This is a genomic window from Pseudomonas sp. LS-2 (assembly GCF_003605735.1).
Taxonomy (GTDB): Bacteria; Pseudomonadota; Gammaproteobacteria; order Pseudomonadales; family Pseudomonadaceae; genus Aquipseudomonas.
In genome coordinates this window covers 56040-171382 of the sequence record NZ_QXTJ01000043.1, presented here as the reverse complement: position 1 = coordinate 171382, position 115343 = coordinate 56040, and the positions used below count along the sequence as shown (strand labels likewise).

The 115343-nt window shown below is 61.8% G+C and carries 99 protein-coding genes and 4 pseudogenes (2 of these 103 cut by a window edge); 62 read left to right on the top strand and 41 right to left on the bottom strand.

The window, feature by feature from the left end:
* From D3M70_RS28100 to D3M70_RS28085, 4 genes are all read left to right on the top strand, one after another.
* Positions 1-2048 carry the 3' portion of an efflux RND transporter permease subunit gene (locus D3M70_RS28100; protein ID WP_120129172.1) on the top strand. Its footprint begins 1141 nt before the window's first position, so 2048 of the gene's 3189 nt are visible here — the last part of the coding sequence; its start codon lies beyond the left edge, outside the window; it ends in the stop codon at positions 2046-2048.
* Positions 2048-3466, top strand: a complete 1419-nt coding sequence (locus D3M70_RS28095; protein ID WP_120129171.1) for an efflux transporter outer membrane subunit — start codon at positions 2048-2050, stop codon at positions 3464-3466. The genes D3M70_RS28100 and D3M70_RS28095 overlap by 1 nt, the downstream gene beginning before the upstream one ends.
* Before the next feature lie 195 nt (positions 3467-3661).
* Positions 3662-4582, top strand: a complete 921-nt coding sequence (locus D3M70_RS28090) for an AraC family transcriptional regulator (RefSeq protein WP_120129169.1) — start codon at positions 3662-3664, stop codon at positions 4580-4582.
* A 154-nt stretch (positions 4583-4736) separates the two neighbouring features.
* A complete protein-coding gene (locus D3M70_RS28085; RefSeq protein WP_120129167.1) occupies positions 4737-5438 on the top strand; it encodes a LysR substrate-binding domain-containing protein in 702 nt (233 codons plus the stop codon).
* Between the two features lie 27 nt (positions 5439-5465).
* Here D3M70_RS28085 and D3M70_RS28080 read toward each other — a convergent pair whose 3' ends face one another.
* Together D3M70_RS28080 and D3M70_RS33785 are read right to left on the bottom strand one after the other, a co-directional pair.
* On the bottom strand, positions 5466-6074 hold the full coding sequence (locus tag D3M70_RS28080; protein WP_120129166.1) for a glutathione S-transferase family protein: 609 nt from the start codon (positions 6072-6074) through the stop codon (positions 5466-5468).
* 100 nt (positions 6075-6174) lie between these two features.
* Entirely contained in the window at positions 6175-6381 is a 207-nt protein-coding gene (locus tag D3M70_RS33785; protein ID WP_256660017.1) for a response regulator, read from the bottom strand.
* Positions 6382-6430: 49 nt separating this feature from the next.
* Here D3M70_RS33785 and D3M70_RS28070 point away from each other — a divergent pair, with 49 nt between their 5' ends.
* Positions 6431-6661 (top strand): hypothetical protein, encoded by a 231-nt coding sequence (locus tag D3M70_RS28070; RefSeq protein WP_120129164.1) that lies wholly within the window; start codon positions 6431-6433, stop codon positions 6659-6661.
* Here the strand turns inward: D3M70_RS28070 and D3M70_RS28065 are convergent.
* On the bottom strand, positions 6646-8277 hold the full coding sequence (locus tag D3M70_RS28065) for an MFS transporter (RefSeq protein ID WP_120129162.1): 1632 nt from the start codon (positions 8275-8277) through the stop codon (positions 6646-6648). The two genes, D3M70_RS28070 and D3M70_RS28065, sit on opposite strands and share 16 nt — an antisense overlap.
* Before the next feature lie 237 nt (positions 8278-8514).
* Here D3M70_RS28065 and D3M70_RS28060 point away from each other — a divergent pair, with 237 nt between their 5' ends.
* From D3M70_RS28060 to poxB, 8 genes are all read left to right on the top strand, one after another.
* Positions 8515-9000, top strand: coding sequence for a hypothetical protein (locus D3M70_RS28060; RefSeq protein WP_133306536.1), 486 nt, complete (start codon positions 8515-8517; stop codon positions 8998-9000).
* Positions 9001-9230: 230 nt separating this feature from the next.
* Positions 9231-10226: an MDR family oxidoreductase gene (locus tag D3M70_RS28055; RefSeq protein WP_120129158.1), complete on the top strand. Its 996-nt coding sequence runs from the start codon at positions 9231-9233 to the stop codon at positions 10224-10226.
* A gap of 51 nt (positions 10227-10277) precedes the next feature.
* Positions 10278-10895, top strand: coding sequence for a cysteine hydrolase family protein (locus D3M70_RS28050; protein ID WP_120129156.1), 618 nt, complete (start codon positions 10278-10280; stop codon positions 10893-10895).
* Positions 10896-10945: 50 nt separating this feature from the next.
* Positions 10946-11707 (top strand): SDR family NAD(P)-dependent oxidoreductase, encoded by a 762-nt coding sequence (locus tag D3M70_RS28045; RefSeq protein ID WP_120129154.1) that lies wholly within the window; start codon positions 10946-10948, stop codon positions 11705-11707.
* Between the two features lie 132 nt (positions 11708-11839).
* A complete protein-coding gene (locus D3M70_RS28040) occupies positions 11840-12265 on the top strand; it encodes a nuclear transport factor 2 family protein (protein ID WP_120129152.1) in 426 nt (141 codons plus the stop codon).
* Between the two features lie 112 nt (positions 12266-12377).
* On the top strand, positions 12378-13283 hold the full coding sequence (locus D3M70_RS28035) for an AraC family transcriptional regulator (protein WP_165869911.1): 906 nt from the start codon (positions 12378-12380) through the stop codon (positions 13281-13283).
* A 195-nt stretch (positions 13284-13478) separates the two neighbouring features.
* Positions 13479-14726, top strand: a complete 1248-nt coding sequence (locus tag D3M70_RS28030; RefSeq protein WP_120129148.1) for an MFS transporter — start codon at positions 13479-13481, stop codon at positions 14724-14726.
* Positions 14727-14761: 35 nt separating this feature from the next.
* Complete coding sequence (gene poxB / locus D3M70_RS28025; protein WP_120129146.1) at positions 14762-16483, top strand: ubiquinone-dependent pyruvate dehydrogenase; 1722 nt, start codon at positions 14762-14764, stop codon at positions 16481-16483.
* 244 nt (positions 16484-16727) lie between these two features.
* On the opposite strand, the gene D3M70_RS28015 is transcribed toward poxB, so the two are convergent.
* Positions 16728-17918, bottom strand: a complete 1191-nt coding sequence (locus D3M70_RS28015; protein ID WP_120129256.1) for a type II secretion system F family protein — start codon at positions 17916-17918, stop codon at positions 16728-16730.
* Positions 17919-17923: 5 nt separating this feature from the next.
* Positions 17924-18370, bottom strand: coding sequence for a type II secretion system major pseudopilin GspG (gspG, locus tag D3M70_RS28010; RefSeq protein ID WP_120129144.1), 447 nt, complete (start codon positions 18368-18370; stop codon positions 17924-17926).
* Positions 18371-18578: 208 nt separating this feature from the next.
* On the opposite strand from gspG, the gene D3M70_RS28005 reads away from it, so the two are divergent.
* The 21 genes and pseudogenes from D3M70_RS28005 to D3M70_RS27910 all read left to right on the top strand — a co-directional run bounded on the left by D3M70_RS28005 (position 18579) and on the right by D3M70_RS27910 (position 41812).
* On the top strand, positions 18579-19226 hold the full coding sequence (locus tag D3M70_RS28005) for a lytic transglycosylase domain-containing protein (protein WP_120129142.1): 648 nt from the start codon (positions 18579-18581) through the stop codon (positions 19224-19226).
* 205 nt (positions 19227-19431) lie between these two features.
* Positions 19432-22979, top strand: a pseudogene (locus tag D3M70_RS33780) (hypothetical protein); the annotation flags it as partial.
* A 1-nt stretch (position 22980) separates the two neighbouring features.
* Positions 22981-25274: pseudogene (locus tag D3M70_RS33775) on the top strand (hypothetical protein); the annotation flags it as partial.
* Positions 25275-25383: 109 nt separating this feature from the next.
* The gene (locus D3M70_RS27995) at positions 25384-27405 is read left to right on the top strand and encodes a cytochrome D1 domain-containing protein (protein ID WP_375233053.1); all 2022 of its coding nucleotides are present in this window, start codon (positions 25384-25386) and stop codon (positions 27403-27405) included.
* Positions 27402-28052, top strand: a complete 651-nt coding sequence (locus D3M70_RS27990) for an SCO family protein (RefSeq protein WP_120129140.1) — start codon at positions 27402-27404, stop codon at positions 28050-28052. Before D3M70_RS27995 ends, D3M70_RS27990 begins: the two co-directional genes overlap by 4 nt.
* Positions 28053-28645: 593 nt before the next feature.
* Positions 28646-29242, top strand: coding sequence for an SCO family protein (locus D3M70_RS27985; RefSeq protein WP_120129253.1), 597 nt, complete (start codon positions 28646-28648; stop codon positions 29240-29242).
* A 10-nt stretch (positions 29243-29252) separates the two neighbouring features.
* Positions 29253-30821 carry an ABC transporter substrate-binding protein gene (locus D3M70_RS27980; protein WP_120129138.1) on the top strand — a complete coding sequence of 523 codons (1569 nt, stop codon included), beginning with the start codon at positions 29253-29255 and terminating at the stop codon, positions 30819-30821.
* 14 nt (positions 30822-30835) lie between these two features.
* Positions 30836-31807: a peptidylprolyl isomerase gene (locus tag D3M70_RS27975; RefSeq protein WP_120129136.1), complete on the top strand. Its 972-nt coding sequence runs from the start codon at positions 30836-30838 to the stop codon at positions 31805-31807.
* A 229-nt stretch (positions 31808-32036) separates the two neighbouring features.
* Complete coding sequence (locus tag D3M70_RS27970) at positions 32037-32579, top strand: response regulator (RefSeq protein WP_120129134.1); 543 nt, start codon at positions 32037-32039, stop codon at positions 32577-32579.
* Positions 32580-32699: 120 nt separating this feature from the next.
* On the top strand, positions 32700-34415 hold the full coding sequence (locus tag D3M70_RS27965) for a GspE/PulE family protein (protein WP_120129133.1): 1716 nt from the start codon (positions 32700-32702) through the stop codon (positions 34413-34415).
* On the top strand, positions 34396-35199 hold the full coding sequence (locus D3M70_RS27960; RefSeq protein WP_120129131.1) for a hypothetical protein: 804 nt from the start codon (positions 34396-34398) through the stop codon (positions 35197-35199). Before D3M70_RS27965 ends, D3M70_RS27960 begins: the two co-directional genes overlap by 20 nt.
* Position 35200: 1 nt before the next feature.
* Entirely contained in the window at positions 35201-35746 is a 546-nt protein-coding gene (locus D3M70_RS27955; protein WP_120129129.1) for a PilN domain-containing protein, read from the top strand.
* Positions 35733-36253, top strand: a pseudogene (locus D3M70_RS33770) (GspMb/PilO family protein); the annotation flags it as partial. The gene D3M70_RS27955 and the pseudogene D3M70_RS33770, both read left to right, overlap by 14 nt.
* A 1-nt stretch (position 36254) precedes the next feature.
* Positions 36255-36767: hypothetical protein (locus D3M70_RS32225; RefSeq protein ID WP_256660016.1), on the top strand; the 513-nt coding region annotated here is incomplete at its 5' end.
* Positions 36768-36784: 17 nt separating this feature from the next.
* On the top strand, positions 36785-38614 hold the full coding sequence (locus D3M70_RS27940; protein WP_120129248.1) for a secretin N-terminal domain-containing protein: 1830 nt from the start codon (positions 36785-36787) through the stop codon (positions 38612-38614).
* A gap of 2 nt (positions 38615-38616) precedes the next feature.
* A complete protein-coding gene (locus tag D3M70_RS27935; protein WP_120129127.1) occupies positions 38617-39099 on the top strand; it encodes a type II secretion system protein in 483 nt (160 codons plus the stop codon).
* A gap of 3 nt (positions 39100-39102) precedes the next feature.
* Positions 39103-39477, top strand: coding sequence for a type II secretion system protein (locus tag D3M70_RS27930; RefSeq protein ID WP_120129125.1), 375 nt, complete (start codon positions 39103-39105; stop codon positions 39475-39477).
* The gene (locus D3M70_RS27925) at positions 39452-40072 is read left to right on the top strand and encodes a type II secretion system protein (RefSeq protein ID WP_256660015.1); all 621 of its coding nucleotides are present in this window, start codon (positions 39452-39454) and stop codon (positions 40070-40072) included. Before D3M70_RS27930 ends, D3M70_RS27925 begins: the two co-directional genes overlap by 26 nt.
* Positions 40069-40488 (top strand): curli production assembly/transport protein CsgE, encoded by a 420-nt coding sequence (gene csgE / locus D3M70_RS27920; RefSeq protein WP_120129124.1) that lies wholly within the window; start codon positions 40069-40071, stop codon positions 40486-40488. The genes D3M70_RS27925 and csgE overlap by 4 nt, the downstream gene beginning before the upstream one ends.
* Complete coding sequence (locus D3M70_RS27915; RefSeq protein ID WP_120129122.1) at positions 40485-40898, top strand: curli assembly protein CsgF; 414 nt, start codon at positions 40485-40487, stop codon at positions 40896-40898. The genes csgE and D3M70_RS27915 overlap by 4 nt, the downstream gene beginning before the upstream one ends.
* Before the next feature lie 32 nt (positions 40899-40930).
* A complete protein-coding gene (locus tag D3M70_RS27910; RefSeq protein WP_120129120.1) occupies positions 40931-41812 on the top strand; it encodes a CsgG/HfaB family protein in 882 nt (293 codons plus the stop codon).
* Positions 41813-41985: 173 nt separating this feature from the next.
* Here the strand turns inward: D3M70_RS27910 and D3M70_RS27905 are convergent, their stop codons facing one another.
* From D3M70_RS27905 to D3M70_RS27880, 6 genes are all read right to left on the bottom strand, one after another.
* The gene (locus D3M70_RS27905) at positions 41986-42369 is read right to left on the bottom strand and encodes a hypothetical protein (protein WP_120129118.1); all 384 of its coding nucleotides are present in this window, start codon (positions 42367-42369) and stop codon (positions 41986-41988) included.
* Positions 42366-46724, bottom strand: a complete 4359-nt coding sequence (locus D3M70_RS27900) for an RHS repeat-associated core domain-containing protein (RefSeq protein ID WP_120129117.1) — start codon at positions 46722-46724, stop codon at positions 42366-42368. Before D3M70_RS27900 ends, D3M70_RS27905 begins: the two co-directional genes overlap by 4 nt.
* A gap of 223 nt (positions 46725-46947) precedes the next feature.
* Positions 46948-48393: a curlin gene (locus tag D3M70_RS27895; RefSeq protein ID WP_120129116.1), complete on the bottom strand. Its 1446-nt coding sequence runs from the start codon at positions 48391-48393 to the stop codon at positions 46948-46950.
* A gap of 43 nt (positions 48394-48436) precedes the next feature.
* Complete coding sequence (locus tag D3M70_RS27890; protein WP_165869910.1) at positions 48437-48931, bottom strand: curlin; 495 nt, start codon at positions 48929-48931, stop codon at positions 48437-48439.
* A gap of 128 nt (positions 48932-49059) precedes the next feature.
* Positions 49060-51198: Ig-like domain-containing protein (locus tag D3M70_RS27885; protein ID WP_256660014.1), on the bottom strand; the 2139-nt coding region annotated here is incomplete at its 3' end.
* Positions 51199-51234: 36 nt separating this feature from the next.
* A complete protein-coding gene (locus tag D3M70_RS27880; protein ID WP_120129112.1) occupies positions 51235-52593 on the bottom strand; it encodes a hypothetical protein in 1359 nt (452 codons plus the stop codon).
* A gap of 455 nt (positions 52594-53048) precedes the next feature.
* Between D3M70_RS27880 and D3M70_RS27875 the strand changes: the two genes are divergently transcribed.
* Together D3M70_RS27875 and D3M70_RS27870 are read left to right on the top strand one after the other, a co-directional pair.
* Positions 53049-54542: a sensor histidine kinase gene (locus D3M70_RS27875; RefSeq protein WP_120129111.1), complete on the top strand. Its 1494-nt coding sequence runs from the start codon at positions 53049-53051 to the stop codon at positions 54540-54542.
* The gene (locus D3M70_RS27870) at positions 54517-55977 is read left to right on the top strand and encodes a sigma-54 dependent transcriptional regulator (RefSeq protein ID WP_120129109.1); all 1461 of its coding nucleotides are present in this window, start codon (positions 54517-54519) and stop codon (positions 55975-55977) included. The genes D3M70_RS27875 and D3M70_RS27870 overlap by 26 nt, the downstream gene beginning before the upstream one ends.
* A 287-nt stretch (positions 55978-56264) precedes the next feature.
* Here the strand turns inward: D3M70_RS27870 and D3M70_RS27865 are convergent, their stop codons facing one another.
* Positions 56265-57473, bottom strand: coding sequence for an MFS transporter (locus tag D3M70_RS27865; RefSeq protein ID WP_120129107.1), 1209 nt, complete (start codon positions 57471-57473; stop codon positions 56265-56267).
* Positions 57474-57853: 380 nt separating this feature from the next.
* Between D3M70_RS27865 and D3M70_RS27860 the strand changes: the two genes are divergently transcribed.
* From D3M70_RS27860 to D3M70_RS32415, 4 genes are all read left to right on the top strand, one after another.
* Complete coding sequence (locus D3M70_RS27860) at positions 57854-59401, top strand: winged helix-turn-helix domain-containing protein (RefSeq protein ID WP_256660022.1); 1548 nt, start codon at positions 57854-57856, stop codon at positions 59399-59401.
* A gap of 16 nt (positions 59402-59417) precedes the next feature.
* Positions 59418-60035 carry a response regulator transcription factor gene (locus D3M70_RS27855; RefSeq protein ID WP_120129103.1) on the top strand — a complete coding sequence of 206 codons (618 nt, stop codon included), beginning with the start codon at positions 59418-59420 and terminating at the stop codon, positions 60033-60035.
* Positions 60032-62038, top strand: a complete 2007-nt coding sequence (locus tag D3M70_RS27850; RefSeq protein ID WP_120129101.1) for an ATP-binding protein — start codon at positions 60032-60034, stop codon at positions 62036-62038. Before D3M70_RS27855 ends, D3M70_RS27850 begins: the two co-directional genes overlap by 4 nt.
* Positions 62039-62160: 122 nt before the next feature.
* Positions 62161-62364 (top strand): hypothetical protein (locus D3M70_RS32415; protein WP_218568457.1); only part of this gene is annotated, 204 nt, incomplete at its 5' end.
* 486 nt (positions 62365-62850) lie between these two features.
* On the opposite strand, the gene D3M70_RS27840 is transcribed toward D3M70_RS32415, so the two are convergent.
* The gene (locus tag D3M70_RS27840; protein WP_256660013.1) at positions 62851-63492 is read right to left on the bottom strand and encodes a phosphohydrolase; all 642 of its coding nucleotides are present in this window, start codon (positions 63490-63492) and stop codon (positions 62851-62853) included.
* A gap of 219 nt (positions 63493-63711) precedes the next feature.
* Between D3M70_RS27840 and D3M70_RS27835 the strand changes: the two genes are divergently transcribed.
* Positions 63712-64224: a helix-turn-helix domain-containing protein gene (locus D3M70_RS27835; protein WP_120129095.1), complete on the top strand. Its 513-nt coding sequence runs from the start codon at positions 63712-63714 to the stop codon at positions 64222-64224.
* 151 nt (positions 64225-64375) lie between these two features.
* Entirely contained in the window at positions 64376-65296 is a 921-nt protein-coding gene (locus D3M70_RS27830; protein WP_120129093.1) for a LysR family transcriptional regulator, read from the top strand.
* A gap of 174 nt (positions 65297-65470) precedes the next feature.
* Here the strand turns inward: D3M70_RS27830 and sctU are convergent, their stop codons facing one another.
* From sctU to sctW, 12 genes are all read right to left on the bottom strand, one after another.
* Entirely contained in the window at positions 65471-66547 is a 1077-nt protein-coding gene (gene sctU / locus D3M70_RS27825; protein WP_120129091.1) for a type III secretion system export apparatus subunit SctU, read from the bottom strand.
* Positions 66544-67338, bottom strand: coding sequence for a type III secretion system export apparatus subunit SctT (gene sctT, locus D3M70_RS27820; protein WP_120129089.1), 795 nt, complete (start codon positions 67336-67338; stop codon positions 66544-66546). Before sctT ends, sctU begins: the two co-directional genes overlap by 4 nt.
* Positions 67339-67605, bottom strand: a complete 267-nt coding sequence (gene sctS / locus D3M70_RS27815; protein ID WP_110948095.1) for a type III secretion system export apparatus subunit SctS — start codon at positions 67603-67605, stop codon at positions 67339-67341. It abuts the gene before it with no gap.
* Positions 67606-67612: 7 nt separating this feature from the next.
* On the bottom strand, positions 67613-68266 hold the full coding sequence (gene sctR, locus D3M70_RS27810; RefSeq protein ID WP_120129087.1) for a type III secretion system export apparatus subunit SctR: 654 nt from the start codon (positions 68264-68266) through the stop codon (positions 67613-67615).
* Positions 68263-68682: a FliM/FliN family flagellar motor switch protein gene (locus tag D3M70_RS27805; protein WP_120129085.1), complete on the bottom strand. Its 420-nt coding sequence runs from the start codon at positions 68680-68682 to the stop codon at positions 68263-68265. Before D3M70_RS27805 ends, sctR begins: the two co-directional genes overlap by 4 nt.
* Positions 68672-69394 carry a type III secretion system protein gene (locus D3M70_RS27800; protein WP_120129083.1) on the bottom strand — a complete coding sequence of 241 codons (723 nt, stop codon included), beginning with the start codon at positions 69392-69394 and terminating at the stop codon, positions 68672-68674. Before D3M70_RS27800 ends, D3M70_RS27805 begins: the two co-directional genes overlap by 11 nt.
* Positions 69391-69939 (bottom strand): type III secretion system HrpP C-terminal domain-containing protein, encoded by a 549-nt coding sequence (locus D3M70_RS27795; RefSeq protein ID WP_256660012.1) that lies wholly within the window; start codon positions 69937-69939, stop codon positions 69391-69393. The genes D3M70_RS27800 and D3M70_RS27795 overlap by 4 nt, the downstream gene beginning before the upstream one ends.
* Before the next feature lie 6 nt (positions 69940-69945).
* Positions 69946-70392, bottom strand: a complete 447-nt coding sequence (locus tag D3M70_RS27790) for a YscO family type III secretion system apparatus protein (RefSeq protein ID WP_120129081.1) — start codon at positions 70390-70392, stop codon at positions 69946-69948.
* 168 nt (positions 70393-70560) lie between these two features.
* Positions 70561-71910 (bottom strand): FliI/YscN family ATPase, encoded by a 1350-nt coding sequence (locus tag D3M70_RS27785; protein WP_120129079.1) that lies wholly within the window; start codon positions 71908-71910, stop codon positions 70561-70563.
* Positions 71907-72884 (bottom strand): type III secretion system inner membrane ring subunit SctD, encoded by a 978-nt coding sequence (gene sctD, locus D3M70_RS27780; RefSeq protein WP_120129077.1) that lies wholly within the window; start codon positions 72882-72884, stop codon positions 71907-71909. The genes D3M70_RS27785 and sctD overlap by 4 nt, the downstream gene beginning before the upstream one ends.
* A gap of 18 nt (positions 72885-72902) precedes the next feature.
* The gene (gene sctV, locus D3M70_RS27775) at positions 72903-75032 is read right to left on the bottom strand and encodes a type III secretion system export apparatus subunit SctV (protein ID WP_120129075.1); all 2130 of its coding nucleotides are present in this window, start codon (positions 75030-75032) and stop codon (positions 72903-72905) included.
* Positions 75032-76144: a type III secretion system gatekeeper subunit SctW gene (gene sctW / locus D3M70_RS27770; protein WP_256660010.1), complete on the bottom strand. Its 1113-nt coding sequence runs from the start codon at positions 76142-76144 to the stop codon at positions 75032-75034. The genes sctV and sctW overlap by 1 nt, the downstream gene beginning before the upstream one ends.
* A gap of 243 nt (positions 76145-76387) precedes the next feature.
* Between sctW and D3M70_RS27765 the strand changes: the two genes are divergently transcribed.
* Positions 76388-76942, top strand: a complete 555-nt coding sequence (locus D3M70_RS27765; protein WP_120129073.1) for an RNA polymerase sigma factor — start codon at positions 76388-76390, stop codon at positions 76940-76942.
* Positions 76943-77288: 346 nt separating this feature from the next.
* Here D3M70_RS27765 and D3M70_RS27760 read toward each other — a convergent pair whose 3' ends face one another.
* Together D3M70_RS27760 and D3M70_RS27755 are read right to left on the bottom strand one after the other, a co-directional pair.
* A complete protein-coding gene (locus D3M70_RS27760) occupies positions 77289-78545 on the bottom strand; it encodes a carbohydrate porin (protein WP_120129071.1) in 1257 nt (418 codons plus the stop codon).
* Between the two features lie 294 nt (positions 78546-78839).
* On the bottom strand, positions 78840-79718 hold the full coding sequence (locus D3M70_RS27755; RefSeq protein WP_218568456.1) for a LysR family transcriptional regulator: 879 nt from the start codon (positions 79716-79718) through the stop codon (positions 78840-78842).
* Between the two features lie 121 nt (positions 79719-79839).
* On the opposite strand from D3M70_RS27755, the gene D3M70_RS27750 reads away from it, so the two are divergent.
* Positions 79840-81186: an MFS transporter gene (locus tag D3M70_RS27750; protein ID WP_120129067.1), complete on the top strand. Its 1347-nt coding sequence runs from the start codon at positions 79840-79842 to the stop codon at positions 81184-81186.
* Positions 81187-81381: 195 nt separating this feature from the next.
* On the opposite strand, the pseudogene D3M70_RS33765 reads toward D3M70_RS27750, so the two are convergent.
* A pseudogene (locus tag D3M70_RS33765) lies at positions 81382-81630 on the bottom strand (aldo/keto reductase); the annotation flags it as partial.
* Between the two features lie 118 nt (positions 81631-81748).
* Here D3M70_RS33765 and D3M70_RS27740 point away from each other — a divergent pair.
* A complete protein-coding gene (locus D3M70_RS27740; RefSeq protein WP_120129065.1) occupies positions 81749-83668 on the top strand; it encodes a tyrosine-protein phosphatase in 1920 nt (639 codons plus the stop codon).
* A gap of 126 nt (positions 83669-83794) precedes the next feature.
* Here D3M70_RS27740 and D3M70_RS27735 read toward each other — a convergent pair whose 3' ends face one another.
* A complete protein-coding gene (locus D3M70_RS27735) occupies positions 83795-84715 on the bottom strand; it encodes a helix-turn-helix transcriptional regulator (RefSeq protein WP_375233051.1) in 921 nt (306 codons plus the stop codon).
* A 330-nt stretch (positions 84716-85045) separates the two neighbouring features.
* Between D3M70_RS27735 and D3M70_RS27730 the strand changes: the two genes are divergently transcribed.
* Positions 85046-85372 carry a hypothetical protein gene (locus D3M70_RS27730; RefSeq protein ID WP_120129063.1) on the top strand — a complete coding sequence of 109 codons (327 nt, stop codon included), beginning with the start codon at positions 85046-85048 and terminating at the stop codon, positions 85370-85372.
* Between the two features lie 84 nt (positions 85373-85456).
* Here the strand turns inward: D3M70_RS27730 and D3M70_RS27725 are convergent, their stop codons facing one another.
* The 3 genes from D3M70_RS27725 to D3M70_RS27715 form a co-directional block, all read right to left on the bottom strand.
* Positions 85457-85843: a DUF1850 domain-containing protein gene (locus D3M70_RS27725; RefSeq protein ID WP_120129062.1), complete on the bottom strand. Its 387-nt coding sequence runs from the start codon at positions 85841-85843 to the stop codon at positions 85457-85459.
* Positions 85840-87867 carry a TRAP transporter permease gene (locus D3M70_RS27720; RefSeq protein ID WP_120129060.1) on the bottom strand — a complete coding sequence of 676 codons (2028 nt, stop codon included), beginning with the start codon at positions 87865-87867 and terminating at the stop codon, positions 85840-85842. The genes D3M70_RS27725 and D3M70_RS27720 overlap by 4 nt, the downstream gene beginning before the upstream one ends.
* A gap of 78 nt (positions 87868-87945) precedes the next feature.
* Positions 87946-88899: a TAXI family TRAP transporter solute-binding subunit gene (locus tag D3M70_RS27715; protein ID WP_120129059.1), complete on the bottom strand. Its 954-nt coding sequence runs from the start codon at positions 88897-88899 to the stop codon at positions 87946-87948.
* Between the two features lie 241 nt (positions 88900-89140).
* Here D3M70_RS27715 and D3M70_RS27710 point away from each other — a divergent pair, with 241 nt between their 5' ends.
* Both D3M70_RS27710 and nhaA read left to right on the top strand, forming a co-directional pair.
* A complete protein-coding gene (locus tag D3M70_RS27710; protein WP_120129057.1) occupies positions 89141-90463 on the top strand; it encodes a chloride channel protein in 1323 nt (440 codons plus the stop codon).
* Positions 90464-90642: 179 nt separating this feature from the next.
* Positions 90643-91995, top strand: a complete 1353-nt coding sequence (nhaA, locus tag D3M70_RS27705; protein WP_120129055.1) for a Na+/H+ antiporter NhaA — start codon at positions 90643-90645, stop codon at positions 91993-91995.
* Between the two features lie 4 nt (positions 91996-91999).
* On the opposite strand, the gene D3M70_RS27700 is transcribed toward nhaA, so the two are convergent.
* The 7 genes from D3M70_RS27700 to D3M70_RS27670 all read right to left on the bottom strand — a co-directional run bounded on the left by D3M70_RS27700 (position 92000) and on the right by D3M70_RS27670 (position 99594).
* Positions 92000-92311, bottom strand: a complete 312-nt coding sequence (locus tag D3M70_RS27700; RefSeq protein ID WP_120129053.1) for a cupin — start codon at positions 92309-92311, stop codon at positions 92000-92002.
* Between the two features lie 16 nt (positions 92312-92327).
* The gene (locus tag D3M70_RS27695) at positions 92328-93098 is read right to left on the bottom strand and encodes a class I SAM-dependent methyltransferase (protein ID WP_120129051.1); all 771 of its coding nucleotides are present in this window, start codon (positions 93096-93098) and stop codon (positions 92328-92330) included.
* Between the two features lie 79 nt (positions 93099-93177).
* Complete coding sequence (locus D3M70_RS27690) at positions 93178-94065, bottom strand: phosphate/phosphite/phosphonate ABC transporter substrate-binding protein (RefSeq protein ID WP_120129049.1); 888 nt, start codon at positions 94063-94065, stop codon at positions 93178-93180.
* Complete coding sequence (locus D3M70_RS27685; protein ID WP_120129047.1) at positions 94053-96410, bottom strand: bifunctional diguanylate cyclase/phosphodiesterase; 2358 nt, start codon at positions 96408-96410, stop codon at positions 94053-94055. Before D3M70_RS27685 ends, D3M70_RS27690 begins: the two co-directional genes overlap by 13 nt.
* 82 nt (positions 96411-96492) lie before the next feature.
* The gene (gene fetB / locus D3M70_RS27680) at positions 96493-97287 is read right to left on the bottom strand and encodes an ABC transporter permease (RefSeq protein ID WP_120129045.1); all 795 of its coding nucleotides are present in this window, start codon (positions 97285-97287) and stop codon (positions 96493-96495) included.
* A complete protein-coding gene (locus D3M70_RS27675) occupies positions 97284-97997 on the bottom strand; it encodes an ATP-binding cassette domain-containing protein (RefSeq protein ID WP_256660009.1) in 714 nt (237 codons plus the stop codon). The genes fetB and D3M70_RS27675 overlap by 4 nt, the downstream gene beginning before the upstream one ends.
* Positions 97998-98412: 415 nt before the next feature.
* Positions 98413-99594 (bottom strand): Bcr/CflA family efflux MFS transporter, encoded by a 1182-nt coding sequence (locus tag D3M70_RS27670; RefSeq protein ID WP_120129043.1) that lies wholly within the window; start codon positions 99592-99594, stop codon positions 98413-98415.
* Between the two features lie 495 nt (positions 99595-100089).
* Between D3M70_RS27670 and D3M70_RS27665 the strand changes: the two genes are divergently transcribed.
* From D3M70_RS27665 to D3M70_RS27645, 5 genes are all read left to right on the top strand, one after another.
* Positions 100090-102735: a glycoside hydrolase family 19 protein gene (locus tag D3M70_RS27665; protein ID WP_120129042.1), complete on the top strand. Its 2646-nt coding sequence runs from the start codon at positions 100090-100092 to the stop codon at positions 102733-102735.
* Complete coding sequence (locus D3M70_RS27660) at positions 102732-103319, top strand: hypothetical protein (RefSeq protein WP_133306534.1); 588 nt, start codon at positions 102732-102734, stop codon at positions 103317-103319. Before D3M70_RS27665 ends, D3M70_RS27660 begins: the two co-directional genes overlap by 4 nt.
* A 40-nt stretch (positions 103320-103359) precedes the next feature.
* The gene (locus D3M70_RS27655; RefSeq protein WP_133306533.1) at positions 103360-103992 is read left to right on the top strand and encodes a hypothetical protein; all 633 of its coding nucleotides are present in this window, start codon (positions 103360-103362) and stop codon (positions 103990-103992) included.
* A gap of 104 nt (positions 103993-104096) precedes the next feature.
* Positions 104097-104492 carry a lysozyme inhibitor LprI family protein gene (locus D3M70_RS34355; RefSeq protein WP_120129036.1) on the top strand — a complete coding sequence of 132 codons (396 nt, stop codon included), beginning with the start codon at positions 104097-104099 and terminating at the stop codon, positions 104490-104492.
* A gap of 43 nt (positions 104493-104535) precedes the next feature.
* Positions 104536-105270, top strand: a complete 735-nt coding sequence (locus D3M70_RS27645) for a hypothetical protein (RefSeq protein ID WP_120129034.1) — start codon at positions 104536-104538, stop codon at positions 105268-105270.
* Between the two features lie 177 nt (positions 105271-105447).
* On the opposite strand, the gene D3M70_RS27640 is transcribed toward D3M70_RS27645, so the two are convergent.
* Positions 105448-106347 (bottom strand): LysR family transcriptional regulator, encoded by a 900-nt coding sequence (locus D3M70_RS27640; protein WP_120129032.1) that lies wholly within the window; start codon positions 106345-106347, stop codon positions 105448-105450.
* A 100-nt stretch (positions 106348-106447) separates the two neighbouring features.
* Here D3M70_RS27640 and D3M70_RS27635 point away from each other — a divergent pair, with 100 nt between their 5' ends.
* The gene (locus D3M70_RS27635) at positions 106448-107311 is read left to right on the top strand and encodes an aldo/keto reductase family oxidoreductase (RefSeq protein ID WP_120129030.1); all 864 of its coding nucleotides are present in this window, start codon (positions 106448-106450) and stop codon (positions 107309-107311) included.
* Between the two features lie 137 nt (positions 107312-107448).
* On the opposite strand, the gene D3M70_RS27630 is transcribed toward D3M70_RS27635, so the two are convergent.
* Positions 107449-109158, bottom strand: a complete 1710-nt coding sequence (locus D3M70_RS27630; RefSeq protein ID WP_120129028.1) for an amidase — start codon at positions 109156-109158, stop codon at positions 107449-107451.
* 272 nt (positions 109159-109430) lie between these two features.
* Here D3M70_RS27630 and D3M70_RS27625 point away from each other — a divergent pair, with 272 nt between their 5' ends.
* From D3M70_RS27625 to sctJ, 8 genes are all read left to right on the top strand, one after another.
* Complete coding sequence (locus D3M70_RS27625; protein WP_256660021.1) at positions 109431-110639, top strand: SpoIIE family protein phosphatase; 1209 nt, start codon at positions 109431-109433, stop codon at positions 110637-110639.
* Positions 110640-110647: 8 nt separating this feature from the next.
* Entirely contained in the window at positions 110648-111217 is a 570-nt protein-coding gene (locus D3M70_RS27620) for a SiaB family protein kinase (protein WP_120129024.1), read from the top strand.
* A gap of 18 nt (positions 111218-111235) precedes the next feature.
* The gene (locus D3M70_RS27615; protein WP_120129022.1) at positions 111236-111622 is read left to right on the top strand and encodes a DUF1987 domain-containing protein; all 387 of its coding nucleotides are present in this window, start codon (positions 111236-111238) and stop codon (positions 111620-111622) included.
* 14 nt (positions 111623-111636) lie between these two features.
* Positions 111637-112383: a GGDEF domain-containing protein gene (locus tag D3M70_RS27610; protein ID WP_120129020.1), complete on the top strand. Its 747-nt coding sequence runs from the start codon at positions 111637-111639 to the stop codon at positions 112381-112383.
* 1111 nt (positions 112384-113494) lie between these two features.
* Positions 113495-113833, top strand: a complete 339-nt coding sequence (locus D3M70_RS27605; protein ID WP_120129018.1) for a hypothetical protein — start codon at positions 113495-113497, stop codon at positions 113831-113833.
* Between the two features lie 54 nt (positions 113834-113887).
* On the top strand, positions 113888-114814 hold the full coding sequence (locus D3M70_RS27600) for a harpin HrpZ family protein (protein ID WP_120129016.1): 927 nt from the start codon (positions 113888-113890) through the stop codon (positions 114812-114814).
* A 43-nt stretch (positions 114815-114857) separates the two neighbouring features.
* Positions 114858-115232, top strand: a complete 375-nt coding sequence (sctI, locus tag D3M70_RS27595) for a type III secretion system inner rod subunit SctI (RefSeq protein WP_120129014.1) — start codon at positions 114858-114860, stop codon at positions 115230-115232.
* 9 nt (positions 115233-115241) lie between these two features.
* On the top strand, positions 115242-115343 hold the 5' portion of the coding sequence (gene sctJ, locus D3M70_RS27590; protein WP_120129012.1) for a type III secretion system inner membrane ring lipoprotein SctJ. 702 nt of this gene lie beyond the right edge of the window; 102 of the gene's 804 nt are visible here — the first part of the coding sequence; it begins with the start codon at positions 115242-115244; its stop codon lies off the right edge, out of view.

Genomic DNA, 115343 nt, shown 5'->3' with positions numbered 1-115343 from the left:
GGACCTTCGCCGTGATGCACGTATTCGGTTTCTCCCTCAATGCGCTGTCGTTGTTCGGGCTGGTGCTGGCCATCGGGATCGTGGTGGACGACGCCATCGTGGTGGTGGAAAACGTCGAGCGAAACATTGAGCTGGGACTTGATCCGGTGTCGGCGACCAAGAAGGCCATGGGCGAGGTGACCGGGCCAATCATCGCCACGGCGTTGGTGCTGTGTGCGGTGTTCGTGCCCGCAGCGTTCATTTCCGGCCTGACAGGGCAGTTCTACAAACAGTTCGCACTGACGATTGCCATCTCGACGGTGATCTCGGCGTTCAACTCCCTGACCCTGTCGCCGGCGTTGGCCGCAGTGTTGCTCAAGGGCCACGATGTACCGAAAGACCGTTTCTCGCGGGTGCTGGATTCGCTGTTTGGCTGGCTGTTCCGGCCGTTCAACCGGGTGTTCGACAAGGCCAGTCATGGCTACGTCGGCACGGTGAGACGCGTGGTGCGCCTCAGCGGCGTGGCACTGGTGGTCTACGCCGGGCTGATCGCGCTGACCTACGTGGGCTTCTCGACCACACCCACCGGTTTCGTACCGACCCAGGACAAGAAGTACCTGGTGACCTTTGCGCAACTGCCGGATGCCGCAAGCCTGGATCGCACCGAAGACGTGATCAAACGCATGGGCGACATTGCCATGAAAGAACCAGGCTTCGACAGCGCCGTGGCGTTCCCCGGTCTGTCGATCAACGGCTTCACCAACAGCCCGAACAACGGCGTGGTGTTCATCGGCCTGAGTAACTTCGAAGAGCGCACCGACAAGAGCCTGTCCGCAGGTGCCATTGCCGGTTCCCTGAACGGCAAGTTCGCCGGGATTCAGGAGGCCTACACCGCTGTGTTCCCGCCACCACCGGTGATGGGGCTCGGCACCATTGGCGGTTTCCGCCTGCAAATCGAAGACCGGGGCAACCTGGGCTACGAAGAGCTGTACAAGGAAACCATGAACATCATCACCAAAAGCCGCAGCATTCCGGAGCTGGCGAACCTGTTCACCAGTTACACCGTGAACGTGCCGCAGGTGGACGCTGCCATTGACCGGGAAAAGGCCAAGACCCACGGCGTGGCGGTGAGTGACATCTTCGATACGTTGCAGGTCTACCTGGGCTCGCTGTACGCCAACGACTTCAACCGGTTCGGTCGCACTTATCAGGTCAACGTTCAGGGCGAACAACAGTTCCGTCAGGACCCAGAGCAGATCGGCCAGTTGAAGGTGCGCAATGACAAGGGCGAGATGATTCCGCTGGCAACCTTCGTCAAGGTCAGCGACGTGTCCGGTCCCGACCGCGTGATGCACTACAACGGCTTCATCACTGCGGAAATCAACGGCGGTCCGGCACCGGGCTACAGCTCCGGGCAGGCCCAGGCGGCGATGGAAAAACTGCTCGCCGAAGAACTCCCCCGTGGCATGACCTACGAGTGGACCGACCTGACTTTCCAGCAGATCCTTTCCGGCAACACCGCGCTGTTCGTCTTCCCGCTCTGCGTGTTGCTGGCGTTTCTGGTGCTGGCGGCTCAGTACGAAAGCTGGAGCCTGCCACTGGCGGTGATCCTGATCGTACCGATGACCTTGTTGTCGGCCATCGCCGGGGTGATCATTGCCGGCAGCGACAACAACATCTTCACCCAGATCGGCCTGATCGTACTGGTGGGGCTGGCGTGCAAGAACGCGATTCTCATCGTCGAGTTCGCCAAGGACAAACAGGACGAAGGGCTGTCGCCGCTGGACGCGGTACTGGAAGCGTGCCGGATGCGTCTGCGGCCGATTCTGATGACCTCGTTCGCCTTCATCATGGGCGTGATCCCGTTGGTGACGTCGACAGGGGCAGGTTCTGAAATGCGTCATGCGATGGGCGTTGCGGTGTTCTCCGGCATGCTCGGGGTGACCTTCTTTGGTTTGTTGCTGACGCCGGTGTTCTTCGTCCTGATTCGTAACTTTGTCGAGCGCGGCAAGGCCCGCAAGGCCGCCCAGGCTCATTCGCCGAGCGCGCTGAACACGGAGGCCCACTGATGAAAACCCTGAAGCTGTTCATGCCCAGTCTGTTGGCGCTCGCATTGGCCGCCTGCGCCGTTGGCCCTGATTACCAGACGCCGGAAACCCCGAACGCCGTGGTCACCTCTTCGCAGGCCGGCCGTTATGACCGCAGCCATTTCGAAAGCGTGTGGTGGCAACAGTTCGACGACCCGACGCTGAACCAGTTGGTCGACCGCTCGTTGCAAGGCAACCGCGATCTGCGCGTAGCGTTTGCCCGCTGGAAATCGGCCCGGGCGATCCGCGACGACATCAGCAACGACGCCTTGCCGGTGGTGACCAGCCGGGTCAGCAGTGATCTTGGCAGGGCACAGGTGCCGGGGCAGACCGAGCACCGGGTGAATATCGAGCGCTACGATCTGGGTCTGGACATGGCCTGGGAGATCGACCTGTTCGGGCGCATCCAGCGCGAGCTGGAAGCCAGCACCGCGCAACAGGACGCCACTTTGGCGGATCTGCAACAGTTGAAAGTGAGCATGATCGCCGAGCTGGCCGATGCGTACGGTCAACTGCGTGGGGCGCAATTGCGCGAGCGGATTGCTCGGGACAACCTCAAGAACCAGCAGGATTCCCGTAGCGTGACCGCGCAATTGCGCGATGAGGGTCTGGGTAACGAGATCGATGTGGTGCGCGCCGACGCGCGTCTGGCAGCAGTGGAAGCGACCATTCCGCAGTTGCAGGCCGAGCAGGTGCATCAGCGCAACCGCATCGCCACGTTGCTGGGGGAGCGCCCCGAGCAGTTGAGCGTGGACCTGAGTCCCAAGGACCTTCCGGCGATTTCGAAGAACCTGCCGATTGGCGATCCCGGTCAATTATTGCAGCGTCGCAGTGACGTGCGCAGCGCCGAGCGTCAACTGGCGGCCGCCACGGCCAATGTCGGGGTCGCCACGGCGGACCTGTTCCCGCGTGTCAGCCTGAGCGGCTTTCTCGGGTTCACGGCGGCAAGGGGATCGCAGATCGGCTCATCGGCGGCACAGGCCTGGGGCCTGGGGCCGCAGATCAGCTGGGCGGCGTTCGATCTGGGCAGCGTTCGCGCCCGGTTGCGCGGCGCCAAGGCCAACGCCGAAGGGGCGATGGCGACCTACGAACAGACGGTGTTGCTGGCGCTGGAGGAGTCGGACAACGCGTTCAGCGATTACAGCAAACGCCAACAGCGGCTGGTGTCGTTGGTCAGACAGAGCGAGTCGAGCCGTAAAGCTGCCGATCTTGCCGCGATCCAATACCGCGAAGGCACGGCGGATTACCTGGTGTTGCTCGATGCCCAGCGCGAGCGCCTGGCCGCGGAAGACTCCCAGGCTCAGGGCGAGACCGACCAGTACCGCGGCATCGTCGCGATCTACAAGGCCCTCGGCGGTGGATGGGATGCGAGCGGGGTGAATCAGGTAGCGCAGCGGTAGCCTGCGTGTTAATGCCCCCCCCAACAGAGAAACGGATGACCAGCGACTCGATATACCCAGAGGTCGTATTGAATCGACAGTGCTGGCGCTACTATTCAACGCCGTGCGAGTGGTAAATTTTGTTGCTCACGGAGGCCATGGCGGCTCCTGCGGAAAGCGGGCTGTATTTCTTCCACTGTTCAAGGCGTTGACGGTATGAATGCGAACCACTGGCTCCAGTTTCTACGGTCCGATGGAATGGTGCTTGCTCATACTCGAGCGGTGGACGATTGGGGGGTATACCTGGAACAGCGGGAGGCGATCTTCTTCCATTTCGTGACCCAGGGCCGTGCGTATATCAGCGTCGACAACGGTACACCGATCAGACTGGAGGCCGGTGACATTGCCGTTCTGTCCCGTGGCGCCGAGCACCGCCTGCAAAGTGCGCCGGGTGCTCGGGTCGCGCCGCTGTTCGAATTTCTCAAGGCCAACGACGGGATATTCAGCGAATCGGAACAGGCAACCAACGTTATCTGCGGTGCGTTCGGCCTGGACCGTTACATGGTCCTGCCAGCGCTGAGGTCACTGCCCGAACTGTTCTGCATAAAGGCCAGCCCTGACAATCGGCAATCGCCGGTGGCGACCGCCCTGCGCCAGCTCAAGGGCGAGGTCGAAGGCTCAGGGGTCGCCAGCCGGGTAATGGTCCGTCATCTGCTCTCGGCGTTGTTCATCTACATCCTGCGCGAATGGATCGAGTCGTTCGAGGGCAACTCGGATGGCTGGTTCGCGGCCATGCAGAACCCGAATATTTCCAGAGCGCTGGAGAGCATCCACACCCGTCCGGCGCAGGCCTGGACGCTCACATCGCTGGCCCGGGAGGCGGGGCTTTCGCGGGCGGCGTTCGCCAAACAGTTCCGCGCGCTGGTGGGGGAGACGCCTTATGCCTACCTGACTCGCTGGCGGATGGGGGTCGCCAGTCAGTTGCTCGAAGAGACCGACATGACGCTCGCGCAGATCGCGATTCAGGTCGGTTACGGGTCGGAATATTCCTTCAGCAGGGCCTTCAAGCAGGTGCGCGGTAAACCGCCGGCTTATGAACGGCGAACTTCGGCTGCCGAAGTGTCTTCGGTTGAATAAAAAACCACGCCCGTTGCGATTGCCGACGTATCGACACTTGCCGTTCATGAACGTTGATGGGGCTGGCGATATACCTCCGTATGGCCGCTCTATCCTCAGGGATTAATGCTGTCAAGCGCGGGGACGGCTAAGCTTTTGAAGCGGGCATCGGTTGATGTTTGCCAGGCGTGATGCCGAGACTGGCCATTCATTAAAACAGGTACGAGAAGATATGAACCCGGGATATGGCTGGAGTAAGGAGTTTCGTATTGGACTGGGCGGAGACGTAGAGTACGGATTATTGCCAGGTCTTCTCGCCCGGTTGCGCCAGGAATCGCCCGGCGCATCGTTGATCGTCCGCAGGCTGGAACAGGATCAACTGCTACGGCAACTTGAAACCGGGGATATTTCGGTGGCACTGGCATACGGTCCGAAGATGCCCGGCGGTCTCCGGCGCCAGGTGCTGCGCCCGCTGAATCTCAAGTTGTTGCGTTCAGACAGAAGCGGCCATGAAGTCGATTTGAATGAATACTGCCAACGTCCCCACGCCCAGGTCTGTTATTCCGGTGACGTCACGGCCTATATCGATTCTGAACTCAAGACCCGTGGCCGTAGCCGCCATGTGGAAATATCGTTGTCTCAATTCAGCAGCCTGCCGCTGGTGATGGCCAATACCGATCTGTTGGCCACGGTGCCGGATTACGTCGCTGACATTCTGGTGGCCTATGGCGGCGTGCGCGCGCAGGCGCTTCCGCTGCAGATTCCAACAGTGGAACTGGCGATGTCCTGGGACGCGAAAACCGATGATGCCCCGCAAGAGCGCTGGTTGCGCTCAAGGCTGGCGTGCTTTCTTCACGAAGAAGACGAGGTGCACTGAGTGCCGGCAGCGATGCGCGTTGCCGGATCAGCGAGGCACGGTGGACTCGAACGCCGGCAGCAGCATCGCGTGCCGGGACAGGGCCGCAAGCTTGGGAAAACGCCTGGCATTGACCTCCGCCAATAACGGAGAGTTGCTCACCGCCTGGTACGCGACCACGGTCATGATGTCCGCCTGTGACAGCGCGCCTCCCACCAGCCACCGCCCTTTGGCGGCCGACTCCAGCATCTCGAAACCGGTCAGTGCCTGAGCGCTGTAGAAGTCGCTGACACTGGCCATCTGCAGCGCCTCTGGCCGTGACGCCTCCTGCTCGACGGCCCTGAATTTCTCGTAGACGGTGGTGGCGATGCCGACGATTCTCAATGCCTGGCGCCGCTCGGCCCCACTGATGGCAATCAGCGCTCGGAGCGGTCCGACCCGTTCGTGCAGATAATCGACCATGCTGTCGCTGTCCAGCAGCACCTCGCCGTTATCGATCACCAGCGCCGGTATTTTCAGCATCGGGCTGTAGGGCCTGACGTCCTCGGGGCGCTTGAAGACGTCGACGTTCAGGTGATCGAACGGCAAGTCGAGCAGTTTGAGCGTGATGCCGATTCGGCGGGTGAAACCTGAAGACCAGCATCCGATCAGTTGCATGACGGTTTACTCTCGCGGGAGGTTGATGCGCGTTGAGAAGATCGTAGTCGAGTGCGGGTCGATCATCGGCCCTGACTGAACAGGCGGTGACGTGCGGTGTTCAGCTCAAGCCTCTTTGCAACGCCCGTTCAACGCAGTCGATCAACACGTCCGCATTGAAAGGCTTCACCAGAAAACAGATGGCACCCCGCTGCATGGCATGCTCACGGGTCTTGAACTCCGGGAATGCGGTGATGAATATCACCGGCACGGTACTGCCGGCGGCGTGCAGTTTGTCGTGAAGGTCGAGCCCGCTCATGCCGGGCATATGAATATCGGTGATCAGGCAGTCGGAACGTGATTCACAGCCGGAGTCGATGAACGCTGCGGCCGACCACCGTCGGCCGCCGACGCACAAGACCCGAGCGCAGCCGCCGTTTCTGGTGGTACCCGGCGCCTTCAGCAATCCGCGCTACCTCAAATTCGCCCTTAAGGCTTACTTCGCCACCCTGATCTGCTACGTGTTCTACAACAGCGTCGACTGGCCGGGGATCCATACCATCATGTTGACGTGCGTGATCATGGCGCCGGTTCACGGCTGGCGATAGAGCACCCGCTCGGCCATGGCGCGGGCGCTGATACACAGGATCGTGCCTGCTGCGATTGCGGCAATCACCATGAAAACGTCGTTGTACGCCAGAATGTTCGCCTCCCGGGTGGCGATGGCACCCAAGGCTCTCTGTCCCAGCGCGCGCTGCAACGAGGGATCGACGATGACCCCGCCGTAGTTCGCCGCGAAATGGCTGATCGCATCCGCAATGATCGGATCGGTCCCGGTGAGGTGTTCCACCAGGTGGCCTGAGTGGAATTTCTCCCGCACCGTCTGCAAGGTGCCCATCAGCGCGGACCCGGCAAGGCCGCCGATGTTTTGCGTCATGCTGAACAGCACGGCGAAGCTGATGAGGTTCTTCGGGTTGGCGAGTACGCCGCCCAGCCCGGTGAGCAGCGTAGGCCCGAGAAATAACGTGCCGCCAAAAGCGAGCAGAAACTGGCTCAGGTAGAGGTTGGACGGGCGCGTGTCCTGAGTGGCGAAACTGTCCATCGCAGCGCCCGCCAGCATCAGGCCCAGCGCAACGACGACGGGCAGCGTCAGGTGCGCCAGGCTGATGGTCAGGGCGCTGATCACAAGTCCGGCGAGCGCTCCGGCCAGCACGATCCAGAACAGCGTCTGCGTCTGTTCGTTGGTCAGGCCGAACAGCTGAAACAGGCCGACCGCGCCGATGTTCTGTTCGGAAAGAATGATCTTGATCAGGATCATCGCCAGGGCCAGGCGGACGATCTTGCCGCTCGCCAGCCAGTCCAGGTTCAGCAGCGGGCGTTGTCGATTGCGCTCGATGAGGATGCCGATGGCACCAAGGGCGATGGACAGCGCGCTGGCAACGCCGATCCAGGGAGCGTCCAGCCACCAGTCGATGCGCCCCAGAGAGAGCACTGCGCACAACAGCCCGGCGCTGGTGGACAGGAACGCGAAACTCAGGAAATCCAGTTTTTCAAAGGTGCGCGTCCGGTCGCCTGGCGGCAGACGCAACAGGAAGACACAGGCCAGCGCAAACAGCGCCAGACCCAGTTCGAATCGATACAGCCCGCGCCATTGATCGATCTGCAGCAAGTCCACGGAGATCAGCCGGGCAATGGGCGGCGCCAGTTGGGATGAACCGAAACCCAGCACCACCGCCTTGAGTCGCCAACGCTGGGGCAGGGCCTGAATCATGTAATACAGGCTCAGGGACGTCAGCGCGGCACCGACCATGCCATGGGCTGCGCGGACTGCAACCGCCGTGGTGCTGCTGTTGACGAACAGGTGAGCGAGTGTGACGAGCACGTACAGCGACAGGAAGATCCGGGTGAAGGCTGTCAGCCCGAATTGCTGACGGAATTTGACCAGCATCAGGTTCATCGACACGTAGGTCATCGCATAGGCTGCGGGTAACCAGGCGATTTCCGCGGAGTCAGCCCCAAGGGACCCTTGCAGATAAGGCAGGTTGACCGTCACCAACGCGTTGCCAAGCCCGCCCGTGATCCCCAGCAATACGCTGATCGATCCGAACGCCACCCGCACGGGGATCGAATGATCCGGCGTGGAGGGGGACCCGGGGACGAAGGGCCGTTCAGACGGTTTCCAGTCGTGGGGGGCGTATTGGTCCGTTTCACCCTCAGGCCAGATGCCGATGACTTTGCGCGCGTGGCCGCCTTGCGGCGGGCAACGCGCCGTTAATGACGTCCGATGATCACGTCAATGGCACACCTCTGCCACCAGACCTGGAGATGATAGGCGCAAACCAACGTATAGGGTCGTCAGCCTTTGATAGAAGTGACGGGCGCAGGGTCCATGGACGATGCTCGGAGTGTTCTGACCATCAGAACTTCACATCCTTTTCTGTTATCGAGTCGGCGGCGCCTTATGCAGATGAATCATTCGATGGTGTGCATGCTTCATTCGGGCTTTTGTTTCCTGTCCGTCTTCAGTGGTTGCATCAGTTACTTGAAGTACGGACGTCTTGATGTGCAGGCGCCGTCCGGCATCATATTCACCCACGGCCTGATAGTTGCCTCGGTGACTTGCGCGGGATGTGGCAACGGGTATTTGAATGCGCTGCAATTGGCGAGCGTTGTGCTCATGCTGCCGGGGCTTGTTCTGCGCTGCCTGGACATGCCCTGGTTTTCGCGGGTGTTGACCGAATATGTCGTCACGATCCTTTTCGCTGGCGCGTTTCTGACCATGTGGGTGATCGCGCTGTTCTGTGCCGACGTCGACTTTTTCGGGCAAGAGGAGAGTGCGCAAGCGGTGGATAATACGGTGGCGTTCTTTGGCCTGGCGGGTGTGCTGTTTATGGTCTGGCAGTTATTACGCTGTGCCGGGAAGTTGAAAACAGTTAAAGCGCAATGATGTATCCCCGGGTATGCGGACGTTACGCAAAGGTATAGTCGATTATTGTTTGATTCGATGGATAGTATGGGCCGTTGTTTATGTTTTCCGGACGGCACGACTCCTCTTGTGGCTGATAATTGCCAGCACCGGGTGCGGATCCCCCTTGATCCGTGCCCGGATCGTTTTATCCGCTGCCTGCCCAGGAACACTGCCGATTTCGCCTGAACGCCGCACTACGAGGTTTGCTCGTGACCACCCCAACTTTCCGCGCATTGTTACTGACACGACCCGCCGACGAGAATGTCAGCGCCATCGTCGAACTCGATGAAGACGCGCTGCCCGCTGGCGATGTGCTGGTGAACGTCAAATACTCCACGGTCAACTACAAGGACGGCATGGCGATTTCCGGCAGCGCCCATCGTCAGGTCGTGCAGTTTTTTCCCTTCGTGCCCGGCGTTGATTTTTCCGGGGTGGTCGAGCACTCCGACTCACCCGAATTCAAGCCCGGAGACGAGGTCATCCTCAACGGCTGGGGCGTAGGCGAAAAACACTGGGGCGGTTTTTCCGAAAAGGCGCGGGTGCGCGCCGAATGGCTGGTGCACCTGCCCGAAGGCATGTCCCTGCGCCAGGCCATGTCCCACGGCAGCGCCGGCCTGTCGGCGATGCTGTGCATCAACGCGCTTGAGCGCCACGGCATCGACAAGTCGAAAAAGGTGCTGGTCACCGGCGCCAGCGGCGGGGTGGGCAGTGTCGCGGTGATGCTGCTCGCGAAACTGGGTTATCACACCGTCGCCTCCAGCGGCCGGCCTGAGCACGAAGGCTATCTGCGGGCCCTCGGCGCCACCGAAATAATCGACCGCAAAAGCCTCGCCGTGCTCGCCGACCCACCGCTGATGGACGAGCGCTGGGGCGCGGTCATCGACAACGTCGGCGGCAGCACCCTGAGCAATGCCCTTGCCAGCATGTGCTACGGCGGCGCGATTGCCTCCCTCGGGCTGGTGGGCGGGCGTGACCTGATCACGACCGTCCTGCCGTTCATCATGCGTGCCGTCACCCTCATTGGCGTCAATTCGGTGTACTGCAGCAAAGCTGATCGGGTGGCCGCGTGGGCAAGGCTGGCCGAACTGTTGCCCGATGGGCTGCCCGGAGACGTCGTCGAGGAAATCGGGCTGGAACAAGTGCCCGAGCGTGCGCTGGCGGTGGTGCGCGGCGAGGTTCGCGGACGGACCATTGTCGCGTTGTAACGCGCTGCCCGGCAGTTGCCGCGCTCCATGTGATTCCTGAACGAGGTGTGTATGAGTGCTCTGAGTTACCCGGTCCAGACAACGGCGCTGATCCTGGTCGACGTCCTGAACGATTTTCTCGCCGACGACGGCAAGTTGAGCGGCGCCATCGGGCCGATGGTTGCCCGGCTCGAACTCAAGGAAAACCTGGCGCGGCTGCTGGCCGGGGCGAGGAAAGCCGGAGTCAAGGTGTTCTTTTCCCCCCACGGCATGGACGAACACAGCTTCGACGACATCAAGCATCTGCACCCGCGTTTTCAATGGGCGGTAGAAAACCGGGTGTTCTGGATCGGCGAGAAGGGCGACGAATTCTACGAGCCGTTGAAGCCCGTCGCCGGTGAATTCATCGTGTCCCACCATCGTATGTTCAGTTCGTTTCACGGCACCGACCTGCAAGAGCAACTCAGCGCCCAAGGCATCGAGAACGTCGTGCTCGCAGGCCTGACCTCGCAGACCTGTATCGAAGGAACCGGACGCCACGCCCTGGAAGCGGGTTACCACGTGACCTTTCTCAGCGATGCCGTGGCCGACTTCACGGAACAGGCGCATCAGTCGGCGTTGACCATTTCCTACCCCACCTTCGGTCACGAAACGCTCACGGTCGATGAGTTCCTCAAGGCCGTCGAGTGAAGCCGTACCGATCAATCCTCGCTGAAAGTTCTTACACCGGAGAAAACACCATGGGCTTACTCGATTCCAAAGTCGTTCTGGTCACAGGCGGCACCTCGGGCATCGGCCGCGCAACGGCCTTGCTGGCAGCCAGAGAAGGGGCCAAGGTCGCCTTCACCGGACGTAACACGGTGGCCGGCGCACAGGTCGCGGCCGAGATTGCCGAGGCGGGCGGTGAGGCGCTGTTCATCGAAGCCGACCTCAATGACATCGCCGTGGCTCAATCCATGGTGACCCAGACCGTCGCCCATTTTGGCGCGCTGGACGGCGCCTTCAACAACGCAGGCTTCAGTCGCGGCGGACTGCTGGAAACCCTGGACGAGGCGCTGTGGGACAGCCTCATGGACACCAACACCAAATCGGCATTCTTCTGCCTCAAGGCCCAGGCCGCGCAGATGAAACAGCAGGGCGGTGGTGCCATCGTCTTCAATGGCTCGGTCATCGCCCAGATCGCCTTTCCCGGGACCAGCATCTACAGCGCCAGCAAGGGCGCGATCGTTTCACTCGCCAGGGCTGCGGCGGTGGAACTCGGCCCGTTCGGGATTCGCGTCAACTCGGTCAACCCGTCGATCACGCGCACGCCCATGACCCAGGCGAAAATCACCGCCGACGACGCCGGGAACGACAGTCATCCCTTCGGCAAGGGCATTCCATTGGGCCGTCTGGCAGACGCCGAAGAGATCGCCAGTGTGGTGATCTTTCTGCTCTCTGACATGGCGTCCTACGTCACGGGCCACGCGCTGACTGTCGATGGCGGCCAGAGCGCGTGTTGACGACTTTTGGTTGAGGTCGCCCCCATGCCATCGATCAAGATTGCCATCGTGTATCACAGTGGCTACGGCCAGCCTAAGGGGCGGCTGGGTGATGGCGTCTCGACTATTCAGTGACTGAGGGAATGGTGTTCTATGACCAATCACGACAAATCGAATGTGAAGCTGGTGCTGGAAGCGTTTGACCTGCTGTTCAATCGCAAGGATTTTCAGGGCGCCGAAGAATACTGGTCAGCGGACTACATCCAGCACAGCGCCCATGTACCCGCCGGCCGCGAAGGCCTGTTCGAGCTGGTCAAGCGTGCACCTGCCGACTTCAGGTATGAGAATGCGATTGCCATGGGCGACGGGAACATGGTCATGCTCCACGGCCGCTTTCGCAACGTCGGCCAGCCTCGGGACTGGATAGTCGCCGATATCGTGCGCGTGCACAGTGGCATGTTGGTCGAACATTGGGATGTGATTCAGCCAGAAGCCACGCAAGCGGAGTCCCTGGGCGGGCATCCGATGTTCGGCGATTCCTTCCCCCTCCTGGTTGCCAGCCCGAGCGTCAAGCCTTGATCTCGTTTGCAACACCAACCGTCATCCACGATCTGCCTGCCACGGCCATTGCCTGCACCTCTGGAAACTGATAAAGCGTGACGCTCGATAGTGGATGTCAGGACAGCCCCCGATGAGTGCCCAACACTGGCTCAAGTACCTGACTGCCGAAGGCATCGTCCTGGCGCAGACGCGCATCGCCGGAGACTGGGGCGTGCAGATCGGCGGTCGTGACGCGACCTTCTACCACTTCGTGGTCGAGGGGACGGCCTATCTGAAAGTCGACGGCGTTCAACTGGTGGAGGTGCAGCCTGGGGATGTCGTGCTGCTGCCCCACGGCTCGCCGCATCTGGTGCTGCATTCGCCGGACAGTGAAGTGGTGCCGTTGATGGATTTTCTCCAGGCCAACAACGGTGTATTCAGCCCGGCGGCGGGGGCCACGAAGATGATCTGTGGCTCGGTCGGCATCGATCGCTTCATGGTGTTGCCGGCCATCGGTTCGCTGCCCGACGTGGTGCATATCCGGGAAAGCGAGTCTCCGGCAGCGGACATCCTCTCGCAGCTTCGCAGTGAGGTCGAGCGGTCCGGGGTGGCGTCCGACGTCATCATCCGGCATCTGCTCGCGGTGTTGTTCATCTATGTGCTCAGGGAGTGGTCGGAAACGGAGCCTGCCAGGCGCGGGCGCTGGTTTGCGGCCATGCAGAATCCTCATGTGGGCAAGGCGCTGGAACAGATTCACGAGCACCCGTCGCGGCCCTGGAGCCTGGATGCGCTGGCCAGCGAAGCCGGTCTGTCTCGCACGGTGTTTGCCCGGCAGTTCCGCGAGACCGTGGGGGAAACACCCTACGCTTACCTGGCGCGTTGGCGCATCGGCATTGCCGCGCAACTGCTGGACCAGACCCGTTTGACCCTGGCGGAAATTGCCGCGCGGGTAGGGTACAGCTCCGAATATTCGTTCAGCCGCGCGTTCAAGCAGGCCCGTGGCGTATCGCCCATCAGGGCGCGGGAGCGGCGACGAGTCTCGCAACGCCTGGGTTGAGGGCGACATCGCGGTCGGAAGACGAGGTGCCGGGCTGCCGCACGGTTGGCGACCGGACTCATATGTTGGTATGGCCATGTCAAATGTTCGGATGATGGGTTTTGTCCGGGGCGTTTGTTAGCGTCTGCTCAGTGGTTTCATGGTTCAGCCCCCGAACGCGAGGGCATTTGCCGACACGGCGCAGGAGCGATACGAATGGCGGTCACTCAGGTCGATGTCAGGGTCAAGGCTTCTCACGCCGCAGCGGTGATGTTCGTGCTGTGCGGGCTGTTCCATTTCAGTCAGTACGCAGCGAGATCCGCGCCGGGGGTCATGCTCCCGGAATTGAGCCTTAACCTGAGCATTGCCACGGCGTCCCTTGGCTCGCTCATCGGCAGTTATTACTACACCTATTCGCTGACCAGTGTCGTGGCCGGTGGCGTCCTCGACCGCTTCGGCGCCCGAGTGCCGGTCGCCGTGGGTATGCTCATGCTGGCGACGGGTTGCGTGATGTTCAGCAACAGCCACTACTTCATCGCGCTTCTGGGGCGCCTGTTGCAGGGCGCCGGTGCCGCGTTTGCCTTCACGGGCGCTGTCTACATCGCCACCCGAAGCTTTCCTGCGGCGCAACTGGCGTCGGCCATCGGAATCGTGCAGGCGTTCGGCATGTTCGGAGGGTCGGCGGGCCAGTACGCCGTCGCGCACATGGTCCATCAGTTTTCGTTGCCGTGGCTTTATATCTGGTACGGACTGGCCGGGCTGCTCCTGGCGTTGGCGATCACCCTGTTTTTTCAGCGTGAGGCTCGTGCGCCGTTGGCGACCGCGCCGTCGCCCGAAAAGAAGAATCCGCTGGATGGCTATCGCGTCGTATTCGGCAATCCTCAGTCCTGGCTCTGCGGCATCTGTGCCGGGCTGTTGTTCATTCCGACCACCGTCGGCGACATGATCTGGCGCGTGGCATTTTTTACCGAGGGTTTGGGCATTGCCTATCAGGACGCCGTGACCAGCGTCGCCCTCGTTCTATTCGGCTGGGTCATCGGTTGCCCGTTGCTGGGCTGGGTGTCCGACCGCCTACAGCGTCGCAAACCGGTGGTGATCGGTGGCGCCATCGCGCTGCTGGCCGCTGAATGCGCCATCGTGTTCGGCCCGGCGCATCTGGCGGACAACCTGGTCCTGAGCCTGTTCTTCGGCATCGTTTCCGGTGCGGCAATGATTCCCTACACCATGATCAAGGAGGCCAATCCGGCCGAGGTCGCGGGAACGGCAACCGGGATCATGAACCTGCTGGTCTTTGCCACCAGTGCGTTGATCTCGCCCATCGCCAGTGCCCTGTATCGCCATGCCGGGCAAATCGACGGCGGCCACGCGTTGCAGTTTCGCGGTATCGGACTGCTGATGATCGCTTGCGCTGCGGGGGCAATCGTACTGGCGTTATTGCTCAAGGAAAAACCGGCTCAGCGTTGAGCCCTTTTATTAACGACTGCACAGGAGTTGATTGGATGGCCAGAACAGTGGCGGATTACATGGCAGAAACGTTGAGAGCGGCGGGGGTCAAACGGATCTACGGCGTGGTCGGCGACTCGCTCAACGGTTTTACCGATGCCTTGCGACGTGACGAGAGCATCGCCTGGGTGCACATGCGTAACGAGGAGGCGGCGGCTTTCGCTGCGGGGGCCGAGGCGCACCTGACCGGCAACCTGACGGTGTGCGCCGGCAGTTGCGGTCCGGGCAACCTGCACCTGATCAACGGTCTGTTCGACGCCCATCGCAGCCGCGTTCCGGTGCTGGCCATCGCGGCGCACATTCCGAGCACGGAAATCGGTATCGACTACTTCCAGAGCACCCACCCTGAAAGCCTGTTCAAGGAGTGCAGCCATTACGTGGAGCTGGTGTCTCGGCCCGAACAGCTGCCGCAGATCCTGCAACGCGCGATGCGCACGGCCATCGCCGGAAAGGGCGTGGCGGTGGTAGTGATTCCCGGCGATGTGGCCTTGCAGCCGTCACCTGCCAAAGTGCCGCATTGGCTGGTGCCGGCCGATCCTGTGATTCGGCCCAACAGAGACCAGCTGGAACAACTGGCCCTGCTGTTGAACGACGCCGAAAAGATCACGTTGCTGTGCGGCGCCGGTTGCGCCGGCGCCCATGACGAGGTGCTGGACCTGGCGCAGACCCTCAAGGCGCCCATCGTGCACGCGTTGCGCGGCAAGGAGTTCATCGAGTACGACAACCCTTACGACGTCGGCATGACCGGGCTGATCGGGGTGTCTTCCGGCTACGCCGCCATGAAGCATTGCGACACGCTGTTGATGCTGGGCACCGATTTTCCCTATCGGCAGTTCTATCCCGAGCACGCGCGCATCATCCAGATCGACGTGCGGGCCGAGGCGCTGGGCAATCGCTGCAGTCTGGAAATGGGGCTGGTGGGGCAAGTCAAAGGTACGTTGCAGGCGCTGCTCCCTTTGCTCGACGAACACCGGGACCGTAGCCATCTGGACAACGCGCTGGCCGATTACGCCATCACCCGCGCCGACCTGGATGCGCTGGCGCAAAGCGAACCGGACAGCGAAATGATCCACCCGCAGTACGTGACGCGGATGGTCAGTGAGCTGGCGTCCGAGGATGCGATTTTCACCTGTGATGTCGGCACGCCCACGGCCTGGGCTGCGCGGTATTTGAAAATGAACGGCAAACGCCGGCTGATCGGCTCGTTCAACCATGGCTCCATGGCCAACGCGATGCTGCAGGCGATCGGTGCGCAGAGCGCGTTTGCGGAGAAGCAGGTCATCTCGATGTCCGGCGATGGCGGTTTCGCCATGATGATGGGCGATGTGCTGACCCTTGGGCAGATGAACCTGCCGGTGAAGATCGTGGTGTTGAACAACGGAACGCTGGGTTTCGTCGAGTTGGAAATGAAGGCCAATGGATTCCTCGACGTGGGCTGCGACCTGAAGAACCCCGACTTTGCGGCGATGGCCAATGCCATCGGCATCAAGGGCATTCGCGTCGAGAAACCCCAGGACCTGGCCGCTGCCCTGAAAGAAGCATTTCGTCATCCAGGCCCGGTGGTGGTGGACGTGGTCAGTGAGCGGCAGGAACTGATCATGCCGCCCAAGACCACGCTCGCCGAGTCCCAAGGCTTCGGGCTGTTCATGCTCAAGGCCGTACTGGATGGCAGGGCCCGGCAATTGATCGACCTGGCCAGGGTCAACCTGATGCGGTGATCGACCCGGGCCCAGGTCGTCATTCCCGGAAGGCTACAGGTGCGCAGGGCTGCGGGGTTTCCATGATCGTTCCCACGCTCCAGCGCGGGAATGCCTCGCAGGACGCTCCGCGTCCCGTTGACGCGGAGCGTCAATCGCAGCGTTACCACGCGGAGCGTGGGAACGATCAGCACACAATGCATTCGCCAGCAAGCCGGCTCCCACCGCCTGGACTGCCCCCCCTGGCTTCCACAAGGTTCGTCCCTCAATGAATACTCGACGCCAGTTCGAAGATCGGGATGTACATCAGGATCACGATCAAACCGATCAGCAAGCCGATGAAGGTCATCAGCAGCGGTTCGAACAGGCGCACGAACCATTCGATCCAGCGGCTGATTTCTTCGTCGTAGAAATCGGCGGTGCGCTCCATCATCTGCCCCAGATTCCCCGATTGTTCCCCCGCACGCAGCATGCGCAATGAAACGGGGGTGGCGAGGTGGTTCTGTTCCAGTGCCACGGACAGCGCCTGACCTTCACGAATCCGCTCGCTGGCGGCGTCCAGGCGCAGTTGCGAGGCGCTGCCCAGCAGATTGCGCACCATGCCCATCGCCGTGAGGATCGGAATACCGCCTTGCATCAGGATGCCCAGTGAACGATAAAAACGCGCCAGTTCGTACATGAACACGCGCTGATAGACCGTGGGGATGCGCTCGATGGCCCGGTTGAACGCCAGGCGAAACCGTCGCTGACGCACCACCATCACCGAGCCCAGCACGAAGGCCACGAAGCCCACGGCAAAGTCCATCTGATGGGCGTGCAGGAACATGCCTGTCTCCATCAACACCCGCGACAGCCACGGCAGATTCGAGCCCAGGCCTTCGAACACCAGACTGAAGCGCGGCACCACATAACCCATGAGAAACAGCACCACCGCGCCGCCGACGATCAGCAGCAACATCGGGTAGACCGACGCGCTGACGATGCGCTGGCGCACTTCGTCCATGCGTTTGCGATAAGACACGTAACGCCCCAGCGCCTCGCCGACCGCACCGGTCTTTTCGCTGGATTGCACCAGCGCCACGTATAAGGTGGGGAACACCAGCGGAAACTGGGTCAGCGCCTGGGAAAAGGATTTGCCTTCATACAGCAGCCGCACCAGCCCGCTGAGGGTCTTGCGGGCCTGGGGCGCGGTTTCCTTTTCGGCGAGGCTTTCCAGCGCATCGATCAGCGGCAGGCCGGCGTTGAGCAGGGTGTTCAGCTCCTGACTGAACAGCACCAGGTTGAATTTTTCCGGCTTGCGGATGCCTCTAATCCTCCAGCGCGATTCGGCGCGCACGTTGAGCACCCGCATGCCCTGGGTTTCCGCCAGACTGCGTGCGTCGACGGAACTGTCGGCCTCCAGCGCCAGCGACATCACCTCACCGCGCTTGCCCACTGCCTTGATCAGAAATTTCATGATGGTCACTGCCAACTGGTGACTTCGGCGTCTTCGCCTTCGCCACCGGGCTGACCGTCCTTGCCCATGGAAAGCAGGTCGTACTCGCCGTTCTCACCGGGGTAGCGATAGACGTAGTTCCGGCCCCACGGGTCCTGCGGCACGGTTTTCTGCAGATACGGCCCGGTCCAGCGTGACTCTTCCGGCGGCGCGGTCACCAGCGCCACCAAGCCTTGTTCGGAGGAGGGGTAATGGCCCACCTCCAGTCGGTACAGGTCCAGCGCCTTGGTCAGGCCTTCTATCTGCGCTCGGGCGACTTTCGCTTGAGAGCGACCCAGTTGACTGAAGTATTTGGGCGCGACGATCCCGGCCAGAAGGCCGAGCACCACCAAAACCACGAGCAATTCGAGCAGGGTGAAACCGCGCTGAAAACGTGGGGAAGAAGACGGCGCACAGCGGGTGAAATGCCCCATGGAAACCTCCGCAGACTGGGTTGTGCAGAGGGCTCATGCAATTGCCGTGCGCGCTGGCAGCCGCGGCCTTGAGCTTTTCCGCGCAGCCTTCTGGACCGGGCTTTTGCGGGGGCTGGCAGTTCGGCACAGGCTTTGCGTTGACCCTCATCATGGCACCGCGAGTGGGGAATAACCCCCAGTTTTAGCGAGCGTGCCAGAGGAGGCACGGATGGACTTTGAACGTACGTTCAGAGGCGTATTGCTGACGCTGTGCATACTGCCGCTGGCCGCTCAGGCCGACGTGTACATCTCCAGAGGTCCGGACGGTCACTTGATCATTTCCAACGTCAAACGTGCCGGTCGAGACGTTCAGCAGGTGTTCCACGAACCGGTTTCGGCGCCGCCGTTTCAGTCCGCTGGAACGGCCCTGGCCAGCACTGACGAAAAAAGCATGACCGCCAGTCAGCGGCCCTATGCCCAGGAAGTCTCCCAAGCGGCCGCCATTAACGACCTGCCCGAAGCGTTGCTGCACGCGGTGATTCGCATGGAGTCGGGCTACAACCCGTCCGCCCGCTCGGTGAAGGGCGCAGCCGGGTTGATGCAGTTGATGCCTGACACCGCTCGGGAAATGGGGGTCGCCAATGTCTGGGACCCCCGCTCGAACATTCAGGGCGGCGCCCGCTATCTCAAGCAGTTGATGGTGATGTTCGGCAACGACGTGTCGCTGGCCGTGGCCGCCTACAACGCAGGCCCAGCGGCGGTGAGCAAGCGCGGCAACGTGATCCCGCCGTTCGCCGAAACCCAGCGCTACGTGCCCGGTGTGCTGCGTGATTACCACCGCCTGTTGGGTGATGCGTCGCCGGTGTTGGCGAATTGAAGTCGCGGAATCTGCTGCTTTTGATTCTGGGGAATTACCCCACTTCCGGGGACTGGGGGTAGGGAACAACGGTTGTCGTTTCCCCGATTTTTACGAACCGTCCAGTTAAGTCATTGATTTTGAACGCCTGAGTTTGTGGCATGGTCGTTGCTCAGGGCTGTTATGCGCCGTTATGTGAGTTTCCCTTTGCGGAGGACCCTTCACGATGAAGCCCTATCCATCTCGTCTGCTGAATATCTGTCTGTCGTTCGGTGCGTTGTTCGCCGTCGAGGACTCCGTCGAAGCCGCCATTCGCTGCGAGCGCAATCTGGTCGCCAACGTCGTGGCCCTGGATCAACCGCTGATGTACAACCGCCTCGGTGCGCAGAATGCCAACGGCATGATCTACGCCCTGCGCGGTGATGTGGTCGATGAGCACAACGTGCTGCTCACCAAGGGCGGCGCGGCGGTGCCGGGCAAGGTGACGCTGCGCCCGGACAAGCGCCCGCGGCCGATGGTCCTGCGCGTCGCCGCCGGTGACTGCCTGACCGTCACGCTGCAGAACCTGCTGGCCTTGCAGGCCAACCCCAACAGCAGCGGCTTCGAGCTTGAAGAGCCGGAGGGGGAAGAGGGCGAAGAGAACGAAGCACCCCAGGCCAACATGCCCGAGGACTTCGTGGTCAACGACCAGGTCAGCGAGCGCTACGTCGGTTTCTCGGTCAACGGCATGCAGGCGGTCAACAGCATCGCCGACATGTCCTCCAATGTGGGTCGCAACGGCAACTTTCTGCTGGCCCCCGGCGCCACGCGCTCATACACCCTGTATGCCGAGCGCGAAGGGGCGTTCAACGCCAACAGCCAGGCCGCGACCTTTGGCGGAGAAGGCACCTCCGGCAACATGGCCAACGGTCTGTTCGCGCAAGTGGTGGTCGTGCCCAAGGGTGGCCGCATGTACCGCAACACCCTGAGCGAAGAGGAGATGCGCCTGGCCAGTGTCGGCCGCGCCCCGACCGGTCAGCCCATCGTCGACTACGAGGCCCGCTATCCGCAGCGCCAGCCGTGGATCACCGAAGGCAAGGCGGGCCTGCCGATCATCAACATGGTCAACGGCAACGAAATCATCAACAGCGAAACCGACGCCGTGGTGATGGGCCCCAACACCGACGGCAGCTTCCCGCCCTCGACCTATCCGCTGGAAAGCATCGGCAAGCGCAACCCGGCCGTGCCCAATCGGCTGGAGCCGTTCCGCGACTTCGCAGCGGTGTTCAACGACGAGTCGGCTGTGACCCAGGCGTTCCCCGGTTACTTCGCCGACCCGGTGTTCGGCCACATGCTCGAACCGACCCGCGACGCCTTCATGATCAACTATGGCTCCGGCGGCATCGGCGCCGAAGTGATCGCCAACCGTCTGGGCGTCGGGCCGATGCATGACTGCCTGTCCTGCGCCTACGAGGAGTTTTTCCTCAGTTCCCATACCGTGGGTGACATCGGCATGCTGGTGGATGTACCGGCCAACGTCGGTCTGGAGCAGATTTTGCCAGGCCAGGTACCGCCCAGAGACGCCACCGGGATCAAGGCAAGCATGGCGCTGTATCCGTCCGAGCCGTCGAACGTCAACCACAGCTACATCGGCGATCTGGTGAAGATCCGCAATACCCATAACGGCAAGGAGCAGCACATCTTTCACCTGCATGGGCATCAGTGGCTGTTCAACCCCAACGACGACAACTCCGATTACATGGACGCCCAGGGCATCGGTCCGGGCGCCGGCTACACCTATGAAATCGCCAACGGCGGTTCCGGCAACCGCAACCGGGTGTCGGGCGATGCGATCTATCACTGCCACTTCTATCCGCACTTCGCCCAGGGCATGTGGACCATGTGGCGGATACACGACGTATTCGAAGAAGGCACCCGACTCGAGGTCTCTCAGGCCAGTGACAACGGGTTCCACACCACTCCGTTCGCCTTGCGCAGCGGTAAACCGGCGGCGGGCGCCCGCGCATTGCCGGACGGTGAAATCGTTGCGGGCACACCCATTCCGGCCATCGTGCCGTTGCCTGGCAAGGCCATGGCGCCGATGCCGGGCAAGGTCGCCGTGGTGCCGAAGCTGGGCGAGCTGGTGGCCGCCAATGACGACGATGATGAAGACGACGATGACGACGCCGGTCAACCTGGCGAGGGCGGGCAGCAGGTCATCGGCTCGGTGGCGCTGGTCGACCGCAGCGAAGCCAACCGCAATGCCGACGGCTCGTTGAAAAACCCTGGCTATCCGTTCTGGATCGGCGGCATGGAAAGTACCGTGGGTCAACGTCCGCCGACCCCGCCGCTGGACATGCTCGACAGCGCCAAGGCCCAGGCCCTGCGTGACAGCGGCAACGCCCTGTGGGCCAACCTCGATCCGCTGCAGTCCGGCGGTTGGGACGGCGGCCTGCCCCGGCACGCGCTGGACGGCGTGGCGGCGGGCGGTGAAGCCGAAACCGTGACCACCGCGACCGATCTGTCTAAAGTGGTTCACAAGGCCAAGGCCGTGTTCATTCCGGAGGAGGGCACGGACGTGGAGCAGGCGGCGATGCTGTTCCATTCCAAACCGGATCACCCGAGTTTCGCCTTGCTGCCTGGCAAACAGGTAGTCGCCAAAGCCTTCCGCACCAACGGCGCGTTGCCGGTGGCCGGTGCGCCGTTCTACGAACCCTGCATGGATGACCGGGGCAAGCGCCTGACCTCCATGGCTGGCAGCGGCCTGTTCAACAGCGGCGAAACCATGAGCGGGCAGTCTTTCACCGGCTCCTCGCAGTACAGCGCCGATCACCCACGGATCTACAAGGCCGCCAACCTGCAATTTGACGCGGTCTACAACAAGGTCGGTTATCACTTCCCGCAAGCGCGCATCCTGGCCCTTTGGGAAGACGTGTGGCCGGTGATCAACAAGCAGCGTCCGCCTGAGCCGCTGGTCATGCGCATCAACACCTTCGACTGCGTGATGTACCAGCAGACCAACCTGATCCCCAACTACTACGAGCTGGACGATTATCAGGTGCGCACCCCGACCGACGTGATCGGTCAGCACATCCACCTGCCCAAATGGGACCTGACCGCTGCCGACGGCTCGGCCAATGGCTGGAACTACGAAGACGGTCTGCTTTCACCCGCCACCGTGGTCGAGCGCGTGCATGCCATTCGCGCCTTCAACAACTGCACTGAGGTGGATGCTCGCGACGGCACGCAAGCCTGCCCGAAAGCCAAGTCACACCCTTATTTCGGCCAGTTCGGCCGGGCTGACTGGATGGGCGCCCGCACGGCCATGCAACGCTGGTTCGCCGACCCTGTGGTCAACACCCGCGGTATCGACCGTGGCCTGGGCACCATCTTTACCCACGACCACCTTGGCCCATCGACGCACCAGCAACTGGGCCTGTACGCCACGGTGCTGGCTGAGCCGGCCGGTTCCACCTGGTTCCACGCTGAAACCGGCGAGCTTCTGTACAGCGGCGCGCGTCAGGATGGCGGGCCGACCTCGTGGCAGGCGGTGGTGTCCACCGGCGACCTGGACGGCGACGGCAAGAACGACAGCTTCCGCGAGTTCTTCCTGGAGTACAGCGACTTCGTGCATGCCTATGAAGCGGGTGTGTATGTGGGCGCAGGCCCCAACGGTGTGCCGAACGGCAGCGCCTACCCGGCCAGTGCCAACAGCTTCCGCTACGCGATCAACCCGCCAGGGCGCAAAGCGGCGGCCAATCTGCTGGATTCCGTTCTCGAGGCCGGCAGTGGCGANCGCTGGAAGGCGGCCCGCCCCGTCCGGCCCCGCAAGCCCTCTCGGTGGATGACCCTGGCATCTTCGTCGTCAACTACCGCCACGAGCCGGTCGGACTGCGGGTCTATGACCCGAACCGCACGGCGCCGGACGGCAAGCCGGGGATGCAGGCCAACGGTCTGGCAGGGGACTTGGCGTATGCCCTGCAAACCCGTACCGACCGTGCGATTGCTGCGCTGAACCTGGCACCGAGTGCGATCACCACGGCGACCGGGCCTACGGGCGGGATCACGCAGTTCCCGCCGCACATCAACCGTGGCGGCGACATGCCGGGCGACCCGTTTACCCCGATGCTGCGCACGTACACCGGTGACAACGTGCGGCTGCGTCTGCATGCCGGTGGTCACGAAGAGGAGCATAACGTCACCCTGCACGGCGTGAAATGGCTGCACTCGGGCAGTGGCTTCGGCAACAGCTCCAACTCCGGCTGGAAGTCCTCGCAGATGGTCGGTATTTCCGAACAGATGGGCTTCAATGCGCCGGTTACGACGATCTCCAGTTCGGCCAGCGACACCGGCGACTACCTGTATTCGATGGACGCCTCGCTGGAAGGCTACTGGAACGGCATGTGGGGCATCATGCGCAACTACGGCTCCCAGCGTAACGACCTGTTTGCACTGCCGAACAACCCCAAACCGGTGATTGCGCGCAACACCGTGGCGTTCGACGGCATCTGCCCGCGCTTCACCACCAACGCCAACGGCGTCGGGACGCGGCCTACCGTGCAGCGCAACTTCGAGGTGGTGGTCGCGCTCGCCAACGACATCCTCGGCAACCCGCTGAACCTGACCATCGGCGACGCCGCAGGCCAGGGCCAGCATGTGGGTGCACCGCTGAATCCGGCTGGCGGCACGCTGGTGTACAACAAGCGCGCGGTGACCATTCCCCAGGCGACCGTCACCGATCCCGAAGATGGCGTGACCTTCACCATCGGTGGTCAGGCCGGGCCACTGCACGACCCGACCGCAATCATGTACGTGCGCAAGGCCGATCTTGACCCGGTCACCGGCAAGCTCAAGGCCGGGGTGCCGATCGAGCCGCTGATGCTGCGCGCCGGTGCCGGCGACTGCATCAACGTGACCCTGGAAAACCGTCTGCCGACCGCGATGCCGGACCTGCCGAACTACGCCGTCATGGCCGGCACCGTCAAACGCGATCGCAACAGTGCGCAGGGGTCGACCACCTTCAACAACAACCTGATCCGGCCCTCGAGCCATGTGGGCATGCACGCCCAGTTGCTGGCCTACGACATCACCAAGTCGGACGGCTTCAACGTCGGCCTCAACCCGGTGCAGACCGTTGCGCCTCGGGCTGGCACCTCGGGCGCCTGGCCGACCCGCAGCTACCAGTACTACGCGGGGCATCTGGAACGTGAAGGCAAACCGGTGTCGCAGTTGGGGCGCAGCGTGGACAACATCAACACCACGCCCATCGAGTTCGGCAGTTTGAACCTGACCTCGGCGGATATGATCAAGCAACCGCAGAAAGGCCTGGCCGGTGCCATGGCGATCATGCCGCTGGGCGCAACCTGGACCGAGGACACCCGTTCTCGGGCCAACGCCACGGTCAGCGTCACCGGACAGACCGCCTACCGCGACTTCATGCTGGTCATGCAGAAATCCCTGAACATGCGCTGGAGCAACGGTCGTCCGGTGGAGAACCTCGCCGCCGAAGGCAATGGCGTGCCAGCCGACCCTCAGGACAACTCGGGAATGGCGATCAACTACCGCTCGGAGCCTCTGTGGTACCGCTTCGGCATGGCCCCGGACGCACCGTTCGGCCACGCCGACGGGCATGGCTTCGCCGATGTGCCCAATGCCCACATGGCCTACAGCAACGCACTGGTCGGTGGCGACCCGCAGACGCCGGTGCTGTACGCCAAACCGGGGCAACCGTTCCGCACGCACCTGACCGTACCGGGCGGTGGCAGTCGCGGGACCACCTTCCAGCTTGATGGTCACGTCTGGCCAATGCACCCGTTCCAGGCCGAGAAGTCCGACACCGGTGGCTATCCGATGGGGCCGTCGGGCGTGGGTTCGGTGCGCTTCGCCTACAACCCGATGTCGCTGTACATCGGCGCCCAGGAAAGTCTCCTGCCCGCCGCGCACTTCAGCCTCATGTTCCCGAGTGCCGGGGGCGCGAACGCTATACAGGGGGATTACCTCTTCCGCGACTACGCCGGGTTCGGCAACGTCTCGGGGCTGTGGGGCATCTTGCGCGTGACCAACGATCCAGAACCTGCCGCGGCGCCTTAGGCCCGGCAGCCAGAACCCAAGCGGCCCGTCCTTACAAAAACAATCAGGACGGGCCAGACACAACTCATCGGAACCGGCGTACTGGCGTCGGCTCCACAGGGGGTGCAGCGTGAATGGATGGATCAGAGGTGGGTTTGCAGGCGGCGCGCTGGCGGTGGCGCTGGTGGTGATGGGGCATACGGGCGAACCGCTCAAGGATGCCAGTCGAGCGATGGACGATGGGGACAGCCCGCCGACGATCCCGAGCATGGTCAGCGACAGGCAGCAACTGATCAAGAACGGCGTGACCGTCAAGTTCGAGGCCCGCCCGCTGAACAGTGGACCATTGACTGAAGGGATGTTCGCCGATGTGCGCTTCAGCGTCACCGACACCGCTTCCGGTCAACCCTTGCCGGGTGTGGCCCCCGGCGCCTGGCTCCATCCGACCGTGGCCGAAGAAAAGCCCGGCTCGCGGGATGCCCAATGCAAGTCGCGGGTCGGTCTGTACCTGAAAAGCACCATCGGTGCGCGACCGTTGCTGGACCTCAACAGCTACTTTCTGATGGTCCTGAACAAGGACGCCAGCGCCACGGTAATCGACCCGACGGTGTCGGTGGGCGGCATCACCAGCACCATGAGCCGCATTGCGCTCAAGCAGCCAGGCATGGACTGGACCTCGACCAACGATGACAAGCGGGTGTTCGTGTCGATGCCCGGCGCGGGCGAAGTGGCAGTGATCGATGCCGAGAAGTTCCAGGTGCTGGAGAACATTCCCGCCGGCGACAACCCGTTGCGCGTGGCGTTGCAGCCGGACGAGCGTTACCTGTGGGTCGGCAACAACTCGACCAGCGAAGCAACCAGCGGTGTGACGGTGATCGATACCCAGTCGATGAAAGTCCTCAAGTTCCTGCCCACCGGCCTTGGCCACCACGAGATCACCTTCAGCAAGGACTCGCGCTTTGCCTTCGTCAGCAGCCGCGATGCCGGCACCGTGGACGTGTTCGATGTCGCCACGCTGGGCCATGGCAAAACCCTGAAAACCGGCTCACACCCCTTGTCCGTCGCGTATTCGCCGCTGTCCGAAGCGGTCTACGTGGCCGATGGCAAGGACGGTTCGGTGACGGTGATCGATGCGCGCAGCCTTGACGTGCGCAAGGTCATCGCCTCGCAACAGGGGCTGGGGCCGATGCGTTTCAGCGAGGACGGTCGCTATGGCTTCGTACTCAATACGCTGAACAGCCATGCCCTGGTGATCGACGCCTCCAGCGACAGCGTGGTACATGACCTGGAGGTGTCCCCCGAGCCGTTTCAGATCAGCGTGACGCAGAACTACGCCTACATACGCGGCCTGGCCTCGCCACGGGTGACCATGGTCAACCTGTCCAGTCTGGGCAAGGACCGCAAGCCGATCCTGCAATCGTTTGAAGCAGGCCCGGCGGCGCCGCGTCTGGCGGGTGATCTGCCGCTGGCGGCGGGGTTGAGCCCGGCGCGGGACAACGACGCCGTGTTCGTGGTCAACCCCGTGGACAACACCACCTACTTCTACGCCGAAGGCATGAACGCACCGATGTCCGGCTACCCCAACCGGGGCAACGCCGCCCGCGCCGTGCGGGTCATCGACCGCAGCCTTCGAGAAGTCGAACCGGGCGTTTACAGCTCGCGGGTGCGTTTGCCCAGCGCTGGCCAGTTCGACGTGGCGTTCATGCTCAATCAACCCCAGGTCATTCACTGCTTCACCGCGCAGATCGAGGTCAATCCGGCGCTGGAAAAACGTCTGGCGGTGCCACGGGTGAGCTTTCTGCTGGAACGTCGATTCGAGCCGGTGGGCAAGCTGGTGCCGATCCGCATCCGTCTGGTTCAGGGCCGCGACAACATCCCCATGACCGGCGCCAGGGACGTGTACCTGCGCTACTTCCTGGCCCCCAGTTCACGGCCACGGGAAGTGCTGGCGGTGGAAGTGGGTGAGGGCATCTATGAAGCCCAGGCCGATCTGAGTGAAATCGGCGCTTATTACCTTCACGCGCGTTCAGAGTCCTTGGGCATCCGCGCCAACGAGCAATCCTATGCCAGCCTGCGGGTGATGCCGGTCGATACCTCGCCGGTTCACCTGAATAACCAGAGCCCTGCTGTTTCCGACAGGACGACGCCATGAAAAACGTGCTTGCAGTATCGATGTTGGCATTGCTGATTTCCCAGGGTTTCACCCCACTGGCGCAGGCCCATGGTGGCGTCGATCACGCGCCGCCCAAGCCCGCGGTAAGCCAGGACAGCGCGGTGGTGCATTTCGCTAACGTCTCGCTGACCAACCAGAACGGTGAGCCGGTGAACCTCAAGCGCGATCTGGTCAGCGACCGCATCGTGGTCATGGGCTTCATCTACACCACCTGCACGACGATCTGCCCGGTGATCTCCTCGATCATGGCCAAGGTGCAGAAGCAGCTCGGCGCCAAGGTCGGCACCGAGGTGCAGTTGGTTTCGATCACCGTCGATCCGCTGCGTGACACCGCGCCGCGCCTGCTCACCTATGCCAACCGCTTTCAGCACGGGCCGGGTTGGACGTGGCTGACCGGTACACCCCAGGCCATCGACGCCACGCTCAAAGGCCTGGGGACCTGGACCGCGGACCCTGAAAACCACCCGCCACTGATTATGGTTGGCGACGGCCACAGCAGCCACTGGACCCGGTTCTACGGCTTCACCGACCCGGAACTGCTCGTGGAGCGGGTAGAACAACTGCGCGGGGACCGGGCGTCCAAGAGCGGCAAGCATGGGGTGTATGTCATGGGAGAGCCGGAATGAAGCGCATGGTGTTCGATACTGCCCGCAGGCCCAGGAAGCCTGTGACATCGGTCGTGTCAGGTAAATCCTGCACTCAGGGTTTGCTGCCAGTGCCTGGCAGATCGCCGGCAAGCCGGGCTCCCACGCCCTCCGGGCAGAAGCAGATTGTGTCATTGATCATGAGGTCTCAGCAGCCTGCTTTTGATTCTGGCCGTAGGCCGTGGGAGCTTGGCTTGCCAGCGATCTGCCGGGCACCGGCAGTAAAACCAGACGAATCGGTCGTGTCAGGTAAATCCTGCACTCAGGGTTTGCTGCCAGTGCCTGGCAGATCGCCGGCAAGCCGGGCTCCCACGCCCTACGGGCAGAAGCAACTTGTGTCAGTGATCATGAAGTCTCAGCAGCCTGCTTTTGATTCTGGCCGCAGGCCGTGGGAGCTGCCGGGGTGGCGCTCCACCTTGCCAGCGATCTGCCGGGCACCGGCAGTAAAGTCAGACAACTCGGTCCTGTCAGGTAAATCCTGCACTCAGGGTTTGCTGCCAGTGCCCTGCGGGCAGAAGCAGCATCTGGCCGTGTTCAAGTCGGGTGTGAAAGGCTGGTTGGTCGCGTTGACCTTGATGTCGGCAATGCCTGCGGTGATGGCCCATGAAGCCCACGAAGCGCCGACGCTGGCCAAGGTCGCGCCGGTGCAGGTGGCGCCGCCGTCCAGCGGTACTCATGACGCGCAGCAGTATTTCACCGACACCGCCTTGAAGGATCAGGACGGCAACACCGTGCGTTTCTACAGTGACGAGTTGAAGGGCAAGCTGGTCTTGCTCAACGTGGTGTTCACCCATTGCCAGGACGCCTGTCCGCTGATCACCCGCAAACTCAAGGACGTGCGCGCCGCCATGGGCGACTCGGTCGCAGGTCAGGTGTATTTCATCACCCTGACCAGCGACCCGAAGAACGATACCCCCGATGTGCTCAAGGCGTTCGCCGCCAAACACGGGGTCGACGGTCCCAACTGGCGGTTTCTGACCGGCACCCAGGAGCAGATGGATCTGGTGCTGGGCCGTCTGGGACAGGTCATTCCCAGCCCCGAACAGCATTCCACGCAGTTGATCGTGGGCGATGTGGCAAACAAGCGCTGGGCGAAGATTCGTCCCGATGCGCCGGTGGACGCCATTGCCCAGCGCCTGCAGTTCCTGACCTTACCTGTGGCCGGACGTTAAGGAGTCGACCATGAAGTCGCTGGCGCTGTTGAGCCTTGGGCTGAGCCTGCTGTGGTGCCTTGCGAGCGCGGCTCACGCCCTCGAGCTGAGCCCGATGGAGGCCGCTGGCAAACGTTTGTACCGCGAAGGCGTTTCCGCCAGCGGTGCCGACGTGTCGGCGCGCATCGGCGTGTCAGGCACGGCGGTGCCGGCGGCGACCGTGCCGTGCGCCGGTTGTCATGGCGCCGATGGTCGTGGCCGACCGGAAGGCGGCGTGCGTCCGCCGAACATCATCTGGCGGCGGTTGAGCACGCCCTACGGTCAACAGGTCAGGACGGGCCGCAGCCATCCGCCGTACAGCGACAGCGCGCTGTCCCACGCGATCATCGAAGGCATCGACCCGGCCGGCAATGCGCTGGACAGCGCGATGCCGCGTTTCGTCATGTCCAGCCAGGACCAGTTGAACCTGGTGGCCTACCTCAAGCGCATCGAAGACGACCGCGACCCCGGCGTACAGACCTCGACCCTGCGGCTGGGCACCCTGTTGCCGACTCAGGGCGCGATGGCACCGCTGGGCGAAACCGTGGGCGCGGTGCTCAAGGGCGCACTGGCCGCGATCAACGAAGCGGGCGGCATTCATGGGCGCCAACTGGAGTTACAGGTCGTCGATCCCGGGCCTGATGCCCAAAGTGCCAAAGCGGCCTTGCAGACCCTGAGTGGCGACGACGGCGTGTTTGCACTGATCGCACCGTTGGCGCCAGCACTGGACGGACGCCTCGGCCAATGGCTGGAGCAGGCTCAACTGCCGTGGGTGGGCTCGGTGTCGCTGCTCGGTGGCGAAAGCGACAGCCCGTTGATCTTCGAGCCTTTGCCGGGGACCGCCGAGCAATTGCGTGCGCTGGCGAGCTATGCACAACGGCATCTGACGCTGGCAGGGCAGAAAACCCTGATCGTGTATCAGGAAGCCGAACAGGACCGGCAGCAGGCCGAGTCCCTGAAACAGCACCTCAATACCCAAGGCTGGACCGACGTTAGTTTGCAGGCCTATCCCGCAGGCCAGCCGGTGGGCATCGGCGCGTCCACCGCTCAGGTGCAATCGCTGTTTTTTCTCGGACGTTCGGCAGACTTCGGGCCGATGAGCCAGGCCCTCGATGACGCCGGCCAGCGACCGTACCTGTTCGCCGCTTCGGCACAGGTCCCCGCCGACGTCTGGCAATTACCGTCGGCGTTCTCCCGGCGCGTGTTGCTGGCCTATCCGTTCATCCCTGGTGACTGGACGCCGGAAGGCAAGGCCGCGCTCGCCGACGTGCGCGAACGCAGCGGCCTGAAGGGGCAGTACGCCGTGTTGCAGGTGGACGCCTATTGTTCGGTGCTGCTGGTGGCCGAGGCGTTGCGACAGATCGGTCGAAACCCGGCACGCGCGCAGTTGATCAAGGCCCTGGAAGGGCTGCATGACGTACAGACCGGGTTGACCCCTTTGTTGGGGTTTGGTCCGGGGCGTCGGCTGGGCATGTCGGGCGCCCATGTCGTGACCGTGGATTTGCAGCGCAAGACGTTCGAGCTGGTCAGCCCCTATACCCGGATTACTGCGGCCAATTGAAGTGAGAAGTCGCCATGAAGCTCAAGCTGATTTTAATGTTGCTGGCGTTGATGATCCCGGGCTTGCTGCTCACGGTGGGACGCACCGAAGCCGTGGCCGAGCCGACCTATGGGCAAATGGCGGTGGCGCGTGTCAACGGCGTGGAGATCGGACAGATGCAGCTTGAGCATTACTTCGCCGACTACCTCCAGGCCCAGGGGCGTATGGTGGGTGCGATTCGCAACCCGGTGGCCTATAACCGCCTGCGCAGCGCGGCGCTGGATGACCTGATCGACAAGGAGCTGCTCTGGCAGGAAGCGGGCAAGCGCGGCGTGCGGATCGATGAAAAGAGTGTCCTGGACAACTTCGCGGCGTTGCGCAACGAGTTCATCTCCGAAGAGACCTTCAATCGCCGTCTGGCAGAGGCAGGTTTCGACAGCCAGTCATTCACCGATTACCTGCGCCGCGAACTGACCAGCCAGCGCATGCTCGCCGAACTCAGCCAGACACCGGCCGCCCGGGATGACGAGGTCGAAGCCTTCTACCGTCAACTGTCCCCACGCATCCACGCCCGGCACATCCTGCTGCAACTGGACGCCAATGCTGACGCCGCGAAGGTCGAGGCGGTGCGTCAGCAACTGCTGAAACTGCGTGCGCTGATCGTGGCCGGCGACGATTTTGCCAGGGTGGCGCAGCACTATTCTCAGGACAGCCGGTCAGCCGAAGGTGGCGATCTGGGCTATTTTTCTCGTGAAAGCATGGTGTCCGAGTTCGCCGATGCCGCGTTCGCTCTCGAGCCTGGGACCGTCAGTCAGCCGGTACGGAGCGTTTACGGCTGGCATTTGATCAAAGTCCAAAGCACGGTCTCAGACAGCGTCATCGAGGATCGCCAGGGGCTGGCGATGGCCCGACAGGCGCTGGATCAGCAACGGCAGGCACAGGCGACCACGGCGGCGCTGCAACGATTGCGATCGGCGAGCAAGATAGAACGGGTGGCGGAGCGATGACCCGGGTTTTCCCCGAAAGTGGGGGCAAATCCGCTGGCAGGTGGCGACTGCCCCCGGTAGTGGGTTTGAGGCTGGGTCCAGGGTCTCGCTTTTTTATCGAAGAAAATCAGTGGCATGGGCGAAGAATATTTCGAGCGGAGGGTCTGGCATGAACAGTGCTCTTGTACCAATACAAGGCGGCAATCCCGAGACCGGGCCACAGGACCTGTCCCGATTTCAGGAGTCCACCTTGTTAAACAAAGTATTGGTTGTAGAGGACGAGCAGATCCTGGCGCAGAACCTTCAGGCGTATCTGGAGGCCAAGAGCCTGGATGTCCGGGTGGCGAACGATGGCGCGAGTGCCATCGACCTTGCACAAGGTTTCGCGCCGGACGTGGTGGTCCTCGATTTTCGCCTACCCGATATGGAAGGGTTTCAGGTACTCGATGCGGTGCGCAAACAGAAGGACTGTTTTTTCATTCTGATCACCGGCCATCCGACCAGCGAAGTCTGCGGTCGGGCCACCGATCTGGGTGTCAGCCACATTCTGTTCAAGCCGTTTCCGCTGGCCGAACTGGCCCGAGCTGTCTGTGACTTGTTGGGTACTGAGCGACGTTCGACGAGCAGGGCGCCACAGGCGGCTGGCTTCATTGAACGGCGGCACAGCCCGGCAGAGACGTTCCCGTTGCAGTTGTACGACGGTACCTGGGTTCACGCAGACCGTCGCAGCAACAAGCAGACCGAGTCGCCTGACAGCGACAGACCGGTCCACGACGGGGAGGGCAAACTCTAGCCGGACTCCAGAGGGCCATGAACCGCGGTTCGTGACCCCTCCGGAAAACGGCACACCGGCCACGGACGGCCAGGCGCGTCGAATGTGTGGTTCCTTTTTCGGGGTCCGGGAGTGCATTCGATGGAAAGTCTTACGCTCGTCGTCGAGAGACCGCCGCTGGCGCAGCCAGTCGAGTCACCCACGCGTTTTCCAGGCAGCCTGCTGGCCGCCGCCAGGGAACGCGCCATCACCGACAGCGAACGTCCGGTACAGGCACTGGAAACGCTGTCCGGGCTTGAACCCAACGCATTTCTCCACGCCCTCGGCGCCACCTTGCACTACCCGGTGCTGGACGCATCCAGCCTGTTCAAATGCACCCCCGAGTTCGATCAGGTCAGCCTGGCCCAGGCCCTGAAACGCGAGTTCGTGATGCTGCGTCACGACGAGTCCCTGATCGGGGTATTCGCCGACCCCTTCGATGATTCCCGTCTGGCCTGGATCGACGAGTGCCTGCAAGGCGCCGCGCTGTACCTGTGCCATGCCGATGATCTGGCGGCGTATCTGGCCCGCCAGGAAGAAGGTTTTCACGCCGTTGCCGCCCTCGATACCCACGGCGACGAACAGCACGAATACGACAACCTGGAAACCCTGTCGCTGACCAGCATCAGCGAAGACGCCAGCGCCGTGGTCAAGCTGGTCAACTCGACCCTGTACGACGCGCTGAAAATGCACGCCAGCGACATCCATCTGGGAGTGACCGGCAGCGGGCTGGTGATCAAATACCGCATCGACGGCGTGCTCAACAACATCAGCAAGGTACAGGGCGCCGAGTTCGCCGATCAGGTGATCTCACGGATCAAGGTCATGGCCGAACTGGACATCGGCGAGAAGCGCGTGCCGCAGGATGGCCGCTTCAAGATCGGCATCAACGGCCGGCAGATCGACTTCCGGATTTCCATCATGCCGAGCATCTTCGGCGAAGACGCGGTACTGCGGGTGCTCGACAAACAGGACCTGGCTGACCGGGTCAGCGGCGTCAGCCTCGAAGCGCTGGGTTTCGAAGACGCAACCCTGCACAGCCTGCGCCGCCTGGCGTCGGAGCCTTACGGGATGGTGCTGGTCACCGGCCCCACCGGCAGTGGCAAGACCACCACGCTGTACGCGATGATCACCGAGATCAACCACGGCGTGGACAAGATCATCACCATCGAAGACCCGGTGGAGTACCAGTTGCCGGGTGTTCTCCAGATCCCGGTCAACGAGAAGAAGGGCCTGACCTTTGCGCGCGGTCTGCGCTCGATCCTGCGCCACGACCCGGACAAGATCATGGTCGGCGAGATCCGCGATCCCGACACCGCGCAAATTGCCGTGCAGTCGGCGCTCACCGGTCACCTGGTGTTCACCACCATTCACGCCAACAACGTGTTCGACGTGATCGGCCGCTTCACCCAGATGGAAGTCGATCCCTACAGCTTCGTTTCCGCACTCAATGCGCTGGTCGCCCAGCGCTTGATTCGTCTGGTGTGCAGCGGTTGCGCGGCGCCGGTCAAGCCGGACGACGAAGAGCTGCGTGCCTCCGGGCTGACTGCCGAGAGCAGCAGCCATTACCGCTTCGTACACGGCGCCGGTTGCGGTCGCTGCCGGGGCACCGGTTATCGCGGCCGGACCGCCATCGCCGAGTTGCTGCACCTGGACGACGAAATTCGCCAGATGATCGTCGAGCGCAAACCCATTTCCCAGATCAAGCATTACGCCTGCAGCCGTGGCCTGCGCCTGTTGCGCGGCTCGGCGCTGGAACTGGTGCGCGATGGCCGGACCACGCTGGAGGAGATCAATCGTGTCACTTTCATTTCGTGATCAGTATGTGGCCGTGATCGGCGCCAACGGCGTCGGTCTTTCCCGGTGCAGCGCCAGCGGCAAGACCTGGCTTGGCAGCGCAGGGTTCATCGCCGACCGCCAATCCACCGCCACACTGGCGCTGGACACCCTGCAACGTCTGCTCGTCGAGCACGTCAAGGGCCGTGCCCGGCTCAGTGTTCTGTTGTCCAGCCATTACAGCCGCTTCGGGTTGATACCCTGGAGCGACCACATCACCACCCCGGACGAACTGCGCGCCTACGCCAGCGCCTGCTTCGAAGACACCTTCGGCAAATCGGCCGAACCATGGACCCTGAGCCTGTCACCGGAAACCGCCGGGTTGCCGCGTATCGCGGTGGCGCTGCCGCAGGCCCTGCTGGTTCAACTGCGGGACATGGTCAAGGGGCTCGGCCTGCGTCTGGTCTCGGTGCAGCCGTACCTGATGACCGCGTTCAACCGGTTTCAGAAAAGCTTCGGTGATCGCGACTTTCTGTTCGTGGTCGCCGAGCCTGGGCGCAGCACCTTGCTGCTGGCCAGGGAAGGACGCTGGTCGGCCGTGCGCTCGCTGCGCATTGCCGATACCGATGCCGCGCTGGCCTCGATGATTGCCCGGGAAAGCGAGCTGCACGGTCTGAACGGCGACAAGCCGGTGGACCGCTTCGTACACGCCCCGGCACGGCACAGCGACGCGCCGCTGATCCTCGGCGTACAGACCCTGGAATTGCCGGATGCCGAGGGCGATATCCAGGACGCGCTGCACCTGATGTCCAGAGTGGTGAACTGACATGCGCGCCCTCGATCTGGAATTTCAGCCACAACGTCGCGGCAGCACGCTGGGCTGGACCTTGCTGAGCCTGGGCCTGGTGCTCTGCGCCTCGGTTGCTGCCGGCGCTCATCTCGTCGGCGAAGCGATCCATCAGCAGCAAAGCCAGCTGGGCCATGCGCAGAAAAAAATGCAGGTGCATGCCGGCCCGGTCGCCGGCCTGACCCCGGCACAACAGCGCGAGCAGGAAGTGCGGCTGACGGAGATGAAGCAGATCTCCGCACAGTTGCGTCGTCCTTGGGAGCGCCTGTTCGCGGCCCTTGAAACCCTGCGCGGCAAGGACATCGCCTTACTCAGCCTGAGTCCGGACGCACGCAAGGGCCAGGTGCGGATCAGCGCCGAAGCGCGGGATCTGGAAGCGATGCTGACCTTTCACCGGCAACTGGAAGACAGCCCCGAGTTGAGCGACGTCTCACTGGTCAATCACGAGATCGTCGCCAACTCGCCGCAGAAACCGATCCTGTTCAACCTGTTGGCCACCTGGGAGGTGAGCGATGTCCGTCCCTAGCCTGATTCTGCGTGAACACCTGCAACGGGCCGGCTGGCCGGGGCTGGGCGGGGCGGCGCTGGTGGTGCTGGTGCTGGCCTATGGGGTCTTCAGCCTGCTGCCGGACTGGCAATCGCTCGACGGCCTGCGCCAGAACAGCCAGAAGGCCAGCGAGTTTCTGGAAAAGGTCGCCAACGGCACCGCCGCCTTGCCCATGGTGCCGCAACAGCAACTCGACGAATTCCATCGCGCCTTGCCCACCCAGCTGGACGCCACCTCGGCCATCGACCGCATCTACGCCATGGCTCGCAAGGAGAAGATCAACTTGTCCCGCGGTGAGTATTCGCTGGGCATCGACCCGAAAACCCAACTGGCGCGTTACCAGATCCTGCTACCGGTGCGGGGCAGCTACCCGCAACTGCGGCGCTTCATTCACGCCCTGCTGAGCGAGTTGCCGGCAGTGGTGGTCGAGGACGTCGATTTTCAGCGCAAGCGCATCGCCGATACCGAGCTGACCGGGCGCATTCGNCGTGTAGTCAACTGGCTGGCGTTCTTCGGCATTTGCGGGCTGATCGCCTGGGTGCCCGAGCGGTTTTTCGGCGAACAGGCCCAGGATGCTGGCAGCGATGCCGTGCCGGTGGCGAGCAAGCATCGGGACGCCGTCGCCGCCGCCAAGACCGGGTCCGACAAAGGCGGCGACGCCCAATCAGGTGCGGCAAAGGTGCCTCAACTGGACCTGTTTGCTGCACAAAGCTGGTTCGTCGCCCCGGTGGTGACGGCCGAGCAGGCTGCGCTCAACAGCGCACCTGCCTCACCCACGGTGCCCACTGCACCGCCTTTACCGTTCCAGTTCATTGGCAAGCTGGAAGACAGCCAGCAGTTGCAGGTGTTTCTGCAAAACGGAGAACGGCTCTATGTGGTCAGGGCTGGCGATGTGATCGACGACGTCTACAAGGTCGACCGCATCTCTGCCACTGAAATGAGCCTCGTCTATCTGCCGTTGAAGTTTGCGCAGACCTTGTCTGTGGGGAGTGCACCATGAGTCCGCTGCGGTTGGCGATGAACGCGTTGTTGCTGGGCTTCACCCTGGCGCTGGGGCTGATACTGGCTTCCTGCACATCGGACATGAACCGGGCCATCGGTCAGGACCTGATCGAGGAGGGACGTTACGAAGAGGGCCTGGCCAAATTGCAGGAGGCGGTCAATGCCAACCCTCGGGATGCAACCCTGCGCATCGCCCTGACGTCAGGCAAGGCGCGGGTGGTCAAGACGCTGCTCACCAAGGCTGATTCGGAGCGCTCACAGCGCGACTTCAACAGCGCGGCAATCGACTATTCGCGGGTCGTCGCCATCGAACCGAGTAACGGCCGTGCCCGTGACGCGCTGTACCTGCTGGAGCAGATGCGCAACATCAACGACATGCTGATCAAGGGCCAGACCAGCCTGCGTCGCGGCGACCTGACCGGCGCCGAACACCAGGCCCGCCAAGTGCTGGCGCTGGACCCCCGGCACGAAGGCGCGGTGGAGTTGATGCGCAATGTCGAGCTGATGCGCACCCGCAACACTGTCTCCAATCCGCAGCTCAAGACCCGCCTGGAAAAACCGGTGACGCTGGAGTTCCGCGACGCCAACCTCAAGGTGATTTTCGAGGTGCTGTCGCAGGTCGCCGGGCTCAACTTCATCTTCGACAAAGACCTGCGTGCGGACCTCAAGGCCACCATCTTCGTGCGTGAAGTGCGCATCGAAGACGCCATCGACCTGCTGCTGCAACAGAACCAGTTGCATCAGAAAGTGGTGAACGACAACACCTTGCTGATCTACCCGGATTCGCCGCAGAAGGTGAAGGACTATCAGGAACTGGTGATGCGCACCTTCTACCTGACCAACACCGATGCCAACACTGCGCTGAACATGGTCAAGACCATGCTCAAGACCCGTGACGTGTTCATCGACGAGCGCCTCAACACCCTGACCATGCGCGACACGCCGGACGCGATCCGCATGGCCGAGAAGCTGTTCTTCTCCCAAGACCAGTCCAACCCGGAAGTGGTGCTTGAAGTGGAAGTCATGGAAGTGGCGCGCCAGCGGATTCTCGACCTGGGCCTGCAATGGCCGAACACCTTCGGCGTGATCAACAGCGACGGTACCGCCGTCAGCGTGCTGAACCAGCTGCGCGGGATCAACTCCAGCCGGATTTCGATCTCGCCGTCGCCGCAACTGAAAATCAACGCCCAGGACAACGACGTCAACACCCTGGCCAGCCCCACCATCCGCGTCAGCAACCGCGAGCAGGCGCGTATTCACATCGGGCAGCGGGTGCCGATCATCAGCGCAACCTCGGTGCCCTCCACTCAGGGGCCGGTGATCACTGAAAGCATCACGTACCTGGATGTCGGTCTGAAGCTGGAAGTGACGCCCATCGTGCACCTGGACAACGAAGTGGCGATCAAGATCGCCCTGGAAGTGAGTAACGCCACGCCGCTGGAGCCGACCCGCCAAGGCACGATTCCGGTGCAGGTCGATACCCGCAACGCCCAGACCACCTTGCGCCTGCACGACGGCGAAACCCAGATCCTCGCCGGGCTGGTGCGCAACGACAACCAGTCCACCGGTAACAAGATTCCGGGGCTGGGCGATATCCCCGGTTTCGGTCGCCTGTTCGGCAGCAACAAGGACACGGTCGGCAAGTCCGAACTGGTGCTGTCGATCACCCCGCGCATCGTGCGCAACCTGCCGTACCAGGCGCCCAGTGACATGGAGTTCGATTCGGGCACCGAAACCAGCATGCACATGAACTCGGTCAACCCGGACATGGCGCCGGTGACCGTGGAAATCGACCGCAAGTCGGCGCCACTGGCCGCCTTGCCTGCTGCCGCCCAGAAGCCTTGATCATGAACGGCCAGAGCAGATCGCGCGGTTTCACCCTGATCGAAATGGTCGTGACCCTGGCCATCGTCGGTCTGTTGGCGAGCATCGCCGCGCCGTTGACCGAAACCGTGATTCGTCGTGGCAAGGAGCAGGAGCTGCGTACGGCGCTGTATCAGATCCGCGATGCGCTGGACGCCTACAAGCGCGCTGCCGATGCCGGTCGCATCGAAAAGACCGTGACCAGCAACGGCTATCCGTCGGAGCTCAAAGTGCTGGTCGAAGGGGTACGCGACCTGCGCAGTCCAAAGGGCGCGAAGATCTATTTTCTGCGGCGCATCCCGACGGATCCGATGCTCGGCAAGACCCGGCGCGATGCGGATGAGGAGTGGGGGCTGCGTTCCTACGACAGCCCGGCCAACAACCCTCGGGACGGCGAAGACGTCTTCGACGTGTACTCCAAAGCCCGGGGCAAAGGCCTCAACGGCATTGCCTACTCGGAGTGGTGAGCCATGCGCAGACAAAAGGGATTCACGCTAATCGAGTTGCTGGTGGTCATGGCCATCATCGCCACGCTGATGACCATCGCCGTGCCGCGCTACTTCTCCAGCCTGGAAAACTCCCGGGAAACCGCGCTGCGCCAGAGCCTGTCGGTGCTGCGTGAGGCGCTGGATCACTATTACGGTGACACCGGGCACTACCCCGAATCGCTGGAGGACATGGTCACCCATCGTTACTTGCGCAGTCTGCCTCAGGACCCGATCACCGGGCGCCGCGACCTGTGGGTCATCGTCCCGCCGCCGGAAGGCGTGCAGGGGTCGGTGGCGGACATCAAGAGCGGTGCCACCGGGAGGGCGCGTGATGGCAGTCTTTTCGGTCAGTGGTAAGCCGTTGGGCGCCGCAGTCGCGGGACGTCAGCAAGGCTTCACCTACATGGGCGCGCTGATGCTGATCGTGCTGATGGGCACGGCGCTGGCCGCGGTGGGGCAGGTGTGGTCCACGGTCGGCACCCGCGAGCGCGAAGTGCAACTGATCTGGGTCGGCACCCAATACGCACAGGCCTTGCGCAGCTATTACCGCAGCGGCACTGGTGTCTCGCAGTACCCGGACTCGCTGGACGAACTGCTGGAAGACCATCGCTTTCCGTCGATTCAGCGGCACATTCGACGCCTCTATCCGGACCCCATGACCAATAGCCAGGAATGGGGCCTGACCAAATCCATCGACGGTCGCATTACCGGGGTCTACAGCCTGTCCTCTCAGACACCGCTGAAGACCGCGAACTTCCCGCCTCAATGGCAGGAATTCGAAGAGATGACCAGCTATGCCGACTGGCGTTTCGTGGCCGAAAAAGCGTTTCAGGAATCCGCCGCCAACCGTCCGGCCGGGGCGCCTGGCACGCCGGGCGCGCCGCCGACCTCAGGGCCCGGAACGTCGTTGGGCACCTCGCTCGGCACACCGCTTGGAGGAAGCAGCCAATGAACGCCGTGAACGTCCATCTCAAAGGGTTGTGTCTGTGTGCTGCGCTGCTGGTGGGTGGGTTCAGTGCGGGCATCGCCCGGGCGGACGACGAAGACGAAATGATGGGTTTCATCGTCGACGATTGCATCTCGCTGGTCGGGCACAACTTCTACAACGCCTTCACCGACCGCCTGCGCGCCACCAGCCGGCTGAATTTCAACCTCGTGGTGCGCGAACGCCCGGACCCGCGTTGGGGCAGTTTGATCTGGGTCGAGTACGACCAGCGCATCGTGTATCGCCGTTTCATCGCACCCAACGCCACCGAGACCCGCGAATTGGCTCAGGAAGCCGCCGATCAGGTCCGCGCAGCGGTGGTTCAACGCAAGCTGCAAGTTCAGTTGCAGGACAATATTGATCTGGGGAAGGACGAACTATGAACAGAACAATAACCGCCGTCTCGACCTGCCTGTGCTTCACAGGTATCAGCCTGATCTGCCAGGCCACGGAGCTGGTCTACACGCCCGTCAACCCGAACTTCGGCGGCAGCCCGCTCAATGGCCCGACGCTGCTCAACGAGGCCCAGGCGCAGAACGATTACAAGGACCCTGACCTGAAACGCTCGACCACCACCGCGACCTCAGCGCTGGAGCGTTTCAGTCAGCAGCTGCAATCGAGCCTGCTGTCGCAGGTGCTCACCAACATCCGCAACGGCAACACCGGCAGCCTCACCACCGACGCCTTCATCGTCAATGTGATCGACGATTCGGGCTCGTTGAGCATCCAGATCACCGACCGTGTTACCGGCGAAATATCGGAAGTAAACGTCAACGGACTCACCTCCAACTGACGCGTGCTGAAGTTCCAGAGGAGCGAAAGACCATGAAAAGATGCATCACGATTCTGATGCTGGTCGCTGCACTGCAAGGCTGCGCCGTGCGCGAGCCGATGCCGGCCGAACAGGCGAAAGAAACCCCGACCCTGACCCCGCGTGCCTCGACCTATTACGACCTGTTGTCCATGCCCCGGCCCAAAGGGCGTCTGGTGGCGGTGGTCTATGGTTTCCGTGACCAGACCGGCCAGTACAAACCGACCCCGGCGAGTTCGTTTTCCACCAGCGTGACCCAGGGCGCCGCCAGCATGCTGATGGACGCCATGCAGGCCAGCGGGTGGTTCGTGGTGCTCGAACGTGAAGGCCTGCAGAACCTGTTGACCGAGCGCAAGATCATCCGCGCCTCGCAGAAAAAACCGCCCGCCGTGATCGGCCCGAACGGCGCGCCGGTCAACATCCAGATCCCCAACGAACTGCCGCCGCTGCAAGCCGCCAACCTGATGCTCGAAGGCGGCATCGTCGCCTACGACACCAATGTGCGCAGCGGCGGGGAGGGTGCGCGGTATCTGGGCATCGGGCTGTCGCAGGAATACCGCGTAGACCAGGTGACCATCAACCTGCGCGCCGTCGACGTGCGCAGCGGCCAGGTACTGGCCAATGTCATGACCAGCAAGACCATCTACTCCACCAGTTACAACGCCGGCGTGTTCAAGTTCGTCGAATTCAAGAAACTCCTGGAACTGGAAGCGGGCTACACCACCAACGAACCGGCGCAACTGTGCGTGTTGTCCGCCATCGAAGCGGCGGTGGGGCATCTGGTGGCGCAAGGCATTGAACGGCACATGTGGCAGGTGGCGGGCGACACCACCGCGCCGAACGAAACGCTGGATCGGTATCTGAGCCAGAATAAATTGCCGGGGGAGGGGGAGTGAGTGTTGAGGGGGGTGGTTTGGTTGGATATGTGGGGGCGGCGTTATCCACGTACTTGCGGGCGCGGTTGTTCGAAGTTTGGCGGGATCTGCCTTGCAGTTGGGGGCTGCGGGGAGTGCGATATATCCCAAGTGCTCCATAGGCATTATTTTTTTGGAATGAAGCCAGACCCGCGTTAGGAACGGTACGTTCGGCATTGTTGAAAAGTTAAGGTTTTAAATGTGAATGCTACTGCCCAATCCTCACCTACGGTCTCTAAACGAAATTTTCCGTTGAGCGATTCGCACCGAAGAATGCTATAGCCTATCTTATTCCAGTCAGAGATTTGTATATGATCGATCCCTGTTCCGAGCATCGTGATGACAACGGTGTCATAGTTGACTCCCCATACTCCCCATTTCGGAACCTCTCTAGAAGGTTTCTGTTTTGTGTGAATGTTTAAGCTGAATTCCGATTCGGGATTCAAGCCGATATGCGCCATGAAAACCAGGTCCGTAACGCCTTTTGGGAAGATGGTTTTAAGAAAGGTATTGTTGTAAACGCAGTCGATGAAGTTCATTTTTTAATCTCGAAATTGTAGTGCCCATGGGCTCCGTATACTGAGCCCGATCGCAGTTTGTCCCCCAATCGAACGTTGAAATGGGGTTCCGCACCATGTAGATACGTCGCCTTCGAATGGCCGTAGCTATGTTCCTGAATAGTGATTTTGTTGAACTTGATGTTGAGATATTCATAGTTTCTTGTCATCACGACCTTTCCATTTTGCATAACAGCATTGCCGTATCCGTCATCGAGCTGCGTTTTATACAGTCTGGTTGGAGCTGCGGTTACCGGAACCCCTGCATCTCGCTTTGCTTGTCGGAACGCATCCCTCCGGCTGGTCGCTTGATATGAAGTCTTCTTGTTGGGAGTACAGCTCCAACCCCACGGATCCACCCACCCAATCGGATTCGGCGCGTACTGGTAGAGGTTCAGTCCGCCCAGCAATCCAATCGGATCAGGTGTGGTAAACCGGCCCACGTCCGGATCGTAGAACCTGAAGGTGTTGTAGTGCAGTCCGGTTTCACGATCAAGGTATTGGCCTTGAAACCTGAGGTTCTGTTCTTGGTTGAAGGACGGGTGACGGGTTTCTTCGCGGGTGTTGCCCCAGACCTGATAACGCGCGTGCCAGACGGTCTGGCCGTCGTTGTCGGTGAGGTGTTCGGGCAGGCCGTTGGGACCGTTGTGGTAGTGGCGGATTTTCTGCTGCGGGCCGATGCTGTCGACGCGGGCGAGGGGTTCGTGGCCGCCGTCGGCGTAGAGGTAGAGGCTTTGCAGTCCATGGTGCTGTTCGTGGAGCAGTCGCAGGCCGTCCCAGGTGAATCGGGTTTCCTGGATCAGTTGTCCAAGCGGGTGATATTCGTGTTTGCCGATGCGCCGCCCCAGCGGGTCGTAGGTCATGCGCACGACGTTGCCGCGGGCATCGCGCACTTCGATCAGGCGGCTGTCGGCGTCGTAAGCCAATTGCTGAACGCCGTAGCGCAGGCTGTGTTTTTCGATCAATCGTCCGAAGCCGTCGTAGCGGTAGCGGTTGTCCTGGTAGGTCAGCAGCTTGTTGTGCAAGACCGGACCGGCGCCGTTTTGCGGGCGATCCAGCAGGTTGGCGGCGGCGTCGTAGGCGAAGGTTTCGTCCTGGCCGATGCGGTCGTTCTGGGTGGCGCAGATCCGCCCGCTGCCATCGTAGTGCAGCAGTTCGCGGCGGCTTTCGGCGCGTGGGTGCTCGATGCGTAACCGGGCGCTGAGGTTGTCGACGGGGTCGTATTCGTATTGGTGGGTGAGCAGGGCCGGAAGGTGCGCGGGTTGATTCACGTCACAGCGTTGCCGGCCCTCCAGGCGCCCTGTGCGGTCGTAGCGGCTGCGGGTGCTCAGTCGGCCCTGGCTGCGCAGGACCTCCCGGTGCAGCTGATCGCGCTCGAAGTCGCTGATCACTTCGCCGTCGAGGTTGATCTGGTGCAGATGACCGCTGCCATACAGCAGGCGATTGACCCACCGGCCGCCCGGCACCTGGGTCTGGATCAAGTTGCCGAGTTCGTCGTAACGGTGTTTCAGGGTACCGGTCGCGCTGCATTCTTCGAGCAATTGACCCAAGGCGTCGTAGGCGAAACCGACGCGCTGCTGCTGGCCTTCATGGCCGGTGAAGGTGACCTCGGTCAGTTGGTCCAGTGCGTCGTATTGGTAGTCGGTGCGGCCGTCAGCGGTGGTCCTGGCGATCAGACGCCCCGCAGCATCTCGTTCGAACGATTGCACCAACGGCGCGGACGGGTCTTGTGGGTTATCAGACGGCGTAGGAAAGTGCCGGATCCGGACCGGATTCCCCAACCCATCGTACTGATAACACCGTCGCCCCCCGTCTAGGTCCTGCTGCACAACCAGCCGATCACCTGCATCCCAGGCGAATCGGTAACGCTCGCCGTTCTCGTTGGTCAGGGTGTGCAAACGACCGTATGGGTCATACCCGAACTGCACCTGGCGCTGGTGAGGGTCCAGACGACGGCGCACCCGGCCTCGGCGGTCGTAGTGATAGGTGACACTGTCGCACGCCGGATTGATGTACGCGGTCAACAACCCGCTGGCGTCGCGCTGGTAACGCTCGACCCGCTGATCGGCGAGCGTTCTCTTTAGCAAGCGACCCAGTGCGTCGTGCTCATAGAACGTGGATTCACCGACGGCGTCGGTGCTGCCCTGTAAATGACCCCGGTCGTCGTAGCTGAACAGCGTCTGATGGCCCGAGCAGTCGGTGTGAGCCGCCAAGCGGCCCCACCGGTTCCAACGCAGCGTCCGGCGCTTGCCGGAGGCATCGATGATTCCGATCACCTGACCGCGCGAGTCGTAGCGGTACTCGGTGACATGGCCCAGCGGGTCGGCTTCGTGGGTGCAATTGCCCCGTGCGTCGTAACGGTATTGCCAGCTGTTGCCGGCCCCATCGGTTTCCACCTTCGGCAGCGACCAGTGCTCCAGCCACAAGGTCGTGTCGATCCGGCCCAACGGGTCTTCGGTCGAACCAAGATTGCCCGCTGCGTCATAGGTGAAATGCCACTGACCACCATGAGGATCGACCGCCCCCAGCAATTGCCGCGCCTCGTTCCAGGAAAACTGCCAGCGCTGGCCGAGGTTGTCGGTGTACTCGGTGATCTGATGCTGAGCGTTCCAGCGTCTGGCGCTGACGCGGTTCAAACCGTCCGTGACGAGGGTCGATCCGGCAACAAGGTCATATTCGAAGCGGTATTCCTCGCCGTCGTCAGTCCAGTGACGCACCACTCGCCATTCGGCATTCCCGATCAGATCCCACTGGTAAAAACACCCCAGACCGGTGGGCAGGTGATGTTCGACCATGCGCCGACCACTGTCGTAGGCAAACCGCCGCTGTACATGCCCCGATGCATCACGCACCTCAGCCAGATCACCGGCATCGTCATGGGCATAACTGACCAGCGTCTCGCGGGTCTCGTCCGGCAATACCCGCTCGATTCGCGCCACCCGCTGCGGCCATCGACTCGAATACACCAGCGCCACCCTCGGCACATCGAAGGTCTCGCGCAACTGCGCAAGCCGGCCTTGGTCGTCGTACGCCAGAAAGATCCGGTTGTCGTTCCGGTCGCCCAACTGAACAAGCCGCAAATGGGCCGGATCAAGCAGCGTCGGCTCGAACACCCGGTACACCGCATCGTCGCTCTCGATCAGCAACCGACCGTCTTCATGGCGCCGCACGACCAGCCCTTCACCGGCACTGAACACCGCCCCACCCAGCGGAACGAACCCCATGTCGATGGAGCGCGCCTGCTCATCGACGTACACCAGCCGCTCGCCACCTTCCGGGCGAGCTTCGACCCGTACGCAGACCTCAACCCCCACGCTCCAGCCCGCGCCGAACAGCCCGCCGAGGCGCTCGTCCCGGCTGTTGTAAAACCGTTGCCACGCCAGCGGCATCACCCCCGGCAGGACGAAATCCAGTTCTTCAGGGCCGCCCAGCACCTTGGCCCCCGTTGCCACATGCACCGGATTCGGCGACCCGGTTACGGCGCGGGTCAAGGCGCCTGTGACCTGACTTACGGCGTAGCCATTGGCGCTGCCCAGCACCATGCACGGCAGGTTACTGACGAACTTGCCGGGGCCACCCCGAAGCAGCATCAGTGCATTCACCGCCAGGCCGATGCCGGGCGTCTTGCCGCTGCGAACCGCCCGCACCGCCACCGGCTCGCCGCCGATGAAAATGTTCGGGGAGACCTGCCCGGCGGCGTTGACCATCGCGCCGCAGGTGCTGCGGTCGCGGCTGCGCAGGGCGGGCTGACCGTTGATGAAGAATTTGCTTGCCCCCTCGGCCATGTACTGGGGCGGCATCGGTGGATGGCGGGTGCAATTGGCCTCGTCCATGGGGCGGGGCAGCGCGCCTGGTGCGGGGGAGGCCAGGGTCGGGCGCCACAGTTCGGAGAAAAAGCCCGAGGCCATGTCAAGAAAGGTGCCTTCAGGCGCTGCGTCTTCGGGCAGATCGGGCGGGTTCGGCGAAATGACCCCGGCTGCGCGTGCAGCGGGCAGGCTGTTGAAGAAGGTGTCAGGGGACCCGGTGCTGATATGCCCGCAGACCTCGGCTGGGAACAGGTCGCTGGCGAGGCCTTCGCAGAACTCGCGGATGCTGTCGTCGGTGCCGGTGGCGCTCATGCCGACGCCGACGGCGATGCCGACCACGGCGCCCAGCACGCAGGCACCGAGCCCGCCGGTGGCCAGGGTCAAGGCCGAGGCGCCGACGATGGCGGCACTTACCGCCCCGGTGATTGCCACCCCCGCCGCGACCTCCAGCACCCCGGCGAGGGCATCGGCCATGACCGAGGCGTGGACGAGGGCATCGCCCTGGCGGGCGGCGGGGAGGGCGTCGGACATTCCGTGTGCTTCGCGTCGAGAAAGCGCGGGAATGTAAGGCGTTGAGTGGAGGGTGTCCGCGCGCTGAAACACAAAACGCGCGGACTTCGAATGTTTCAGAAAGGGACTACAGCACCGATTCGACCCATCCTATGCGGTGAGAAGAAACGGCCGTCTTTTCCAGCAAAAAGCCGCCTTGCGGGCGGCTTGATCATCTGCGGTGCTGGCAAGCAGATTCCATCGATTACTGCTGATGCACACTCGCCTGGTTGGCACTGCCCACCTGAGTGATGCTTGCCGCCTGGTTGGTCGCGCTCTGGTTGACGTTCGCGTTGTTGGTGCTGCCGGTCTGGCTCACGTACGCCACGTTGTAGCTGTCAGCCTGTTTGACGACTGCAATGTTGGCGTCGCCATCCTGGTAGGTGTACGAACGGTTCTCGCTGCCGGACTGGGTCAGGTCGGTGGTATTGCCGGTTCCGAAACTGTTGCCGGTGGCGAAGTTGTTGTCGCCGCGTTGATCTGCGATCAGGATGTTATCGCTGCCGTTCTGTTCGAAGTACAGCTCGTTGAAGTTGTCGCTTTGAGTGACGGTCGTATCGTTACGCGCACCGTCCTGCTTCAGATTGCTCAGGTTGCCGTTGCCCTTCTGATTGAGGTTAATGGTGTTCTGCTGGCCGTTCTGGTTGAGGAACGCGGTCTGCCCGTTGCCGAACTGTCCGCCCAGCTTCACGCCTTCGAACTCGCTGGCGAAGACTTTGTTGCCGTCACCGGTCGCCACCGCTGTCATGCTGTGGCCGCTGCCCGCCTGGGAACTGAAGTGCAGGTTGTCCTGACCGTTCTGATAGACATTGGTGCTGCTGTTGGTGACGAAGTACTGAGCGACGCTGGCGGCGTTGCGATCCCCCCACTGAATGATCGCGCCCATGTTGTTGGCGCCCTGAACCTGATCGACCACCCCTTCGTTGAAGTTGCCGGTCTGGGTGATGGTCGAGTGGCTGTCGGTCTGGCTGTCCTGGAACATCTGCGCGGTGTTGAACTGGCCGAACTGTTCCACGCTGATGGAACCGCCCAGGCCAAGGCGCTGGTCGGTGTAGGCGTAGTGGCCTTCGCCGTCCTGATTGAGCTGGATCTGGCCGCCGACATGCTCGACCTGTTCGCTGTAGCCCTGGTTGGCATCGCCACGCTGGGTGATCTGCGAAGTGTTGCCGGTGCCGCCGAACAGTTGCTCGGCCATGACTTCGTTGTTGTTGCCCGCCTGAGTGGTGGTGATCGTGCTGCCCAGCTGGGAGTCCTGGTAGGCGAAGACGAAGTTGCCGGTGCCCGACTGCTGGGTGTTGATCTGGTTGCCACTGCCCAGCGACTGACTGGCGTGGGTGTTGTTGCGCTGCTCGGTCTGGCGCTGGGTGATCTTGCTGCCGGTTTCCACCAGTTGTTCGCCGTAGGCGCCGTTCTGGTTACCGTTCTGTTCCTGGTCGATCTGCGAGTTGGTGTCCTGCTGGAAGGCAGCGGTGTCGTTGCCGTCGCCGATCTGCACCTGCTGGACGCTGGCCTGGCTGGACGTGAATTGCTGCACGTCGGCGGTGTTGCCGACCCCGTTCTGGAGCTGGGTGGACAGGCTGTTGGCCGCCATTGCATGTCCGGTAAACATGACCAGAACAGCCGCAGCGACAGGGGTGAGTTTAAAAAGCATGATGTAGACCTCCTGATGGTTGGTTGCCGAGGTGTCGAGCGCGTCAATGCAGCTGACGAACCTCTACGCTCTGGCCGTTTCCAGACTGACTGATGCTGCTCTGCAGCCCGGTCCCCGTCTGTGTGATGCTGGCGCTGTTATTGGCGCCGTTTTGCGTGATTGCTGCCTGATTGTCCGAACCGCTTTGCGAAATTTCCGCCTGATTGCCGTAGCCCTGCTGATTGATGGACGCCATGAGGTTGGAGCCCTGTTGCAGGATGTAAGCCTCTTGCGCACTGCCGGACTGCACGATGTTCCCCAGCAATGAACTGCCGTTCTGCGTCAGGTTCGCGACGTTCGCCGAGCCCTGCTGCAGGATGGTTGCGTGCTGACCGATGATCGAACTCCCCGGAAAATTGATCGGGGCATCGCCAAGCTCAGAAGCGCCTGCCAGTTCGTCACCGCCCGTGAACTCATCGGCCTGAGCCGCGAGGCAAGACATACCCAGCGCCAGCGCTAGAACCGTGCGATACAGAGAACGGCGACGACTGACTGACATGGTGTTCTCCTGTCCCGGTGTCTTCTGCGATGAAGGACATGGCCCGCCCGGGCTTGCACTCAGGCGGGCCGTTTACATCAACGAACGGTGATCGGCAGTGTCCGGACCGTGCCCACCGACGATCTGGNCGAGATCCGCCAGCGACCGGTCACAGGCACCGCCACGCTGTCCAGCACCACCGGCCCGGTCGGCGTGTTGACCGAGACGGTGATGGTGTTGCCGGTGATCACCGAGGAGGTCCCCGAAACGTCCCAACTGAACCGGCCGGCGCGTACTTGAACCGTGGCCGTGGTAATCGTCAGGGCTTCCTGGTTGGCCGGTGGCGCGGTGACTTGCACGTTGACCGTGGCCGGTGTCGACAGCGCCCCGAACGAGTCGGCTGCCTGATAGGTGAAGGTCGCGGTGAAGGCCGTGGTGACCGTGGCCGGCGGGGTGTACACCACGCTGGTGCCGTTGGTGGTCACCGTGCCGCGGTTCACGGCGGGCTGGGTCAGGTTGGTCACGCTCAACGGCACGTTGCCTTCCGGATCGGTGTCGTTGGCCAGCACGTTAAGGGTCAACGGTGCGCCGGCCAGGGTGGCGCCGGTGTCGTTACCCGCAACCGGCGGACTGTTGGGCGTGACGCTGACGGTGACGTTGGCTGCCGAGGTCGACTTCAGACCTTTGCTGTCCACGGCCTTGTAGGTGAAGATCGCCTGGATCGGCGCCGTCACGACTGCGGGCGGGGTGTAGACGATGGAGGTCGTGCCGCTCAGGGCGACACTGCCCAGACCGTTGGCCGGTTGCGTCAGGTCGCTGAGGGTCAGCGGCACATCGCCGTCCGGATCGCTGTCGTTGGTCAGTACGCTCAAGGTCACAGGGACGCCGAATCCGGTGCTGCCGGTGTCATTGACCACCACAGGTGGCTGGTTGGCGCCGGTGTTCGGCGCGGTGCCGACGACGATGACCGGCTCGGTGTCAGCACCCCCGGCCGCAGACTTGATGGTCACGAACGCTGGCGGCTGGGTCAGGTCGGGCACGCTCAACTGCTGAACGAGACCGGACTTGGCCAGGCGGCCATAGCCCTGGGCAACCAGATCCGGCGGCGAGGTTTCGTCACTGGAGCTGGCTTCCAGCACCAGCGTGTGGTTGTCCCACGAGTAGCGTGCGGTGCGGATTTTCACCACGTCGACCAGTTTGCTCGACACCGGGGTCGGTTTGGTGGTGTTGGTCTGACTGCTGGCAGTCAACACCACGAACGGTGGCAGTGCAGCGGTGGCCGGACGCTGGCTGAAGAAGTGACCGTTGTTGTCGCTCAGCAGATTGAACTGGCAGGCGGACGGCGGCGTGCCAGGCACCAGCGCCAGGGTTTCGCGGTAGCACAGGGTGGAGGTGTTGGGCGACGACGCGAAGAGTTCGATCCGTGTGCCCGACCCATTGCGGCTGTAGGTGCTGCGATGGACCGCTACCGGGGTCTGCACGCGGGCGTCCAGAATTTTCCCGGTCACGCTGAAGGTGTTGCTGATGATCGTCCCTGCCGGGCCTTGAATGCGAACGAAGTTGGTGCCGTTCGGGCTGCCGGTCACCGGCTCGGCGACGTTAGGGTCACCGATGAAGGTTTCGGTGGTGCCGGTGTCGGGGTTGATCGCGGTGTAGGGGCCGTTGATGCTGCGCAGGAACGGGCCGATGTTGCCACCGAGCGCGCCACTGAAGTTGCCAGGCGATCCGATGCCGATGTCCCGGGTGATGTTGATGGCCCTGCGACCGGTGCCGCCGGCAGGCACGACCACGGTTTCGACGCCGTAAGGGTGAGTGACGGTGTAGGTGCCGGGGGTCGGGATCGCTGCACGGATGCGAATCCGCGCGAAGCTCTGTTGATCGCCGTTGTTGGGCAGTTCAGCGGCGAACGCCGCCTCCAGCGCCGCAACGTAAACTTCAAGCTCATAACCGCTGTTGCCGACGGCGGGAATGTCGGTCTCGGCGGTGAACCAGAATGCTTCGCTCGGGAAGTTGTCCGGGAACACCATCGGCAACGCGTCGTCGTAAACCCCAGGCTCGGCATTGAGCAGACACATGTAGGAAGGGGGCACCGTGGCAGCGACCCGGCTGCTGATGGCCCTGGACTGACAAAGCTCCAGTGACAATTCATTCTGGTCCTTGTACCACAGCGGGAAATACCCCGTGGCGGCGGTGTACGGTCCCGGGTCCACTGCTGTGAGGGCGTAAGCGGCCTCACTGGCTGCGAGCAGACCCACGGCGCTGAAAATCAGACTTGGCCAACTGTTCATGTTGCCTCCAGATTCGAGAGCAAAAAGTGGGTGCGATCAGGGAACGATCACCACTTCTTCGGTATCGCTGCCGCCATTGGCTGAAATCACCTGCACTTTGGCCGGTGGAATCGGCGAAATGCCGGTGGTCAAGGTCTTGGTCGGACCGTCGCCATTGAGGGTGCCAATGGTCCCGCCGCTACTGCCGATCGCGGTCAGGGTTCCGGGTGAGGCGGCATCGCTGGTGCTGGCTGCGAGGCTGATCTGGCCGGAGGACATGCTGTACGTGGCGTTTTCGATGGTCACCACGTCCACCAGTGCCCGCGGCAGGGTCGTCGGGGTGCTCTGTGCAATGGCCAGGCTGTTGTCGGCGGTCAGGTTGAGATTGGCCGGCAAGGTGGGGTTGGCTGTCGACTGGCCGTACCAACTGCCCGTGCCGTTGGCTTCGGTCATCGCCACGTCGCTGTTGGCGGTGTCGATGAACTTTGCAGTCCCCGGTTGCGGCGGGGCCAGGGCGAACACGTCCTGTTGTGCCTGCACGCCGGCGTTGTCCGGACCGCCTGTCCTGCGCGAGTAGGTCGCACGTTGAACGATCATCGGTGTCGGGCGGTTGACCGTGGAAAGCTTCCCGGATACGGCGAACACGGTGGTGCGCACGTCAATTCCGTTGGGCCCTTCGACGCGCACGAAGTTGGTGTTGAACGGGCTGCCGGTGACGGCCTCGTCGAGATTCGGGTCGCCGATGAAGCGTTCCTGGCCACCGGTCACCGGGTTGGTCTCGGTGTAGGGGCCGTTGACGCTGCGCAGGAATGGCCCGATGTCGCCACCCAGTGCGCCGGTGTAGGTTTTCGGCTCGCCGATACCGATGTCGCGGGTCATGTTGATCGCGCGGCGCCCGGGGGTATCGATATTGAACACGTCGACGCCGTAAGGGTGGGTAATCGTGTAGGTGCCGGCGACAGGAACATCCACACGGATACGAATCCGCGCGAAGCTGATCTGATCCCCTTCGACGGGGTCTTCGGCCGAGAACGCCGCTTCCACGGCGGCGACATAGCCAAGATCGATACCGGTGGGGACGTCGGTGATGGCAGCGTCCGCGGTGAACCAGAACGCTTCGTCAGGGAAGTTGCTGGGGAAAACCACCGGCTGGGTGTCATCGAAAATGCCGGGGTTGGGGTTGAGTACGCACATGTAGGACGGCGTACCGGGCACGGAGGGAACGCGGGAACTCAGGGCCTTGCTCAGGCACAAGTCCATGGTTCTGCCGTGGGTGTCCTGATACCACTGGGCGAAGTTACCGTTTTGCGGACTGTAGGGCCCCTGGTCCACTGCGAACAGTGCGGCCTGGGCGGAACCGTGAATCGCTGCGATCAAAGACAGCAACGTAACGGCGGGGGTCAATTTGCTGGGCATTTGTTTTCCCTCTCGCAATGAACCTGCCTCTGGCGTGAGTCGGACGAAGGCGTCGGTTCCAGGAGGCTGGAACGGGCAGCGCAACATCTGTACCAGAATTCGAAATCATCGCTGCAGGGTACGGAGCAGAAGGGTTTCAGCGTTTTGTCTGTGGAATGGGGCAGGGCGTTGCGCAGGTGAAACGGCGGGGGCATTGGGGGGCTCTCCCCATAGTTGGGGAAGCGCTGGGGACGAAGGTGCAGCGGACGATCGACAGCCGTCGGACGGACGGCGGACGCGCAAAATAGTTCCGGTTTTTTTCTCGAACCTCGTTGCCAATCAGGGACTAAGCGCTGAACGGTCGAGCGTGGTGATGTCGCGATGATGTCAATTAAGTGTTCGCTGCATGAAATATGGCTATCGCAACCCACCCGCTTACGCTATACCGACTTAAAAAAGTGACCAGGACGGCTGTCATGGGATCTATAGGGCGCAGTGAAACGCTGACTCAATCCAGCATAAAAGAACTGGAAAAAAAACCACGGCCTCGGTTTAACTTATTGCGCTGGTTTTCACTCGTCAGCCTGCTGGTCATCGCCTCGGTGGCGATCGGACTGGGCCTGATTTCCACCCGGTTCGTGGTCAGCGAAGCGGTGCAACGCGACTCCCTCCTGACCTCGCAGTTCGTCCACGCGCTGGCGTCCGCCGAGATTCGTCACGCCGATATTCCTTCGCGCTACACCATGGGCCAACTTTTGGACACGCGGCCCGACATCCCATGGCCCGATATCGACCCGGAGACGCGGCGCAAGAGCCGCGATGAATTTCTCGACCACATTTCCTCCTTGCCCGACGCCTTGCTGGTCAACGTCTACGCCCCTGATCGGGTGATCATCTGGTCGACCAACCCGGCACTGATCGGCAAGGCCATTCTGGGCAACGATGATCTGGAAGGGGCCTTTCATTCGCGGCAGCGGACCGGCAGCGCTCACCACGAAACCCAGCATCACCAGAACGAACAGAAGTTCCTGAACCCGCCGGATTATCTGTTCATCGAGAACTACATCCCGTTGTTCGACGCCGAAGAAAAGGACGTACTGGCCATCGTCGAAATCTACAAGGAGCCCAAAGACCTGATCGCCAGCATCGAGCGCGGCTACGTGGTGATCTGGGTGTCCACCGGCATTGGCGGGATGTTGATTTATCTGGGGTTGTTCTGGATCGTGCGGCGGGCTTCGAGGCTGCTGGAGTACCAGCAACGGCAACTGATCAACAGCGAGAAATTCGCCGCGCTGGGCGAGATGTCCTCGGCGGTGGCGCACAGCCTGCGTAATCCGCTGGCGACCATCCGTTCCAGCGCAGAGCTGGCCCTGGAAGTCGTCGATCCGGCGGCGCAGAAGAACATCAACGACATCATCAATCAGGTCGACCGGATGTCGAAATGGGTGCGCGAGCTGCTGCTTTCACTTCGCCCCATCAGTGGGGAATCCGAGGCGGTGGACGTGGTGTCGTGCATGCAGGATGTTCTTCAGTCGTATGAGCAACAAATCCGCCGGGCCAATATTGACGTGGAGTTCAAGCCGGTTGACACCCCTTTGGTGATCAGTCAGCGCATCCTGTTGGCACAGATCCTGAATAGCCTCATGGCTAACGCGCTGGAGGCGATGACCAAGGACGGCAAGTTGAAAATCGACATCGTCTCCGAGCCTGCCAGCGGCCGGGCTTACCTGACCGTGGCCGACAACGGCAAGGGCATGTCGCGCCAGCAGGAAGCCATGGTCTTCAAGCCGTTTTTCACCACCAAACAAGGCGGTCTCGGGGTGGGGCTGGTGCTGGTCAAGCGCATCATGGAGCGGTTCGCCGGCAAGGTGTCGCTGACCAGCCGCGAGCAGGAAGGCACCCGGGTGAAACTGACGTTCAAAATTGCGGCGGGAGGGGGTCTGAATGGAACACAGCATACTGGTGGTTGAGGACGACGAGCTCCTGGCCAGCAACATCCAGACCTACCTGGAACGCCGCGAATTCGAGGCCCGGGTCTGTCATTCGGCCGAGGACGCGCTCACGTTGCTGCAGAACTGGCGGCCCGATGTGGTGCTCACCGACAACTCGTTGCCGGGCATGAGCGGCCATGAGCTGATCAACGCCCTGAAAGAGAGTGCGCCGGATCTGAAGCTGATCATGATGACCGGCTACGGCAACATCGAGGACGCGGTCACGGCGATTAAGGAGGGTGCGTTTCACTACCTCACCAAACCGGTCGCGCTGCCCGAACTGAAACTGCTGCTGGACAAGGCACTGGCGGCCGAACGGCTGGAGCGGACGTTGTCGTTCTATCAGGATCGTGACGCCAAACACTCCGGTTTGCAGGCCCTGATCGGTGATTCGCCGGCGATGATGGCGGTCAAGGGCGTGGTCACTCAGTTGCTCGACGCCGAGCGCCGCATGACCAGCAGCGATCTTCCCCCTGTGCTGGTCGAAGGGGACACCGGGACCGGCAAAGAGTTGATCGCCAAGGCCCTGCATTTCGACGGCCCTCGGGCAAAGGGGCCGTTCGTTGAATTCAACTGCGCGTCGATTCCCGCCCACTTGATCGAGGCCGAACTGTTCGGGCACGAGAAGGGCGCGTTCACCGACGCCAAGGACCGCCGCACGGGTCTGGTGGAAGCGGCCGACGGGGGCACGCTGTTTCTCGATGAAGTCGGCGAGATGGACCTGTTGCTGCAGGCCAAGCTGCTCAAATTGCTGGAAGACCGGACCGTGCGCCGCATCGGCTCGGTGAAGGAGCGCAAGGTCGATCTGCGGATCATCAGTGCGACCAACTGCAATCTTGAGCAGATGGTTCAGCAGGGCAAGTTCAGGCGCGATCTGTTCTTTCGCCTGCGCATCATTTCGATCAAGGTCCCGCGTCTGCAGGCCCGTGGCGAGGACGTGATTCGCCTGGCCCGGCATTTCCTGCAGTTGCACGGCAAACGCTATGGCAAGACCGACCTGTATTTTGGCGTCGAAGCCGAGCACCTGCTACGCAGTTACAGTTGGCCCGGTAACGTGCGCGAGTTGCGCAACATGCTGGAACAGACGGTACTGTTGACGCAGACCCGTTGCATCGCTCCCCATCAACTGGGGTTGTGCATGAGCCTGATGGATGAGCCGATGGCACCTCAGAGTCTCATGCCGCATTTCACCCAGCAGTCGCAATCGCAGTACCCGCCGCCTGTGGCGGCGATGGACGATGGCATGGGCAACATGAACCTGCCGGAAGTGGAAAACGAGATGGTGCGCAAAGTGCTCGACAAGACGGACTGGAACGTCACCAAGTCGGCGCGTCTGCTGGGGTTGACGCGGGACATGCTGCGTTACCGGATCGACAAGCTGGGGCTTACCCGGCCTGATCGGACGCAGTCATAGGCGTGGCCCGATGATCGTTACCACGCTCCAGCGTGGGAATGCCTGGCAGGACGCTCCGCGTCCTCATTGACGCGCAGCGTCAATCGCAGCGTTATCACGCCGAGCGTGGGAACGATCATTGCGCCACGACGCAAACCCTGTAGCCGTCCGGCCGGGCGGCGTTCCGTTTGCCGACGGTGACGCATTCGAGATCGCTACCGCCGGCAAGCCGTGCTGCTACCGATCCACCTCTGACCGAACGCCTCCCACGCCGCTTTCCCCATGGCAATCAATGGCGCGTTGCGAGCTTACCCCCGCGCCGGCGTTTTCACCGTGACCACGGTGAATATCGCGAGGGCCAGGAGAGGCAGGGCTGTGCCCAGGGCGATGACGCCTTGCCAGCCGTGGTGTTCGTACAGGCTGCTGGCGAGGGCGGAGCCGATGGCGCCACCGACGAAGATGCTGGTCATGTAGAGGGCGTTGAGGCGTCCTCGGCTGGCAGGGTCGAGGGCGTAGACCGCTCGTTGGCCGAGGACCATGTTCATCTGCACGGCGAAGTCCAGCAGCACGCCGGTGATGGCCAGGCCGACGATGCTGTAACCGGGTTCGGTCAGTCCCCATGCAAATGCGACAGGCGCCAGGATCATCGCCAGTGCCGAAGCGCGCCGGGTGAGGCCCGCGTCTGCCAGCCGGCCGGCGAGGGGCGCGGCGATGGCGCCGATGGCCCCCACCAGTGCGAATACGGCGATCTGGGTCTGTGACAGGCCGTGATGACGGGCCAGCTCCACCGGCACTGCGGTCCAGAACAGGCTGAAGGCGGCGAACAGCAGGCCCTGATACAACGCCCGTTGGCGCAGGACCGGATGCCGACGCAACAGCGTCACCAGTGATGCAAGCAATTGACCGTACGACGCCTTGTGATCCGGTACGCGCTTGGGAATGTTCACTGCCAGCACACCGATGATTGCCAGCATGACCCCGGCCGCTCCCATGAACACCGCGCGCCAGCCGAAGTGATCGGCCACCAGACTCGACAGCGGTCGGGCCAGCAGAATACCCAGCAACAGGCCGCTCATGATGTTACCGACGACCTGCCCGCGAGATTTCTCCGGCGCCAGGTGCGCCGCCAGCGGAATCAGCATCTGCACCGACACCGAACTGAATCCCACGATCAGCGACACCAGCAGGAAGCCGGTGGCGTGTTCCATGGTCGCGGCACCCAGCAGACTGATCGAGGCGACCACGGCGGTGGCGATCATCAAGGTGCGGTTTTCGACCAGATCAGACAGCGGCACCAGAAACAACAGCCCCAGTGCATAGCCGATCTGCGTCAGGGACACGATCAGGCTGGCGCTGCCCGGCGACAACCCAAGGTCCGGCGCAATCAGTTCGACGATAGGCTGGGCGTAATACAGATTGGCGACGATGGCGCCGCAACAGAATGCGAAAAGCAGCACCATGGCGCGGGTCAATCCCTGCGTCGGCGCGTGTGATGCGGAGGTCAGCGGCGTACTCATGTCGGTCTGCTCAAGTGAGTGGCAAGGTGCGGATCGACCTTGAGGTCATCCAGTGGCCCCTACGTTAGAGCAGCGCAAGGCACCGGAGAATGAGTCGTGCGCGCAACGGCGTTTTGCGCCCCACGCAATGGCAGAACGCTTTATCCGTAACCCACGGCGGGTTAATAATGGATTCTCAGCGACGCTCCGCGCAGTGCCCTGAGCGATTACGGCCAGGTCACTACCCCTACAGGTAATATCGGTGAATGTTTTTTACTGATTAGATAAGCGCTGACTAAAAATGGATCAGCTGCGTTGTGCAGGCACGCGATCGTTCGATCCTGCGTGTCCGTCAGCGATTTAAGGGCATGCGAATCCACACTAAGGACTGCGTGAATACGATGATAAGTCTCGGTCAGGCTACCGTGTCCCTGGAACTCAGGGATGTTTTCAAAGACGGCGTTGCTCTGCGCATAGGCACACGTGCGTTCGATATCCTCGAATTGCTGCTGCGCCAACAGGGACAACTTGTCATCAAGGAGCACATCCTGCAGAGCGTCTGGCCCGATACGATCGTCGAGGAAAACAACCTGCAGGTGCATATTTCTGCTTTGCGCAAAGCGCTGGGCAGTGATCGCGATCTGATTCGCACCATCCCCGGTCGCGGCTATCTGTTGCTGGGGGGCGAAGGCGGATGCACTGAGGGCGCGTTGCTGGAAGATGCCGACGCGGTTCAGTCGCTCAGATCGGCAGTAGGGCGCCAATGGCTGCCGGCAGCGGTTGACCTGGTCGGGCGCAAAGCCTTGCTGGACGAGGTGAATGCGGCCCTTGACGAGAGCCGGGCATTCATCACGCTGATTGGCCCCGGCGGCGTCGGCAAGACCAGCCTGGCGGTGGAACTGGGTCGCGGGCGACTGCAAGCCGGTTCTGATGCTGTCTGGTTCCTGCCGCTGGCGCAGTTGCAATGTGCCGAAACCCTGCCACAAGCGCTGGCCGTTGCACTCGGCGTTGAATGCCCGGCTGGCGAGCCGACGCTGCCGCTGCCGCTGCTCATTCAGCACCTGGCGCAGGTGCCCGGTCTGCTCATTCTCGACAATTGCGAGCACCTGATCGATCAGGTCGCCGGGCTGGTCGAAGCCCTGCTGCTGGGCGCACCGTCCGTGCGAATCCTCGCCACCAGCCGCGAACCGTTGCGTATTGCCGGTGAGCGCAGCCTTCAAGTCCCTCCATTGACCTCGCCGGCGCCGGATGCGACCCGCGAAGCCATCCTCCATTGCGATTCGGCGCTGGTGTTTCTGCGGCACTGGCGAGCGCTGGACTGCCAGGCGGCGAGCATCTCGGACGCGGCACTGGACGATTACAGCGTCGAACTGGTGGGCGAGGTCTGTCGACGTCTGGACGGCATGCCGCTGGCACTGGAAATGGCCGCCGCCCGCGCCTGTGCCCTGGGGCTGTATCAACTGGTCGGCAGTCTGGATGACAGTGTGCATCTGCTGTCGGCGAGCCTGCGCACCGCACCGCCGCGCCAGCAGACCCTGCAATCGTCCCTGGCCTGGAGTTATCGGCTATTGAGCCGCGATGAGCGGACCGTGCTTCGCCTGCTGGCCGATCTGGAGGGCCGATTTACCCTCGAGCAGGCCTGTAATGCGCTGCAATGCGCGACCCTGGCCCGCGCCCGCATCATGGACTGCATGGTGAGGCTGGCGACCAAGTCCCTGCTGCTGGTGTCGGCCAGGGGCCCGTTCCGTTTTTACCGGATGCTGGAGGCTACCCGTACCGGTCTGCGCATCGGCTGCACTCAGGCGCTGGCCGACGAGACGCTCAAGCCCGATCCGGGATCGCGTCATGTGCCGTTGTCGCTGGCCAGCCTGCAATCGGGCAGGGCTGACCCAATCGGCCCCGACGGGTATCATGCCCGACATCAGAGAGCGCTGGCGGTCGGCCGCTGAATCGACGGAAGGATTTATGAGAGCAACACCCAGGGTGTATGTGGTTGACGACGATGCCGCCATTCGCACCGCGCTGCAGCGATTGATGAGTTCCGAGGACATTGCCTGCAGCGTGTTCGAAAGCGCCGAGGTGTTCCTTGCGCAAACCTTCGACGAAGCGCCGACCTGTCTGTTGCTGGACGTCAATCTGGCGCAAGGCACCGGTTTCGACCTGCAGGAAGAGCTGCTGGCCCGGGGTCAACAGTTTCCCATCATCTTCATGACCGGCTACGGCACCATCGCCATGTCGGTGAGGGCCATCAAGGCCGGCGCCCATGAATTCCTGACCAAACCCTTCGAGCCCGAACAACTGCTGGATCTGGTGCGTGAGGCCCTGGCCAACGACGCGCTGAATCTGGCCGAGCGTTGCCTGACCTGCAACCTCAAGGAGCGCTTCAACAGCCTCACCCCGCGGGAGAAGCAGGTCATGGGGCTCCTGATCACCGGCAAGATGAACAAGCAGATCGCGGTGGAACTGGGCACCAGCGAAGTCACGGCGAAGGTTCACAAGAAGCACGTCATGACGAAAATGCACGCACGCAACGTGATCGAGCTGCTGAAAATGCATGAACGGATCGGTGCGCTGACAGAATGACTGCCGGGGGCCCCGATATGCCGACGGCGGGGAGCCTGGCCCATGAGGGCTTCGAGCCCCTTTCCATCGAGCGTTTCTTGCACCTGGCGACCGGCGCCGCAGCTGCGGTGGCGGACGTTCATGCCAGCGGTCTGCTGCATCGCGACATCAAGCCCGAAAACATCGTGGAAGACGCCGACGGCGTGGTGCGGTTGCGCGGTTTCGAACTCAGTGTTCAGACCGGGCCATTGGGCATGCTGCCGGTATCGGACTCGATCTGCGGGACCCTGGCGTATATGTCACCGGAGCAGGCGCGCCGGGTGGAACGCCATGCCGACGCGCGCAGCGACCTGTACTCGCTGGGCATGACCTTCTACGAGTGGCTGGCGGGGCGTTTGCCCTTCGACGCCCGCGATGCCGTGGAATGGGTGTATTGCCAGGTGGCGCGCCAGCCGCCGGCGCTTAGCCTGTATCGCGGCGACATTCCCCCTGCGCTGGAACAGTTGGTGTTCAGGCTGATCGCCAAGAACCCGGACGAGCGCTATCAGAGTGCCGCGATCCTGTTGGCCGACTTGCACGCGTGCAGCCGCCAGTGGCAGCAATATCAGGACGTTTGCGACCTCGATCTCCAACAGCCTCAGCCGTCCGCGCACCCGGGCATGCCAGTGGATGAGTTGCCGGTGATGCCGGACGCCCGTGCTTCGATCACGATTCCCGGCGGCCAGGATACGCTGGACCTGGCGTCGGTGATGAAAGCCGCACGCGCATTGAGTCAGGAGACGCAGCAGGATCGACTGATCGAAATGCTCATGAGCACGACCATCATTCAGGCCGGAGCGCAGCGGGGGCTGTTGTTGCTGGTGCAAAACGACGCGCCGGTGCTCTGCGCCATTGCCCGGATTCGCGACACGGGTCTTGGGATTGAACTCATGGAAAGGGCGCCCGGCAAACAGCATCTGCCGCTGTCAGTCCTGTATCGAGTGATGCGTACCCATCAGCGGATCGTGGTCGAAGACGTCAGTACCGATGGGTATTTCGGCGCCGATGAGTTCTTCAAAGCGCGCACGGTTCGCTCGGTTCTGTGCCTGCCGCTGCTCAAGCAGGGTCAGTTGATCGGCATGCTGTATCTGGAGAACAGCCTGACGCCAGGCGTGTTTACGGACAGCCGCACCGGTGTGCTGGAGCTGCTGGCGGGGCAGGCGGCGGTGTCGCTGGAAACGGCGCGTCTGCAACGGCAGTTGTTCAAAGAGAACGCCCGACGTCAGAGCGTCGAAACAGCGCTGCGCAATGCGCGGGCCCGGTTGTCTCAGGTGTCGCAGGCCACGGCGATGGGGGAACTGGCTGCCTCCATCGCGCACGAGATCAACCAGCCGCTGGCGTCCATGGTGTCCAATGCGGCGGCCAGCCTGCGCTGGCTCAATCGCGAAACGCCGAAGATCGACGAAGCGCTGTCGGGGCTGCGTGACATTGTCAAGGACGGCAGGCGCGCCGGCGCGATTGTCAATGCGCTGCAATCGCTGGCGCAGCAGGGCGAGCAGCATCGACGTCGGCTGTTGATCAACGACGTGATCCGGCATGTCGTGGCGCTGACCCAGGTTGAGGTGGAACAGCAGCGGGTGCTGATGACCACGCACCTGACCCGTTCACCGCTGCAGGTCTACGGTTCGAGCCTGCAATTGCAACAGGTGGTGCTGAACCTGATTCTCAATGCCGTGGACGCCATGAGCCCCGGCGATCAGGTGCTGCGCAGGCTGTCGATCGAAAGCCAGGCGGTCGGGGCTGACTATCTGGTGATCAGCGTCGAGGACTCCGGACCTGGCATCGACGCCGAGCATCTGGACAAGGTGTTCAACGCCTTCTTCACCACCAAGGACACAGGCATGGGCATGGGGCTGGCGATCTGTCGCTCGATCGTCCACGCCCATGGCGGCCAACTGCATGTCATGCCCGCCCGTTATGGCGGCGCCACGTTCGTGTTCACCTTGCCCGCGGCAGAGCACGGCGCCGAGCGCAACGCGCTTTAGGCCCGGGAGGCGACGCAGCGCGTCGCACGATCATGAGCCCGGCGTCCTTCGTCGGCGCGCCGCTCCACCTTGTCGGCGATCTGCCGGGCACCGGCATTAAGATCAGGCACCTCCGTGCATCNGCGCCGCTCCACCTTGTCGGCGATCTGCCGGGCACCGGCATTAAGATCAGGCACCTCGGTGCATCAGGCACATCGCATGCACAGGTTTTGCTGCCGCTGCGCGCCAGATCGCCGACAAGTCGGGCTCCCACGCCCTCCGGGCAGAAGCCGTTCGGTGTGTCCTGCAATACCTCAGCTTTGTGGCTCACCGGGCTTCTGAATTGAGCCCAAACATCGTAGGAGCGCGCTTGCCCGCGATTGCGGTGGGTCTGTCGACGTCAATGTGACAGACCTTACGCATTCGCCAGCAATCTCCCCCAACCTTCGGCCAGAATCAAAAGCTCGAACCACACCGCAATCCCGCTTCTGCCGAAGGCGTGGGAGCCAGACTTGTCGGCGATCTGCCGGGCACCGGCAGTCAGATCAGCCAGCTCGGTGCATCAGGCACACCGCACACGCAGGTTTTGCTGCCGCTTCGCGCCAGATCGCCGACAAGTCAGGCTCCCACGCCCTCCGGGCAGAAGCCGTTCGGTGTGTCCTGCAATACCTTAGCTTTGTGGCTCACCGGGCTTCTGAATTGAGCCAAAACATCGTAGGAGCGCGCTTGCCCGCGATGTCGGTGGGTCAGTCGACGTCAATGTGACAGACCTTACGCATTCGCCAGCCAGCCGGCTCCCGCAGGGAATTGTGTGAGAGCGATGAAAGACCCAGTCAATACGGCCATTTGGACGCCAGCAGCCGCTCGCAGAACCCGACTTTCACATGGCGGTCGTGAAACGACAGCACGTCGGCATTGATGGTGCCGAGCGTGCTTTGTGGGCGGTGCAGTTGTCCTCGGGCCAGGGTGTCCAGCAGTTTGATCTTGAAACCCGGTTCTCGAGGGTAGGCGCTCAACACCCGGGGCAGGACACCGGGGCAGAGTCGCTGACAATGGGTGCCGAACAGGTCGGTCTCCACCGCCGCCGACAACAGCGCGGGCAGGGTCGGTTTGTGTTGTGGAATGCCGGGGGTGGTGTGCAGGGCGACGGCATCCCAGACTTGGGCAATGTCATCCCGCGCCCGTCCGTAGCCGCGCAGAAACTCGGCCGCTGCGTCGGCGCTGTCGACTTCATAACGCTGTTGCGAATGGCGATAGAGCGCCGTGACGCCAATGCGCAGAAACAGCGCACCGACGTACAGTAGCTCAGCGTCATGATGCAGCGCATGGCTTCTGCCCAGCAGACTGGCGAAGACAAAGGTGCGCAGGGCTGAATCGAACAGCAGCCGTGACTGGGTCTCGCGCATCAACTCGGTCGCGGCGCGGGCCATCGCGCTATCGGGGATCGAGATGCCGGCAACGTATCGGGTGGTCACTTGCATCCCTCGCAGCGAACCGGGTCAGGTCGATGACCTTAGTCCTGGCGAACCGGCAAGTCTTTGGTGGGCGCCTTAAACCTTCTGAATGCATGCAGATCGCCGCCTTCAAGGGGTTTTATTAGTAACCATTCAGAACGTTTAATACTCCGAAAAGGACTTTAAGGTTCCGGAGAACCAGACTCACCAGACCGCCCCCCTGTGAGCTGGAGAGCCCGGATGAATGCTATCGACCCGTCACTGTTTCGCTCGCTGCTGGTGTCCTTGCGGTCATTGCCGACCGCCGAACCCGAGCTGCTTGAACAAGTGGTGCGCGAAGTGACCGCGCATCTGACCGCTGGCAACGAAGTTCAGAGCAACAGCGCCCCGGTTGACCGTGTGGCGCTGTCGCCGTGGCAAGAGCGTCGAGCCAAGGAATTGATGTCCAGTCAGATGGACAAGGGACTGTCGATCGCCCGTGTGGCCAGCGAGTGCTCGCTCTCGCGCAGCCATTTCTCCCGAGCCTTCAAAAAGAACACTGGGGTTTCGCCTCGTGACTGGTATTTGCAGATGCGCCTGGACAAAGCCATGGGGTTGCTCGGCGAGTCTGCGCTGACCATCTCGCAGATCAGCCTGGATTGCGGATTCGCCGATCAGTCGCATTTCACTCGGGTCTTTACCCGGGTGGTCGGCGTGACCCCGTTCAGTTGGCGGCGGTCGATGGCGCGCAAGAGGGTGTGCGGCGCCGATTGAGCCCGACCCGACGTGACGCGCGATTGTCCGTGGATCACAGTGTCGGACCGAACAAAGCACATTTGTTCAATTGTCGATACGCAGGAGGGTGTATACCTGAGGAGCCTGTGACCGCCTCGCGCCTCTTTCCATAGCAACCCGGAATCGCCCAATGAATCGCAACGACCTGCGCCGCGTCGACATGAACCTGCTTGTGATCTTCGAATCGCTGATGTTCGAACGCAACCTGACCCGCGTGGCGGAGAAGCTGTTCATGGGACAACCGGCGATCAGCGCCGCGCTGGCACGCCTGCGGGATCTGTTCGACGACCCGTTGCTGCTGCGCAACGGCCGGGCGATGGAGCCCACCGCCCGGGCTCTGGACATTCTCAAGGAGCTGCAACCGGCGCTGGACACCATTTCCGGCGCGGTGAGCCGCGCCAAGGAGTTCGACCCGGCCACCAGCTGCGATATCTTCCGTCTGGGCCTGTCCGACGATGCCGAATTCGGGCTGTTCCCGCCGCTGCTTAACCAGCTGCGCGAAGAAGCGCCGGGGATCATCGTCGTCGTGCGCCGCGCCAACTACTTGCTGATGCCGGCCTTGCTGGCGTCGGGAGAAATTTCGGTGGGCATCAGCTACACCACCGATCTGCCGGCCAACGCCAAACGCAAGAAGCTGCGGGACATCGGCTGCAAAGTGCTGCGCGGCGACAAACGTCCCGGCACCCTGAGCCTGGACGATTACTGCGAACGCCCGCACACCATGGTGTCATTCTCGGGAGACCTGAGCGGCAATATCGACCTGGACCTGGCGAAGGTCGGACGGGCGAGAAGGGTGGTGGTCGCGGTGCCGCAGTTCAGCGGCTTGCGGGCGTTGCTGGCCGGAACCGAGCTGATCGCCACGGTGCCGGATTATGCGGCCTGCGCGCTGGTCGAGGGCTGCGCGCTGCGGGCTGAAGACCCGCCGTTCCCGATCGAGCCTGCTGAACTGTCGATGGTCTGGAGTGGCGTCCACGACAACGACCCGGCCGAGCGCTGGTTGCGTTCGCGGATCACCGAGTTCATGTCCCAGGAATCCCGCCCGATGCCGTGAGGCCGGCTGGTGCTCTGTATCGCCGGACTGCTACAGAGTTTGCGGCGTGGCGCGATGATCGTTCCCACGCTCCAGCGTGGGAATGCCTCGCCGATCAAGAGCGCGTGGGAACGATCAAGATTGCTGCCGCCAGCAAGCCGGCTCCCGCAAAAGATCGCGGTGTTCATACAGAAGTTAATCCTCCTCGATCCGAATCACCTCATCGGTCACTTCTTCCAGTTGACGCACCACCTGATAAATATGCGCGACTGCCAACAAGGTCGGGCGAGGGATGTGTTTGCCCGGTTTGACCTTGTACAGCGTGCGCGCCAGCCAGATGCTTTGCACCACCGGAATCCCGGCCTTCTTCGCGCGGGCGATCAGCGCCAGCGCGTCGTCGTCCTCGCCCTTGCAATGGATCAACGGCAATGGCGTCTTGCCGGGGCGGTAATACAGCGCGACGGCGTAATGCGTGGGATTGACCACCAGCATGTCGGCGTCTTCCACCGGTTTGGGCGGTGCGGTCGGGGCCTGGTTCAACAACTCGTGGGCCAATTGCCGGCGATGGCCTTTGACGTGCGGGTCGCCCTCGGACTGTTTGTATTCCTTCTTGATGTCCTCGTGGCTCATGCGCAGCTTCTTGGCGTGGAAGTACTTCTGCAGCGCGAAATCGACGATGCCGATTACCAGCAACAGACCCAGGGTCGCCCGCAGGATGTGCCGGAACAGCTGCAACAGTGAATGCCAGTAGGTCGTCAGGTCCGTGTTGGACAACAGAATCAGCGCCCCCAGCGACGGTTTGACCACGGCATACAGGGTGGCAGCAATCGCGGTCGCCTTGAGTACGCTGAGCAGCAGCGTGGTCAGGCTCTGCGCAGAGAACATCTGCTTGGCGTGGGCGAAAGGGTTCAGCTTGTTGATGTCGATTTTCAGCGCCTTGGGGGCGAACAGAAAGCCGATCTGCATCCAGCTGCCGACCAGTCGCATCAGCATCGCCATGCCGACGCTGCTCAGAATGAACCCGATCAGCACCGTCGCACCTTCGCTGGCGACCTGCTCGATGGTGTGCATGTACGGCTTGCCGATGCCCTGAAACGACAGCGACATCAGGTGTTGCAGGCGGGCGACGCTTTCGTCCGCCAGGCCCAGCGTGATCTCGCTGACCACCAGCAGCACCAGCAGTTTGCTCAGGTCCTGACTCTGCCCGACCTGGCCTTTTTCGCGGGCGTCGCGCAGCTGTTTGGGCGTGGCCTTTTCGGTTTTTTCGCTCATGGCACCGGCACCAGTTGGGTGAGCAGGTGCTTGAGGTCGGCCAGTTGCAGAATCTGGCCGTTGCCCAGTTCCAGCAGGGTGGGCAGGTAGATCAGCAGGAAGGCGATGCCGGCCATGCTTTTCGCGGGCATGGCGAGGATCGACACGTTCAGTTGCTGCGCATACAGCCCGATGATCGCCAGTGCGGCTTCGATCAATAGCAGCAGACCAATGAACGGCGCGGCATAGAGCATCATGTGTTGCAGGGTCTGGTTCAGCTGTTCGAGAAACACGTTCAGGCCATCGACCGTCATGCCGGGCAACCAGGCGGTGGGCGGCCAGACCTGATAGCTGTCCCAGATCACCTGCGTGATCAGCGACAGGCCACCGGAGAGGATCACCAGCATGATCAGGGTTTCCTGAAACAGCTCGCCCAGCGGTGTGGCGTCCGGGCCCAGCGCCGGGTTCAACTGCCCGCCGCTCAACGCGCCGCGCTGGCTGTCGAGCAGGGCACCGACCGAGGCGAACATCCAGAACGGCGCGTACAGCAACAGACCCAATAACGTCCCCAACACGGCTTCCTTGAGCAGCAGGGCGCCGATGGAAAACCAGTCATCCTCGAATGACGACACCGCGCGGCTGATCGCGGGCGCCGGAACCATCGACACCACCAGCACCACCGCATAACGCAGCGGACCCTTGAGGTATTTGAAGCAAAACGCCGGGACCAGAATCATGCACGGCAACAGGCGGGCCGTGGCCAGGCCCATGCCCAGCATCAGTTCGAACAACCCCTGTGCATCGAACGGCATCTAGTGCGCGCCTCCAGAGCGGGCAATCAAGTCGAACGCCATGTTGATGAACTGAATCAGTTCGACCCCGATCCAGCGTCCGGTCATCGCCAGGGTCAGGCCGACCGCCGCCAGCTTGATGCCGAAGGGCAGGGTCTGGTCCTGAATCTGCATCAGGGCCTGCACCAGCGAGGTGATCACCCCGACCAGCACCGCGACGCCCAGCGGCGGGGCGGTGAGAATGACCACCAGAAACATGCCCTGCTTGAACAACGCCAACGCTTCCATGACCGCCTCACATATAGGAATAGAACAGGCTGTCCAGCAGACGCGTCCAGCCTTGCACGAGGACGAACAGCAGCAATTTGAGCGGCAAGGAAATGGTCATCGGCGAGACCATCTGCATGCCCAGCGCCAGCAGCAGGTTGGAGACGATCAGGTCGATGACGATGAAGGGGATATAGATCAGAAAGCCGATCTGAAACCCGGCCTGCAGCTCGGACAGCACGAAGGCCGGAATCGCCAGCAGCAGATCGCTCTTGGTTGCCTGGTCGGCCATGTCTTTGGGCCACATGCGTTGGGTGTTGTCGAGCAGATGGGCGATCACGTCCGGATCGGTGTTGCGGGTCATGAAGCGTTGCAGCGGTTCGATCACGGTGCTGGCGCTGGCTTGCAGTTTGTCGGTGCTGCCCATTTCCAGCGGATGCTCATGAACCCGCTGCTGGATTTCATGGGCGACGGGCGCCATGACGAACATCGTCGCGGCCAGCGCGATGCCGTACATCGCCATGTTCGGCGGGACTTGCTGGACGCCGATGGCATTGCGAGTGATCAACAGGGTCATGGCGATCTTGAGAAACGCCGTGCACACGATCAGCAAAAATGGAATCAGCGACAAGGCACCAAGGAACAGCGCCAGCAGTACCGGGTTCATCCCGTCCATGATCATGCCGGCGTCGCCATCCGGGTGATCTGCAGGCCCAGCCGGCCTTCGACATCCACCAGTTCGCCTTCGGCCACCACCCGTTCGCCATGGCACAGCGTGGCGTGGCCGGGCGTCACGCCGTTGACTTCGACAACGCTTCCGGCGGCGATGCGGCGCAGTTCCCCCAAGGTGAGATTCAGGTTGCCGCAACGCAGCGTGAGGGCCATTGGCAGTTGGTCGAGCGCGTCGAGGGGCTCGGGTTCCTCGGCCGCGTGATGGGCGTTGTCTGGCTGCTCGTCAGCGGCGTCGTGCCACTGCGATTCGGCAGGCATGCGTTTTTCGGCAAGGTCATCGTCATCACCATTGGCCTGAGGCGCTTCTTCGTATTCATCGTCAGGCGCGATGTCCAGTTGTTCGTCGTACAGCGCTTCATTGGCCATGTTCCAGGGCTTCCTCGTGGCTGAACCGCAGATACAGCTGCCGTTCGTGGCGGTCGGTCTGCACTGCCCATTGCCGGCCTCCCAGTTGCAGGCGGCCATTGCCGTCGCTGTCGAAATGACTGAGTGGCGCCAGCAGCACATCGCCCGGTTGCAGCGAGGCCAGTTGCGCCAGGGTCAACGACAACTGCCCCAGTTCCAGCGGCTGGCTGACCGGCCACTGTTCGTCGAGGGCTTGCCGATGGGCAACCCAGGGAGCAGCGTCCAGCAAGCGCAACAGTGTCCGGGCCTCGGCACGAATCAGGCCGTTGAGCGACTGATCGCCCCACAGCACCTGTATTCGGCAGGTCATCACGGCAGCAGGCAGTGCAGTGATATCGCTGAGTGGCTCAAGGGGGCAAAGCAGTTCCGCGATTGGCGCACGCAAGCGCTGATTGATGACCTGCCAATACCAGGGTTGATGATCTCCGGCGAGGCTGACCGGAAGTTCGCTGAGGAGGCTCAGCACGGCGTCGGCATCGCTCAGGCCAATGGGACCTGCTGCGCTGGCGAACCAGGTGACGGGGTGGTCGGCCATGGGGTTGCCGGGAAGGGGGCGAAGGCTCAGTTCGCCAGTCGTTCCCTGAGTGCAAAACGTCAGGCTGACCCCTGCACCGAGGCGGCGACTGAGCAGGGCGTCGGTGGCGCCGACCTTGCGCAGAGACAGAGCGCTCATGCCTGAAGCTCCTCATGAAAAGACAGATCGACGTCCTGCCCCAAGGCGTCGGCGAGGGCGTTTTTGCAGGCGCGCTGGTGGGGTTGCAGGCGCTTGATCAGCCCTTTGCGGGCAAAGCCCAGCTCGATGTTCCAGTGGTTGGCGTGCTTGTTGGCATTAACCTGCACTTTGCCCAGGTGGGGCATCAGTAAGGTCACGTTGAACGGACCGTCGGGAAGGTTTGGCAAGCGCTGCGCCAGTTCGTCGATCAGTTGCGTCGGCACCCCATCGCCGGGCGGCAACAGATTGAAGCCGCTGCCGGAAAACCCGGAATGATCAGGCTCCTCGCTCACCGGCGGCACCAGCAATTGCGAGAAAAACAGCCCGTCAGCGTTCAGAGTTTCTTGTTGAGCGGGTTGGTTCCAGGCCGGGCGCAGACGTTCGAGATCCCCGCGACGCGGATTGCCAGACAACGGGCGATTGTTGCTGACGGGCGGTTCGCTCGTCGCGGGGCTCGGCCGGGCTTGAGGACGCAGGTGGGGTGGGGCTTTGATCGGACTGTTCATGACGGCTCAACCTTGTTCACTGAGGGCTTCGGCCAGGCAGGCGAGCTTTTCCACGGCGCGCTGCGAAGCTTTCGCCGCGTCTCGGGCCTGCTGGAGACGTACCTGTTGCTCATCGAGACTCGACCGCTGGCGCTGCATGTCCTGACGCAGGTAGGCCAGACGGTCGAGCATGCGGTTTTCCTTTTCATGCCATCGGTCCAGGTCGCTCAGTGACATGGATTTCTTCAGGTTCGCCTTGCTCAGCGTCTGACGCCGTTCGCGTTGGTTGTCCCGTTCCTGAGTCAGGGACTCGCGCTTCTGTTGCAACTGCGCCTGCATCGCCTCCAGCGCCTGTTGCGCCCGCCGTTGAGCGCGCTCGGCGCTGGCCTGACGGTGCTGTCGCAACGGCGTGAGCACGCCAATCACCTGCTCCAGCGCCAGGCGTTGAGGGTCGATTTCTGAGTCTTGGTCCATCGAGCAATCTCCCGGAGAACATCAATGTGTGGCGCAACGGCTTTTGATTCGGGCCGAAGGCCGTAGCCGTCCGGCTTGCCGGCGGTAGCGCTCTCACGTCCGTCACCGCCGGCAAGCCGGACTGCTACAGGGGGGCGGGGTGTGCCAGAGGAGGCGGCGTTCATTGCGTCACTCCGGCAACTGCGCAGTCAGTTGCATCAACGCGTCGAGGGTGTCCTGTAGCGGTACCGGTTCGCGCAGGTCCTGACGCAGAAAGGCGTTGATCGGTTCGTTGAGCTGCACCGCGCAATCGGTCACGGGATCACCACCTGGCTGGTACTCGCCCAGGCGCAGAAGCATTTCCACCTGCCGATAGGCCGCCATTAGCCGCCGCAACCGGTTGTTCGCCTGTTGGTGTTCGCGGCCGGTGACGTTGCTGAGGATCCGGCTGATGCTGGCCTGCACGTCGATGGCCGGGTAGTGACCGCGCTCGGCCAGTTTTCGCGACAACACGATGTGGCCGTCCAGCAGCGAGCGCACTTCATCGGCCACCGGATCGTTCATCGAATCCTGCTCGATCAGCACGGTGTACAGCGCCGTGATCGAGCCGTTTTCGCTCATCCCCGCACGCTCCACCAGACGCGGCAACAAGGTGTACACCGAAGGCGGCAGGCCCCCGCGACCCAGGGGCTCGCCCGCCGCGATGCCTATTTCACGCTGGGCGCGGGCGAAGCGGGTCAGGGAGTCGAGCAGCAACAACACTTTCATGCCGCGTTCCCGATACGCCTCGGCAATCGCCGTTGCAGTGAACGCCGCCCGGGCCCGCTCCATGCTCGAGCGATCGGAGGTGGCGCACACCAGCACCGAGCGGCTGCGCAACGTGGCGTCCAGCTCATGATCGAGAAACTCGCGCAGTTCGCGACCCCGCTCGCCGATCAGCCCGAAGACGATCACATCGCAGGCCATGTTGCGCGCCAGTTCGGCCATCAGCGTGGTCTTGCCACAACCGGCCCCGGCGAACAGTCCGACCCGTTGACCTTCTCCCAGCAGAATGGCGCTGTCGATGGCGCGCACACCGGTGGGCAGGGCATTGGTGATCCTCGGGCGCTGAGTGGGCGGCAGTGCGTCGGCGATCACCGGCAATGTCACGCGACGGTCGTCGGGCCCGGCAAAGGCACCTTGCGAACCTTCCAGCAACGGCCTGCCGAAACCGTCGAGCACACTGCCCAGCAGGCTGTCGTCGACGCCAATGCGATGGGCCATACCGAGGGGGCGAATGTGCGCGCCGACCTGGACGCCGTCCGGCGTCCCCAAGGCACTGAGCAGCGTGCAGTCACGGGTGAACCCGACGATTTCCGCGAGCATGTTACTGCCGTCGGCCTTGCTCACTTCGCACAGGTCACCCACTTTCGCCGCTGGAATCTGACACTCCAGCAGAATTCCGCTGACGGCACTGACGCGACCGCTGACCTGCACCGCAGAAAAGGCGTTCAGGCGCCGCGCATGGGCGGATTTCCATTGATCGAGCGCCGCGTTCACCAGTTCACCTCGTAGTGCCGGTCGCCGTCGAACTGTATGCTTTTGTCGTCGATGCGGGTCAGGCGCAGGCCCTCCAGTTCATCGCCGATGTACAGCCGATGACCGTCAGCCGTGACCAGGTGCGCGTGAGGGCCCGACATGATCTGCACGATGGTGAACGGCAAGCCGTTGCTGGAGGTGCTGACGTTGTCGATCAGTGCGACGGGCGACTCATACCGGTCCTTGAAGCGTTGCAGCATGCGCTGATAAACCCGCTGCGATTCGGCGTTGAGATTGCCACTCAAGGCCAGTCCTTCCGGGGTCTGCTGCACATTGACCTCACTGAGCAGGCGGTCGCTGAGCATGGTATTGAGCTGGCGTCGGGTGTCGGCGACGCTGGCCAGTTGAATGCGTTTGTGTGCCGGTTCTACGGTGGGTTTGGCGTTGGCTTTTGCATTGGCTTGCGCCGTGGTGGAAGGCTGAGCGGCCGCCGTGACGGGAACCGAATCTGGCGCGACGCCTGCGCTGCGGGTCAGGCTCCAGGCACTGCCCGCGATGCCCAGCAAAACTCCGATGACGATCCCGGTGGTGCGATTGAGAATTCGCGAGCGGGCTTCGACTTTTTCCAGCGGCGGCGCACTGGTGACGGGGTCGGGCTGTGGCTCAGGCCCCGGCGCCTGGAAGAGCGCCGGAACCGACGGCCAGGCATGTTCGGCGGGGGAGACGCAAAGCCACACCGAGCCCAGCACGAATGCCGTGTTGGGCATCAGCGCGGTGGTGGCATGGGGATGACCTTCCTCGTCCCAAATGCTGCCGTCGGCGGCGTTCAACACCCAACGTTCGCCCTGACGTTGCAGTCGACAATGCAGCGGTTCGACGCCGGGGTCGTGCAGCGCCAGATCCTGTTCGGCATCCGAACCGATTGCCCACTGCTCACCCACCAACGGCAGCGCAGCGCCCTGATGCAGGCCGGTCAATACCCGTAATTCAAACATGCGCGATTCTCCAGGTACTCAAGCGGCGTCCTCGCTGTCCATCTCATCGAGGCGATGGTCGTGCTCGTCTTCGTAGCCGTCCTCAAGGTCGTCATCCAGTTCGAAGCGGCCCAGCACCTTGACCTGTGCCGCGTTGCTGATTTCGGCGAAAGACAGCACGGGCACGTGATAGAACTCTTCCTGCAGCAAGGTGCGCAGGGGGCTGCGCAAGTCCTGCGCCACCAGCAGCACGGCCTGTTCGGCGGTACGCTGCGGGAAGGCATAGTGCAGTTGTTGCACCAGCAGCTGGCTGGTGTCGTTGTCCAGGGAAAAGAAGGTTTCGGTCTGGGTCTGACGCAGCGCATCGCGCAGGACGCCTTCGCTTTCCGGGGTCAACACCCAGACCAGCAAGCCTTCAGCGCCGCAATACTGATGGTAGATCTGTGATTTCAGGGCGATGCGCACGTAATCGGCCAGCACCGTTACTTCGCGTTCATGCTGGCCGTGCTCGATCAGGGTTTCGGCGATCACCCGAATGGCCCGCAGCGGCACGCACTCCGAGGCCAGACGCTGCAAGACCGCCGAGAACCGCGCCAGGGGCAGGACGCGCTGCATCTCCTGGGCCAGTTCAGGCTGCTCGCTCTCCAGCCAGCCGAGGATCGCCTTGGTCTCCTGCAAACCGATGAACTGCGGGCCGCACGACTGCAACGCGCGCTCCATGCGCTCGATGATCAGGGTCATGGCGTCGACCCGCTCGACCTTCTGGTCCTGCAACTCGGGCGCGTCAGCCGGCAACCACGCCCATTGGCCTTCCTGACGCTCGCTGCTGGCATACACCGCGCTGTCGGGTGACGTTTCGAGCAGTCGCGCATCCACCGCGACATGACTCTGGGTGAAGGTCGCCTTGAGCAGCGGCACTTCGTAGACCGAAAAGCGGAACTCGTCTGCCGGCAGGTGCTCGACCTGCTCGATGATGAACGACGGCAGCGTCAGGCCGTATTGCACCACCAGCCGGTTGCGGCGCTGACGAATCTCGCTGACCAGCGCCTCGACCTGTGCCGGGTTCTGGCTGGGGTGGAACTGAAGGACGAACTGACGGCTGGGGGAGAACGTGCGCAGGTCTTCGCGGCCGTTCATCTCTGGCGCCACGGCCACCGCCTGGGCCTGTTCGGCCTGGGGTCTGGCCCGTTGCAGCTGCAACAGCCCACCGCAGCCGCAGATGATCGCGATGACGATGAACACCGCCGTCGGCATGCCGGGCAGGGCGGCGAACCCGAGCATCGCCACGGCAGCGATGATCCAGGCCTTCGGCTGGCTGGTGATCTGCTCGGCGATCTGTCGGCCGATGTTGGCTTCGGCGCGGTCTTCATCAGGCACGCGGGTGATGATCATGCCGCAGGTGACCGAAATCAGCAGCGCCGGAATCTGCGCGATCAGACCGTCGCCGATGGTCAGCACGGTGTACACCTGCAACGCGTCGCCGGCGCTCATGTTGTGCTGCACCACGCCGATGGCGATGCCGCCGATCATGTTGATGGCGACGATGATCAGACTGGCGATGGCGTCGCCGTTGACGAACTTCATGGCCCCGTCCATGGCCCCGAACAGCTGGCTTTCCTTGCCAAGCTCCGAACGGCGACGACGGGCTTCATGCACGCTGATCAGGTTGGCGCGCAGGTCACTGTCGATGGACATCTGCTTGCCGGGCATGGCGTCCAGCGTGAAGCGCGCGCCGACTTCGGCCACCCGCTCGGAGCCTTTGGTGATCACCAGAAAATTGACCACCGTGAGGATCAGGAAGATCACCATGCCCACCGCCAGGTTGCCGCCGACGACGAACTGACCGAACGCCTCGACGATGTGTCCTGCGTCCTGGTTGAGCAGGATCAGGCGCGTGGTGGAAATCGACAGCGCCAGGCGAAACATGGTGGTCAGCAGCAGCACCGCCGGAAACGTCGAGAACGCCAGGGGCCGGGGCAAGTGCATCGCGAGCATGATCAACAGGCAGGAGATGCAGATGTTGATGGCGATCAGCACATCCACAAGCCCGGTGGGCAGCGGCGTGATCATCATGAACACGATGGCGATCACCACAAAGGCGCCGACGATTTCCGAGCGGCGCATGGCGGCCAAAGCAAGCTGGTTGAGCAGGTTGATGACACGATCCATCAGGCGAGGCCCCCCTGGAGCTGGTTCTGTTCCTGCCGAGTGAGTTCGGCCATGAGAATGAGCAGGTTGCCCAGTGCGTTCTGCCGGCTTTTCATGTCACGCCAGAGCAGGATCGGCAGTTGTTGCAGCATCGGGCGCAGGCCGTTGAGGAAAGCGAGCTGATGCTTGAGCTGCTGGCCGCCGATGTGCTGGGTCAGTTGCAGGGTTTCGTTGAGGCTCATGCCTTTGCCCGAGAGCGCCAGCAGGTGTTTGAGGAAGGCCGCCGGGTCGACTTGCAGGACCGGGTTCTTGTTGCGCATGCGCCCCAGCAGGTGTTCGCAGCCTTGCAACAGGGTCGCGACGTGACGCGCGGTGTTGAGGCCGTGCATCAGGGTGCGCAGTTGCTGGGGGGAGGTCGAGGGTGTCAGGGCGGACAGATCGTCGGCGATGGCGCTGCGCATGTCTTTGAGGTTGAGCTCGAATTCGCCGGCCTGCTCCTGCTCGCTGAGCAGCGCGTCGATCATCCCGGTGATGTTTTGCTGTCCAGAGACCGCAACGCCATACAGGTTGCGCAGGGCGCCACGGCGCTTGCTGTCCAGACCGGATCGGGCGAACGCCTTGGTGTTGTTGAGCCCCGCGCGCGCACGCTTGCCGTACTTGCGCCGCAACAGTTTGAGTTGTTGGGTCAGCACCACGTGCTCGCCGGTGGCGCCGTCGGCTTGCGCCTGTTTCCTGGCCGCCTGGAGCACCACATGGGCCTTTGCCGGGTCGCCGTCGGCAAAACCGAGGATCTGCGCAAGGCTCGCAGCGCGCTGTTTCTGCAACTGCTTGCGCAGGTTGCGTGCCGCGTCGTCGAGCCCCGTGTCCTGGGTGCCCATCAGCAATGAATACAGCTCGCCGAGCTTCACCGCTCGCGATTGCAGCGCGTTACTGCTGGCGATCAATTCGCGCTGGCTCAACCCCCGGTTTTGCTGGACGAGCGCTGCGGCCAATCGCGAGACCTGCTGCGGCGAGACCCCTCCCATATTGGGCGTATTGGTACGCGGCGGTGTGACCGGTGCGGCAGCATTGCTCGCGGGGGCGGGCGCAGGGCTGTGCAACGCGGGCGGCGCAGTCGGGGCGGCGATTTTCATGGGACGGTTCTGAGCGTGGTCATGCGCTCTGAGTGGTCGTGGCGGGTGGGCAGTTCCATCGATGGGGCAATCAATGAATCTGTGCCAAAAACCGTTTGAGAATCAGCGCCTTCGCGCAAGAATTTGCACGGCGCTTGTCTCGATGAAAATAATTAGCTAATTAAATCAGCAAGTTACAGCAGTAAATCGCGTGGCACGCATATCGCTATAGGGCTAACACACTCCAAACAAGGAAGAGCCCTTATGTTTCCCAGCCTCGCGATTCTCGATATCGACCCCGCAACCCGCCGTCAGCCGGTGCCTGGCATTCGGCAATTGACCAGCGATCAGGTGAAGATGATTCGTGCGTTCATTCAGAAGCGGGTGATGAACCCGGACGATGTCGACGACATCCTGCAATGCACCTTTCTTGAGGCGCTGCGCAGCGAGCACAAGTTCCAGAACGCGAGCAAGCCGCAGACGTGGTTGTGCGGGATCGCCCTGAACCTGATCCGCAATCACTTTCGCAAGATGTATCGCCAGCCTTATCAGGAGAGCTGGGAGGACCACACCCACACCGAACTCGACAGCCAGGGCGACATCGGCCATCAGGTGGACGGCCACCGGCAACTGGTGCGTGCGGTCAAGGCGATCGGCGCGCTGCCGTCGAACATGCAGCGGGTGATCGAGGTGTCACTGGAAATGGATGGCAATTATCAGGAAACAGCTTCGTCGCTGGGGGTGCCGATCGGCACGGTGCGTTCGCGTCTGTCTCGGGCCAGGGAACAACTGAAGCGGCAGATGGATCCGTTCGCCTGAAAGGGGCTCAGGCCTGTGCCGGGCACAGCTGCAGCAGCAACGCCGTTTCAGATGTGCTCGGAAACGGTCGCGGCTTTGACCAGGTCGTGCAGTGCGAATGCGCGGTTGGCCAGGAAAATGGTGGCGGCGGTGAGTACGACGGCGTTGATCAGGTGCAAGGTCATGGTCGCAAGTCCTTCAGGTGAACAGGGGCGGTAAGTGATGTGGCGATGTTACGCGAGGCCCGAAAAACCTGAAGACAATCGCCTTCATGGTGTTCATCAACCAGATTGATGGGGCCGTTCGAGGGCTCTGGATCGGCCCTTTTCAGCGATCATCCGTGGCTTTTCGGGGACGCGCTCACCCGTCACAACGTCGCCTTGACCTGCAAACCGACGATCAGCGTGTTGTCGATGTCCTCACCGTAAAACGCACCTGGCTCGATGATGTACTGGATCGATGGACGCAGCGTCAGCCACGGGGCGACCTGTGCGCCGTAGGTCATCTCCACCAGGCCTTCGCCGCTGGCCAGGTCCGGGAAATCCTGACCGTTGGCCAGTGCGGCGTTTTCCTGCACATCGCGGCTACGCGAGTTGAACACCGCACGGCCATAGCCGATGGCGACGGTGTCGTTGGGGCGGGAGACGAAAGGCTTTTTCAGCGCAAAGCCGGCGGAGTACCAGCGGCGGAACGGTGCGGCCGCAGCGCTGGCGTTGGAGAACTGGCCAAACATGTGCACATTGCGCCCGGTGACGTCGCTGGAGTTCCAGATCGCCTGGTCCATCAGGAAATACGAGCCTTCACGGCCGGCGACCTCCTTGCCGGTGCCGATGCGCGGCGCATCCGAGGTGTCGTAGTAGTAGCCGACGCGGTATTCGCCAGGCATGTCACCCAATACGTTGTAGATCGCCTCGATGGGCAGAATGTTGCCTGTGCTGTCCTTGGGCGCCATGTCCCAGGCGCGGCTGGACTCGCCGCTGCTCGCGGCATCGACCTTGAACGCAGCGACCTGCAGCGCGAAGTTCGGGGTAAACCGGTATTTGGCCATCGCCCCCAAGTGCGCGTTCGGGTAGTTGCTCCAGCCGCTACCGCCGGACATCGCCAGCGGATGGCCGCAGAATCCGGCGTTCATGAAGTTGCACAGAATGCCGGTGCTCAGACCCCCCAGGTCATTGCCCATCGCCATATAGCCCAGCTTGACGTTCAGCGCAGGGGTGAACAGGGTGTTTTCGTAGCTCAACTCGGTCAGGCGCGTGTACAGCCCACCGTAGTTTTCCTGGACCGGCAGGCGGTTGCCGACCAGATCGCCCGATCCATCGTTGCCGCGTCGGTCGTTGATGGTCAGCTGGATCTTGCCGCCGCTTTCCAGGTCCAGCAGCTTGCCCAGATCGAATTGCGCGCCGAGCTTGATGTTCTGCGAATAACGCGTGCCGCGCTGTTTGCCGCCGTGGGCGTTGTAGACCGTCTCGCCGCTGTAGTCGCCAGTGATCTTCACCCCCTGCGCGGTCAGGCGACTGCGATTGCCGTCCCAGTCGCCGGTCATGGTCGAACGGTCCAGCCAGTCGTTGGCCAGGGTCGGCGAGGAAGCGGCCATGGCCATTACGGAACCGACGACGAGCGCCATCGACAATCCACGGCGCGGGCCGGATTCAGCAGGGTGTTGCGAAGGAATGCTCATTGATCAACCTGAGTTACGGTAGGTCGTCGCAGGGACGAAGGCATGTGAAAAGGGGGGGCGGCACGCGGGGCGCTCGCAAGCGGGCGCAATGAAAACATATTTTGGACTAACTGGTTAATCTGTTTTAACGATGGCGGGTATCGTCAGTCTCCATAGTCGTGAAGCCGAACACTGCCCGTTGACCTATCAGGGCGCTCAAGGCTGGCGATTGTTCATGTGGGCGCCGGCTTGCGGGCCAGATCAAACCAGCGCTTGCACCAACCCCTTGAATGCCGGCAGCGCCGGATTGTCATTGTCCTGCCGCGACACGATGTACAGCTCGGCATGCAAGTGCGCATCCTCCAGCGGGCGAAATTCCAGGTGGCCGCGGTGCAGTTGGGTGGCAGAGGCGGGGACGATGGCCAGCCCCAGACCAGCCTTGACCATGCTCACCACCGTGTGGGTCTGGCCCAGGTGATAGACATAGCGCGGCGTGACGCCGGTCACAGCAAACAAGCCGGCGATGCAGTCGTAGAAATAGCGGCCCTCGTCCGGTGCGTACATCACGAAGGGCTGCTGATCCAGATCGCGCACGGCAATCGCCTGTTTTTGCGCAAGGGGATGATTGCTCGGCAGCGCCACCAGCAGCGGCTCACGGCTGATCAGCTGCGCGTCAAGGGCGTCGCGGTCATTGATCTGGCGCACGAACCCCACATCGATACGATGAGCCGCCAGCGCGTCGAGCTGTGCGCCGGAGACCATTTCCTTGAGGGTGAACTGCAGACCCGGCAGTTCATCGGCGGCACGGGCGAGCAGCTGCGGAATCATCTGGTACGCACTGACCGCCGTGAACCCCAGCGTCAGACTGCCAGCTTCACCGCGCGCCAAACGCCGCGCCCCGTCAGCGGCCTGATCGGAGAACGCCAGAATGTGCCGTGCGTCGCGCAGGAAGCCCTGACCGGCGGCGGTCAGTTTCACCGATCGGTTGTTGCGCTCCAGCAACTGGATCCCCAGCCCGCGTTCCAGTAATTGCACCTGTCGGCTCAAAGGCGGCTGGGTCATGTACATCCGCGTGGCGGCGCGGCCGAAGTGCAGTTCTTCGGCAACGGCAACGAAACAGCGCAACTGGTGCAATTCCACGATTCAATATCCGTATCAATCCATACAGTCTCTATGTTAGACCTGAATCGTTCCCTGCTCCTATCATCGCGGCAAGAAGTTGTACGACAACAACAATAAAAGCCCTTATGGGAGACTCACCATGCTCAGCAAATCCCTTCCCGCGGATTTCGCCGACGCGCAAGCGAAGGTCGGCCGCCACCGTTTTCTCATTCTCTCGATGATCTTCATCGTCACCGTGGTCAACTACGCCGACCGGGCGACCATGTCCATTGCCGGCACTGGCGTGGTCAAGGACCTTGGGCTGGACCCGATGATGCTCGGCATGATTTTTTCGGCGTTCGCCTGGGCCTACGCGCTGGGGCAGATCCCCGGCGGCTGGCTGCTCGACCGCTTTGGCGCGCGCAAGGTGTACGGCGCAAGTCTGGTGCTGTGGTCGTGTTTCACCATGGCTCAGGGCACGGTGGGCTGGTTCGGTCTGATGGGGGCCTCGGCGGCCATGAGCCTGTTCGCCATGCGTTTCATGCTGGGGCTGGTCGAGTCTCCGGCGTTTCCAGCCAACAACCGCATCGTGTCCTGCTGGTTCCCGACCAGCGAACGCGGTACCGCCTCGGCGTTGTTCAACTCGGCGCAGTACATGGCGGTGGTGCTGTTCACCCCACTGATGGCCTGGCTGACCCACGCGCTGGGCTGGGAACACGTGTTCCTGTGGATGGGCGCGCTAGGCCTGGTATTGAGCGTCTTCTGGTTCGCCTTGTACCGCGAGCCGCACAGTGACAAACGCCTGAGCACCAAGGAACTGGACTATATGCGCGAAGGCGGCGCCCTGGTGGATCTGGAACTCAATCGCAAGGAGCAAAAGAGCAAAGCGACCTTCAAGGAGATCAAGCAACTGTTCACCAGCCGCACACTGTGGGCGATCTATCTGGGCCAGTACTGTATCACCGCGCTGACGTACTTCTTCATCACCTGGTTTCCGATCTACCTGATCAAGGGCCGGGGCATGACCATCATGGAAGCCGGCTGGGTCGCCGCGCTGCCGGCAATCTGCGGATTCTCCGGCGGGGTGCTGGGCGGGATGTTCTCCGACCTGCTGATCCGTCGCGGCGTGCATCCGTCCATCGCGCGCAAAACGCCATTTCTCATCGGGATGGTCATGTCGACCGTGCTGGTGCTGGCGAACTTCGTCGATGCCAACTGGATCGTCATCGCGCTGATGGCCTTCGCCTTCTTCGGCAAGGGCCTGGCCGCCGTGGGCTGGGCGGTGCTCTCCGACACCGCGCCTAAAAACATGGTCGGTCTCAGTGGCGGGGTGTTCAACGGCATCGGCAACATCGCCGGGATCATCACGCCGGTGGTGATCGGCTACATCGTGGCCACCACCGGCTCATTCAATATTGCCCTGTGGTTCGTCGCGGCCCATGGCCTGCTGGGTGTGTTCGCTTATGGGGTCCTGGCCGGGCGTTTCGAGCGGGTCGAGCTGCGCTGATTCCGGGCACCACGACACCCGCTGAAATCGCGATCGAAGTGACGGCCGATATCATTCGGGTGTCCGGTGGAATCGGGCGAGGGGAGGTGTAAGAACGCCAATCCATGAGGCGCCGGGTTCGCCACATCCAGGGATGCGCCGAACCCGGATCGAGTCAACGATTGAAGTTCTTTTGCAGGTGCGCCGGATAACGATTTCCTCGGTGAAGCGCGGCACCACGTTGCGGAAATCGTCCTGTGAAAAGGTCGTGCTGGCGTCGATGGCACCCGTCAGAAAGCCTTTGCCCAATGGGCTGAACGGCACGAAGCCGATGCCCAGTTCCTCCAGCAGCGGGAGAATTTCCTTCTCCGGCTCACGCCACCACAGCGAATATTCGCTTTGCAACGCCGTGACAGGTTGTACGGCATGGGCACGACGAATCGAATCGGCGCCCGCCACGGACAGAAAACGCATTCGCCGGACACATCGCGCAGGGATTTCGGTTTCGCGGGAAACTGTCATATTCAGTCGCATTTCGCCGCGGATAGTGGGCAGCCCAACGCTCTGTCAATGAGGCTGCATCGTGTTTCAACGTGTTCTGTTTTCACTGTCCGTTTTGAGCCTTTCCATCGCCGCCGCCCAGGCTGCCGAGACCACCGCACTCGACACCCCACGGCTTGCCAGTATCGACAACTTCCGGGATATCGCAGGCACCACCACTGCCTATTCCACGACCAATGACGGCACCCTGCGTTCGGGCGTGTTCTATCGCTCTAACGCGCTGACGCCCTCGGCCGCGGACCTGGCGACACTGAACGGCCTGGGCATCAGCGCCGTCTACGACTTGCGCACCCCCAGTGAAATCGCCGCCACGCCGGACACCCTGTTGACCGGGGCGACCTACAGCAATATCGACATCATCGGCAGCACCACGTCGGGGGCGAATGTCACGAACATCTCGTTCAGCAGCGCCGCCGACGCCATCGCCATGATGGAGCAGACCAACCGCGCCTTCGTCAGTGATGCCGGCATGCGCAGCCAGTTCAACCTGCTTTTCAACGAGCTGGCCTCGGCGGACGGCGCTGCGCTGTTCCACTGCACCGCGGGCAAGGACCGCACCGGCTGGACCGCCGCGGTACTGTTGAGCATTGCCGGGGTCGACAGCTCCACCATCATGAGCAACTACCTGGCGACCAACGACTACACCGCCGCGCGCGTTGCTGCGACGCTTGCTGCAATGCCGGCGAGCATGGCCGCTGTCTACGCGCCGCTGCTGGGCGTGCAGGCCAGTTATCTGCAAGCCGGTCTGGACCAAGTGACCGCCGAATACGGCAGCATGGACAACTACCTCAAGCAAGGCCTTGGACTGTCGCAGGAAACGATCTACGTCCTGCGCGGCAAGATGGTGTTCTACAACAGCCTGCCGGGTCAGGCGGGCCTGATCGGCAACGCCGCTGCCGGTGCACAGTTGTTGCAGCAACTGCAGAACACCGGGTTGTCGGGGAACTACACCGCGTACAACGACTATCTGCAATCGGCGATCGATGCCGGCACCCTGGGCGGCGTCGAATCGACGGTCGGTGGTCAGCTGCATGCCGATGCGGCGAGCTATCTGCTGCGTCAGGACGCGATGATCGAGCAGGCCGCAGCGCCTTTCGCCAGTGGGACTGATCTCAAGGTCGGTCAGTCGCGCCTGTGGAGCACGGCGCTGACGGGGTATCTGGGCACTGACGGCTCGTCCCACGCGGCCAGCAGCAACGAGCACAGCCAAGGCATGATGGTGGGGCTGACCCAGCGTTTTTCCGAGCAGCTCAGTGCCCATGGCGGATTTGGCTACAGTCGCGGCAACGTCGGTGGCGCAGGCGGTGAAGCCGATACCGACCTGACGTTCATCAACCTGGGCGCGCGCTTCGCCCCGAACGGCCTGGAACGCGGCGTGTTCGTCGATGCCAGCGCCAGTGGTGGTTGGCTCGACTATGACAGCAAGCGCGACATCGGCGGTGGTTTGGGCCAGGCCCGGGGTGACAGCCATGGCACCCTGGCGGGCGCGACCCTGGCGCTGGGTTATCGCCTCCCCATGAGCGGGGTGACGCTCGAGCCGAGCCTGGGCGTGCGAGTCAGCCATCTGAATCTGTCCGGCTTCAAGGAGAAGGGCAGCGAACTGGCGCTGGACGTCGACGGGATCAACGAAACCCGGCGCAGCGCGGTCGCCAACCTCAACGCATCGCTCACGCCGATTGCATTGGGCAGTTGGCAACTGACGCCGGGCGCTCAGGTGGGTTACGAGCATGTCCTGGGCGATCATCAGGTGGACAGTGAAGGGCAGCTGTTGGGCCTGGACATCGAGCAACGTGCCGCGTTCGACAACCGCGACCAGTTCACCGGTGGCGTCAACGTCATGGCGAGCCTTGGCGCATTCAGTGTCGGCGCCGAAGTCGGGGCCAGTGGCGGCGGTGACAGCCACGGGTTCAACGGTGGTCTGAAAGCCAGCTGGATGTTCTGAACACGGTGCTCACCTGACACCCCCGCGTTCAGGTGTTTGATTCTGGCCGAAGGCCGTGGGAACCGCCGGGTGGGGCGCGCTGCCTTGCCGGCGGCAGCAACTTTGCAACCGCTACGGCCGGCGGCCTCAGCCTTTTCTCACCTGCGCGGGACTCAGGCCGTACGCATTCTGGAAGTACTGGCAGAACCGGCCGACGTTAGTGAAACCCAGTTGTACGGCGACGTCGGACACCGACGGCGAGCCGCTCTGCGTCAGCACCTCGTAGGCACGTTGCAGCCGGACTTCGCGCTGATACTCCACAATCGACAACCCCATGAAACGCCGAAATCCCTCTTGCAACGCGCGCAAGCTGACGCTGGTCAGGCGCGCAAGGTCCGAGCCGCTGACCAGTGCATCGGGGTGTGCCTGTATGTATTCGACGGCGCGCTTCACATGTCGCGGAGCAATGAGCGGGGAGGGCCGGCGCAGGGCTTCGCTGAAGTTGTGCGGCCAGGCCTCCAGTACGGCATCGATCAGCATCTCCCTGAGACGCGAGGGCATCAGTGTGCCGGTGTTGATCAGCAGGTCGAATTCGGTGCCGGTCGCAAGGTCGATCAGTGCCTTGATGCCCTGAAACCCCGACACGTTCAGATCCACCCTCGGTTCGAAATGCAGCTTTCTCAGGATGGGCCGTTCCAGCAGCGTCGACAGGCGTTCAGTGAGCAGCGCTCGGCTGATCGACATGCCGTGCTGGGCATGGTTGTCGACGAAGTGCATGGAGCGGATATCGGCCTTGTCGATGGCCAGACCGACCTGACAAATCCCGATCGACTCAGTGGTGTGATTGAAAACGATCTTGCCCGCGGTAGGGATGACGAACGTGATTTCGTCCTGCAGTGCCGGAAGCACCACACTGAAATCGCCGTGATAGTGCATGCGCCGAAAGCTGACGCCTTCATGCCTGCCGTAAACCCCGCTGATGACGATGTTTTGCGGCAGTGGCTGGGCATCCGGGTACTGGTTGCCGAACATGTGTGCGAATAAAGCGCCGAAGTCGTCGGACCGCATGGCGTCGGATCGCAGAATGATGGGTTTGCGTGTCGTGGCTGGGAACACCTTGGATGTCATCCTGAACAAGGCCGGGGGAGGGTGCCCTCGATCGTCGAGGACGCTGGACCAAATGTTTGCAACCGCGGGACGCTAACAGTGGCGTATGTCAGGTGTGTGACAAAGCGGGCCCTTCTGCAAGGCGTCGCATGACGCGCAGCCGGTGCTGACTATCGCGGGTGTCGATAGTCAGCATCACGCATTAGAAGTTCAGTTCGCTGCGGGGAACTGGAAAATGGCGGCCAATGAAGCCCTGCCAGCGCGGCAGTATTTTTTTACAGGAACCCGCCGATGCGTATTTTGTTCGTTCCCGCCCTGTTGATCGCCGGTTCGCTGCTGGCCGGCTGTGCGTCCGCCCCCAATGAGCCGACCCTGACGCTGCAAACCGCCAAGTCACCCGAGCAATTCACCGCGTGCGTGATGCCCAGATTGCAAGGCCAGGCTCAAGGCCCGATCCTTTCCCAGACTCAGCGCCACTACCGGATTGTCGTCCCCAGTTCCGTTGCGGCCGACAACGTCATCGAAGCGTACAAGGCGTCCGGCGGCGGCAAGGTGTTCGTGTACGAACGCAGTCTGCTGACCTCAGGGTTCGGGGCGGCAGCGAAAGCGTGCGTGTGATCGAACGTTGGGCTGCGGGACAGTCGATACCGTGATGCCCGCCAGCCTGATTGGCTCCATGGGAGCAGAGCAAGCACGGACCCATCACTCATTCCCGCAAGACCAAAGCTGCACGGCGGGCTGCGCGGCGTTTGCAGCGCCGATCCACTCGCTCATCCCGTGACACTGACCGTCGAAACACAGCTGGTAATCGCCGGCCTCAGGCGTGCGCCCCAGGTTCATCGGCTGCAGCGGCGGCAGAGGGCGATGGTAGTGCCAACTGCCGTTTTCCAGCCGTGCGTCATCGGGGATTTCCATGCCCGCGCCGTTGCCGCGTACGCGAGCTTCTCCCAGTACCAGGCCTTGCCCGGTGACGCGGTAGTCTTCTTCCCAGCGGATTTTTTCGATGGTGTGATTCCACGCCAGGGTAAAGCTTGATACCGGGAGTTGGGCCCAGACCACACCGGCCAGGCCCAGACACAGCCCGATCATGCCTTGGCCAGTCCGGTCTGACGCGAGCGCCAGAAGTGCTGGGCAATGACCAATGCGCCGAGCACAAAGCCCGCTTCGTCGGTCAACGGCAACGCCACCACCAGCAGCGCGCCTGCGGCAAAGGCGAACACACGTTCCCACAGCGGCATTTTCTGTTGCAGGTAACCGGTCGAGGCCATGCCCCACAATCCCACCGCCAGAATGGTCTTGATCAACATGTAGGCGGTCATCCACAGGTTGTCGCCTTGGAGCATCAGCGCCGGGTTGTAGACCGCCATGAACGGAATGACGAAGCCCGCCAGCGCGATGCGCACCGCCCAAAGGCTGATCTTGAACCCGGTCTCCTTGGCGATCGGTGCTGCAGCGAAACAGGCCAGAGCCACAGGCGGCGTGAGGTCGGCGAGGATGCCGAAGTAGAACACGAACATGTGCGAGACGATCAGCGGCACCCCCAGTTCCAGAAGCGCAGGCGCTGCGATGGAACTGGTGATGATGTAATTGGGAATGGTCGGAATGCCCATGCCCAGAATCAGGCAAGTGATCATCGTCAGGATCAGCGACAGCAGCAGGTTGTCGCGGCCGATGGCCAGAATGTACCCGGCGAAGGTCGATGCTATACCGGTCAGCGACACAACGCCGATGATGATCCCGACCAGCGCGCAGGCGATCCCCACGGGCACCGCGTGACGTGCGCCATCGACCAGTGCATGCAGGCAGATCACCAGGGTCTCGCGGCCACCCTTGATGAACCAGCAGGCAAGCACCAGCGCCGCGATGACCGCGAAGATCACGCCGATGCCCAACTGAAAGAACCCCACGCAGAGCACGCCCAATGCGATCCAGAAGGCGCAGCGCAAGGCGAAGCTGGACACCCTGAGGATGATCGCCGAGCCGAGAATCACGATGGCGGTGAGTGCCAGTCCGACCATCCCGGAAAACAGCGGCGTGCGTCCCGAAAACAGCAGATACACCAGCACCAGCAATGGGATCAGCAGATACCAGTTTTCTTTCACGGCGCGCAATGCGCTGGGGCATTGGTCTTTGGGCAGACCTTTGAGGTTGGAGCGCTTGGCCTCCAGATGCACCATCCAGAACACCGAGCCGAAGTACAGAATCGCCGGGATGAGCGCCGCCTTGGCGATCTCCACGAAGGGCACGTTGATGGTTTCGGCCATGATGAATGCCACGGCGCCCATCACCGGTGGCATCAACTGGCTGCCCATGCTGGACGTCGCCTCGACCCCTCCGGCGAACGCCGCCCGATAGCCGAAGCGCTTCATCAACGGGATGGTGAACTGGCCGGTGGTCACCACGTTGGCGATCCCGGAACCGGTGATGGTGCCCATCAGCGCGGACGAGACCACCGCGACTTTGGCCGGCCCGCCGAGTTTGTGACCGAACAGGCCCATGGCGAAGTCGGTGAACAGCTTGATCATCCCGGCCTGTTCCAGGAAGGCGCCGAACAGGATGAACAGGAAGATATAGGTCGCCGAGACATAAGTCGGCGTGCCGTACAGACCTTCGGTGCCGAAGGCCAACTGGTTGACGATCTGGTCGAAGCCATAGCCGCGATGCGCAAGTTCGCCGGGCAGGTATTCGCCAAACAGGCCATAGGCCAGAAACAGCCCGCAAATGATCGGAAGTGCAATGCCCATGACGCGGCGTGCGGCTTCGAACACCAGCGCGATCAGCACCAGGCCGATCACCATGTCGCCGGTGGTGAGGTCACCCGAGCGCTGGATCAGGTCCGCTTCGAATTCCCATTGGTACGCCGCCGTGGCGATGCCCGCCAGGCTGAGCAGCCAGGCCATCGGTTGCCAGGGGCGATTTGCGCCGTAGGCGGGGTAGCTCAGGAACACCACCCACAGCAGAAAGCCAACGTGCACTGCGCGCAGGACCTGGCTGGAAATCGGAGAAAACGCAGCGGTCACGATCTGAAAGATCGAGAACGCCAACGCGACGTAAAACAGTGTTCTTGGCCAGTCCCGAGGGTTCGCGGGAATGCCGTGCTGATCTTCACTCATTGGCTGTCTGCCTCATGACCACATTGGAAAAAGGACGTAAACAGACGCGGAGCCGGATCGACACCGCGTCTGTGATCGTTACAGCGCGCCTTTTTCCCTGTAGTAGCGTTCGGCACCGGGGTGCAGCGGGATCGGCAGGTCCTTGGCCGCGGTTTCCAGCTTGATGTCTTTGGCCGCCGAGTGCGAGTTGCCCAGGCGGGGGAGGTTATCGAACATCAGTCTGGTCATCTCGTACGCCACCTCATCCGAAACATCTGCGCGGGTCACGAGAATGTTGGTGATCGCCACGGTAGGCACCGCTTCGGGTTGGCCGTCGTAGGTGTTGGCGGGGATCATCGCGCTTTGATAGGCGCGATTGCCGATTCTGGCGACGACGTCAGTCGGAATCGATACGTAGTTGAGCGGCATCACCGAGGACAGGTCCCGAATCGCCGCCATGCCCAGCCCCGACGATTGCAGCGTCGCGTCCAGTTGGCGATTCTTGATCAGCTCGACCGACTCGGCGAACGGCAGGTATTGCACCTTGCCCATGTCTTCGTAGGTCAACCCGGCAGCCTTGAAGATTGCTCGTGCGTTCAGTTCGGTGCCCGACTTGGGGGCTCCGACCGAAATCGTCTTGCCCTTGAGGTCGGCCAGGGTCTTGATGCCGGATTCTTTGCTGGCAACGATCTGGATGTAATTGGGGTAGGCGCCGCCGATGGCGCGCAATTTGGTCAGAGGCGCCTTGAAGCCCGCGTCTTCGACACCGTTTTTGGCATCGGCAACGGAATCGCCCAGGGCAAACGCCAGTTCGCCGCGACCGGCTTGCAACAGGTTGAGGTTTTCTACAGAGGCTTTGGTGGCCTGGACCGACGTTTTGGACCCCGGAATGCCGTCGCTGTAGATTTGCGAGAGCGCGACGCCGATCGGGTAATAAACCCCGCTGGTGCCCCCGGTCAGAATGTTGATGAAGACCGGCGCTGCCTGTGCGGCAGTGGTGACAGCCAGCGCGGTTGCAGCGGCCAGCAGGGTAAAGCGGGTGCTTACTCGCATGGGGGGACTCTCCGTCTTGTTATGGCTTTATGCAGAGTCCTTCCAATGTAGTTGATAGTCGGGCACAAGGTGGCGCGTTGATAGCCAATCTGTGAATGGATATGTCGGACACCTGACACGTGTGTAAGGTTTTGCCGCAAAGCGCTGGGTCAGCCTCGAAATAGAGCCATTTGGAGGTCGCCGCTATTTTGGTTAGTCTTGCCGTCACCTTCGTTTCGTATTTCAACGGGAACTCCTTCGGGTGATCAAACCGATAACGCTGCTCCGTCGTCGTTTCGCTTCAATGCGCTGGCGCACTCGTGTCACCCTCTGGGCCGCCGCCACCGTTGCCGGGCTGCTGGTCGTCATGTTCGCCCGGCTGGCCGACATGGCGCTTGCTCAGTTCGCCCAACAGACCGCCGAGCGGCCATGGCTGCCGTTCATCTACACGCCACTGGTGGGGATGCTGGTGGTGTGGCTTACCACGCGCTTCTTCGTCGGGGCGCAAGGCAGCGGTATTCCGCAGGTGATCGCCGCGACACGGCTGGTCCACCAGGGCAAACCCATCGACAAACTGGTTTCCCTGCGCATCGCCTTCGGCAAGATCTGCCTTGGCACACTGGCGCTGACCGGCGGTTTCTCGGCAGGACGCGAAGGCCCGTCGGTGCAGGTTGCGGCGTCGATCATGCACTTCTTCCATCGATTTCTGCCCAACGCGCGCATCGTGCGGGTCGAGGACCTGATTCTCGCTGGCGGTGCAGCAGGCATTGCCGCTGCGTTCAATACCCCCTTGGCGGGGATCGCATTTGCGGTGGAGGAGTTGGGACGCAAGCTGGAAACCCGCACCAGCGGGGTTCTGCTCAGCACCATCATTCTTTCGGGGATGGTCGCCATCGCGTTGCAAGGCAACTACAACTATTTCGGGCATTTTGACGTCCAGGACGTCAGTCTAGATATCGTTGCGCCGGCACTTGCGATCGGCATTGGTTGCGGCCTGCTGGGCGGGCTGTTCAGCCGCATGTTGTTATGGCCACAACGGCATAGCCGGTTCGTGCTCTGGGAGTGGCGCCGCGCTCACCCGGTCTGGTTCGCCGGGATCTGCGGATTGATCGTGGCCATACTCGGCTGGATCAGCGGCGGGATGTCCTTCGGAAGCGGTTACGGCATTACCTCACAAGTCATCGCGTCCGATGTCGGCTTGCCGTGGCACGCGCCGGTCACGCGATTTCTCGCCACCGTCGTCACCTATTTTTCAGGCATTCCGGGCGGGATCTTTGCGCCATCGCTGGCCGTCGGTGCTGCCGTTGGCAGCAATGTCGCCGACTTTTTTCATCTGGCGGCGCAACCGATGATTGCCCTGTGCATGGTCGGTTTTCTGGCCGCGGTCACCCAGTCGCCCATCACCTCCGCGATCATCGTCATGGAAATGATCGACAGCCATGGCCTGGTGATCAGCCTGATGGCCGTTGCCCTGATTGCCAAGGCCGTCAGCTCACGAATGGGCCCGGAGTTGTACCAACAACTGGCGAAGGGTTTTTTGCAGGGGGCGGAGGTGAATCGCGCTGCGCACAAGAAGGCTGAGTAAGCGTTTTACAACGTGCGGCTCAGTTCTGACCGGTCGCGCAAGAGTTTCATCCGGCTCCACCAAATAGCCATTTGCATCCGCTGCGTCAGCTTCTTATCATCGCCGTGGGTGCGCTGTTGCATACGGCACTGCGCAGGTTAAAGCTCAAGCGTTGGTCGGGCCGCCAACGGAGAGCGATCGTGCCTGATAAAAACCCGGCCACCGCAGCCATCCCTCGTCCGCAGGTTTTGACCGAACGCGCGCTGTCAGCGCTCGAGCGGTTTTCCCACATCGAAGCCGTCAGCGGCATCGTTCTTTTGCTGGCCGCCTTGATCGCACTGGTCTGGGCCAACAGTCCATACGCCGCCAGCTACGAGCATTTCTGGAACACTCAACTCACCATAGGCCTGGGCGACTTCACGGTTTCCAGGTCGTTGCACTTTCTGGTGAACGACGGGTTGATGACCATCTTCTTTCTGGTGGTCGGCGCCGAGATACGCCAGGAAATCAAGGACGGTGCACTCGCCAGTCTGAAGCTGGCGACGTTGCCGCTCGGTGCGGCGTTGGGCGGGGTGATGATGCCCGCGATCATTTACATGCTGCTCAATCACGGCACCGAAGCCAGGGCGGGATGGGCGATTCCGACGGCCACGGATATCGCGTTCGCAGTGGGCGTTTTGGCGCTGCTCGGCAAATCGATCCCCAGCGGCGTGCGTATCTTGCTGCTGGCGCTGGCGATCATCGATGACATCGTCGCCATTCTGATCATCGCCGTGGGTTACACCGTCAGCCTGGATTACCACGGGTTACTCGTCGCTGTCGGCGGGCTTGCGCTGGTGCTGGTGTTTCAACGCATGGGCATCAGCAAGGCCTATGCGTATCTGCTGCCCGGGGCCATCGTCTGGTTCGGTCTGTTGAAGACGGGTGTCCATCCCACCCTTGCCGGGGTGATTCTGGGTCTGATGACGCCGGTCAATCGCAAACCGGCCAGCGAGCGCCCGCTGGAGACGATCGGGCGAAGCCTTCGTGAATTGATGGAACGGGTATCCCAGAGCGATGAGGGGCCTCAGTCCGTCGCCAAACCGCTGAAGCAACTGCGCCACGCGCAACGGGAAGTCCTGCCACCGGTACAGCGTATCCAGATTGGGCTGCACCCCTGGGTGGCGTTTGGTGTGATGCCGCTTTTCGCCCTGGCCAACGCTGGCGTCAGCCTGGCGGGCGCCAATCTGAACGAGGCCCTGTCGCAAAGTGTTTTCGTCGGCGTGATGCTGGCGTTGGTGCTGGGCAAGCCCATCGGTGTGATTCTGGTCAGCGTGGCCCTGGTCAAACTGAATATCTGCAGACTGCCGGACGGTGTGACCTGGACCGGCGTCGTGCTGGTGGGACTTTTGGCCGGGATCGGTTTCACCATGTCCATCTTCATTGCGTCGCTGGCATTCTCCGATCAGGCGCTGTTGTCAGCCGCCAAACTCAGCGTGCTCGCGGCGTCCTCGCTGGCGGCGGTGATCGGGTTGATCTGGGGAAAGGCGAAATTCTCTCCCCGCCAACCCTAGAGAATCAGACGCTGCCTTCACTCTCCACCACCAGAATGCGCGCGACGCCCAGCGGATGGGCGACGTGCGCGGTGCCGACCGAGGCGTAGAACACGTCGCCGGTTTCCAGGATCGTCGAGCGTTCGACGCCGTTTTCCTTGAAGCGCATTTCAACCTGGCCGTCCAGCACGGCGAACACTTCCTGGCCGTCGTTCACATGCCATTTGTAGGGTTGATCGGTCCAGTGCAGGCGCGTGGTGATGCCGTTCATGTTGGCGATGTCCAGCGCGGCCCAGGCGCGCTCGCCGGTGAAGGCTTTACTGCGGATGATCTTCACGGTTCTTACCTTTTCTTCAGGCCAGTCGATGGCACAGGTAGGCTTGGGTCTGATAGGGGAAATCAACCGTCTCGCGACCGCGCAGCGCCGGGTGCGTCCCAATGAGTTCGCGCAGTTGGTCGGTGACGAGGGCTTTGTCGGCAGCGGGCAGTGCGGCAATGAAACTCACCGACAGGAAACGGTTCATGATCACCGTGTCAGGACTGCCGCTGTGGCTGTAATTGAAGCAGCTCGATGCTGGCTGTGAGAAATAGCGGCCGTCGAAGGGGCGGCGCCAGTGGCCGGTATGGAAACGCGGCGTGTCGCCTTCGTAGGGGGTGATGATGCGAGTGATTTCGGCGACCCAGTCCACCGATTCGTCGCGCACGTTCCAGATCAGGCCCAGACGCCCACCGGGCTTGAGTACGCGATGAATTTCAGAGAGCGCGGCAGTGTCTGCAAACCAGTGAAAGGCCTGGGCGCAGACCAATGCATCGGCGGTGGCGTCAGCAAGGGGGATCGACTGGGCGGTGCCTGGCACGATCTGCACATCCGGCAGGTGTGCGGTGAACTCGTTGCGCATTGCATCCACGGGTTCCACGCCGATCAAGTGCTCGGTCAGTGGCTTGAGCAAGCGGGTGAACTTGGCGGTCCCGGCACCGAGGTCTACGACCGTGGACTGAGGCCCGATCCCCAATGCTGTACTGAGCCATGTGTTCAGCGCTTCCGGATAATCCGGGCGTCCCTGGCTGTACGTGCCCGCTTGCGTTGAAAATCCCACCTGAGCAGCTGTGTGAACGACTGGCATGGTCCGCGATCCCCTGCTTGGAAAATGGCCGGCGCATTATGCGCCAAATACTCCCGTCGCGAGACATCGTCGTGGCGTGTCAGCGCACGGCAGGTGTCGTCTCCATCACGCGCAGCAGTGGCGCATATTCGGCATGGCTGACCGGAACGATGCCGGACGCTTCCTGAGCGTCGAGAAATTCGCTCAGTCCCTGCTGATCGTTCAACATCGCGTGGCGGACGCGTTCTTTCAGGCGGGGGCATAACGTGCCGCTGAAGACGAACGGGTCGTAGTAGATCGGTTCCGAGCGCCAGAGCACCTTGAACGTGTCGCGACCCATCAGGCCCCGGCTCAGGTATTCATCGGCCCTGACGCTGGAGACGAACACCGCATCCGCCTTGTCAGCCAGCAACGCATCCAGGGATTTGTCGTGGGAGCCGGAGAACGCCACCGAGCCGAAGAATTGCGCCAATGGCTCGCCCACGGCGGCGGAAAACTCGGCGTTGGGCACGAGGTTGCCCGAAGTGCTCGCGGGATCCGTCAGCACCACCCGTTTACCGCGCAGGGCCTCGACAGTACCGGCGACCTTGCTGCGCGCCAGCAACAGTGCCTGGTAGTGATGCCCGGCAGGGGTGAAATAGCCATCGCTGATGGTCAGGCTGGCGAATGGCTCGATACGCGGGTCGCGCTGGTGGGCGAGCATATAGGACGCCGGCCCCAGCCAGGCGATGTCGACGCCGCCGGAGACGATGGCGTCGACCACGCTTTCATAAGACGAGGAGGGGACTATCTCCACCGCAATGCCAGTGGCCTTGCGCAGCCGCTCGATCAACGGCCGCTGCTCCTTGAGCAGCTCATCCATGCTCTTTTTCGGGATCACCGCGATGCGCAGGCTTTGCTGGTTGCAGTCCGCTTGAACGGTGTCGATCAGCAACGCATCGAGCAGCAACGCAAGCATGACCGGAATAAGGCATCTCACTGCACGCATGTTTTTTCCGCCGCATTCATCAATGGCGCATTGTTGAGAGTGGCATCGTTGAACGGGAGGTAGTCCCGTAACTGGGCCGCCGACAAGGGCCGGCTGAAGTGATAGCCCTGTGCGACATCGCAGCCGGCCAGCCGCAGGCACACCACCTGCTCGCGGGTTTCCACGCCTTCGGCCACCACTTTGAGGCCCAATCGCTTGGCCAGGATGATCGTGGACGAGACGATGGGGCTGTCGTCGGGGCTGTTGGACAAGGGGGCGATCAGCGTGCGATCGATTTTCAGCTTGGTCAGTGGCAACGACTGCAAGTGTGCGAAGCCGGCATAGCCCTTGCCGAAATCGTCGAGGCTGATGTTCATCCCGGCATCGCGCAGGCGTTGCAGGTGTTCGATAGCGCGACCTTCCTGGTCCAGCAGCGTGGTTTCGGTGATTTCCAGTTCCATCCACTGGGGGGCGATGCCGTGTCGCGACAGTTTGGCCAGCACCCGGTCACTGAAGTCGGCCTGATGCAGTTGCAGGGCGGAGACGTTGACCGCCAGCCGCAGTTGGCGCCTCTCTGACTGCCAGTGTTCCAGGGTTTCGCAGGCCAGGCGCAGCACCTCCCAGCCCAGCGCGATGATGAAGCCGCTGCGTTCGGCCAGCGAGATGAAACGATCGGGGTACAGCAGCCCGAACTCGGGATGCTCCCAGCGCACCAGCGCCTCGTAACCGTCGACCTGCATCGAGTCCAGGCGGACCTGAGGCTGGTAATGCAGGACGAATTGACGCCCCTTCAACGCGCTGCCGAATGCCTGCTCCAACATGAACTCTTCGACATCGGCGACATTCAGCGACGGGTCGAAAAAACGGTATTGTCCGCGACCTGCGCGCTTGGCCGAATACATGGCCGCGTCGGCGCTGCGAATCAGGTCCTCGACGTCCTGCCCGTCCCGCGGGCAAATGCTCACGCCGACGCTGGGGCTGGTGGTGACTTCGTGTTCGCCCAGGGAATAGATCGCCGACAGTTTCTGCACCAGCGCCCGCACCCAGGCATCGATCTGCTCCTCGGTGCGTTCGCCGGCCAGCAGCACCACGAACTCGTCGCCGCCGAAACGCGCCGCTTCGTCGTCGGCGTCCAGCATGCGACGGATGCGGCCGGCCACCGCCTGCAACAGCATGTCGCCGACCTTGTGGCCCAGCGAGTCGTTGATCGATTTGAAGCGGTCCATGTCGATGAACAGGATCGCCATCAACCTTCGTTTGCCACGCTGGCTGGACAAGCTGCGTGCCGCCACTTCGAGGAATTGACGCCGATTGTGCAGGCCGCTCAAGTGATCGGTTGCGGCAGCGTGGCTGCTTCGGCGATGTTCTTCTTCCAGACTTTCGATCAGTTGCTGATTGACCTGCTGCGCCTGCTCCAGCGCGTTGAACGCTTCCTGGCGTTTGCGCAATACACGCAAGGTCCAGAACAGGCTGCCGAGAATCAACAGCGTCATGCACAGGTTCAGCCACAACTGGCGCTGATAGGTGAGGCGCGAAGAGGCAAGGATTTCATCGTCGGCCTGACTGACCGTCACGCTGAATCCGCGCTGGGGCACGCGCAGGTACATGCTCTGATACCGCGTGGCTGCCGAACGTTGCACGAGGCGGCCGGAAACCTCGCCGTCGCCCGGCAGATCGGGCGTCATCACGGCACCGGAAACCACCACGCCGCTGCTGCTGATCCGCAGGCGCTCGCGGCCCTCATGATCGAGCAGGCGCATCATGCCGGTCTGTCCCAGATCGATATGTTCGAACAGCGCGGCGATGTAACCCACGTCCAGCTGCACCACCAGAATGCTGTCCATTTTGCCGGTGGCGGAATCGATCAGTGGCAGCATGAAGGGCAGCCGCCAACTGGGCATGACGCTCGCGCTCTGTGGCACGTCAATCAGCGGCAGCAGCGCTTTGAAGCCGTAGTGTCCGGTGTGCGTGTGCAATTGCGCGAGCCATTGGGCCGACAACTGATGAGGCTCGTCGAAGTGACTGGCGGACAGCAACTGGCCGTTGCTGTCATACAGACTCATGCGCTTGAATACAGGATCTTCGGCGAGCATGCGCACCAGGCCGCGATGGCGCTGACCGAGGTCTTCCATGTCGCTGCGAGTGACCAGGCCGATGGCTTGAGCGCGGTCGACCAGCTGGCGCAGGTTTTCCGCAGCGATGGTCGCAAGGTTCAGATGCTCGGCGGATTTGGCCGCCAGCGCTTCACGGTGCGAAGTGGCTTTCTGTTGAAAATACAAAGCCCAGAGAAACACCAGCGTTGCGGCGCACAGTGTCATGAGCAGCGACTGGAGAAAACTGAGAGAGGAGAAAGATCGGCGGATCACGGCATGAATTTCCTGCCTCGAGGTGATGGCAGAATACTACTAGTTTGTTGCCGATTCGTGACGGTCCTGCGCCTCACTGTTATCAGGTGCGCAACACCAGACGATGAATCATGAACCGGTGATCGACCGAGAACAGCCGCCGGAATGTCAGCAACACCGCCAACACCGTGCCGAGCGCCGAGCCGGCAGCGATCAGGAACATGATCATGATCTGGTAGCGCACGGCGCTTTCCGGGTCCTGGCCAGCCAGGACCTGGCCGGTCATCATGCCCGGCAGGCTGACGATGCCGACGACCGTCATCTGGTTGAGCGTGGGCATCATGCCTGCGCGAACCGCTTGCCTGGCCGCCGACTGCGCGGCTTCCCATCGGGTGCCACCCAGCGCCAGAATCATCTCGATGGTGTTGCGACCGGACACCAGTTCCTGCGTCATGCGCTCGATTCCCAGGGACACGGCGGTCAACGTATTGCCCAGAATCATCCCCAGTATGGGAATCGCGTATTGAGGCTCGTACCACGGGCGGATGTGAATGATGACGAACAGGCCGATGGCGGCGACCAGCCACGAACTGCTCCAGACCGAAACCACGCTGTCGATCAACTGCCCCGCGTACGTGCGTTTGCCGCGGCCAGCGGCGGAAATGCCGGCGACCAGGGTCATCAGGCACATCAACGGCAGCACCACATACCAATGGGCATTGGCGAACACCCAGCCGAGGACGTAGCCTACAGCCAGCAGCTGTACCACCGTGCGGATCGAGGCCCAGAACAGCTGGCGTTCCAGACCGAGCTTGAGCATCACCGACAGCGCGCCATTGATGAAAATCAGCGTGGCGGCGATGGCCAGGTCCACGGCGGTGAGGTTCTGGTAGTTCATACGGATTCTTCCAGCTCCAGCTCGCCGTTGTTCATCGTCAGATGCCGGGTGCTCATGCGTCGGGCCTGTTCCGGGTCATGGGACACCCAGAGGTAAGCCCGCGCACCTGCACCGGCGTCGAACCAGTGTTTTACCAGTGACTCCACGGCTGCCGCAGACTGCGGATCGAGTGCCGACGTGGGTTCGTCGAAGAGCATGACCTGAGGTTCCAGTTGCAGTGCGCGTATCAGCGCGACGATCTGTGATTCGCCCCCGGAAAGATCACCCGCGGGCTTGCTCAGGAATGACGCGTCCTTGCCAGCCTTTGCCAGCAGATCGGTTGCGACGCTCAGGTTGAAGGCGCGCTTGCTCAGGCTTTTCAGCGTGTAGGGGAATTGCAGGTTATCCAGCACCGTGCCCTCGATCAGCGCCGGGCGTTGCGACAGGTAGCACACACAGGTGCGGTAGACGGGGATCAGGTCGCTGGGGACGGGTTTGCGCTGCCACAGAATCTCACCGGTGGCGGGTGCATCGAGCAAGGCCAGCGTGCGCAGGAACACACTTTTGCCCGATCCCGAGGCGCCGGTGATCGCGATCTGAGCGCCTGGCATCAGGATAAAGTCCGTGGGCTTGAGCAGTTGGTTAGCGCCGGTCTGGTCGAGACGACTCAACTGCCTGACGTCGAGCAAAGGCCCGGTTGCCAGGTTGGACGATGCAGGGCTCGACGACACGGCGGTTCCTTACGGAGGCGGACTGGCGCAAAAGTCCTGCATTATTGCCGATGCGATCCCGGCCGACCACCATGCCGCCGACAGAAGATGAACGTCTGTAGCCGTTCGGCTTGCCAGCAGAGGCATTCTCGATATCGCCACCGCCGGCAAGCCGCACTGCTACAGCTACAAGCGCGCGGGGCGGCGCGGTTTCCATGATCGTTCCCACGCTCCAGCGTGGGAATGCCTTGCAGGACGCTCCGCGTCCCCCCTCGACGCAGAGCGTCGATCCCTGCGTTACCACGCGGAGCGTGGGAACGATCAATCTGCCGATAGCCGGACTGCTACAGATGCGCGGGGCGGCGTCGGGCAGTGAGTTAAAGAGCGACCCGGTTGCCGGTTCTGATTCAGACCGGTTGAGCCCGAGGCCGCCTTGCTACGATCTATAAATCTGTCGAACGATCACCCCGCCAATCAGGCTCAACACAATGAAGCCCGTCGCCAGCGTGGATTCGAAGTTGGCAACTGTAATACTCGCGGCTGCGCTGAGCACGCCGCCTGTCACAAACACCGTGGTGTTGAGCATCGAGGCTGCAGCACCTGCGTGGTGAGGAAAAAAGTCCATCGCCCGAGACGCAGCCGCAGGGCGGGCGATGGTCGTTCCGACGGTGCATATCATCATGGGCAGCAAAATCGTGAGGGGGCTGCGATCAGTTGTCAGATGAAGGATGATCAGCATCAATCCCGCCAGGCCGATCAGTGCCAGCCCCGCGTTCAGTCGTTGATGATGATTGATCCGTTTTTGCAGGCGTCCGGCAATCACACCTCCCAGCACGTACGCCGCGCCATAAATCAGCAGTACCAGCGAAAACTGAAGGTGCGTGAGCCCAAATTCATCGATAAAGATCAGTGGCGATATGGCGATGAACGAAAAATGACAAGTAAATGCGATCGCTGCAACTAACGAAAAGCCCATGAAACGGCGGTGCGATACGATCATTGCGCAGGACTTCCAGAATCGAGCGCTCATGGGACTTGGACGCGAAGTGGGCAATGTACGAAATGCATTCAACAGCACCAGCCCTGCGATGAACGCGAACAGATAAAAACTGCCTGTCCATCCGAACAGGGCCTGAAGAAAGGTGCCCAGAAGCGGTGACGTGGAAATGAAAAGACCACTGGCAGTGGTCATCCATATTCTCACCCGATCCCGTTCTTCAGTCGTAAAAATATCCTGAACCAGCGCATTGCTCAGGACGAAACTACCGCAGCCAATGGCCTGGACACCGCGAAAGAAAACGAACGGTGCAAACTGCTCGCTGCCGGCACATCCCACTGCTCCGACGATGGAAACCAGCATGCCAATCATCAGCAGGCGTTTGCGCCCCAGCCTGTCCGAAAGCGGCCCGAGGAAAAACTGCGAGATCGAAAAGCCCACGGCGAAGATGCTGATGGACAGCGCGATGTTCGAGGAGGGTGTCGCGAAGTGCGCCGACATCGCAGGAAACGAGGGAAGAATGACGTCCAGAGGAAAAACGCCGAGCAGGACCATGGTGAGGAGTAACAACAGGACGGCTGTCTGATTCTGGTTGAGGCGTGTGGTTACTGCTTCAGTCATTTGACGCTCCCTGGGTGTTGAAGTCCTGTTGAATGCCTGCTGATAACGCAGTGCCGATCATATAGCAACTGTCCGAAGAATGATCGAGTGCGCCGTGAAAAATTAAACATGTTCGCGTGACTGTTCTGAATCAATGTTTAATTGTTTATTTTCATAGTCATGTCGTTTATGGATGGGCGATAGCAACGTTCATACCTGCATTGAAGTGCGAATGGCTGGCCGATTTTCCGTATTTGTAAGAGCGTTCTCGAAGAAGGGTGGGACGCTTCTGATTGTGTTTTTGCCTCTGGTATCGCCAATAAAAAAAGACCATCTTTGCCGCGTTCGAATTTGGCAGCGGGAGTGTTCGCCGCTTATCAGGCTTTCCAACAAAGCGATACACGTCAGCGCGCTTATATGACCTGACCCAACTGAAAGTTGCACCCGCGGCGCGCACAACACACGTGGCCAGATTTCTTTCGTGGGCGGTCGGCTAATGATGGAGCGAATAACACCATGACCAACCTGTTGTCCCGACTCTTCAACTCCGAACCGCAACCGGCGCCGATTCTGCCGACGCCTGACACGTTCGAGCCGCGCCCCGTCGCACCCGTCGAGCCGGTTACCGACCCATTGCCCCCCGTCAAAAACTGGAGTCATCCTTTTCGCGACAAACGCGATCCGTTGCAGCAACTGACCCCTCTGGCCAACGCCATCAGTGGCTGTTATCCGTTGGGCGGCAACGGCCTGTGGCACGGTGGTGTGCATTTCGATGGCGGCACGGCGGCAACCTTCGATCAATCCAGCGTGCACTGCATCGCCGACGGCGAAGTCGTGGCGTACCGCATCGACCAGCATGCACCGACCACGCGCTACTTCGTCAACACGCTACCGGTGGATCTGCCGTTCTCTCGTAATTTCGTGCTGGTGCGCCATCGACTCCAGCCACCGCAGATCGACGGCAACCCCGACGCGCCGCCCAGCCTGACGTTCTACAGCCTGTACATGCACCTGCAGGACTGGGCCGTCTACGAAGCCGATTCGACCCTCGCCCGGCCGGGATTCTGGTGCGAGGGCTCGACCCGCTACGTCCGGGACGACGTCAAGGACCTGCACGGCGCCTACCCCGGACAGCACGGCCTGAACGTGCGCAGCAGCGCCCGCCACGGCAAGGTGCTCGGCCTGCTGCCACGGGGCGCTGAAGTGGTGATCAGTGGCGAGGGCGACTATCGCAAACTGGAAAACATCCCCGGCCCGGAACGCCTGCAAGCCGCCAATGGTTCGCTGCGCGGCTTCGTCGCCGCCCGGTTCCTCAAGCCGATTGCAGGCGGGCAGCATCGAGTCGAATGCGCCAGCACCCTCAACGTTCGCAGCCACGCGAGCGCGCAGGGTAACCGGATCTTCGAGCTGCCGGACGGCACCGAAGTCACCGTCAGCGGCGAGGGCGAGTACCGCAGGCTCGAACGCGTCAACCAATACGTACACGACGGCTCGCTGCGCCGCGCACCGCAACCTCAGGCGCGCGATGCCGTTGTCGCGCTCGACACACCGGTCCCGATCAAGGCCGGCGAGCTGATCGGTCACCTCGGTCTGCATCAGGACATCGGCACCGACCGCCCGGACCACAAACTGCACCTGGAAGTCTTCAGCGGCGACACGCTCAAAGCGTTCATCGAGCAGTGTCGCCTCTGGGCAGACAAACTGCCGGCCAGCAGCAAGACCTCACTGAAACTGGTCAAGGGCACCGCCGTCGTCAGCCATCAGGCGAGCTTCACCACAAAGCAGCCGCCGAGCCTCAAGGCCGCAAGCGTCCCCAGTGACGCCGAACTGCTCCTCCCCAAGCGCGTGCTCGTCAACTTGCCCGCCGACCGAAAAATCACCGTCGCCGCCAGCCGCGGTCACAACGCCTGCAACTGGTATCGCCTTCAAGGCCTGCTGCACGACGCCGGACACACCGTGCTCGACGGCTGGGTTTGCGAAGAAGTCGGCGTCACCCCCTGGGTCAGCCCGTGGTCGTGGGACGGCCACGACATCCTGTTCAATTGCTACACGCCACGGCATTTGCTGGCCTCGTTCATGCGCGCCACCGGCCAACTGCGCGACGACCTGCTGGAGAAACACAACGCCATCGCCGACAGCGCCGACCAGGGCCCGATCAAGACCCGCCTGTACGACATCATCGACCGCAACCGCGACGGCCAGATCACCGCCGCCGAAATAAACAACGCCCTCTGCCTGCCGGCCCACGCGCAATCGATCTCGCAACTGATCATCCACACCGAAAGCGAATGGCACCACACCGACCACAAATGGGATCAACTGGACGAACTGCTGGGCCACAGCGGATCGACCCCGCACCTGAACTGGCTGGCCGAGAAACAACGAATCAAAGAGCACTGCTGGTGGGGGGAAGTGGCAGGCAAGCTGGGGTTGCCGGGGGATGGAAAGGTGTATCACCTGCATCCGGTGGGGTTGATCGGTCAGTTCACAGACAACACCTTTGTGATATCCGTGGATTTTCTGGAACGCGTGACGGGTAAGCGCGGCAAGTGGTTTACCGGTAGCTCCGGTAAACGGACTTTCAGAGAGGGGTTCAAGGCAAACTATCCCGCCATCTTTGAGTATGACAAACATTCTTTTGTGTCTCTGCTTAATGAAGCGCTTGATCGTTACGGCATCGCGACTCCCTATCAGAAGGCCCATTTTATTGCACAGAGCTTCCATGAGTCCGCTGGATTTGACACAACTGTGGAATATGACACCGGAAGTCAATATGACCCAGGACAGCACCGTTCAGCTATTGCTAATGGGAATACCAAGCTGGGTGATGGGCCAAAGTATAAAGGCAGAGGCTTGATGCAGTTAACTTGGAAAAGAAATTACGAGGCCTACTCTGATTATAGAGGGCTTGATTTTATCGGTTCCCCAGAATTAATTGCGACCGATATGTATAACGCTATTGATGTGTCGTGCTGGTTCTGGCGAAGGAGCGGAGCTGTGAGCCAAAAGTATGGTGCAAATGGTGATGTCAATATTCTTATAGATAATGAGCCAGGCAATGTGAGGCTGGTCACGCTGGCGGTAAACGGAGGAAGCAACGGTCTGCACGAACGAATGGCGCTTTTTAATATGATATGTAGATCGTGGGGCTTGGAACAATGAAGAAAAAGATGCTCTTACTCTTATTTGGTGCATTGGCGTTCTGTAGCTGGCTCTCTGTGGGCGCTTCTACGTCTCTACCTCAGATGTTCGTGAGGGTAATACACCAAGGCAATATTGAAGTCTTGATATCGGAGTATGAGAAGACACGCGTTCTTATGTTGCCTGCCGCCTTCGCTGATGAGATCGACGGGCTATACGAAAAGGTTCACGTTGAAGACCTGAATAATGACGGCGTCGGAGAAATTGTTTTTCAGTTAGGGCAAGCAACTGGGGTGAATATTTGCTATAGAGCTTTGACGTATGTCGAGTCGAGCCAGTCGTTGAAGGAAATGGTGTTCGCTGAAGCAGGACTGTGCAATTTTAGATTCACTCACGGACACCTCGTGAGTGCTTATAGAAATGCGGGAGCCTGGACGGAAGATATTTACCGATTTCACGGTCATGTACCACAGCTTCTTATTTCTGATGAGGGCGTAGGGGGAGGAGAAGTACGTCGAACTGTATTTTCGGACAACGGTTCGGTTAAAGAATATGGGGTTTCCGATCATGTCGATTATGTGAAAAGAACCCGGCTCGAGGATTGAGGAAGTGCTGGGCGTGCGGAAGGTCGAGGAATTTAAGGGTATGCATGTGTCGTTAGCAGTCTTGGCGTGCACCTTGCTGATAAGTAACGGAAGCAACGCTGGAAACAGGGATGAAATACCTGCGACGCTGGAATATCGTTCACCTGTCGGGCTGGGATCTGAAAAGGTTGTCATGATCAGCGGAAAACAGGTCATCCGAACTCTTTACGGCGGGGTGGATGCAGGAGGCCTCTTCTACGGAGGGGATTCTACACCGATCTCGGACGACGGGCGGTTTGCAGCAATAGACCAGATTGAGGCCGGATTCGTTGAATTGCCAGATGGTTCAAGTAAGTTGCATGAGGTTGCGTATTGTAACTTAGTTGATCTGCACAACGGATGTGTCGTAGTAAGGGAGACCGGCCAGTTTTGCGCGGGGCGATTCACGAAGGAAGGGAAGTGGAATAACCCACTTTATCCAGATTTGGATTTGACCAAGCCGACGGCTACTACAATTAAATATGCCGACCGAGTCGTGTGGCCAGCTGACTCACCCGATGCCTCGTTAGAGAATCTACTGGCGTGCGATCCGCCGGGTACAGCAAATAAAGTAGCGTACAAGAAGATTCTGGACCTTAACGTATTTCATATGTCGCAAAAGCAGCGTCAGATAATTGAGGCGTTAATTAACTGAGGCGTGCTTGTGCTAATGTTAGAGTCAAACTGATTATGCATCTGGTTGGCTCGCTTTAGGATAAATGCAGTCTATTGAGACTTGACGCCGCAAAGGGGACGGAGATGGTGAATGTTCTAATGTTGGTGCTGTCTGTCTTTTTGGTGAGTGCTGACCTACAGGCATCCGGACCAGAAGCGGGGCCGCTCACGGAGGAAGAAAGCGTTTGGCTAACACCAGAACGCCAATTAAAAAAAGCGGATGATGAGCTCAATCGTGTATATCTGAATTTGTTAAATAGGGTGTCGGTGTCCTATTCCCCTTCGCCCGAGCTCGGAGAATCGCTTAAAAGTCATATTAGAAAAGCACAAAGAGCGTGGATGGTTCTTAGAGATGAAACTTGTCAAATACAGGTTTTTTTTATAGATCCCGCTGCCCCGGCATTTGAAGAGGCCCGGGTCGACTGCTTGGCCCGAGAGACTGTGATTCGGACGCAATACCTAGACACTCTACAGTTTTAAGCAGCGATCAGCGTTCATCAGAGTTGGCTGAGAGAGATTGGATATGGGCTTTTTTTCATTCGGTCTAATCAGTATTGGATGGCACACGTCGACCCGGTCAAAAAAGAAAAAATTCTTTGGCCGAAACTACGTAGGCATGGGGCTCGCCATGTCCATTTTTGTGGGGGACGTGGTTCGTGCGAGCGATCCAGAAAGTCATTTGACTTTACAAATTCGCATGGACGATGCTTTATGCACTGACTCCGGCGAATGTTCGCTGGACGTCAGTGATATTGCATTAGACCTGCTTGAGTTGTGTGAAGCGCCACATTTAACTTTGAATTGGAATCAGAAGACACCCGGCGCGTTTCTCCTGGCGTGCGACTGCAATTGCACATCTCATGACAATACTGGCTGGCTGGTCGAGAATTATTCGATCCAAGCGCTGCCAAAAATAACGGAGCTATCACTAGGAAGGCGATTTACGCTACAGGCGCTTCGCCGATCGCCGTCGAGTATCTTGGATGCCTTATCTTCATCCCCACTGTGTGAACTCTTAGATGTCGAAAAAACAGAGGTGGGTGTTTTTGTCAGTATGATCAAGCGTCCGGCAAAAACTGAGAATGCGACGTATTGTTACTATCCAGTTTATATAGTAGTACGAGGCGAGCAACTGGAAATCGAAACACATGATGAAGATGACGGCTATGGACGTGCTCTTGTTTTTGAACGTCGTGATGAGGCTGCGCAAGCAAGTATCATCAAGTTGCTAAACGACTTGGCGACGAAGGTTTATTGACCTTGCTATTTATCGTCTGATCTTGGCTGTTCGCTCGTTCCCACGCTCCGCGTAGTAACGCCGCCCATGACGCTCTGCGTCAACAGTCGCGACGCAAAGCGTCGCTCGCTGCATCTCTAACCGGAGCGGGCGAACTATCTAAGACGGGTGCCGCGCGGCAACGACCTGGAAACAACGTCACCCTGAGGCCCTGATGAAATCCACAAACGCCCTCAGCGGCGACGGCAGATACTTGCGTCCCGGGTAGTAGAGAAACGGGCCGCTGAAAGTCTGCCACCAGGGTTCGAGGATCGGTTCCAGGGCGCCGCTTTCCAAGTGGGGGCGCAGCCAGTCTTCGTAGAGGAACACGACGCCGAGCCCGTCGATTGCCGCCTGAACGGCGAGGTCGACGGCGCCGGCGATGTTGACGAGCAACGGGCCGGTGGGGTCGACGCGGACGACTTCGCCGTCGCGTTCGTACTCCCACAAGGGCATGGCGCCGCTGGGGAACTTACCGCGCAGGCAGTGGTGGTCGAGCAGGTCTGCCGGGTGCTGCGGTCGGCCCCGGGCATTGAGGTAGGCGGGGGAGGCGGCCGTGGCGAAGCGCTGAAAGCGGGGGCCGATGGGGACGGCGATCATGTCCTGCTCGAGGCGCTCGTCGTACCGAATGCCGGCGTCGCAGCCGGCTGCGAGCATGTCGACAAAGCTTTCCTCGACGATCACTTCCATCCGGATATCCGGGTGCGCTTTCAGGAACGGGGTGATGATCGCTGGCAGCACCAGTCTTGCGGCGCTGGCGGGGACGTTGAGCTTGAGGGTGCCGGAGGGGCGCTCGCGAAAGTCGTTGACCACGTCCAGCGCCGATTCGACTTCGCCGAGCGCAGGCACGATGCGCTCCATCAGGCGCGCACCGGCTTCGGTCGGCACCACGCTGCGAGTCGTGCGATTGAGCAGGCGAACCCCCAATCGGGACTCGAGACGTCGAACGGCATCGCTGAGGCTCGACGCTGACTTGCCGCTCAGTCGTGCACCCTCGCGGAAGCCCCCTGCTTTGACCACCGCCACGAAGGCCAGCAAGTCTTGAATATCTGCTGCCATTGTTCGCTCATCCGTACGACCTGTGCCGATTGCACCTGATTATCAGTGAAGTGGTCAACGCATATAGTGGCCCCACACCTCCTTGATAGAGACAACCGACATGAGCGACGCCAGTAAAGCAGGCACGTTTCAACTGGGCGAGCGGAGCGTCAATCGCATGGGCTATGGCGCCATGCAGCTCGCCGGACCGGGCGTGTTCGGTCCGCCAAAGGATCCCGAGGTCGCGATTGCCGTTTTGCGCGAGGCGGTGGCGCTAGGGGTGAATCACATCGACACCGCCGATTTCTACGGCCCCCACGTCACCAACCAACTGATTCGCAAAACGCTGCATCCTTATGCCGACGATCTGGTGATCGTCACCAAAGTCGGTGCTAAGCGCGGTGCGGATGCGTCGTGGCATCCGGCGCAAAGCCCCGAGGAACTGGTCCGGGCGGTGCACGACAACCTGCGCAATCTCGGTGTTGACGTACTGGAGGTGGTGAACCTGCGAGCGTGGGGCAACATGCATGCGCCGGGCGAGGAATCCATCGAAGAACAGTTCACGGCGCTGGCCGAGCTGCAACGCCATGGATTGATCCGCCATCTGGGCTTGAGCAACGTCACGGCGGCACAGGTGAAGCAAGCGCAGGGCATCGCCGAAGTCGTCTGTGTGCAGAACCACTACAACCTGTCACACCGGAACGATGAGCAACTGATCGCCGATCTGGGCAAGCAGGGCATCGCCTATGTGCCGTTCTTCCCGCTGGGCGGTTTCACGCCGTTGCAATCGGACACCCTCGCCAGTGTGGCTCAACGTATGGGTGCATCTGAGCTATGTGTGGCGCTGGCCTGGCTGCTGCAACGGGCGCCGAACATGCTGCTGATTCCGGGGACGTCATCGGTGGCGCACCTGCGGGAAAATCTGACGGCCAGTGAGCTGAAGATTCCTGACGAGTTGTTGATTGAACTGGACGCCGTGGCCTAGTCGGTCCTCGGATGTCGGCATCGGTCCCACCGGTTCGCGCATCCCTTCGCCATTGGCGGTGATGGAGGTTGGAGGGGGGGTAGCACCCGAGCGCTGACGGGACTGAAACCTTGCAGTTGCAGTCCCGCCGCAGCGGGTTATTTCCCCGTAAGCGCCGGCGTGCGCGGCGGAATCATCCGCTTGCTGCCGGTCGATTCAAAGGCTGAAGCCAGGCGCAGCAGCGTTGAGTCGTCGTAGGCGCGACCGGCAAAGGTCAGGCCGACCGGCATGCCGATGTCCCGCATTACCCCAAGTGGGACGGTGACGGTCGGCACGCCCAGGTGGCGAATGGCGAGGTTGCCGTTGGCGACCCAGACGCCGTTGCTCCAGGCGATATCCGCTGACGCGGGATTGACGTCGGCGTCCGCGGGCCCGACATCGGCGACGGTCGGGAACAACACGGCATCCAGTCCAAGCCGATCCATCCAGTCTTCCAGGTCTATCTTGCGAGTCTTTTCCAGCCCGCGCAGGCCGTCCGCCAGGGTTGGAATTTCGTTCCACGGCGTGATCCCGCGCTCGGCCATGCGCACGTATTCGTCCATGCCCGCCGCCAGATCGCCCTCTCGATTGGGCAGGGTGCCGGGGTCGTGGGGGAAAATCTTCGGTCCGTCGACGTCGACCAGACGGTTCAGCTTAGGATCGCCATTGGCCTGCAGGAAATCGTCGAAGGCCCATGCCGAGAGGTCCCACAACTCGTGGTGCAGAAACTCCCTGGATACGATGCCGCGATTGAACACGGTGGGCGCGCCGGGGCGGTCGCCTTCGCAATTGGAGACGAGCGGGAAGTCGACGTCGATCACTTCGGCGCCAGCCGCTTCGAGCGCCTTGCGCGCCTCTTGCCAAAGGTCGATCACCGAAGGGCGGGTGTTGATGCGTTGCCCGGTCGGGCCGCCGATGCCCGGTTCTTCACTGGTGCCGGCTTCGGGGTCGGCATTGATGTACATCCGTGGAATGCCCAGGCGCTTGCCGGCCAGCGCATCGGCGTTTACGGCCAATTCTGCGTATGAAGCGGGGCGCACCGACGCGACTGTCGGGATCGGCACCCAGGGTTGCAGGCGCCACAGGTCGCCGCGGGTGTCGGTGTCTTCGGCGACGACCACGTCGAGCACTTCCAGCAGATCCGCCATCGTTCGGGCGAACGGCACGACCACGTCCATGGTCGGCGTCAGCGGCCAGTTGCCGCGTACCGAAATCACCCCCCGAGATGGCGTATAGGCGCACAGGCCGTTGTTGGACGCCGGGCCGCGACCGCTCGACCAGGTTTCTTCGGCCAGCCCGAATGCCGCGAAACTGGCGGCGGTCGCGGTGCCGGCGCCGTTGGAGGAACCGGAGGCGAAGGGGGCGGTGAGGTAGTCGGCGTTATACGGGCTTTCGGCGCGTCCATAGGCACCGCGCTGCATACCGCCATTGGCCATCGGCGGCATGTTGGTCTTGCCCAGGCAAATGGCTCCGGCGGCGCGCAGCCGCTCGATGGTGAAGGCATCCCGGTACGCGACCAGATCGACGAACGCGGGGCTGCCGGACGCGGCGGTGAGGCCTTTGACCAGATAGCTGTCCTTGGCGGTGTAGGGAATGCCATCGAGCGGGCCGAGGGTTTCGCCCCTGGCGCGCCGCGCGTCGGCGGCTTCGGCTTCCCGGAGTGCCTCGGGGTTGCGCACGACCACGGCGTTGAGCGCGGTGGGTGTCTGCGGACCGTCGTAAGCGTCGATCCTCGCCAGGTATGCCTGAACCAGCTCGACCGCGGTGGTCTGGCCGGACTCGAGCGCTGCGCGCAGTTGGGCAATGGAAACTTCGGTGACTTCGATCATGCGGTCACCGCCATGAACAGGGAGGAGGGGGTACTACAGGTCTCAAAATGGTTCGTCATTATCGCTTTCCGTTTCTGGGGCGGCTCGGCTGGGCGTGTTCGTGCAACGTGAAGGCCGTATTTAACACCATGTGCGGGGTGGTCGGCATCGGGCTAAATGCGCCAGCGCTGAAACAGTCGGTTTTTGTAACATCACTTTAATATCATCTTGTTAGTCTCCGCGTTTTAGTCTGGCGCGGTAGTACGAGCATGCAGGCAGAACATTTCACATTCATGCGGCCGACGTTGCCCAGAGATCATCGATGTGCCGGTGATCTGTGCAATGAGGTGCCGGCCATCGAGTCGGACAGCACCAACAGCCATGTCATGGAAATCTTCACTGCCCACCGGGAACGCGCCTGCCTGGCGGTGGTGGAGGGCGAACGGCCGATCGGACTGATCAATCGCAACATCTTCCTGTCACAGATGAGCAAGCCGTTTCATCGCGAGCTGTACGACCGAAAAAGCTGCATCGCTTTCATGGACAAGGAACCGCTGATTGTCGATGCGCAGATGAGCATCGAAGAGCTGACGTTCAAGACCGTGGCGTTCGGTGAAAAGGCTCTGGCGGACGGCTTCATCGTCACCCGCAACGGACGGTTTGCCGGTCTTGGCAACGGCCTTGAACTGATGGCGGTGGTCGCCGCCATGCAGGCCGAGAAAAACCGCCAGATGATGCAGAGCATCGAATACGCCAGCGTCATTCAACGTGCCATGTTGCGCGCCTCCCGCGAAGCGCTGACCTCGACCCTGAGCGATGCATCGCTGCTGTGGGAGCCACGGGATGTCGTGGGCGGCGACTTCTATCATTTCTGCGCCTACCCCGACGGCTGGTTCGGCGCCATCGCCGACTGCACCGGCCACGGCGTGCCAGGGGCGTTCATGACGCTGATCGCCTCGTCATCGCTGACCCAGGCGCTTGGCCAACTCGGGCCACGCAACCCGGCGAGCCTGCTGTCGGCGGTCAACCGCAGCGTCAAGGAACTGCTGGGGCAAGTCGACGGACTGGACGGCACGCCGGAATCCGACGACGGCCTGGACGCCGCGTTCTTCTGGTACGAAAACGCTACGCAGATCCTCAACTTCGCCGGCGCACGCATGGCCCTGCATGTCCTGCACCCCGATGCCGATCAGCTTCAGACCATCGCCGGTCAACGCATGGGCGTGGGTTACGTGGACAGCGATTTCGATTACGAATGGTCGATCAGCACCGCGCAGATGCATCCCGCAAGCCTGATATTCATCGCCACCGACGGGTTGATCGACCAGATCGGCGGCCCGAAGAAAATCGCCTTCGGCAAGCGCAAGGCCTTCGACACCATTGTCGAGCAGCGCGACCAGCCCTCGGCGGTCATCTGTGAAGCATTGCAGGCGGCGCTGGCCGTGTGGCAGGGCGAGCAGAGCCGGCGTGACGACCTGACCCTATTCTGTGCCCGTCTTTAGGAATGATGATGTTCAACTCACTCACTGCTCAGCACGACTACACATTTTTCGATCTGGCTCAAAAGCGCAACGTGATCTTCTACCACATGGGCTATTTCTCCCATCACATCATCTCGGCAATGGCCGAAGTGGTGAAGCTGCAGCTTGAAATCTCGGGCGTCAGCGGCCCCACGCGGCGCAAGCTGTTTTCCTCGTTCGTCGAGCTTTCCCAGAACATCATTCATTACTCCTCCGATGCCCTGAGCGCGTCGGTTGCCGAGGCATCCGGTCTTCGTCAGGGCGCGGTATGTATCAGCACCGACGGCGAACGCCACCTGATGCTGTGTGCCAATCCCATTGCCACCGCCGATATCGAGCGTCTGCGGGAGAAGCTGGAGCCGCTGCGCAACATGTCCATCGACGAAATCAAACAGGCCTATAAAGTCACGCTGCGCGCCGAGACGCCGGAAGACAGCAAGGGCGCGGGTCTTGGGTTTCTGACGATGGCGCGCGATGCCTGCGCGCCGCTCGAATTCGGCTTCCATCCGCGGGCCGACGATCCGGACACCACCCTGTTTTGCCTTAAAGCCACTATCTGAATTGAGCGACGCTTAGCCATGGATAACTTCTACATCGAAGCAACGGCCACCTCGCCGGAAGTCGACTTTCGTTTTGACCAGAACCTTCTCTCGATGAAGGGCGAGTCGTACCCGGAAAACGCCGCCGCTTTCTATGCACCCATCGTGCAGCACTTGCGCGCTTACCTGGCGAGCAGGGAAGGCGCGGTGATCACCGCCAACATTGCCCTGGCTTATTTCAACAGCTCCAGCACCAAGATGCTGTTCAGTATTTTCGATGCGCTGGATCAGGCGGCAGAGGCTGGCAATCAGATCATCGTGAACTGGTATCACGAGGAAGAAGACGAAACCATCTTCGAGTTCGGTGAAGAGTTGAAGGCCGATTTCACCTCGATCACCTTCAATGACCATCCAGTAACGACGTGAGCAGGGTGACGGACATGGCCGCTACAGTCGCTTCCCGCAAGGCTTCCAGTGATCCGGCACCGGACCTGTTCACCACTGAGGCCCAGGCGCTTGAGCTCGCTCGTTCGATCCTGGCGCAGCCCGACGCCGATGCACAGGTGTACCGGCAATCGCTGTCGGAGCTGGCGTCTCACTATGAGCGCCTGATGCGCGAAACCCGTCGCCTGATCGGTCGCAGCGACCGTGCCGAGCGTGAAATGAACGCCCTCAACGGGCAATTGCAGACCCTGGCCCGTCAACTGGAATACCGCGCTACCCACGACGCGCTCACCGGTGTGCTCAATCGCGGCGCGATCATCGAGATGACGACGCAAGCCCTGCTGCGCCAGGGCGCGGTGATGATCGTGCTGGACATCGATCACTTCAAACATGTGAACGATGAGTTTGGTCATCCTGCGGGGGATGCGGTGATTCAGGGGATTGTCGATTGCCTGCGACGCATTGTCGGGGAGGACGCCGCCATCGGCCGCGTCGGCGGGGAAGAGTTCACGGTGCTCATCCCGGGTGGTCAGTTGGAGGAGGGCGTCAACCTCGCCGAGGCGATGCGCCAGGCGATTGCCGATCACGTGTTCGGTCAGCCTGTGGACCGCAGCATCACCGCCAGTTTCGGCGTCAGCGCCAATCCGGTGGGCACGCCTTTCGACGACGCCTACGGCATGGCCGACACCGCGCTTTATCACGCCAAGCGGGCGGGACGCAATCGCGTGGAAGTGGCTGACTGAGTGCCCCTCGCTCGGTATCGCCAGACGCCGGCATTTGCCACCGCCAGAATATCGCCAAATACCTGGCTGGGCGCCTGGGATGAAAGTCGAAGGGTGTTTGCCATTCAGCGGCAGGGTCATCACGGCTCATCATGGTTACCGGAGATCAACGCCTTGTTGATCCGCAGCGTCCGGTTTTCGTGGAGAGTGTCAGCGACTTGCTCGGTGATGCTGCCAGCGTCTTCGCCAGCAAGCCGGGTGGTATGTTTAGACGTGATGGGGTGGGAAGGACACGGCCTTAGGCCAGAATCAAAAGCTCGAACCACACCGCAATCCCGCTTCTGCCGAAGGCGTGGGAGCCTGACTTGTCGGCGATCTGCCGGGCACCGGCAGTAAGATCAGCCACCTCGGTGCATCAGGCACACCGCATGCACAGGTTTTGCTGCCGCTGCGCGCCAGATCGCCGACAAGGTGGAGCGCCACCCCGGTGGCTCCCACGCCCTCCGGGCAGAAGCCGTTCGGCGTGTCCTGTAATACCGCAGCTTTGTGGCTTACCGGGCTTCTGAATTGAACCCAAAACATTGTAGGAGCGCGCTTGCCCGCGATTGCGATGGGTCAGTCGACGGTAATGTGACTGACCTTACGCCTTCGCCAGCAAGCCGACTCCCACGGCCTTAGGCCAGAATCAAAAGCTCGAACCACGCCGCAATCCCGCTTCTGCCGAAGGCGTGGGAGCCTGACTTGTCGGCGATCTGCCGGGCACCGGCAGTAAGATCAGGCACCTCGGTGCATCAGGCACACCGCATGCACAGGTTTTGCTGCCGCTGCGCGCCAGATCGCCGACAAGGTGGAGCGCCACCCCGGTGGCTCCCACGCCCTCCGGGCAGAAGCCGTTCGGCGTGTCCTGTAATACCGCAGCTTTGTGGCTTACCGGGCTTCTGAATTGAACCCAAAACATTGTAGGAGCGCGCTTGCCCGCGATTGCGATGGGTCAGTCGACGTCAATGTGACTGACCCTCCGTATTCGCCGGAGCCCGAAAATTTCTCGAAAAACCCACGGAACCGATCCTGCTCCTTGTGCCACCCATCAGCACCAAGCACTTTCGCTGGTAACGACCCAGGAGTACGCGACATGCCAGGTATCAACCCCATTTCCATGGCCGGCAACTTCGCCAACAGCTTGATCGGCGGTGGCGGCCAAGTGGCTCAACAGGCAGCCAGTGCCGTCAGCAACTTCAAGCAGGAAAGCAGCATCACCGACGCCGCCGGTCCGTCCAAGGCAGAAGCTGCACAAAGTGCCGCCACCGAAAAAGCCGATGCAAGCCAGGCGCGCTTGATCGCCATGCAGACCGACGCCGACATCCGCAAGCAGACCAACGACGTCCTCAGCGCCATCCGCTCCGGCAAGGAAGACAGCGCCAACAAGGCGATCAGTGCCGAGGCGCAAAACGCCAAAGGTATCAGCTACTGATCATTCAGAGCGCCCCCTTCCATCAGGGGGCCACCACCTGAACCCGGAGGTTTCATGCTTAGTCTCAATGCCAGTATCAACCCCCTGCAGAACGCCCACATCGGCACCGTCGTTTCTACCGGCGCCATCGGCGGTCAGCAAGGTCCGCAGTCGCTCAAGGATGTGATCGAAAAGCTCGCCCAGGCCCTGACCAAGGACGGCCATCTGGACCAGGACTCGCCACTGGGCAAGATGGTCGGCAAACAGATGGAAAAGATGAACCCGCTGGCAGCGCTGGGCGGCGGTTCGCCGGACATGATCAAGGCCGCGCTCGGCGAAGTCATCAAAGACAAACTGGGCGACAACTTCGGCGCCGCGGCGGATTTCGGCCTCGGGGGTGGTGCCGGTTCCGGCAAACCGGACCTGATGTCCCAGGTGCTCAACGGTCTGGGTAAAGCTTCGTTGGATGACCTTCTCAGCAAGCAGGGTGATGGAACGAAGTTTTCTTCCGACGACATGCCGATGCTGGACAAGATCGCCGAGTTCATGGACCAGAACCCGAGCAAGTTCCCGTCACCCGATTCGGGCTCGTGGAAGAACGAACTCAAGGAAGACAACTACCTCGACAAGAGCGAGACCGGTGCCTTCCGCGCGGCACTGGACATGCTCGGCGGCCAGTTGGAGCAACAGCAGAACGGGGTCAGCGATGCGGGCAGTCGCCTCGGCAATTCGCTGGACAGCAACATCATGCCGGGCGGACCTTCCGGATTGCAGAGCCCGTCGAGCGGTAACTCGACCCATGACCTCGCCCAACTGCTCAGCGGCCTGATCGAGAAGGGTTTGCAGGCCAGTCAACAGGGCAACGGCGGCGTTAACGGCGGGGGCGGCCAATCCAATGCGCTGTTCGCCCGGCATGACCTGCAGAACACCCTGGCCCAGACCGCCACGGCAATCGTTTCCGCGCTGTTGGGTGCGGGTAATTCCTCTAACAACGTCGCCTGAACCCAGGCCTGAACGTCGACACCGTCTGCCGGAGATCAGCCCCGTGACCGTATCCCACATCAATCAACTCAAATCGTCATCCCCCGATCTTGAGCCGCATCTGGATCAGGGACTGGTGACTGGGCCTTCGCAGGCGGATGTCGACCTGTTCAATGCCGCCATGCGCCCGGACATGGCGGTGCAGCAGAGTCACCTTAGCGAACAGATTGCCAACGCCCTGTCCGAGCGACTGGGTGCCAACGACAAGCTCTCCCAGCAGGCCGTGCGCAAGATGAAAAAGGCCTCGACCACCGACGATCCGCTCGAAATCGCACAGATGAGCCGCTCGCTGTCGCAGTACTCGTTGCAAATGGCGTTGACGACCAAGGTCGTGAACAAGAGCGCTCAGGCGCTCGACAAGCTGACCAACCTGCAATAGAGGTTTGCCGTGAGATATCTGACTGCGGGGCTGTTGTGCCTGATGGTGCTGCTGGGCGGCTGCAGCGACGAGACCGACTTGTTCAGCGGACTGTCCGAGCAGGACTCCAAC

Bases quoted from the DNA above. Each gene is read 5' to 3' on its own strand.
- D3M70_RS28095 (WP_120129171.1), top strand. From the start codon at position 2,048: ATGAAAACCCTGAAGCTGTTCATGCCCAGTCTGTTGGCGCTCGCATTG.
- D3M70_RS28090 (WP_120129169.1), top strand. From the start codon at position 3,662: ATGAATGCGAACCACTGGCTCCAGTTTCTACGGTCCGATGGAATGGTG.
- D3M70_RS28085 (WP_120129167.1), top strand. From the start codon at position 4,737: ATGTTTGCCAGGCGTGATGCCGAGACTGGCCATTCATTAAAACAGGTA.
- D3M70_RS28080 (WP_120129166.1), bottom strand. From the start codon at position 6,074: ATGCAACTGATCGGATGCTGGTCTTCAGGTTTCACCCGCCGAATCGGC.
- D3M70_RS33785 (WP_256660017.1), bottom strand. From the start codon at position 6,381: ATGCCCGGCATGAGCGGGCTCGACCTTCACGACAAACTGCACGCCGCC.
- D3M70_RS28070 (WP_120129164.1), top strand. From the start codon at position 6,431: ATGAACGCTGCGGCCGACCACCGTCGGCCGCCGACGCACAAGACCCGA.
- D3M70_RS28060 (WP_133306536.1), top strand. From the start codon at position 8,515: ATGCAGATGAATCATTCGATGGTGTGCATGCTTCATTCGGGCTTTTGT.
- D3M70_RS28050 (WP_120129156.1), top strand. From the start codon at position 10,278: ATGAGTGCTCTGAGTTACCCGGTCCAGACAACGGCGCTGATCCTGGTC.
- D3M70_RS28045 (WP_120129154.1), top strand. From the start codon at position 10,946: ATGGGCTTACTCGATTCCAAAGTCGTTCTGGTCACAGGCGGCACCTCG.
- D3M70_RS28040 (WP_120129152.1), top strand. From the start codon at position 11,840: ATGACCAATCACGACAAATCGAATGTGAAGCTGGTGCTGGAAGCGTTT.
- D3M70_RS28035 (WP_165869911.1), top strand. From the start codon at position 12,378: ATGAGTGCCCAACACTGGCTCAAGTACCTGACTGCCGAAGGCATCGTC.
- D3M70_RS28030 (WP_120129148.1), top strand. From the start codon at position 13,479: ATGGCGGTCACTCAGGTCGATGTCAGGGTCAAGGCTTCTCACGCCGCA.
- poxB (WP_120129146.1), top strand. From the start codon at position 14,762: ATGGCCAGAACAGTGGCGGATTACATGGCAGAAACGTTGAGAGCGGCG.
- D3M70_RS28015 (WP_120129256.1), bottom strand. From the start codon at position 17,918: ATGAAATTTCTGATCAAGGCAGTGGGCAAGCGCGGTGAGGTGATGTCG.
- gspG (WP_120129144.1), bottom strand. From the start codon at position 18,370: ATGGGGCATTTCACCCGCTGTGCGCCGTCTTCTTCCCCACGTTTTCAG.
- D3M70_RS28005 (WP_120129142.1), top strand. From the start codon at position 18,579: ATGGACTTTGAACGTACGTTCAGAGGCGTATTGCTGACGCTGTGCATA.
- D3M70_RS27990 (WP_120129140.1), top strand. From the start codon at position 27,402: ATGAAAAACGTGCTTGCAGTATCGATGTTGGCATTGCTGATTTCCCAG.
- D3M70_RS27985 (WP_120129253.1), top strand. From the start codon at position 28,646: ATGTCGGCAATGCCTGCGGTGATGGCCCATGAAGCCCACGAAGCGCCG.
- D3M70_RS27980 (WP_120129138.1), top strand. From the start codon at position 29,253: ATGAAGTCGCTGGCGCTGTTGAGCCTTGGGCTGAGCCTGCTGTGGTGC.
- D3M70_RS27975 (WP_120129136.1), top strand. From the start codon at position 30,836: ATGAAGCTCAAGCTGATTTTAATGTTGCTGGCGTTGATGATCCCGGGC.
- D3M70_RS27965 (WP_120129133.1), top strand. From the start codon at position 32,700: ATGGAAAGTCTTACGCTCGTCGTCGAGAGACCGCCGCTGGCGCAGCCA.
- D3M70_RS27955 (WP_120129129.1), top strand. From the start codon at position 35,201: ATGCGCGCCCTCGATCTGGAATTTCAGCCACAACGTCGCGGCAGCACG.
- D3M70_RS27940 (WP_120129248.1), top strand. From the start codon at position 36,785: ATGAACGCGTTGTTGCTGGGCTTCACCCTGGCGCTGGGGCTGATACTG.
- D3M70_RS27935 (WP_120129127.1), top strand. From the start codon at position 38,617: ATGAACGGCCAGAGCAGATCGCGCGGTTTCACCCTGATCGAAATGGTC.
- D3M70_RS27930 (WP_120129125.1), top strand. From the start codon at position 39,103: ATGCGCAGACAAAAGGGATTCACGCTAATCGAGTTGCTGGTGGTCATG.
- D3M70_RS27925 (WP_256660015.1), top strand. From the start codon at position 39,452: ATGGCAGTCTTTTCGGTCAGTGGTAAGCCGTTGGGCGCCGCAGTCGCG.
- csgE (WP_120129124.1), top strand. From the start codon at position 40,069: ATGAACGCCGTGAACGTCCATCTCAAAGGGTTGTGTCTGTGTGCTGCG.
- D3M70_RS27915 (WP_120129122.1), top strand. From the start codon at position 40,485: ATGAACAGAACAATAACCGCCGTCTCGACCTGCCTGTGCTTCACAGGT.
- D3M70_RS27910 (WP_120129120.1), top strand. From the start codon at position 40,931: ATGAAAAGATGCATCACGATTCTGATGCTGGTCGCTGCACTGCAAGGC.
- D3M70_RS27905 (WP_120129118.1), bottom strand. From the start codon at position 42,369: ATGAACTTCATCGACTGCGTTTACAACAATACCTTTCTTAAAACCATC.
- D3M70_RS27900 (WP_120129117.1), bottom strand. From the start codon at position 46,724: ATGTCCGACGCCCTCCCCGCCGCCCGCCAGGGCGATGCCCTCGTCCAC.
- D3M70_RS27895 (WP_120129116.1), bottom strand. From the start codon at position 48,393: ATGCTTTTTAAACTCACCCCTGTCGCTGCGGCTGTTCTGGTCATGTTT.
- D3M70_RS27890 (WP_165869910.1), bottom strand. From the start codon at position 48,931: ATGTCAGTCAGTCGTCGCCGTTCTCTGTATCGCACGGTTCTAGCGCTG.
- D3M70_RS27880 (WP_120129112.1), bottom strand. From the start codon at position 52,593: ATGCCCAGCAAATTGACCCCCGCCGTTACGTTGCTGTCTTTGATCGCA.
- D3M70_RS27875 (WP_120129111.1), top strand. From the start codon at position 53,049: ATGGGATCTATAGGGCGCAGTGAAACGCTGACTCAATCCAGCATAAAA.
- D3M70_RS27870 (WP_120129109.1), top strand. From the start codon at position 54,517: ATGGAACACAGCATACTGGTGGTTGAGGACGACGAGCTCCTGGCCAGC.
- D3M70_RS27865 (WP_120129107.1), bottom strand. From the start codon at position 57,473: ATGAGTACGCCGCTGACCTCCGCATCACACGCGCCGACGCAGGGATTG.
- D3M70_RS27860 (WP_256660022.1), top strand. From the start codon at position 57,854: ATGATAAGTCTCGGTCAGGCTACCGTGTCCCTGGAACTCAGGGATGTT.
- D3M70_RS27855 (WP_120129103.1), top strand. From the start codon at position 59,418: ATGAGAGCAACACCCAGGGTGTATGTGGTTGACGACGATGCCGCCATT.
- D3M70_RS27850 (WP_120129101.1), top strand. From the start codon at position 60,032: ATGACTGCCGGGGGCCCCGATATGCCGACGGCGGGGAGCCTGGCCCAT.
- D3M70_RS27835 (WP_120129095.1), top strand. From the start codon at position 63,712: ATGAATGCTATCGACCCGTCACTGTTTCGCTCGCTGCTGGTGTCCTTG.
- D3M70_RS27830 (WP_120129093.1), top strand. From the start codon at position 64,376: ATGAATCGCAACGACCTGCGCCGCGTCGACATGAACCTGCTTGTGATC.
- sctU (WP_120129091.1), bottom strand. From the start codon at position 66,547: ATGAGCGAAAAAACCGAAAAGGCCACGCCCAAACAGCTGCGCGACGCC.
- sctT (WP_120129089.1), bottom strand. From the start codon at position 67,338: ATGCCGTTCGATGCACAGGGGTTGTTCGAACTGATGCTGGGCATGGGC.
- sctS (WP_110948095.1), bottom strand. From the start codon at position 67,605: ATGGAAGCGTTGGCGTTGTTCAAGCAGGGCATGTTTCTGGTGGTCATT.
- sctR (WP_120129087.1), bottom strand. From the start codon at position 68,266: ATGATCATGGACGGGATGAACCCGGTACTGCTGGCGCTGTTCCTTGGT.
- D3M70_RS27805 (WP_120129085.1), bottom strand. From the start codon at position 68,682: ATGGCCAATGAAGCGCTGTACGACGAACAACTGGACATCGCGCCTGAC.
- D3M70_RS27800 (WP_120129083.1), bottom strand. From the start codon at position 69,394: ATGAGCGCTCTGTCTCTGCGCAAGGTCGGCGCCACCGACGCCCTGCTC.
- D3M70_RS27795 (WP_256660012.1), bottom strand. From the start codon at position 69,939: ATGAACAGTCCGATCAAAGCCCCACCCCACCTGCGTCCTCAAGCCCGG.
- D3M70_RS27790 (WP_120129081.1), bottom strand. From the start codon at position 70,392: ATGGACCAAGACTCAGAAATCGACCCTCAACGCCTGGCGCTGGAGCAG.
- sctD (WP_120129077.1), bottom strand. From the start codon at position 72,884: ATGTTTGAATTACGGGTATTGACCGGCCTGCATCAGGGCGCTGCGCTG.
- sctV (WP_120129075.1), bottom strand. From the start codon at position 75,032: ATGGATCGTGTCATCAACCTGCTCAACCAGCTTGCTTTGGCCGCCATG.
- sctW (WP_256660010.1), bottom strand. From the start codon at position 76,144: ATGAAAATCGCCGCCCCGACTGCGCCGCCCGCGTTGCACAGCCCTGCG.
- D3M70_RS27765 (WP_120129073.1), top strand. From the start codon at position 76,388: ATGTTTCCCAGCCTCGCGATTCTCGATATCGACCCCGCAACCCGCCGT.
- D3M70_RS27760 (WP_120129071.1), bottom strand. From the start codon at position 78,545: ATGGCGCTCGTCGTCGGTTCCGTAATGGCCATGGCCGCTTCCTCGCCG.
- D3M70_RS27750 (WP_120129067.1), top strand. From the start codon at position 79,840: ATGCTCAGCAAATCCCTTCCCGCGGATTTCGCCGACGCGCAAGCGAAG.
- D3M70_RS27735 (WP_375233051.1), bottom strand. From the start codon at position 84,715: ATGCGGTCCGACGACTTCGGCGCTTTATTCGCACACATGTTCGGCAAC.
- D3M70_RS27730 (WP_120129063.1), top strand. From the start codon at position 85,046: ATGCGTATTTTGTTCGTTCCCGCCCTGTTGATCGCCGGTTCGCTGCTG.
- D3M70_RS27725 (WP_120129062.1), bottom strand. From the start codon at position 85,843: ATGATCGGGCTGTGTCTGGGCCTGGCCGGTGTGGTCTGGGCCCAACTC.
- D3M70_RS27720 (WP_120129060.1), bottom strand. From the start codon at position 87,867: ATGAGTGAAGATCAGCACGGCATTCCCGCGAACCCTCGGGACTGGCCA.
- D3M70_RS27715 (WP_120129059.1), bottom strand. From the start codon at position 88,899: ATGCGAGTAAGCACCCGCTTTACCCTGCTGGCCGCTGCAACCGCGCTG.
- D3M70_RS27695 (WP_120129051.1), bottom strand. From the start codon at position 93,098: ATGCCAGTCGTTCACACAGCTGCTCAGGTGGGATTTTCAACGCAAGCG.
- D3M70_RS27690 (WP_120129049.1), bottom strand. From the start codon at position 94,065: ATGCGTGCAGTGAGATGCCTTATTCCGGTCATGCTTGCGTTGCTGCTC.
- fetB (WP_120129045.1), bottom strand. From the start codon at position 97,287: ATGAACTACCAGAACCTCACCGCCGTGGACCTGGCCATCGCCGCCACG.
- D3M70_RS27670 (WP_120129043.1), bottom strand. From the start codon at position 99,594: ATGACTGAAGCAGTAACCACACGCCTCAACCAGAATCAGACAGCCGTC.
- D3M70_RS27665 (WP_120129042.1), top strand. From the start codon at position 100,090: ATGACCAACCTGTTGTCCCGACTCTTCAACTCCGAACCGCAACCGGCG.
- D3M70_RS27660 (WP_133306534.1), top strand. From the start codon at position 102,732: ATGAAGAAAAAGATGCTCTTACTCTTATTTGGTGCATTGGCGTTCTGT.
- D3M70_RS27655 (WP_133306533.1), top strand. From the start codon at position 103,360: ATGCATGTGTCGTTAGCAGTCTTGGCGTGCACCTTGCTGATAAGTAAC.
- D3M70_RS34355 (WP_120129036.1), top strand. From the start codon at position 104,097: ATGGTGAATGTTCTAATGTTGGTGCTGTCTGTCTTTTTGGTGAGTGCT.
- D3M70_RS27645 (WP_120129034.1), top strand. From the start codon at position 104,536: ATGGGCTTTTTTTCATTCGGTCTAATCAGTATTGGATGGCACACGTCG.
- D3M70_RS27640 (WP_120129032.1), bottom strand. From the start codon at position 106,347: ATGGCAGCAGATATTCAAGACTTGCTGGCCTTCGTGGCGGTGGTCAAA.
- D3M70_RS27635 (WP_120129030.1), top strand. From the start codon at position 106,448: ATGAGCGACGCCAGTAAAGCAGGCACGTTTCAACTGGGCGAGCGGAGC.
- D3M70_RS27630 (WP_120129028.1), bottom strand. From the start codon at position 109,158: ATGATCGAAGTCACCGAAGTTTCCATTGCCCAACTGCGCGCAGCGCTC.
- D3M70_RS27625 (WP_256660021.1), top strand. From the start codon at position 109,431: ATGCGGCCGACGTTGCCCAGAGATCATCGATGTGCCGGTGATCTGTGC.
- D3M70_RS27620 (WP_120129024.1), top strand. From the start codon at position 110,648: ATGTTCAACTCACTCACTGCTCAGCACGACTACACATTTTTCGATCTG.
- D3M70_RS27615 (WP_120129022.1), top strand. From the start codon at position 111,236: ATGGATAACTTCTACATCGAAGCAACGGCCACCTCGCCGGAAGTCGAC.
- D3M70_RS27610 (WP_120129020.1), top strand. From the start codon at position 111,637: ATGGCCGCTACAGTCGCTTCCCGCAAGGCTTCCAGTGATCCGGCACCG.
- D3M70_RS27605 (WP_120129018.1), top strand. From the start codon at position 113,495: ATGCCAGGTATCAACCCCATTTCCATGGCCGGCAACTTCGCCAACAGC.
- D3M70_RS27600 (WP_120129016.1), top strand. From the start codon at position 113,888: ATGCTTAGTCTCAATGCCAGTATCAACCCCCTGCAGAACGCCCACATC.